Source organism: Dyadobacter sp. HNCC25DJ185 (assembly GCF_056895195.1).
This window is the reverse complement of the sequence record NZ_JBXHAR010000007.1, coordinates 345,495-460,837: the sequence shown is the minus strand read 5'-3', so window position 1 is coordinate 460,837 and position 115,343 is coordinate 345,495. Positions and strand designations below refer to the sequence as shown.

Annotated in this window: 86 protein-coding genes (2 of these 86 cut by a window edge); 38 read left to right on the top strand and 48 right to left on the bottom strand. The window is 49.4% G+C overall.

The features are described 5' to 3' along the window. The 21 genes from AC1XUF_RS21875 to AC1XUF_RS21775 all read left to right on the top strand — a co-directional run. Window positions 1-573, top strand: the 3' portion of a protein-coding gene (locus tag AC1XUF_RS21875) for an NHL repeat-containing protein (RefSeq protein WP_483343963.1). 534 nt of this gene lie to the left of the window's left edge; the window shows 573 of its 1,107 coding nt (coding positions 535-1,107); the start codon falls outside the window, past its left edge; it ends in the stop codon at window positions 571-573. A 24-nt stretch (window positions 574-597) separates the two neighbouring features. Further along, a complete protein-coding gene (locus tag AC1XUF_RS21870; protein WP_483343962.1) occupies window positions 598-1,227 on the top strand; it encodes an urease accessory protein in 630 nt (209 codons plus the stop codon). Window positions 1,228-1,238: 11 nt separating this feature from the next. Then, entirely contained in the window at window positions 1,239-1,466 is a 228-nt protein-coding gene (locus tag AC1XUF_RS21865) for a hypothetical protein (RefSeq protein WP_483343961.1), read from the top strand. A gap of 45 nt (window positions 1,467-1,511) precedes the next feature. Next, the gene (locus AC1XUF_RS21860; protein ID WP_483343960.1) at window positions 1,512-2,060 is read left to right on the top strand and encodes a bifunctional nuclease family protein; all 549 of its coding nucleotides are present in this window, start codon (window positions 1,512-1,514) and stop codon (window positions 2,058-2,060) included. Beyond that, on the top strand, window positions 2,060-2,722 hold the full coding sequence (locus AC1XUF_RS21855) for a TetR/AcrR family transcriptional regulator (protein ID WP_483343959.1): 663 nt from the start codon (window positions 2,060-2,062) through the stop codon (window positions 2,720-2,722). The genes AC1XUF_RS21860 and AC1XUF_RS21855 overlap by 1 nt, the downstream gene beginning before the upstream one ends. Window positions 2,723-2,833: 111 nt before the next feature. Further along, window positions 2,834-3,193 (top strand): hypothetical protein, encoded by a 360-nt coding sequence (locus AC1XUF_RS21850; RefSeq protein ID WP_483343958.1) that lies wholly within the window; start codon window positions 2,834-2,836, stop codon window positions 3,191-3,193. Window positions 3,194-3,197: 4 nt separating this feature from the next. Further along, window positions 3,198-3,815 carry a TetR/AcrR family transcriptional regulator gene (locus tag AC1XUF_RS21845; RefSeq protein WP_483343957.1) on the top strand — a complete coding sequence of 206 codons (618 nt, stop codon included), beginning with the start codon at window positions 3,198-3,200 and terminating at the stop codon, window positions 3,813-3,815. A 383-nt stretch (window positions 3,816-4,198) separates the two neighbouring features. Continuing rightward, the gene (locus AC1XUF_RS21840; RefSeq protein ID WP_483343956.1) at window positions 4,199-5,182 is read left to right on the top strand and encodes an NADH-quinone oxidoreductase subunit B family protein; all 984 of its coding nucleotides are present in this window, start codon (window positions 4,199-4,201) and stop codon (window positions 5,180-5,182) included. A 54-nt stretch (window positions 5,183-5,236) separates the two neighbouring features. Further along, a complete protein-coding gene (locus AC1XUF_RS21835) occupies window positions 5,237-6,832 on the top strand; it encodes a nickel-dependent hydrogenase large subunit (protein ID WP_483343955.1) in 1,596 nt (531 codons plus the stop codon). Beyond that, window positions 6,832-7,308: a hydrogenase maturation protease gene (locus AC1XUF_RS21830; RefSeq protein WP_483343954.1), complete on the top strand. Its 477-nt coding sequence runs from the start codon at window positions 6,832-6,834 to the stop codon at window positions 7,306-7,308. The genes AC1XUF_RS21835 and AC1XUF_RS21830 overlap by 1 nt, the downstream gene beginning before the upstream one ends. 24 nt (window positions 7,309-7,332) lie before the next feature. Next, entirely contained in the window at window positions 7,333-7,629 is a 297-nt protein-coding gene (locus AC1XUF_RS21825) for a hypothetical protein (RefSeq protein ID WP_483343953.1), read from the top strand. An 8-nt stretch (window positions 7,630-7,637) separates the two neighbouring features. Beyond that, a complete protein-coding gene (locus AC1XUF_RS21820; protein ID WP_483343952.1) occupies window positions 7,638-9,149 on the top strand; it encodes a hypothetical protein in 1,512 nt (503 codons plus the stop codon). A 127-nt stretch (window positions 9,150-9,276) separates the two neighbouring features. Then, the gene (gene atpD, locus AC1XUF_RS21815) at window positions 9,277-10,713 is read left to right on the top strand and encodes a F0F1 ATP synthase subunit beta (protein ID WP_483343951.1); all 1,437 of its coding nucleotides are present in this window, start codon (window positions 9,277-9,279) and stop codon (window positions 10,711-10,713) included. Between the two features lie 15 nt (window positions 10,714-10,728). Then, a complete protein-coding gene (locus AC1XUF_RS21810; RefSeq protein ID WP_483343950.1) occupies window positions 10,729-11,133 on the top strand; it encodes a F0F1 ATP synthase subunit epsilon in 405 nt (134 codons plus the stop codon). 1 nt (window position 11,134) lies between these two features. Next, window positions 11,135-11,461, top strand: a complete 327-nt coding sequence (locus AC1XUF_RS21805) for an AtpZ/AtpI family protein (protein ID WP_483343949.1) — start codon at window positions 11,135-11,137, stop codon at window positions 11,459-11,461. Beyond that, window positions 11,454-11,768 (top strand): N-ATPase subunit AtpR, encoded by a 315-nt coding sequence (locus tag AC1XUF_RS21800; protein WP_483343948.1) that lies wholly within the window; start codon window positions 11,454-11,456, stop codon window positions 11,766-11,768. Before AC1XUF_RS21805 ends, AC1XUF_RS21800 begins: the two co-directional genes overlap by 8 nt. Next, window positions 11,752-12,447 (top strand): F0F1 ATP synthase subunit A, encoded by a 696-nt coding sequence (locus AC1XUF_RS21795; protein WP_483343947.1) that lies wholly within the window; start codon window positions 11,752-11,754, stop codon window positions 12,445-12,447. Before AC1XUF_RS21800 ends, AC1XUF_RS21795 begins: the two co-directional genes overlap by 17 nt. 26 nt (window positions 12,448-12,473) lie before the next feature. Continuing rightward, entirely contained in the window at window positions 12,474-12,743 is a 270-nt protein-coding gene (locus AC1XUF_RS21790; protein ID WP_483343946.1) for a F0F1 ATP synthase subunit C, read from the top strand. A gap of 10 nt (window positions 12,744-12,753) precedes the next feature. Further along, the gene (locus AC1XUF_RS21785; RefSeq protein WP_483343945.1) at window positions 12,754-13,506 is read left to right on the top strand and encodes a F0F1 ATP synthase subunit delta; all 753 of its coding nucleotides are present in this window, start codon (window positions 12,754-12,756) and stop codon (window positions 13,504-13,506) included. A gap of 22 nt (window positions 13,507-13,528) precedes the next feature. Beyond that, window positions 13,529-15,073, top strand: a complete 1,545-nt coding sequence (locus AC1XUF_RS21780) for an alternate F1F0 ATPase, F1 subunit alpha (protein ID WP_483343944.1) — start codon at window positions 13,529-13,531, stop codon at window positions 15,071-15,073. After that, window positions 15,073-15,987, top strand: a complete 915-nt coding sequence (locus tag AC1XUF_RS21775; RefSeq protein ID WP_483343943.1) for a F0F1 ATP synthase subunit gamma — start codon at window positions 15,073-15,075, stop codon at window positions 15,985-15,987. The genes AC1XUF_RS21780 and AC1XUF_RS21775 overlap by 1 nt, the downstream gene beginning before the upstream one ends. Window positions 15,988-15,997: 10 nt before the next feature. Here AC1XUF_RS21775 and AC1XUF_RS21770 read toward each other — a convergent pair whose 3' ends face one another. Both AC1XUF_RS21770 and AC1XUF_RS21765 read right to left on the bottom strand, forming a co-directional pair. Continuing rightward, entirely contained in the window at window positions 15,998-16,513 is a 516-nt protein-coding gene (locus AC1XUF_RS21770; protein ID WP_483343942.1) for a CinA family protein, read from the bottom strand. Window positions 16,514-16,759: 246 nt separating this feature from the next. Next, entirely contained in the window at window positions 16,760-17,629 is an 870-nt protein-coding gene (locus tag AC1XUF_RS21765) for a response regulator (protein ID WP_483343941.1), read from the bottom strand. A gap of 165 nt (window positions 17,630-17,794) precedes the next feature. Here AC1XUF_RS21765 and AC1XUF_RS21760 point away from each other — a divergent pair, with 165 nt between their 5' ends. Next, window positions 17,795-19,072: a sensor histidine kinase gene (locus AC1XUF_RS21760; RefSeq protein WP_483343940.1), complete on the top strand. Its 1,278-nt coding sequence runs from the start codon at window positions 17,795-17,797 to the stop codon at window positions 19,070-19,072. Window positions 19,073-19,303: 231 nt separating this feature from the next. Here the strand turns inward: AC1XUF_RS21760 and AC1XUF_RS21755 are convergent, their stop codons facing one another. The 18 genes from AC1XUF_RS21755 to AC1XUF_RS21670 all read right to left on the bottom strand — a co-directional run bounded on the left by AC1XUF_RS21755 (window position 19,304) and on the right by AC1XUF_RS21670 (window position 52,225). Then, the gene (locus tag AC1XUF_RS21755; RefSeq protein ID WP_483343939.1) at window positions 19,304-19,696 is read right to left on the bottom strand and encodes a response regulator; all 393 of its coding nucleotides are present in this window, start codon (window positions 19,694-19,696) and stop codon (window positions 19,304-19,306) included. Continuing rightward, window positions 19,656-20,600, bottom strand: a complete 945-nt coding sequence (locus AC1XUF_RS21750; RefSeq protein WP_483343938.1) for a ThuA domain-containing protein — start codon at window positions 20,598-20,600, stop codon at window positions 19,656-19,658. Before AC1XUF_RS21750 ends, AC1XUF_RS21755 begins: the two co-directional genes overlap by 41 nt. 647 nt (window positions 20,601-21,247) lie before the next feature. Beyond that, window positions 21,248-22,336 (bottom strand): Gfo/Idh/MocA family protein, encoded by a 1,089-nt coding sequence (locus AC1XUF_RS21745; RefSeq protein WP_483343937.1) that lies wholly within the window; start codon window positions 22,334-22,336, stop codon window positions 21,248-21,250. A 67-nt stretch (window positions 22,337-22,403) separates the two neighbouring features. Next, window positions 22,404-23,453, bottom strand: coding sequence for a glycoside hydrolase family 43 protein (locus AC1XUF_RS21740; RefSeq protein WP_483343936.1), 1,050 nt, complete (start codon window positions 23,451-23,453; stop codon window positions 22,404-22,406). Between the two features lie 11 nt (window positions 23,454-23,464). Further along, the gene (locus tag AC1XUF_RS21735; protein WP_483343935.1) at window positions 23,465-26,896 is read right to left on the bottom strand and encodes a VCBS repeat-containing protein; all 3,432 of its coding nucleotides are present in this window, start codon (window positions 26,894-26,896) and stop codon (window positions 23,465-23,467) included. A 150-nt stretch (window positions 26,897-27,046) separates the two neighbouring features. After that, window positions 27,047-28,588 (bottom strand): RagB/SusD family nutrient uptake outer membrane protein, encoded by a 1,542-nt coding sequence (locus AC1XUF_RS21730; RefSeq protein WP_483343934.1) that lies wholly within the window; start codon window positions 28,586-28,588, stop codon window positions 27,047-27,049. A gap of 29 nt (window positions 28,589-28,617) precedes the next feature. After that, window positions 28,618-31,761, bottom strand: coding sequence for a SusC/RagA family TonB-linked outer membrane protein (locus AC1XUF_RS21725; RefSeq protein ID WP_483343933.1), 3,144 nt, complete (start codon window positions 31,759-31,761; stop codon window positions 28,618-28,620). 334 nt (window positions 31,762-32,095) lie between these two features. Further along, complete coding sequence (locus tag AC1XUF_RS21720) at window positions 32,096-33,712, bottom strand: sodium:solute symporter family transporter (RefSeq protein WP_483343932.1); 1,617 nt, start codon at window positions 33,710-33,712, stop codon at window positions 32,096-32,098. Between the two features lie 57 nt (window positions 33,713-33,769). Beyond that, the gene (fsa, locus tag AC1XUF_RS21715; protein WP_483343931.1) at window positions 33,770-34,426 is read right to left on the bottom strand and encodes a fructose-6-phosphate aldolase; all 657 of its coding nucleotides are present in this window, start codon (window positions 34,424-34,426) and stop codon (window positions 33,770-33,772) included. A 290-nt stretch (window positions 34,427-34,716) separates the two neighbouring features. Continuing rightward, window positions 34,717-37,377: a sialate O-acetylesterase gene (locus AC1XUF_RS21710; RefSeq protein ID WP_483343930.1), complete on the bottom strand. Its 2,661-nt coding sequence runs from the start codon at window positions 37,375-37,377 to the stop codon at window positions 34,717-34,719. A gap of 25 nt (window positions 37,378-37,402) precedes the next feature. Further along, window positions 37,403-38,488: an endo-1,4-beta-xylanase gene (locus AC1XUF_RS21705; protein ID WP_483343929.1), complete on the bottom strand. Its 1,086-nt coding sequence runs from the start codon at window positions 38,486-38,488 to the stop codon at window positions 37,403-37,405. Between the two features lie 35 nt (window positions 38,489-38,523). Continuing rightward, window positions 38,524-40,416: an alpha/beta hydrolase-fold protein gene (locus AC1XUF_RS21700; protein WP_483344045.1), complete on the bottom strand. Its 1,893-nt coding sequence runs from the start codon at window positions 40,414-40,416 to the stop codon at window positions 38,524-38,526. A gap of 85 nt (window positions 40,417-40,501) precedes the next feature. After that, a complete protein-coding gene (locus tag AC1XUF_RS21695; RefSeq protein WP_483343928.1) occupies window positions 40,502-42,103 on the bottom strand; it encodes a glycoside hydrolase family 43 protein in 1,602 nt (533 codons plus the stop codon). A 29-nt stretch (window positions 42,104-42,132) separates the two neighbouring features. Beyond that, entirely contained in the window at window positions 42,133-42,654 is a 522-nt protein-coding gene (locus AC1XUF_RS21690; protein WP_483343927.1) for a VOC family protein, read from the bottom strand. Window positions 42,655-42,661: 7 nt separating this feature from the next. Beyond that, on the bottom strand, window positions 42,662-44,338 hold the full coding sequence (locus AC1XUF_RS21685; RefSeq protein WP_483343926.1) for a glycoside hydrolase family 43 protein: 1,677 nt from the start codon (window positions 44,336-44,338) through the stop codon (window positions 42,662-42,664). A 36-nt stretch (window positions 44,339-44,374) separates the two neighbouring features. Further along, entirely contained in the window at window positions 44,375-46,819 is a 2,445-nt protein-coding gene (locus tag AC1XUF_RS21680; protein ID WP_483344044.1) for a glycoside hydrolase family 95 protein, read from the bottom strand. A gap of 371 nt (window positions 46,820-47,190) precedes the next feature. Continuing rightward, complete coding sequence (locus AC1XUF_RS21675) at window positions 47,191-49,005, bottom strand: RagB/SusD family nutrient uptake outer membrane protein (protein ID WP_483343925.1); 1,815 nt, start codon at window positions 49,003-49,005, stop codon at window positions 47,191-47,193. A gap of 7 nt (window positions 49,006-49,012) precedes the next feature. Continuing rightward, window positions 49,013-52,225, bottom strand: coding sequence for a SusC/RagA family TonB-linked outer membrane protein (locus AC1XUF_RS21670; RefSeq protein ID WP_483343924.1), 3,213 nt, complete (start codon window positions 52,223-52,225; stop codon window positions 49,013-49,015). A 352-nt stretch (window positions 52,226-52,577) separates the two neighbouring features. Between AC1XUF_RS21670 and AC1XUF_RS21665 the strand changes: the two genes are divergently transcribed. After that, window positions 52,578-56,699: a hybrid sensor histidine kinase/response regulator transcription factor gene (locus tag AC1XUF_RS21665; RefSeq protein WP_483343923.1), complete on the top strand. Its 4,122-nt coding sequence runs from the start codon at window positions 52,578-52,580 to the stop codon at window positions 56,697-56,699. Between the two features lie 75 nt (window positions 56,700-56,774). Here the strand turns inward: AC1XUF_RS21665 and AC1XUF_RS21660 are convergent, their stop codons facing one another. Beyond that, window positions 56,775-57,662 (bottom strand): helix-turn-helix domain-containing protein, encoded by an 888-nt coding sequence (locus tag AC1XUF_RS21660; protein WP_483343922.1) that lies wholly within the window; start codon window positions 57,660-57,662, stop codon window positions 56,775-56,777. A gap of 147 nt (window positions 57,663-57,809) precedes the next feature. On the opposite strand from AC1XUF_RS21660, the gene galA reads away from it, so the two are divergent. Genes galA through AC1XUF_RS21645 form a run of 3 tightly spaced genes read left to right on the top strand, consistent with a single transcriptional unit; the run spans window position 57,810 to window position 62,808 of the window. Then, on the top strand, window positions 57,810-60,248 hold the full coding sequence (gene galA / locus AC1XUF_RS21655; protein ID WP_483343921.1) for a beta-galactosidase GalA: 2,439 nt from the start codon (window positions 57,810-57,812) through the stop codon (window positions 60,246-60,248). 38 nt (window positions 60,249-60,286) lie between these two features. After that, window positions 60,287-60,658: an L-rhamnose mutarotase gene (locus AC1XUF_RS21650; protein WP_483343920.1), complete on the top strand. Its 372-nt coding sequence runs from the start codon at window positions 60,287-60,289 to the stop codon at window positions 60,656-60,658. Window positions 60,659-60,684: 26 nt separating this feature from the next. Beyond that, window positions 60,685-62,808, top strand: coding sequence for a discoidin domain-containing protein (locus AC1XUF_RS21645; RefSeq protein ID WP_483343919.1), 2,124 nt, complete (start codon window positions 60,685-60,687; stop codon window positions 62,806-62,808). A 150-nt stretch (window positions 62,809-62,958) separates the two neighbouring features. Here AC1XUF_RS21645 and AC1XUF_RS21640 read toward each other — a convergent pair whose 3' ends face one another. From AC1XUF_RS21640 to AC1XUF_RS21615, 6 genes are all read right to left on the bottom strand, one after another. Further along, window positions 62,959-65,406 carry a right-handed parallel beta-helix repeat-containing protein gene (locus AC1XUF_RS21640; protein WP_483343918.1) on the bottom strand — a complete coding sequence of 816 codons (2,448 nt, stop codon included), beginning with the start codon at window positions 65,404-65,406 and terminating at the stop codon, window positions 62,959-62,961. 32 nt (window positions 65,407-65,438) lie between these two features. Further along, window positions 65,439-68,006: a T9SS type A sorting domain-containing protein gene (locus AC1XUF_RS21635; protein WP_483343917.1), complete on the bottom strand. Its 2,568-nt coding sequence runs from the start codon at window positions 68,004-68,006 to the stop codon at window positions 65,439-65,441. A gap of 91 nt (window positions 68,007-68,097) precedes the next feature. Beyond that, on the bottom strand, window positions 68,098-69,852 hold the full coding sequence (locus AC1XUF_RS21630) for a RagB/SusD family nutrient uptake outer membrane protein (RefSeq protein WP_483343916.1): 1,755 nt from the start codon (window positions 69,850-69,852) through the stop codon (window positions 68,098-68,100). Window positions 69,853-69,868: 16 nt separating this feature from the next. After that, entirely contained in the window at window positions 69,869-73,309 is a 3,441-nt protein-coding gene (locus AC1XUF_RS21625) for a SusC/RagA family TonB-linked outer membrane protein (protein WP_483343915.1), read from the bottom strand. Between the two features lie 18 nt (window positions 73,310-73,327). Continuing rightward, the gene (locus AC1XUF_RS21620; RefSeq protein ID WP_483343914.1) at window positions 73,328-74,323 is read right to left on the bottom strand and encodes a FecR family protein; all 996 of its coding nucleotides are present in this window, start codon (window positions 74,321-74,323) and stop codon (window positions 73,328-73,330) included. A 63-nt stretch (window positions 74,324-74,386) separates the two neighbouring features. Further along, window positions 74,387-75,061, bottom strand: a complete 675-nt coding sequence (locus AC1XUF_RS21615; protein ID WP_483343913.1) for an RNA polymerase sigma-70 factor — start codon at window positions 75,059-75,061, stop codon at window positions 74,387-74,389. Between the two features lie 399 nt (window positions 75,062-75,460). On the opposite strand from AC1XUF_RS21615, the gene AC1XUF_RS21610 reads away from it, so the two are divergent. Further along, on the top strand, window positions 75,461-78,742 hold the full coding sequence (locus AC1XUF_RS21610; RefSeq protein WP_483343912.1) for a PAS domain-containing response regulator: 3,282 nt from the start codon (window positions 75,461-75,463) through the stop codon (window positions 78,740-78,742). A gap of 56 nt (window positions 78,743-78,798) precedes the next feature. On the opposite strand, the gene AC1XUF_RS21605 is transcribed toward AC1XUF_RS21610, so the two are convergent. Further along, entirely contained in the window at window positions 78,799-81,981 is a 3,183-nt protein-coding gene (locus tag AC1XUF_RS21605) for a chemotaxis protein CheB (RefSeq protein ID WP_483343911.1), read from the bottom strand. A gap of 461 nt (window positions 81,982-82,442) precedes the next feature. Between AC1XUF_RS21605 and AC1XUF_RS21600 the strand changes: the two genes are divergently transcribed. Both AC1XUF_RS21600 and AC1XUF_RS21595 read left to right on the top strand, forming a co-directional pair. After that, window positions 82,443-83,159, top strand: a complete 717-nt coding sequence (locus AC1XUF_RS21600; protein WP_483343910.1) for a helix-turn-helix transcriptional regulator — start codon at window positions 82,443-82,445, stop codon at window positions 83,157-83,159. A 56-nt stretch (window positions 83,160-83,215) separates the two neighbouring features. After that, window positions 83,216-83,752: a VOC family protein gene (locus AC1XUF_RS21595; RefSeq protein ID WP_483343909.1), complete on the top strand. Its 537-nt coding sequence runs from the start codon at window positions 83,216-83,218 to the stop codon at window positions 83,750-83,752. Between the two features lie 13 nt (window positions 83,753-83,765). Here AC1XUF_RS21595 and AC1XUF_RS21590 read toward each other — a convergent pair whose 3' ends face one another. The 3 genes from AC1XUF_RS21590 to AC1XUF_RS21580 form a co-directional block, all read right to left on the bottom strand. Then, window positions 83,766-84,680 (bottom strand): helix-turn-helix domain-containing protein, encoded by a 915-nt coding sequence (locus AC1XUF_RS21590; protein ID WP_483343908.1) that lies wholly within the window; start codon window positions 84,678-84,680, stop codon window positions 83,766-83,768. 45 nt (window positions 84,681-84,725) lie between these two features. Beyond that, complete coding sequence (locus tag AC1XUF_RS21585) at window positions 84,726-85,466, bottom strand: SDR family oxidoreductase (RefSeq protein ID WP_483343907.1); 741 nt, start codon at window positions 85,464-85,466, stop codon at window positions 84,726-84,728. Between the two features lie 211 nt (window positions 85,467-85,677). Beyond that, window positions 85,678-86,430, bottom strand: a complete 753-nt coding sequence (locus AC1XUF_RS21580) for an SDR family NAD(P)-dependent oxidoreductase (RefSeq protein ID WP_483343906.1) — start codon at window positions 86,428-86,430, stop codon at window positions 85,678-85,680. 118 nt (window positions 86,431-86,548) lie between these two features. Here AC1XUF_RS21580 and AC1XUF_RS21575 point away from each other — a divergent pair, with 118 nt between their 5' ends. Beyond that, window positions 86,549-86,902 carry a winged helix-turn-helix transcriptional regulator gene (locus tag AC1XUF_RS21575; protein WP_483343905.1) on the top strand — a complete coding sequence of 118 codons (354 nt, stop codon included), beginning with the start codon at window positions 86,549-86,551 and terminating at the stop codon, window positions 86,900-86,902. Between the two features lie 130 nt (window positions 86,903-87,032). Here the strand turns inward: AC1XUF_RS21575 and AC1XUF_RS21570 are convergent, their stop codons facing one another. From AC1XUF_RS21570 to AC1XUF_RS21555, 4 genes are all read right to left on the bottom strand, one after another. Beyond that, window positions 87,033-87,488, bottom strand: a complete 456-nt coding sequence (locus tag AC1XUF_RS21570) for a DUF6691 family protein (RefSeq protein ID WP_483344043.1) — start codon at window positions 87,486-87,488, stop codon at window positions 87,033-87,035. Window positions 87,489-87,613: 125 nt separating this feature from the next. Continuing rightward, on the bottom strand, window positions 87,614-88,177 hold the full coding sequence (locus tag AC1XUF_RS21565) for a YeeE/YedE family protein (protein WP_483343904.1): 564 nt from the start codon (window positions 88,175-88,177) through the stop codon (window positions 87,614-87,616). A gap of 97 nt (window positions 88,178-88,274) precedes the next feature. After that, on the bottom strand, window positions 88,275-88,745 hold the full coding sequence (locus tag AC1XUF_RS21560) for a methyltransferase family protein (protein ID WP_483343903.1): 471 nt from the start codon (window positions 88,743-88,745) through the stop codon (window positions 88,275-88,277). A 22-nt stretch (window positions 88,746-88,767) separates the two neighbouring features. Continuing rightward, window positions 88,768-89,568 carry a sulfite exporter TauE/SafE family protein gene (locus AC1XUF_RS21555; protein ID WP_483343902.1) on the bottom strand — a complete coding sequence of 267 codons (801 nt, stop codon included), beginning with the start codon at window positions 89,566-89,568 and terminating at the stop codon, window positions 88,768-88,770. 204 nt (window positions 89,569-89,772) lie between these two features. Between AC1XUF_RS21555 and AC1XUF_RS21550 the strand changes: the two genes are divergently transcribed. The 4 genes from AC1XUF_RS21550 (at window position 89,773) to AC1XUF_RS21535 (ending at window position 93,882) form a co-directional block, all read left to right on the top strand. Beyond that, window positions 89,773-90,414 carry a Crp/Fnr family transcriptional regulator gene (locus AC1XUF_RS21550; RefSeq protein ID WP_483343901.1) on the top strand — a complete coding sequence of 214 codons (642 nt, stop codon included), beginning with the start codon at window positions 89,773-89,775 and terminating at the stop codon, window positions 90,412-90,414. Between the two features lie 143 nt (window positions 90,415-90,557). Beyond that, a complete protein-coding gene (locus AC1XUF_RS21545; RefSeq protein ID WP_483343900.1) occupies window positions 90,558-91,556 on the top strand; it encodes a 2-hydroxyacid dehydrogenase in 999 nt (332 codons plus the stop codon). Between the two features lie 160 nt (window positions 91,557-91,716). Beyond that, complete coding sequence (locus AC1XUF_RS21540) at window positions 91,717-92,607, top strand: helix-turn-helix domain-containing protein (protein ID WP_483343899.1); 891 nt, start codon at window positions 91,717-91,719, stop codon at window positions 92,605-92,607. A gap of 186 nt (window positions 92,608-92,793) precedes the next feature. After that, the gene (locus tag AC1XUF_RS21535; protein ID WP_483343898.1) at window positions 92,794-93,882 is read left to right on the top strand and encodes a PAS domain-containing sensor histidine kinase; all 1,089 of its coding nucleotides are present in this window, start codon (window positions 92,794-92,796) and stop codon (window positions 93,880-93,882) included. A gap of 46 nt (window positions 93,883-93,928) precedes the next feature. Here the strand turns inward: AC1XUF_RS21535 and AC1XUF_RS21530 are convergent, their stop codons facing one another. The 11 genes from AC1XUF_RS21530 to AC1XUF_RS21480 all read right to left on the bottom strand — a co-directional run bounded on the left by AC1XUF_RS21530 (window position 93,929) and on the right by AC1XUF_RS21480 (window position 109,678). Continuing rightward, window positions 93,929-94,756: a hypothetical protein gene (locus AC1XUF_RS21530; protein ID WP_483343897.1), complete on the bottom strand. Its 828-nt coding sequence runs from the start codon at window positions 94,754-94,756 to the stop codon at window positions 93,929-93,931. Window positions 94,757-95,105: 349 nt separating this feature from the next. Next, a complete protein-coding gene (locus tag AC1XUF_RS21525; RefSeq protein WP_483343896.1) occupies window positions 95,106-96,104 on the bottom strand; it encodes a 3-hydroxyacyl-CoA dehydrogenase family protein in 999 nt (332 codons plus the stop codon). A 47-nt stretch (window positions 96,105-96,151) separates the two neighbouring features. Further along, window positions 96,152-97,234 (bottom strand): Gfo/Idh/MocA family protein, encoded by a 1,083-nt coding sequence (locus tag AC1XUF_RS21520; protein ID WP_483343895.1) that lies wholly within the window; start codon window positions 97,232-97,234, stop codon window positions 96,152-96,154. A gap of 48 nt (window positions 97,235-97,282) precedes the next feature. After that, window positions 97,283-98,083 carry a 3-keto-disaccharide hydrolase gene (locus tag AC1XUF_RS21515; RefSeq protein ID WP_483343894.1) on the bottom strand — a complete coding sequence of 267 codons (801 nt, stop codon included), beginning with the start codon at window positions 98,081-98,083 and terminating at the stop codon, window positions 97,283-97,285. 34 nt (window positions 98,084-98,117) lie between these two features. Then, window positions 98,118-101,297 carry a PVC-type heme-binding CxxCH protein gene (locus AC1XUF_RS21510; protein WP_483343893.1) on the bottom strand — a complete coding sequence of 1,060 codons (3,180 nt, stop codon included), beginning with the start codon at window positions 101,295-101,297 and terminating at the stop codon, window positions 98,118-98,120. Between the two features lie 52 nt (window positions 101,298-101,349). Further along, window positions 101,350-102,804 (bottom strand): RagB/SusD family nutrient uptake outer membrane protein, encoded by a 1,455-nt coding sequence (locus AC1XUF_RS21505; RefSeq protein WP_483343892.1) that lies wholly within the window; start codon window positions 102,802-102,804, stop codon window positions 101,350-101,352. Window positions 102,805-102,814: 10 nt separating this feature from the next. Continuing rightward, window positions 102,815-106,096, bottom strand: coding sequence for a TonB-dependent receptor (locus AC1XUF_RS21500; protein ID WP_483343891.1), 3,282 nt, complete (start codon window positions 106,094-106,096; stop codon window positions 102,815-102,817). 213 nt (window positions 106,097-106,309) lie between these two features. After that, complete coding sequence (locus tag AC1XUF_RS21495) at window positions 106,310-107,362, bottom strand: FecR family protein (protein WP_483343890.1); 1,053 nt, start codon at window positions 107,360-107,362, stop codon at window positions 106,310-106,312. Window positions 107,363-107,547: 185 nt separating this feature from the next. Continuing rightward, complete coding sequence (locus AC1XUF_RS21490; RefSeq protein ID WP_483343889.1) at window positions 107,548-108,150, bottom strand: RNA polymerase sigma factor; 603 nt, start codon at window positions 108,148-108,150, stop codon at window positions 107,548-107,550. A 233-nt stretch (window positions 108,151-108,383) separates the two neighbouring features. Then, window positions 108,384-108,809: a DUF6640 family protein gene (locus tag AC1XUF_RS21485; RefSeq protein WP_483343888.1), complete on the bottom strand. Its 426-nt coding sequence runs from the start codon at window positions 108,807-108,809 to the stop codon at window positions 108,384-108,386. Window positions 108,810-108,820: 11 nt separating this feature from the next. Next, a complete protein-coding gene (locus tag AC1XUF_RS21480; RefSeq protein ID WP_483343887.1) occupies window positions 108,821-109,678 on the bottom strand; it encodes an SDR family oxidoreductase in 858 nt (285 codons plus the stop codon). 105 nt (window positions 109,679-109,783) lie between these two features. Here AC1XUF_RS21480 and AC1XUF_RS21475 point away from each other — a divergent pair, with 105 nt between their 5' ends. From AC1XUF_RS21475 to AC1XUF_RS21465, 3 genes are all read left to right on the top strand, one after another. Beyond that, window positions 109,784-110,773: a helix-turn-helix domain-containing protein gene (locus AC1XUF_RS21475; RefSeq protein WP_483343886.1), complete on the top strand. Its 990-nt coding sequence runs from the start codon at window positions 109,784-109,786 to the stop codon at window positions 110,771-110,773. Window positions 110,774-110,906: 133 nt separating this feature from the next. Further along, entirely contained in the window at window positions 110,907-111,035 is a 129-nt protein-coding gene (locus AC1XUF_RS21470) for a hypothetical protein (protein ID WP_483343885.1), read from the top strand. 62 nt (window positions 111,036-111,097) lie between these two features. Continuing rightward, a complete protein-coding gene (locus AC1XUF_RS21465) occupies window positions 111,098-112,120 on the top strand; it encodes an LLM class flavin-dependent oxidoreductase (RefSeq protein ID WP_483343884.1) in 1,023 nt (340 codons plus the stop codon). A gap of 60 nt (window positions 112,121-112,180) precedes the next feature. Here AC1XUF_RS21465 and AC1XUF_RS21460 read toward each other — a convergent pair whose 3' ends face one another. Then, window positions 112,181-113,797, bottom strand: a complete 1,617-nt coding sequence (locus AC1XUF_RS21460; protein ID WP_483343883.1) for a glycoside hydrolase family 32 protein — start codon at window positions 113,795-113,797, stop codon at window positions 112,181-112,183. A gap of 145 nt (window positions 113,798-113,942) precedes the next feature. On the opposite strand from AC1XUF_RS21460, the gene bla reads away from it, so the two are divergent. Next, on the top strand, window positions 113,943-114,815 hold the full coding sequence (gene bla, locus AC1XUF_RS21455; RefSeq protein ID WP_483343882.1) for a subclass B3 metallo-beta-lactamase: 873 nt from the start codon (window positions 113,943-113,945) through the stop codon (window positions 114,813-114,815). A gap of 305 nt (window positions 114,816-115,120) precedes the next feature. Here bla and AC1XUF_RS21450 read toward each other — a convergent pair whose 3' ends face one another. Continuing rightward, window positions 115,121-115,343, bottom strand: partial view of a class II fructose-bisphosphate aldolase gene (locus tag AC1XUF_RS21450; protein ID WP_483343881.1) — the 3' end only. It continues 605 nt past the right edge of the window; 223 of the gene's 828 nt are visible here — the last part of the coding sequence; its start codon lies off the right edge, out of view; its stop codon occupies window positions 115,121-115,123.

The following is a 115,343-nucleotide window of genomic DNA, read 5'->3' as shown; positions in this document are numbered from 1 at the left end:
GTATTGTATTTCAAAGAAATCCCGACAGCGAATTTTGCTGCTGCTGACGGTGTGATCGGGAAAAATCGTTTCGATGAACGCGATTATGAGAGCAGTGACGCTTTGTGGCCCTATTCTGTCCGGGTATCGCAGGCCGGTGTCCTGTCCATTGCCGACACCCAGTACTACCGCAACCTGATCTGGAACGACTGGCAAAGCGCTTTCACACAAAAGGCGGATGTGATCATAGGACAGCCAGATTCCGAGTCCAGCGGGCAAAACCAATACAGGTTGCTGCCTGCACGCGATACCATGAGCTGGACCTACGACAGTTTTTTCTTCAGAAACGGAATCATCGTAGCGGACACCGGCAATAGCCGGCTTCTGGTTTTTGATAAAGTTCCTGAAAACAGCGGCCCGAAGGCCGACAACCTGGTTGGTCAAGGAACATTCGATATCCCCAGCGAAAATGCCAATACAAGAAATGGAACAGACCAGCAGCTGTACTGGCCCTTCTCCATCTGCATTTCAGGCAACTCCATGGTCGTTGCAGACACGGGGAATCACCGGATTATCTTATATCATTTCAAATAGAACTTTCAAGTCGTCAACCCGATTATGATGGAAATCCTTCCTCTATTGCTGGCAAGCCTGGTTGGTTTTACCCACGCCTTTGAAGCCGATCACCTGGTGGCGGTAAGCTCAATCGTAACCCGACGGAACAGTACGTTTCTGGCCATCAAAGACGGTATTTTCTGGGGGCTGGGCCACACCTCAACCATTTTGCTGGTGGGCTGCATTTACATCGTCGGCACGTACAGTCTGAACTTAACAAACTTCAGATATTTGGAAGGCGGTGTTGGCATGATGTTGGTTTTTCTTGGCCTGAGAAGACTATCCGGCCTTAGAAAAACCGAACGCGCTCATGCGGAAGCACACCGCAACGGGCACGTGCATGCGCACAAGCTTGCATACAGTGTTGGCCTGCTGCATGGATTGGCGGGAAGCGGAACGGTCATACTTTCCGTCCTGACCACGATCAAAAATTCACTAGCCAGCATGGTTTATCTGCTGATCTTCGGAATGGGCTCCATAGCCGGCATGATGGTTGCGGCAGGCATCTGCAGCATTCCGTTTTCAGAAAAATTCTTGAAAAATAAAACGCTCAGGATCATGCTGACCATTCTTTCCTCCGTGCTTTGCGTTATTCTGGGCGGAAAACTGGTATACGAGAATTTGATCGTGTAAACCGAACAGTCATGAAATACGATGAAGGCGACTTTGTCGCATATGCATTACAACAAATGGAGATCGCCGTGGTTGAGCGTAATGGCAATTTTTTTGGTCTGGAAGATGGCTTCATCCTGGAGGTGGAGCGAAGGGGATTGTACAAATTGTCCCACGAAGGCCTGATCATATCGCCTTTTGACGACATAGGCAGACTCTGCACATTTATTAAACAGGCCACACGGCCAGACTTAGAGTAAAAATTTCAGGATTGTTCTTTTGATCCCAACTGTCTGCTCCTCATCATGGACCATGAACTCAGCGTTGTAGCACTTTCCGAGAGTATTTCCAGTGTCGGGAACTTCGTACTGATACTCGAAGACAATGCCAGCAAGCTACGTATCCCCCTGATCATCGGTCGCGCCGAAGCGCAGTCTATTGCAACTGCCATGGAAAAAATGGAGGTTTCACGCCCGCAGACACACGATCTCTTTGCATCCACACTTATTCTGCTGAGAGCCGAGTTGAAGCGGGTGGTTATCACCCGCTTCGAAAAGGACGTGTTTTATGCCTCCCTATTCCTAAGACAGGAAAACGAAACGCTGGAAATCGACGCCCGTCCTTCCGATGCAGTTGCACTCGCTGTACGGCTGGGATGCCCCATTTTCGCTTCCAATGAGGTGGTTGAACAGGCCTTTTTCGTTTCAGAAGACCAATTCAGGGATAAAAAAGGCTCTTATGCTGAATTCTCCCTGGAGGAGCTTGAACAATTACTCGTTTCCATTCTGGCGAAGGAAGACTACGAAAGTGCCGTAAGGATCAGAGAGGTTATTTCAAAACGCAGAAATCGATAATGCCAAAGAAGAAACCTATCCAGGAGGCACTGACTACCAAGGAGAAAATAAGTGCAGCCGCTTTGTTTTTATTTAACCATTTCGGATTCGTTAATGTGCGTTTACAACATATTGCCGATGAAGCGGGATTGAGCGTCGGGAACCTTGCCTATCATTTCAAAACCAAAGACGATATGGTGGAGGTACTCTACAAGGAGATCGTGGCCAGCCAGAGAAACCTGCTGACAGAACTGAGAACGACGCCGCTTTTTATCAACCTGGACACCTACATTAAAAATACATTTCTAATGCAAAAGCGTTACAGCTTTTTCTTTACAGACACCCTGGAAATCCTGCGGGCTCACGCTTCTATCAGAAAAAAACACCGGGAACACATTCATTGGCAATCCATTCAGTTGCAGATTTATATCCAGTTCAATATTGCCAGGGGCGCGTTCCTTTGCTTCGAACATCCCGACAGCATCGAAAATTTTTCCGGCAGGTTCATCCAACTGACCGATTCCTGGCTTGAGTACAAAATGCTTCAGGGAGAGAAAATATCAGGATTGGGACCGGAGGAATTCAGCTCGACACTCTGGGGCATGATCGCTCCCCATTTTTCGCAAGAGGGAAAAAGCGAGTTCAAACAAATGCATGCCTACCCCTATGCAGGTCTCGGATAGTGCGGCCCCGGATTAGAAAAAATTTTCCAATTTCACTTCATTTTGGTAATTTCAACAAGTGATAGCAGACCAGGGTGCTGGTCCGTCGTTTCTCAATTAATCCGAAGACCAATGAAATCGAGGTTCACGATGGACTCCAAAGCTTATGACGCCCTGTTACAGGGGCTGAATCAGCAGTATTTTGTTGAAAGACGTGGTGATCAGTCAGATTTTCGCTTGTACTTCGATGCGCTCTGGCTGGCTGACACCGCCGTGATCGACGATGTACACCGTTGCCGCGGAGCCTGGGCCGTAGATCTTATTTTTGCATCCATCCATAACCCTCTGAGGTTTATCAAGCGCCATATCACCTTGCTTCCATGTCCGAAACGGGCTGCACAGCAAGGTAATCTGATGCGTCGCGTCGCGGCCAAAGACCAGCGCGGCACGCTTTCTGTAAACATCCAGTCTTTACAGATATGCAAAAACTAAGACCATGTATAGCACGAAGACAAAAATCCTGAACGCATCAGTCCGCCTGTTTAACGAAAACGGCATAGACAGCGTGCGTCTTCAGCAAATTGCCGACGAGTCGGAAATCAGTGTGGGAAATCTTGCCTATCATTTCAAGAGCAAGGAATTACTGATAGAAGCGGTTTACGAACGGGTTTTCGAAGAATTCAATGAAATTTTCCGGCTTTATCTGAAACGCCCGGATCTGGCTGATTTTGATATTCAGATCAGCGTCTATTACACCTTTTTCAGCAAGAATCGTTTTTATCTCAGCGAGTTTTTCAAGGCCAACAATAGCACGGCGCCCCACTACCTGCAATGGCAGGATTGCACCGCTAAAATGCTTTTGCAGCTGCACAGTCGCATTCAATTCATGGTAAAAAAAAATGAGCTGCTACCCGAGAAAGAATCCGGTCAGTATGAGCTGCTTGCGGAGCAAATATGGATGTCCCTGGTATTTTTTATTCCTAAAAGCAATATGACCGGCCAGGACTTTAATGAGATCAACTACAAGAAAAATATCTGGAACTTATTAAAGCCCTATTTCGGACCAGATGGACTTGAAGAATTCAAGGCATTGATTGTGCCGGTCTTACATTAAAGTCGTATCCTGTTATTTCGTATCGCTCTCCTATCTGATAACGAAGTTTACCCCCTACTGGCTTTTATTCAAAAAAAACAGATCAAAATCATATTATCAGGTGATTTTGGTCATCTTCGCCCTTTTCCCGCCTGCTTATCTTTAAGCAGATAATTACCGCTAGCAGCCACGTCACATTTTGGTCGCCAATGGTTTTTCCTGATGAGCATTCATTGATCGGAATCAGCTGATAACGCCAAAAGGCATCGAAACAAGTCAACCTCAAATTTAAAACTCTGATAATTTAGAAAGAAATTTCTATTTTTAGAAAATAATTTCTAAATTTCGTTTGTCATAGAAAATATGAAATAAGTACTATAATTCACCATGTAACTTGATAATCGATGGCAAATGTATTGTGGCTTCAGGGCGGGGCCTGCAGTGGTAACACGATGTCCTTTCTGAATGCAGAAGAACCTACTGTGATTGATCTGGTAACCGACTTTGGGATAAACATCCTCTGGCACCCCTCCCTCGGGCTTGAAATAGGTAACCAGGTCACCCATCTCCTTAACGACATTATACAGGGCCGTGTCCAATGCGACATCCTGGTTTATGAAGGCAGCATTATCAAAGGGCCGCACGGTACCGGAACGATGAACTTCTTCTGCGACCGACCGATGAAAGACTGGGTGAAGGAACTTTCAGGGGTGGTTTCATATGTTGTCGCGATTGGTGATTGTGCGACCTGGGGAGGTATTCCGGCAGTGGAGCCAAATCCCTCTGAATCGACCGGAATGCAGTTTTTGAGGAAAGACAAGGGAGGATTTCTTGGAGCAAACTATATATCGAAGGGCGGCTTGCCGGTTATCAACATCCCAGGCTGCCCGGCCCATCCCGACTGGATAACGCAGATTCTGGTGGCCATCTCCACGGGCCGCATCGGCGATGTTTTGATCGACGAATACCATCGTCCCAAAACATTTTTCACGGATTTCACTCAAACTGGCTGCACCAATGTGGTGAATTTTGCCAATAAAATTGACGGCGGTTTTGGGAAACGGGGCAATGGTTGCCTTTTTTACGAAGTAGGATGCAGGGGGCCTATGACACGGTCCAGTTGTAACCGTATACTATGGAACCGTCAGTCGTCTAAAACACGTGCCAACCACCCCTGCCTGGGTTGTACGGAACCTGGTTTCCCCCATCATCAACTGGTTAAGGGAAGTATTTTCAAAACCATGCACTACCTCGGTTTTCTTCCCAAAGAGGTACCCGAAGGCAACTCCAGACTTGGCTACTATATGCGTGCCGGATTCGAGAAAACGATCAGTGTGGTCGAAAATGCATTGGGAAACGAACCAGTCAGCCATCAAAGCTCAAAATAACCAGCGGCCATATATCCTGAATCTATCATCGAAACAGTTATTGAAAATTACAAAATGGGAATTCAAAAAGAACTTAATATATCGCCGGTAGGCCGTGTGGAAGGCGACCTGGATGTGAAAGTATACATGGAAGGCGGTGTTGTGACGCGCGCGCATGCCCAGGCATCCATGTTCCGGGGTTTCGAAAAAATCATGCAGGGAAAAGATCCTCAGGCGGGCCTGATCGTAACCCCACGTATTTGTGGGATCTGTGGCGGTTCCCACCTGTACTGCGCTTCCTCTGCCCTGGACACCGCGTGGAAAACAACTCTGCCCCCAAACGCGCTTCTGCTCAGGGCAATAGGACAGGCAACCGAAACCATTCAATCTATCCCCAGGTGGTTTTACGCTATTTTTGCGACCGACCTCGCCAACAAAAAGTTTGCCAATAAACCGCTTTATCCCGAAGTGGTCCGCCGTTTTGCCGCTTATGTGGGAACGTCTTTCCAAAAAGGGGTGGTCGCATCGGGCAGGCCTGTTGAAGTGTACGCCCTATTTGGCGGACAGTGGCCGCACTCTTCCTACATGGTCCCTGGAGGCGTGATGTGCGCCCCCACCCTGAAAGACATCACACGTGCACACGCTATTATGAATCAATTCCGCAAAGACTGGCTCGAAACGCTTTGGCTGGGCTGCTCCCTGGAAAGATACCTCCGGATCCAGACCTGGGACGATCTGATGGAATGGGTGGATGAAAATGAGTCCCAGCATAATTCGGATCTTGGCCTTTTTATTCGTGCCAGCCTGGAATTTGGCCTTCATAAATTCGGGCAGGGCGTTGGAAAATTCATTGCATTTGGCACCTATCTTAGCAAAGACCACTATCAGCACCCTACTGTTGAAAGTCGCAATCAGGCTTTAATCAGTCGTTCCGGATTTTTTGACGGGAAAAAGTACGCCGAGTTTGATCACTTAAAAATTAAGGAACACGTGAAACACACCTGGTTTCAAACGGTTCCGGCCGCACACCCATGGGACGAACCCATGCCAACACCGATGGAATCCCAAAATCTGGCCAGTACGGATTTCAGCGGAAAATACACATGGGCGAAAGCACCGAGATATAACAATATGGCCGCAGAAGCAGGTCCGTTTGCCAGGGTCTTAATGAATGCCAACCCCGATAACCTGCTGCCGCACCAGATTTTCGATCCGCTGTTTGGCGATGTGTATGATAAGATGGGGCCGAATGTCTTTACCAGAACATTGGCGAGGGTCCATGAAGCGGCACGATTGTACGAAAATATTAACAAATGGCTGTCGGAAATTGACCTCAACGGCGAGTTTTATATCAAACCCGTAGAGCGTGACGGCAAAGGCTTCGGCGCTACCGAAGCTGCGCGTGGTGCATTGGCGCATTGGATTGAGATCGAAAATGGCGTGATTAAAAATTATCAGGTCATGGCGCCAACTACCTGGAACATTGGCCCAAATGATGATGGAGGCAACCCAGGCCCTATCGAAACAGCATTGGAAGGCACTGAAATAGACGATGTAAACGACCCGGTCGAAGTGGGGATGGTTGCGCGCTCCTTTGATTCCTGTTTGGTATGTACAGTCCATGCCCATGACCAAAAGTCGGGCAAAGAACTGGCCAGATTCAAGCTCTGATGAAAAGAACAGCCATCATGGGCTTTGGCAACCCTGTCAGGAGCGACGATGCCATTGGGTGCTACGTCATAGAAAAGCTGAAAGAGGCAGGGCTTGAAAAAGAGGGTGTCTCCCTGTTTGACATGGGGACGGGTGCATTCGAGATTCTGTTTCAACTGCATGGGCATGAAAAAATGATCATTGTAGACGCGGTGATCAATACAGGCGAGCCTGCCGGGACGCTTTACAGGGTTCCGGCAAGTGAGATTGAATCGGCCGTGCAGGACGATCCACTGGTTTTTCTCCATAGCATCAAGTGGGATCAGGCTCTTAGTTACTCCCGAAAAATCATGCAGGAAAATTACCCCGAAGATATCACGGTTTACCTGATCTCTGTGGATGATACCCGTTTGGACATTCATCTTTCCGAGGAAGTCAGAACTGCCGGTGATCAGGTTGTCGGGCTGATAAAGGATGCAGTATTTTCAGTGAATTAGATGGTTTCGGGAGATTTTATATTCATGAAGAACGGGCATCTCATCTTACCGGCGGAACTGGTATACAGGTGGTTGGACAGTGATGGTCACGTGAACATGGTCTACTATCCCGAGCGCAACCAGTTACTGGTGGCTGCCAGGTCCAAAACCTTTTTTCAAAAACTGCACCGGACGAACGGGGTGGTTCTAAAAGATAAAAACATGCAAGGCGACAAAACCTTGTACATACGGGAAATATTGATTGACAACGACCTGGACGATACCGACAGGCCGTTGCCTTTTGAAATAAAGACCACCGGAATTCTAACCATTGCGATTTAAATCACAACATGGGTACATGCACCATATATACTGCCGCCGAGAATTTCACCGAAATTCGGTCACTGATCGATAGCCAGTTCAGGCTTCATGAAATAGTTGCCATCCATGATTTGAGTGATATGCAACGGGACAATTCCAGTCAGTATCTCGTCGTCGACGAAGGGATCCGACTACCGATTGACTGGAACAATGAATTCCCTCCCTATCTGCTTCCGCTTGCCATACCATACAGCGGGCAAAACCTGCTGGCACTGGTATATGCGCGACTGAATAATTATGAAGTGGCCTATCATCATTGTGCTGGTAACCCTGCGCTTCTAAAGGAGATCGACACAATCAATTGCCTTCAAAACGGGATTCAGATAACACCCGGTCAGGAGCCGGAGTATTTTGAGAGTGCGTTTGAGCAGTATCGTTTCCTTCACAATCAGGCCATTTTGATACACTATGGAAACCTGACCTCCCCCAACTGGTACCAGCAGGTAGCACGCTACTATCTGGATGCTTTTTTGAATGCCCCGCACGACGAACTAAAGGCTTTTACAGCTAAACATTATGCGACCTACCTGCTCGACCGTGAAGAGTTGAACGCCGCCAGCCAACTCCTTGACAATTGTATTTCCAGCGCGATCTCAGAGGATGCCCGGTATGAGCTCATGAGTGTGCAATACGCGGTTTGGATGAAACAACTTGTTGTGCCCTATGACGAAGTCCTACTAGAAAAAATCAAAGAAACGCTCTGGGAGGTCCTTCAGTACCAGGAAAAAAAACAGAACACCGCACAATCTGCGCTGCTGCTTATTGACGCATCACATATCGCCAACATAACCAACAGCTTTGCGGAGTCGCTGGGATACATCACAAAGGCGATCAACCTGCTCAATGAATTGGACCTGCCTGAACTTCTTGCCAGTGCACAATACAGAAAGGGTACCTTGCTTTACACCTGGTCCCAAAATGGCAATCCTCAGTTTTTAAGGCCGGCTATGGAAGCCTATCAGCTGGCACTAAAGGTATTTACGAAAGCCCAGGCTCCGGATACGTTTGCCCAAATACAGCACCACCTGGGTGTTATTTACTCCCAAATCCCTGACGAGGTAAGGAAAAAAAGCATTTGGGCGGCCGTATCGGTCAGTTGCTTTAACGAAGCCTTAAGCTATTTCAACAGGGATGACAGCCCCTATGAATATGCGCAGGTTTGTAACAACTTTGCCAACGCATTGACAAAATACCCCGATGCAAAGTTAACCGACAATTATGCCAAGGCATTGTCGCTCTACCGTGACGCACTCGAGATCCGGACTGCCTCCCGCTATCCAAATGAAAGAGGTCTTACAATCTTGAATTTCCTGGAAGCTGCCTGGCACGTTTCTCAACCCAACGAACAAGCCGAACAGAGCCTTTTGACGGAAATGACCCGGCTCGCTCTGGAAATCGAAAATCTCGTTCAGGATCAGTTTATGCAGCAAAAGGCAAGCATGCACCTCGCCCGGCTGGAGCAACTCAGGCTGGTACTCTAAACCATCAGAACAGGTCGGATCTGCCACTGCAGCTTGCGGAAATGACAGGGGTCATATTTGCCCCTGATACCGATCAACGACCAACGTGTATCGAATTCCTAATTTTGGATCGATACATCGTACTGCAATGAGCCCAGCATCCATTGAAAAAGCAGCCGGACCAGGCAAAATAATCTCAATTCGAGGAAGCGTCGTGGATGTTTGGTTTCATACAGACACGCCTGCTGCGAACACCCTGCTTTACGCCGGTGAGAACAAAGAAATAGCGATCGAAGTATCATCCCAGCTTAGCGCGAATCAGGTCCGCTGCATCGCCCTGACACCCACACAGGGGCTGGCAAGGGGAATGAGCGTAGAAACTTCGGGCCGGCCACTGAGCGTGCCGGTCGGCAACGATATTCTCGGACGCATGTTCGACGTTTTTGGAAACACAATCGATAACCTGGGAGCGTTGCCTGAAACAGAAAGACGCAGCGTGCACCAATCCCCTCCCCCGCTCGCAAAACGGTCCGTCAGTTCTGAAATTTTCGAGACAGGTATCAAGGCCATCGACGTCCTGGTTCCCATGGAAAGAGGCGGCAAGGCTGGATTACTTGGGGGCGCCGGTGTGGGCAAAACAGTCCTGCTTACCGAAATGATCCACAATATGATCGGGCACAACAAAGGCGTAAGTATGTTTTGCGGCATCGGGGAACGCTGCCGTGAAGGACACGAGCTTTACCATGAAATGAGAAATGCGGGTGTGCTGGACAATATGGTGATGATGTTCAGCCAGATGAACGAACCTGCGGGCGCACGCTTCCGGGTAGGCCACGCCGCCTTGACCATGGCCGAATATTTCCGGGATGACCAGCAACGCGATGTACTGCTTTTGATCGATAATGTTTTCCGCTTTATACAGGCTGGTATGGAAATCTCGGGCCTCATGGGGCAGATGCCCTCCCGGCTGGGTTATCAGCCGACACTGGCCACGGAACTTTCAAAATTTGAAGAACGGATTGCCAATACGGAAAGTGGGGCTATCACATCCATTCAGGCTATTTATGTACCAGCAGACGACCTGACAGACCCGGCTGCTGTGCACGCATTTTCACATCTGTCCGCATCCATTGCTCTTTCCAGAAAAAAAGCAGGAGAAGGGCTCTATCCTGCTATTGATCTGCTCCAGTCCAGCTCCAATATGGCCACTCCAGGCATTATTGGAGAAAGGCATTACAATCTCGCTCAGCAAATAAGGCAGGTGCTGTCGCAGTACCAGGAACTTGCAGATATCATTGCCATGCTAGGCCTCGAACAGCTGTCTGCCCATGACCGTCTCATCGTGAACCGGGCGAGGCGTCTGGAACGCTTCCTCACCCAACCTTTTTTTACAACGGAAAGATTTAGCGGTATGCCTGGAAAGACAGTCAGCCTAAGCGATTCACTGGACGGTTGTGAACGCATTCTGGCCGACGAGTTTAAGGATTTACCGGAAAGTGCATTCTACATGATCGGACCAATAGAGGAAGCTTATATCTCCGCCGACCCTGGAAACAAAACACTGCAGCCAGTAATGACCACCTGAAAAACCACGAATAGAATGGGACCTGCTCACATGGAGTTACGCATTTATCTTCCTTTCAGGATATTCGCCGAAATCAAAGAAGTTGTGCGGATCACAGGCGAAAATAGCCAGGGTTCTTTTGGGATATTACCGCAGCGACTGGATTGCACTACCGCATTGACGGCGAGTATTTTGACATATGAAACCAGGACCGATGGCGTACATTATGTGGCGATTGACGAAGGACTGATGGTCAAAGCGGGAGCTCTGGTATTGATATCTGCGCGTAATGCTTTTGGTGGTGCGGACCTCGGCAAGCTCCGAAGTATGGTAGAAAACGAGTTTGTAAAACAGGACAAGCAGGAACGTGAAATCCGCTCCGTTGTTGCCAAGCTCGAGAGCGGTTTCCTGTCCAGCTGGGAGAAATTTCGAAAGCAATAACATGGAGTCAGGAAAACAAAAAGGTGAAAGCCCGTTTAGCAGGCAGATAGGCCAGAAAGAAATACTAAAACTCCGGGCTCTTGGCAAAAAAAACAGAAGTGTGTGGATGGGCCTCGGGATGTTTGGTATGGTGGGATGGTCTGTGACGGTCCCGGCACTGCTTGGTGCTGCACTGGGGATATGGCTCGACAAAAAATATCCGGAAACGTTTTCCTGGACACTGACTTTTTTAACATCCGGTTTATGCTTAGGCTGCCTGATTGCCTGGAATTGGATCAGCAAGGAACATAAAGAAATGAACGATCACGAAGAGAAAAAAAATGAATGAGCTTAGCTATTGGGTGCCGGTACTGGCTGCGGGGTTCCTACTTGGAATTTTCTTTTTCGGAGGACTTTGGCTTTCCATCCAAAAAGTATTTGTCACCAAAAATGCGGCATTATGGCTTGCACTCAGCGCTTTGCTGCGGACAAGTATTGTACTGTCGGGTTTCTACTACATCGCAATGGGTGACTGGAAAAAATTCCTGATTTGTATGACAGGCTTTATGACCGGCCGGTTTGCTGTCGTGAAACTCACCGGATCAAACAAAGAAAAACCCGTAAAACAACAGACCTCTCATGAAGCTCAGCCCTGACGAAACCGTATTCTGGACTTATGGCTTTATTCAGGTTAACCTGACGCTCGTCACAACCTGGATTTTGATGGCAGTCCTCGTTACTGGTTCCTGGCTAATCACACGCCGACTCACAACAGACATCCGAATCCCGCGTTGGCAATGTGTCCTTGAAATAATAGTAACAGGCATTAATCAGCAGATAAAAGAAATTGGCCTGGACCAGCCACAAAAATATATTGGGTTTATCGGGACGCTTTTTTTATACATCGCCACGGCCAACCTCTGCATTATTTTTCCGTGGTATGAACCACCAACCGGATCACTTTCTACAACAGCGGCCCTTGCCATCTGTGTGTTTGCGGCTGTTCCCTACTACGGTATCAGAAAAAGCGGCGTAAACGCTTACCTGAAATCTTATCTGCAGCCTGCGGCGATCATGCTGCCATTCAACCTGATCAGTGAAATCACCCGCACGCTTGCCTTGGCAGTAAGGCTGTTCGGCAATATGATGAGCGGCGGAATGATTGTCAGCATACTTCTGAGTATCACCCCGCTGATATTCCCCGTGATCATGAACGCATTGGGCCTTCTTACCGGAATGGTCCAGGCTTATATCTTCACTATCCTGGCAACGGTTTACATCACAGCAGCCGTACAGGAAGAGACCGATGAACAGCAACAAAAACAGGATCAATAAATAGCTCTTAACCAAACCAACCTGATATGGATAATGCAACCCTTGTCGCCATAGCTTCTATCATTATTGCCGGACTCACAACAGGTATCGGATGTATGCTGCCCGCTTTAAGCGAGGGCAAAGCAGTTGCCACTGCGCTAAGTTCGATTGCGCAGCAGCCCGACGCCGCGCCTACCATCACCCGAACACTGTTCGTAGGATTAGCCATGATCGAGTCCACCGCGATCTACTGCTTTGTGGTCTCGATGATTTTGATCTTTGCCAACCCATTCTGGAATCATTTCATCGCAAAATAGCAGAGACAACATGCAAGTCAACTGGTTCACGGTCACAGCGCAGGTTGTCAATTTCATCATCCTGGTATGGCTTCTAAAAAAGTTTTTATACAAACCAATACTCGACGCCATAGACGAGCGTGAAAATAAAATCTCCGACCGTATACAACAGGCTGAGGCAAAAAAAGCGGATGCGCAAAAAGAATGGGATGCATACAGACAGAAAAACGAAACCTTCGATCGACAAAAAACAGTCATGTTGAAAGAAATGACTGCTCAAACTGACACGGAACGCGAAAGACTCCTTAAACAGGCAAAAGATGAAGTGGGCATATTTAGTCTGAAACTGCAAAAAGCCAGGGAGCAGTCGCAGAGGGAGCTACTGGGTGAAATCGCAGAGAAAACGAAAAGGCAAGTTTTCTCCATCACCAGAAAGACCCTTTCCGATCTTGCTTCCGCCGACCTGGAGCAGCAGGTAATCCGTGTGTTTTTGTCCCGTTTGAAGCAATTAACTCCGGAAGAAAAACAGGGTTTCACACTTGCCTCCGGATCGGCAGGGCCTATTCTTGTCCGCAGTGCATTCCAACTGTCTGTTGAACAGCAACTTCAAATCAAAGAGGGAGTAAAAGAGATGTTGGAAGCTGAACCCGCATTTCATTTTGAAATTGCGCCGGAACTTGTAGGGGGAATTGAACTAACGGCAAACGGTTACCAACTATCATGGACCATCGCAGGATATCTGGACAATCTGGAGGATAGCATCCGTTTACCGAAATCCAGTTAAATAAAGGCTGAACACATATCAAATGGAGCCAGATCAATTAATTGACGCGATAAACAACACTTTCACGCAGATAGACGAAGGCACCAAAGATCACACATTCCTATTGGTGCCCCGTGAAGTGGGAACAGTGATCAGCGTATCAGTCGGGATTGCCCGTGTCAGCGGCCTGCCAGGTGCAGGGTTTGAAGAACTATTGAAATTCCCTAATAACATTTCCGGCATCGCCTATAACATCGACCAGGGGGAAATTGGTGTCATTCTCCTTGGGGAACACACCCTGGTCAACGTCGGGGACCTGGTGGAGAGAACTGGCCGCGTGATGGATATTGGAGTTGGGGAAAGTTTGATTGGCCGGGTGATCAACCCACTGGGCGATCCGCTGGATAATGAGGGTTTGCCGGTTGTCAGCCAGCGCCTGCCCATCGAACGCCCCGCCCCGCCGATTATGGACCGCGAACAAGTAAGTATTCCTTTGCAGACCGGCTTAAAAGTCATAGACGCACTTATCCCCATTGGGCGCGGACAGCGCGAGCTTATTCTGGGCGACCGTCAAACCGGGAAAACAGCCATCGCCATCGATACGATACTGAACCAGCGCGACAAGAACGTGATCTGCATTTATTGCGCCATCGGGCAGCGCGCCTCCTCCGTAGCCAAATTGATTGCGGTCCTCAAAAAGAACAAAGCCCTGGACTATACACTTGTAGTTGTAGCAGAGGGTAACGAAGCGCCCGGGCTCAAGTACATTGCTCCTTACGCTGCTACGAGCATCGCAGAATATTTCATGCAACAGGGACACGACGTGCTTATCGTTTATGATGATCTGACCAACCACGCACGTGCCTACCGCGAACTTTCACTGATGTTGAGAAGGCCGCCAGGCCGCGAAGCGTTTCCCGGGGACATTTTTTATATTCATTCAAGACTGCTGGAAAGGGCCACGCATATGAACCGGCAACACGGCGGCGGTTCGCTTACGGCGCTGCCTATTATTGAAACGGAAGCCCAAAATATTTCTGCGTACATTCCCACCAATCTGATTTCTATTACCGACGGGCAGATATTTCTCTCCCCGGGGTTATTTGAAGCTGGGATTTTGCCGGCGATCGATGTGGGAAAATCGGTTTCCCGCGTGGGAAGCAAGGCCCAACTGCCTGTATATCGGTCGGTCACAGGCAAATTGAAACTGGATTATGCCCAATTTGAGGAGCTGGAAAACTATGCCCGCTTCGGCACAAGGCTTGACGAAAATACCCGGAAGGTCATCGAACATGGACACCGTATCCGTAACTGGCTTAAACAGCCAGAATTACAGCCTCTCTCCGTTTGCGAACAGGTAGTATCCCTGCTTGCGCTTGTAAACGGACTTTTTGACCATATATCCACAGACCGATTGCAGCATGCAGAACAAAGCCTTCTCAAAGCCAGCAACAACCTGCCCGCAGAAATGACGAAAAGATTGCTATCGGACACGGCGCTCGGAAACGACGACCGGGAAGCCTTACTAGCAATTGCAAGCGCAACATTAGCCCCATTTCAGGATCAGCCTGATCAAGCCAAAGACTAATGGATACTCTTGAAAATCTCAGCCGGAAAATTCAGGGAGCATCGGATATCAAGTCCGTTGTAAAGACCATGAAATCGCTGGCCGCCTCGAACATCGGACAATACGAATCGGCCGTGGCTTCTCTTCAGGAATACTATCAAACCGTAGCCATGGGCATTGTTGCCTATTTCAGAGATCGGAACGGAGACACAACGAGTTTGGCCAAACAGCCTGAAAAAAGTCATGTAAAATTGATTTGCGCACTTGTTTTCGGTTCGGACCAGGGGCTTGTAGGACCCTTCAACGATTCTCTTGCAGATTTTGTGCGACAAACTCTCAACGGTCTGCCGGGCAAAAAGGAAATCTGGACCGTAGGTGAGCGCATCCAATTATTGCTCGAAGACGCTGGCCTGCATCCTGCACAACACTTTCACGCGCCTGGTTCTGTGGCAGCGATCACGCCGCTCGTCGGACAGATTTTAATTGACAGCCAGCAATTACTAGAAAAAAAACCGCTGAGCGAATTCTATATTTTTCATAATCAATCCAAATCCGCAACCAGCTACGCTGGTGTTTGCAAGAGGATACTGCCGCTGGATAAAGCCTGGAGTCGGGAGTCCCTTGACATCAGGTGGCCAACAAAGGCGTTACCACAGGTTTTGGGAAGCAGAGAAGCAACCTTAATTGGCCTGATCCGTGAGTTTTTATTTGTATCGCTATTCAAAGCCTGTGCCGAATCCCTGTCCAGCGAGAATGCAGCGAGGCTGGCTGCCATGCAGCGCGCCGAAAAGAACATTAAAAATGTGATCGACGACCTCAGGCACAAATACCATCTGATACGGCAGAGCTCGATCGATGAAGAGCTGTTTGATGTATTATCCGCTTTTGAAGAAATGACGGACAACCCTGAAAGCTCTTCCTCCTCCAATCCCTAACTTTCTCTGCTTATCGTCGATCGTCAACGCTTTCGGCATTACCCGATACCGGCGTTAATTCCTGGATGATTGTTTTCGCGGCCAAATCGACGGCCATAAGCACAATTTGTTCTGCTGACCCCTCAAATACGTCTTTTACGGCCAGAGATTTCCCCTTGACGAATATATGAATGAAGATAGTCCCTACTGGTTTCTGAGGTGTTTCGCTCCCACCCGGTGTGGTAAGGCCCGTCACTGCAACCTGGATATCGGACTTGATCAAATCTTTCAGGCGAAATGCCAATTCCTTTGTTACCTCGGCAGATTCAGGCGTAAACTCCCTGATCATCTCAGGGTTAATGCCCAAAACATGCTCCTTCACTTCGGCATCGTAGCATACAAGCCCTCCTTTCAGTATAGTGCCAGAATCCTCCGTTAACGAAAATTCGGAGGCAAGCCTTCCGGCTGTTGCGCTTTCGGCAAAGGAAATGGTCAGCCCCTGTTCCCTTAATATTTTACTGCAGTCAACGATATATTTTGAAGGCATATTTTTAATTGATGCATAATGGGGTAAACCTGGATATGCTTATTTCGAAAGCAGTACACCGGCTACCAGACTTTACAAAAATGATGCCTTGGTTTGAGCAGGCCTGCGCCTTCAAATCGGAGCGTTGTTAGATACTCCGGACTGGGTCAATCAAAAGTGAAGCCCAATCCGAAGTAACAAATAAGCAGGTTTTAATATGGCGGGGCCATTTGCTGGAGCAGAGTATACACCCAATAAATCAACGGTTTATATCCGGTTATGTGTCACAATCGTATCCATCCAGAAATGACCCAAATGCGAAATGAATGAAGTCCAGACCGCCAGGTCAGATGATTTTCTCATATACGCGTTGGCTTGCAGACGGTAACAATCCCGTATATCCATGGGATCATTTGACTGGCTTAATATGATAATGGGAATCGTCACCAGATTTTTCGAAATCAGAAACTGTTTGATCGCTCCAAGCAATGCAAGACCGCTGGCCCTGTCGGGCAGGTACAGATCCAGTAAAATAAGCTGCGGGGTATTGCGGCATTTGTCCCACTGAGAATTTATAAATTCGATTGAGGTAGCCTGATCCCCTAACGTGATCACATCCGCACCGGGCAAATTGTGCTTCAATGCCAGGTTGATCAGTTTGCCATGATCAGCGTTGTCGTCAATCACCAGAATACTTTTCGCATCGGCGCTTCTGATTGTCGCTGCCTGATCAAATGCCGGATAGTCATGCAGAAAACACATGTTTACGGCTCGTGCGAGTTCCTCATATTCGTTCAGAGAGCAGGGCTTTGCGATAAAAGCATTGATCCCTTTCGAATAAGCCAGCCTGATCAATTCCCGGTTTGTAGCAGTCGAGACCATGATCACGGGGATATGCATCAAATCCGGGTCCGACCTCAGGAGGGTCAGCGCTTCGAGGCCGTTTATTTTAGGCATGTTCATGTCCATCAACACGACCAACTCTCCGTCTTCTTGCTTGATCTCGCGGATGAGCACTGCCCCATCGCTTGCTTCTTTAACTACGCATTCTCTCATTACACTGGTGATCGCTTCCCGGAGCAGCATGCGGTCGTCCTCGTCGTCGTCGGCGATATAAATCGTCCTGATACTATTCATAAAGGCAATTCCAGGTTTATCTGTTTTGTTATCGGCCTGGTAAGAGGGTTAAAAGTAAGGTTTTCGGATTTAACAAGTTTATTGAACCACGACATTTTAATCGAAGGACATTGACCATCGGGTATAGTATTTATGCGTACACAAAACGAACCACATTTTTTTACGATGGCAAAACAGATCAACCACCAGCACTTCGAGGACATGGTAGGTATCCTGCGTACAAAACGCGAAGCATTACTTAATCACTGGCGTGATGCCTGTGCGCAGGACGAACGTTTGAACAGCAAGGCAAGCTTTTCGCGTGAAGAATTTAATGATCAGGTACCACTTCTGCTCAACGTCCTGGAGCAGAGGCTGCTTGGCGAACCCGAAAGTGTGGATGTGGTTAAAGTTGCAAGTGAGCACGGGCTTCACCGCTGGCAATCCGGATATGAGCTCCATGAGCTTGTCATCGAGTTTGAACACTTGTTTAAGATCCTGCTGAACCAGGTCCATAAATATGCTGAGGATCATCCCAAACTTGATACCAAGGTTATTTTGACCATACACAGTGAGATTTTCAGTATTTATTCTGAGTCCACCGGCGGTAGTGTCACCTATTATTATCGCCTGAGACAAACGGCTGCCGCTGAGCAGACAGCCAACCTGCAGAATGCGCTCGACCAGCTTCAGCAGCTGAGCCAAAAACGCAGTGAACACCTGCGACATAGTTCGCATGATCTACGTTCCAGTTTCAGCGTGCTGATGATGGCTTCACAGCTCTGGGAAATCCCTTCGTCCGAAAAGGACCGTTCAGAACTCATGGGAATGCTTAACAGAAATTTGTCTTCGATTCGCGACATGCTATTGCAGCTCACCGATTATTCCAGGATGGAAGCGGGCCATGAAATTCTTCAGATCAAGGAATTTGACGTATCGCAACTATTAAACTCACTGATCAAAAATACATTACCCATTGCCGAAACAAAAAAGATAGTCCTTGAAGGCGACGGCCCGAAACACCTTAAAATTACCAGCGATCCGGTTCAGATACAGCGGGTTTTTCAAAATTTGCTCCACAATGCATTGAAGTACACAGAATCAGGAGGTGTGTATGTGACCTGGGCGAAAGAGAACGACGCGCGCTGGATCCTCAGCATCCAGGATACCGGTCCCGGACTTCCCGATCACAGCGCCCTCGCACTTCTTGCCAGACAATTAAAGCCTTCGACATATACTACCGCAATACACCAGGAAGCAATGATGTCACAACCGCCCGCTCCTACCAGTGTGGATCAAAACGACAGCGGGCAATTCAAAGAAAGTGAAGGCTTGGGCCTCTTTATTGTCAAAAAAATCTGCGAACTGATGAAAGCGACAATGGACATTGAAAGCGGCGCTGGCAAAGGAACGCTGGTCCGGATCCGTTTCCAGACACGGCAAGAGCCTAATAAGCTTGCCTAGTTTCAAAGCTTATACGACTTGCCGGGTACCGGGCGAATCCTGGGTCTTGACGTGCGCCTGAGCCTCCACGATCCGACACCACCATATCATGGGCAGGCCAAAACAAAAAATGCGTAAGAAATGCGGTATGATTGGTCTTTAGTCGAAAAATAACATCACCTAAAATAGGACTGCCTTCTCCATTTGTCCTGATCGTAGCCATAGAGAACTGCAGCATCTAATACGACTCTGCTAAAGCTTTTGGGACAAGAGTTGGCTTAGGGCATCAATCAGCGTGCCTGTGATATCGCCCTGTTTTGATATAAAAAAGTCGGCGCCTGCTTCTGTAATCTGCCCGATCGTGGAGGAATCATTCTTTCCGGACAGCGCGATGATTTTGGTGTCAGGCCAGTCATTCTTCAACACCGCGGCAGTTTCAAAGCCATCCATAACAGGCATTTCTATGTCAAGGATAATTATATGAGGCGCTTTTCCAACTTGATCGATTTTCGCTAAACAGTCCTGGCCATTTATTGCTTCAAATGCTATCAGTAAATCATGTTTGATTAAAAGAAAACTTACATAAGCCCGGACAACCGGGCTATCATCTACGACAGCAATCGTCTTTTCCTGAGTAATATGCATGATGGTGTTGAGATATTGTGGAATCCAAAGAACTAAGATTTAAAGTCAAGGGCTGATGAATTGACCAGCGGACGACATTTTCGAGCAGCTTCACAAAGTGTGCATCCTGCCACACTGCGGCGTCATGGCCCATTGAAGTGTAAAATGTTTTCCCCCGGCCCACATTCCTGTACCATGCAACGGGCTGGTACTTACCCATACCGAAATCTTTGTCTCTGATAAACAGTATGTTGCCGCTGGGAAGAATCTCACCGCCCTCAATGTAGGCCATAATCCGCATGTTTTTAGGCTGGGAAAAATATACGTACCATTCATCGGTGTGCTTCCAGGAAACAGGCAGCCGGCTTTTCAGCGTGGAATCCGCGTTGGCGCCGATATGTACTTCCGCAGCCTGCAATTGCGGACTCAGCGGATGATGGGAAAATGTAGCACCGATCAGGTTTGTCTGCAACCAGGGCCAGTCATTGTGAGAGAAGTCGCCCGCACCGTGGATACCCATCAAGACACCGCCCGATTCTACATATTGGCTGACCGCCCGCTGCTGCTCCGTGTTCAGTACCCGGCCGGTGGAGTTATTGATCACGATGATGTTGAAATGCTTTAACTGTTCGGCATTGAAGACGCCTCCCTGCTCCGTTTCATAAATAAACCAGCCATCTTTTTTCACCATTTGCTGAAAGGCCCTCTTGGCAGCGTCAATAGATTCGGAATGCCTGTAACCAGTGCATTTTGAGAACAGCAGCAGGGCGGGTTTGCCGACCGGGAAGCGGATCACGGGCCGACTAGTCTCGAAGCTGACCGGAAAGCCATTTTTGATCTTGTAGACAAACAAACAGGCAGCAGCGACCAACACCAGGACCAGCCCCAACACGCTCCATAAGGCGATTTTCAAAACTCTTTTCATGCGTGTCAGGAAAGGAAAATATCAAACGAAGTGACAGGTAATATCAGCCAGAGCTGAGGGATGTCGTCTGAAGAGGCAGCCTGAACAATGCACCTGAGTGCTCATGCCTTCTTCTATTTCGTCCCATATTCTTCTTTTGTCTGGCAAGTAAATCCTGTTATAAAACTCATAAACATTGTCAGTAGTAGAACTGTAACCGAAATGGTTCAGAAGCTGCTTGTGCATTCCAGGATATCTTCAAAAACATCCCAGTCGAAAATGGCCTCTCAGGTTGCACGCATGCGCACACGATCACCCTCCTCAGCGTGTCGTACCTGTTTTGTCGTCAATACCAGATCTGTAATATCCTGCTAAACGAGCTTGATTGACCAGCGTCAGGAAACAAGTTTGGCAGTCCATCGTCTGGTTTGGGTGTTTACGCAATGGGCTATGTAAATGTAATGTAAATGCTGGCCTGTATTTACATCAATCATCGACACGAAAGTACCGCTGTAATGCGCTCAGCACAAGCCCGCAAATGGGTGATTTTTATAATAACGTGACCGCCAACGATACTTGTTGAGATCATCATGTCACAATAAAGGTGTTCTGCGATATTACTCCCCCCGGCCAGCTCTATTTCTACGCTGGCCGGGAGAAAACGAAAGTTAGATTTTAACAGCCTGACCCGAGGCCACCGATTTATAAATTGCTTCCACAACGCGAATATCACGAAGCCCCTCTTCTCCCGGGGCGATCAGGTCCGTATTGCTCATGAGCGCCGTACAATCCTCATCCATTTGCTTGGCCTGCTGGCTTTTAATCGGGAAGTTGATCAGGGTGCCGTCCGACATGCTGCCTTTATTGCCATTATATCCCGACTGCGGTTCCAGCTTCAGCCAGCCCTTTTCATAATTAACCTGCAAGTGATTCATGTTGATGCCAAAACTAGTCTGGCAAGCAGCGCGTGCGCCGCTGGGAAAGTCGAGCATAAACATCATGGTTTCTTCCACCTCCTTATAAATTTCAGGTCTGGTTGTAGAAGCCTGCGCGATCACGCTGATCGGTTCCTCTCCAGTGGCAAGTCTTGCTCCCTGCAGGGCATAAACCCCCATATCTCCCATCACACCGCCCCCGAGTGCTTTTTTCTGTTTCCAGTGGTCGGTTCGGGCATCAAAATAGCCTGCCGCGCTATTCACCATTTTTATTTTTCCAAATTTTTGCTCCTTGGCAACTTTCATGACCGCCTGGATATTCGGATCGTGCTGACAGCGGTAGCCAATAGCGAGCTTCACTTTATTGCTTTTGCAGGCACTGATCATCTCCTCGCAATCTGCTACCGAAGGCGCCATCGGCTTTTCACAGAACACGTGCTTACCTGCTTTTGCGGCCCTTACGACGTATTCACGATGCATAGACGGCGGCAACACCACATACACGATGTCTATGTCGGGATTATCCGCAATCTTATCGAAGTTCTGATAGTTGTAAATGTTTTTATCCGGGATATTGTATTTTGCTTTCCATGCTTCGGCCTTTGCAGGTGTGCCGGTAACGATACCCGCCAGGTAGCACTTTTCCGTCAGCTGCAAAGCGGGCGCCAGCAAATCAGTGCTGTAATAACCCAAACCCACAAGGGCAATACCCAGCTTTTCCTTTTTGGGTGAAGTTGCGGCCAACAACGAATTCCCCGAGAACAAAGTCGCAGCGCCTGCCAGACTTAATACGGATAAAAAATCCCTTCTTTCTATTTGCATAACCTTTGATATGGATTGAATGATCTGATTGATTCCGAAATTCCTTTCACTTTTTGCTTCGATGCGGTCAGGGTTCAATCGTCTTGATCGAACCATCCTTTTCTCGAAACAGCTCGCGTACTTTAATGTTCCTCAAATGCGTTTTCCCCGACAGCTCGACGTCGTGGTAGAAGATATACCATTTGCCTTTGAACTCAACAATAGAATGATGCGTAGTCCACCCCGAAACAGGTTTCATGATCACACCTTTATAAGTAAAAGGCCCGTAGGGAGAGTTGCTAACTGCGTAAGCGAGCAAATGTGTATCCCCTGTAGAGTAAGAAAAATAGTATTTGTCGCCAAACCGGTGCATCCATGCCCCTTCAAAAAACCGGCGACCGGTATCGCTGGCCAGCAAGGGCTTGCCATTCTCGTCCACTATCTTAACATCTTTGGGTGCTTCGTCGAATACCAGCATATTGTCTTTCATCCGTACGACCTTTGCGGAAAGGGCCGGTTCGCTTTCATGCCCTTTTCCTAAGTCCGTTTTCAGGCTTGCATCGTATTTACCAGTATGCCAGCGTTGCAGTTGTCCTCCCCAGATGCCGCCGAAATACATATAGGATTTACCATCCTTGTCTGTAAAAACTGCCGGGTCGATGCTGTAGCTGCCAGGTATCGGTTTGGCTTCCGGTTTGAAAGGGCCGGTCGGTGATTTGCTGGTGGCGACGCCGATCCTGAACACATCTTTTTTGTCTTTTACCGGAAAATAGAGATAGTAAGTGCCATTTTTGAAAGCAGCGTCGGGTGCCCAAAGTTGTCGTCCCGCCCAGGGAATGTCCTTGACATCGAGCGCCACACCGTGGTCTTTCACAGGCCCATTGATATCGTCCATGGAGAAAATATGGTAATCCCGCATGTTAAAATGTCCCCCTTCGTCGTCCTGCGGCACATTTGATTCGACGTCATGCGACGGATAAATGTAAATCTTCCCATTAAAGACATGCGCCGACGGGTCCGCGGTATAGATGTCTTTTATCAATGGCTTGGGTTTTGCTAAATTGGATTGGGCAACCAATTTCTCGGATCCACAGCAAAAAATGCCCAGGGCGATTGCTACTTTGTAACGAAAGATCATAAATAGGATAGTTATTTGGTTTTAATGTTATTCAATCTGTTGATCTGAACCGGCCCGGAATTGATAGCGGTCAGCAGCCATGTTTCTTGCTTCGCGCCCTTAAAGAAAACACTTTTTCGGGCATCGCCATGGATCATTAACCCACTTTCTGCGCAATTGACCGGCCTGAAAATGCCCTTTCCATTTCCCAGGAGCAGCAGCCCGGTCGATGCATCCTGTCGGCCCATATTTACTTCGTTGGGATAAAAATTGCCGGTCAGTACCACATCCTCGTGGCCGTCTGCATTTACATCTGCGGTAACAATCCCGAAAACCGGCGCTTTCTGGGCTTCAACCGGCAAGGCATGGATCTTAAACTGCCCATGACCCGTATTCTCGATATAGGCGCTCTGCAGATAGGTTGCTTCAGCGCTGAATGCGTCCTTGATTTCGTCCCTGCTTAACAGGTCGTCGAACGTTACCCTGGCATAGTCTGCATAATGCGGGAATTTCCGGCGGAACTGGATGACCTGCTGGTTCAATGCGTCGCGGGGTACACTTGGGTAGCGTTTCCCCTGGATGTAATAACCCATCAGCGGATCAAAAGTACCATCACCATTAAAATCCTTGGCTACAATTTTGATCGGCTCATGCTCGGAGGCCCGATAAAAAGTGTTTAAACCTTCGTTTCCTGCTATGAAATCAACATCCCCGTCATGGTCAAAATCACCGGCGGCAAGGCTGTTCCACCAACCGGTCAACTGCCCCAATCCGTTGTCTGCTGTTTGAGAGTGCAAGGATCTGCCTTTTTTATTTTCAAAAATCCGGATGGGCATCCACTCGCCCGCCAGCACGAGATCGTCAAACCCATCCTGATTGGTATCCGCCCACAGCGCGCTACATACCATGCCAACCTGGAGCAGCCCCGGGCAATACTCAGAAGTTACATCGGTAAAGTGCGCCACGCCTGTTTCAGAATCATTTCTGAGCAAATAACTGCTTGCAGGCAACGGGTATTTGCCCGGAATGCTGCGCCCGCCAACGAAAATATCCACGTCGCCATCTTTGTCGAAATCGTTAGCAGCCATGCAGGAACTGCTTAGTACAAGTTCGGGCAATATGGGTGCGGGCGCCAGGGCGAACTTGCCATGTCCGTCATTTAAATATAACAGTATTTTATAAAATGCCTTATCCTGGGCAGGCAGCTCATTTCCCCCATTGGTGATCAGCAAATCCAGATCGCCATCCTTGTCGGCATCCAAAAACAGCGCAGCGGCATTCTCATGCAGTGAATCCTCGAAAACCATGCGCTTTTCAAAATGCCCGTCAGCCTTCTGAAGGAAAATAGCAGGCTTGCTCCCGCGGTAACTGCCGCCCACGAAGATATCTTCCGAACCATCCCCGTTCACGTCGCCTGTAGCCATTGCAAAACCACCTTTTGAAAGCATTTTATGCATCGTGGCGGTTTGTTTGAAATCCACAAAATTCCCCTCAACATGACGGAAATCCAGATTTAGCTGACTGGTAATATCCGTAAAATAGGGCTGATCCTGCTTGCCCAATGCAGGTTCCGCCCGTTCCGATGCGTTTTTCTGGTTCAACACCAGGTGTCTGTTTGCATCTATTTTATATAATTTTTGAGATTTCCCGCCCGGCCACACCACTTCCAAACTATCGATCCGGCTTTTGGAGCCGATGCCGAAATGCAGTATGGGATCCACGGAAGACTGAAATCCTCTCACCACACTGAGCTCGGCATATTGCGCATCTTTGCCGGTCCAGATCGTGACTTTACTGCCAATTCCGGAAAGGTTACCTTTTTCTCCCGACAATGCAATGTTCAGGAAGTTCGATTTCCCTTTTTGGCGGCTTTGATTTTGATAAATAAGCGCCTCGGAATCAATATTATTAACGATCAAATCCAAATCGCCGTCCCCGTCCAGATCGGCGTAGGCGGCTCCGTTGGAGTAGGAAAGCGCATCAAGTCCCCAATCTTTGGCGACATTGGAAAAAGTAAGGTTACCGTCGTTTTTGTAGGCGTAATTAGCAATTTCCACTTCAGGGACCTTTTTGATCAGTTCCAATGCGTTTTGCTGCTTGAAATGATTGGTGCCAAAATCCGCAAAGTCTTCCTTGAACTGGATAAAATCACGGTCGGTCACGTCGCGGCGGTAACCATTGGTAATAAAAATGTCTTTTTGCCCGTCGTCATCAAAGTCCGCAATCAGCGGTGCCCAGCTCCAGTCTGTTTTAGCAACACCTGCCAGCAGGCCAATTTCACTGAACATAGGCCATGCGGGCCGGCCTTCACTGGACGGTACCCCCAAATTAAGCTGCAGCATATTCCGCATATATTGCAGCTGATACCCATATTGGGCCGAAATGCTCATCTCTTTCCGGTCATAATCCTGACCAGCTAGCATTTTCTTTTGGCGAAAATTGTCCTCGGGGAGCATATCCAGCTGGAAGATATCCGGATAGGTATCGTTGTTGATATCGGCTGCATCCAGGCCCATGCCGTACAAGCTCGTGTGTGTGGTCGCCTCGCGGATCACATTGTCAAAACCAGGCATTCCGGCCTTGTCCGCGCCCTTATTCAAATACAGTATATCGCTGCTGATGAAGTCGTTTGAACAATAGATATCCGGATAACCGTCTTTATTCAGGTCACTGACCGCGAGACCCAGCCCTAACCCCTCATACCTGATGCCGGCGTCTTTTGAAATATTCATAAAAACAGGTATTCCGTTTTCCCCGATGCCCTCATTGCGGTATAATTTGCCGGTGCTTGGATAAGAGCCATCCTGGTATGTCTTCCGGAGAAAATTGGGATTTTGGAGATCCGGTGCCGAATTCATCATAAAGGCGTCTAGGTCACCGTCCAGATCGGCATCAAAAAAAGCGGTCTGCACTGTAAATGAGGCCTCGTTCAAGCCATACTCTTTTGCCATTTCCCGAAACTTTGGAATATGATCCTGATTCAAACCCTGGTTGACAAAAAGAAGGTTTTCGGTGGCCGAGGGATCCGCCGCTGACGGCATTTTAAGATGTTTTGCAACACTTATGTAAATATCCAATAAGCCATCCTGATTGATATCGACCATCGAGATACCGGTACACCAACGACTTGTTTTCACGCCTGCCGCTTCGGTAATATCCTCAAATGCCCATTTTTTGCCAAGCGTATCAATTTTGCTCAGGTACAAACGGCAGCTAACCTGGTTTCCGCCCAAAAAAATATCTGGCTTGCCATCATTATTCACATCCCCGACACCTACCCCGCCCCCGTTGTAAAAATTGGTAAATGTAAATGGGTTAATGGAATCGTTGGGTGTTAACGTATTGGAAAAAGTGATTCCGGTTTCATTGGAATTATGAGAAATAAAAAGAGTTCCCTGCTTCTTTTTGCAGGAGAAGGTGATGAGGAAGAGGACTAAGCAGCTAAGGAAGGTAAATTTATGCATAGTAAATGCTTCAAATTTTGTCACCCTGGGCACAGTCGAAGGGCGTTTCTGCTTCGGCACTTTGCTTTTACATAATGCTTCTGCGCTTCGGCTGCACTCAGGGTGACAAATAAGCGATAAATCATGTGTTAATTTAACATTGTGTCAATGTCAATACCCAGGATTCTGGTCAGTCGGTTCGATCTTGGCGTTGTTATCTACTTCCTGTTGCGGAATTGGCAACAGTTCGTGCTTGTTCGCCTGGAAGTAGGCGATCGGTTCGACCTTCAGTTTGCCTTGTTTTCTCCATCTCAAAAGGTCCCGGTTCCTAATTTGTTCGCCGCTCTGTTCCACGCGTTTTTCATGCATGATCGCCGCGAAAACCTGGTCTTTAGTCGACACAGGGAATTTCGCCGTTGGATAGGCTGGCATGCTTACACTTGCGCGTGCGCGGATCATGTTGAGGTATTTAACCGCCTCGGCGATATTTCCTGCTTCATTTTCCACTTCGGCAAGCGCCAGAATCGTTTCCGCAAAACGCATAATCCGCTGGTTAATAGCGCCGGTCAAGAACGATTCGTTCATTTTGTACATAAGCGAATATTTTTGCCAGCTGATCTTCTGGGTCACCCCGTCCACCACCGATGAGTTACCATTTTGCTGTCCGTCGGTCAGCGTATTGGCGCCTTTATTGTATTTTTCACCTGTAAAGTAAAAGGAGTCATCGTAACGCGGGTCTGTCTTGGCGTCGCCTTTCGTCGTTTTTTCAAATTCCGCCAGCAAGCTGTTGGAGGGGATCACGTTGCGCCATCCGATCGCTGAGTATTCCTGCGTACGGACGGTTTCGGTTCCGGCTGTGGCGCCGTTTCCATCTCCGTCCCAGTTGTAGACCCCGCCGGATGGATAGAAATTAACTTCAAAAATAGACTCTTTGTTGAACTCCGTTTCTTCCAGAAAATTGTCGTTATAGTTATCCACCAGCGCATAAACTCCCGAATTGTAAACTTTCAAAAGCTCTGTTTTCGCACTGGCATAATCCCCTTTTTGCATGTAAACCCTGGCCAACAACATTTGGGCCGCACCCTTAGTCACACGACCTTGATTGGCAGCATCGTAGGTAGTAGGCAAGTCTGCCTGGATTGCCTGCAATTCCGAAATGACGTAAGCGTAAACTTCTTCCACCGGTGATCTCGGCAGACTACCATCTACTGTGAGTACATAGTTTTTGTACAGTGGCACAGCGCCCCAGAGGCTAACCAGTTCATAATAGGAATAAGCTCTTAAAAAACGGGCTTCCCCAAGTAACCTTTTTTTGTCCGCGTCAGCCAGGTCGGTGACTTTTTCAGAATTATCCACGACTGCATTGGCACGATGGATCATGCGGTAGTAGGCAAGCCAAACAGTACCCAAAACAGAATTTCCGGTATCATGGGTCCCCAGCAGCAACTGGTTACGCGGGGTTTCCAGCTGCCCGCCACCTGCCGCCACATCGTCGCTGCGCAGGTCGTGGAGGAAAAACCATTCCCTTGCAACCAGGTTATTGGATTTGAGCATGGAATATACGCTGGTGACACCGCTGGTCAGTTCAGCCCCATTTTTATAATAACCTTCCACGGTCACGCCATTGGGGTTCGTCTTTTCAAGCGTATCGTCATTACAGGCAAATACGATCCCGAACAGAAGGGCGTAAATAATGATCAGTTTCTTTTTCATTTCAGTTTCCTTTTATAAAAGTGTCAATATCAAAACCCTACACTCAAACCCACTTGCAGGGTTCTTGGCTGCGGATACATACCGTAGTCAATTCCGTTGATCAGCTGTGTTGCCGTATCGGTAGAAGACCCGTTCACCCCTACCTCAGGATCCAATCCTGTGTACTTGGTGAATGTCAGCAGGTTAGTCGCAGATACGTAGATACGTGCTTTGCTGATCGTCTCTCTGGTGAGTGTCGAGAGGATTTTAGCTGGCACAGAATATCCGATACTGAAATTCTTAATCCGCATGTAAGATCCGCTTTCGACAAAACGATCGCTTGATCGGCTATTATTGTTTGGATCGCCGCTGATGGCCCTGGGCACATCTGTATTGGTATTGCTTGGCGTCCAGGCGTTCAACACATCCGTACCGGCATTGAACAACCGCAGCATACCCTGCTCGATCACTTTTGTGCCATTGTAGATCTTATTACCTTGCACACCCTGAAGATAGAGGGTAAAATCAAAGTTTTTATAGTTTCCGCCCAGATTGGCCCCGTAGCTGAATTTGGGAATAAAACTACCATTATAAGCCCGGTCGGAAGCATCAATTTTACCATCACCATTCAAATCCTTGAACTTGATATCTCCCGGTGCGGCCTGGTCCTGGTATTTGGTTTTGTCGTCCCCATCCAATGCATTGGCAGCGTTGATTTCGGCCTGGTTCTGAAAAATCCCGTCTACCTGCCAGCCGAAAAATGATTGGATCGGATGTCCTGCTTCGGTTTTGGTAATGTCAAACCCTCCGAAATCCGAATTGGCGCCTGAGAAAAGTGTTGCGCTCGGGGTGGCAAGGCTCAGTACCTTGTTCCTGGTGATGTCCAGGTTAGCCGATGCATTCCACTTGAAATCGCCGTCGTTCTTACTGTAACCCAACTGGAATTCGTAACCCCAGTTTTTCATACTTCCAATGTTCGACAAAGGCGAAGTCGAATAACCTACCGAATTGGGGATCGGTACCTGTAACAGCAGACCGTCCGTATTCCTCTGATAAGTTTCGGCTGTGAATGTCACGCTGTTATTGAACAAAGCCAGGTCAATGCCCAGATTGGTCATGGTAGTACTTTCCCATTTGAGCTGCGTATTGGCGAGTGAGCTGAAATACGAACCAAGTACTTTATTACCTCCGAAAACATAATTACTGTTATCGGCAGAAACGAGTGCCTGCCATGCATAGCTGCCGATCCCATTAAAACCGGTTTGTCCGTAGCTGGCGCGGATTTTCAGCTCGGATATCTCCGGCACCGATTTCAGGAACTCCTCCTCGCTGATCCGCCATCCCAATGAAAGCGACGGGAAAGTACCCCATTTGTTTCCGGGGGCAAAGCGGGAAGAACCGTCGCGGCGGATGGAGCCGCTCAGGAGGTATTTCCCGGCATACTCGTAGTTCAAACGGCCTACGTATGAAATCAGCGAGCTTTCGTCCAGTGAGCTCGTGGCTGTGGGATTGGAAACACCCTGCAACTCGTCGATATCATTGTTTGGCCTGTATCCCGATCCGTTTAATGTATTAGACCGGAAAGTCTGCTTGTCTACAATCGCAGTCACATTCAGCAGGTGCTTGCCGAAAGTTTTCTCAAAAGTCAGCTGATTGGTCAGCACCGGGGAAAAGTAACTGGTACGACTGTCCCTGATCTCGTATTGGGTTCTCGATTTGAAACCATCGTTATAAATGGGGAACTGATTGGTCGTAGTCGCTGAAACGATATCCGCGCCAAAACTGAAACGGTATTTCAGAAAGCTGGCCAATTTCACTTCTGCAAAAATAGAGCCCAGCATTTTTAAATGTTGGTTACGGGTAACATCCATCAATGCAATACGGACCGGATTGTCAGGGTCGCTGCCATCGGCCGCTGTGGGGGAACTGTAACCGCCTACTTTGGTTGGATCGGTAACAGGCCAGTAAGGCAGGTTACGGATCATTTGCATGACGGCTGTACGGCCTCCTCCGAAACCTTGTTCGCCACGCGCATTATCATAGGATACCGTGAAAGTCTGGCCGATGCTCAGGAACTTGGTAACCTGGTGGTCGGAATTCAGGCGGACATTTGCACGCTTGTAGTTGGTCCCGATCAAAATACCCTCCTGGTCGAAATACCCTGCCGAGGTAAAGAACCGGGAAACACTGTTACCCCCTGAAACGGATAACTGATGCTGCTGGATCGGCGCCCTGCGAAACATGACATCCTGCCAGTTGGTATGGGTTTGCGCAAATGTCTGCGTAGCACCCTGGTAAATAGGCTGGTTCAAATCCGACAGCCTTCCCGGCATGGCAATGCCTGCATTGCCGAGCAGTGCCGTCGCGTATTGAATATATTGGTCTGTATTGAGCAGGTCCAGCTTTTTCCAAGCCGATTGGGTGCCAAAATAAGTGTCCAGGTTAACGTGCAGTTTGCCATCTTTGGACCCTTTTTTGGTTGTAATAATGATCACGCCATTGGAGGCCCGCGAACCGTAGATGGCTGCCGAGCTGGCATCTTTCAGAACCTCGAGCGACTCGATGTCTTTAGGGTCCAGGTTATTCAGGTCTCCTGCTGGGATCCCGTCGATCACATAAAGCGGCCCGGAGGCATAGTTGATGGAACCGATACCCCTTATACGTACAACCGGTGTTTGCCCCGGGCTGCCATTATTGACCACCCTTACTCCGGGCACCCGCCCCTGCAAAGCCTGCTCCGCGCTGATCACTGGCAGGGCTGTCAGTTCCTTGGGTGAGACCGAAGAAACTGCGCCGGTCAACGACGACTTCTTTTGGGTACCATAACCAATCACCACCATTTCTTCCAAAGCCTGGTCCTCTGCGGTGAGCCGGATATCTATCCGGGTTTTGGTACCCACCGTTACTTCCTGCTTGGAATAACCTATAAAACTGAAAACGAGCACACTACTTTCGGAAGGCACACTCAGCGCGTAGTCTCCTTTCGTGTCAGTTGTTGTTCCCACGCTACTGCCTTTCAAGGTGACGTTCACACCTGGCAAGGCCTCTCCATTGTCGGCAGTAACTTTTCCGACAACCTGTTGTTCAGCGATGCGCATAGCGAAACCGAGCTGCGCTGATAGCAGTAGCACGACGACAGACCCGCTTAACCAACTTCCCCTGAAACGGGACAAGATTTGTAATCGATTCTTCATAGAAAATGATTTAAATGTGAAAATGACACTTGTAAAACAGCGCAAATAACCCCCAGGTAGGGAGACAGGAACGAAAAGCAACCGGGACATTGGCTTAGGATTATATCCAATTAATCAATAGATCAATCCTATTTACAAATGTATCAGAATTTTAATATATGTCAAGACTACACTTAAATAAATATTAATTTTTCGCGAATTATTTTTTATTTAAAGAGCAAATAATGATCAAATGCAAAAAAAAGACCGCACAAGTACTATGAAGCAGCGATTCAGTAAAGCTGTACAATCGCTGCGCTAAGAAATTTGAAGTCAGGATCAAAAACGGTGATAGCTACCAAAAATACGTATACAAGGCAATCAGCATAAGACCGATCATAGCAGCCCCCCATAAAAAGCCCCTATGGGCCTTGAACATCAGCGGATCCACTGCTAGCCCTTTTTTCTCGTCGGGCAGGGCAAAGCCCAGCACAAACATTCCTATGATACAAATCACAAATACCCAACCCATCCGATCTAAAAAAGGGACCTGTGCCCAATCAGTAAATGGCAGCCAGTTGTTGTGCATACAGAGCGCCACAATGAACCCACCGATTATAGCGAATAAGGCCCCGGCCGAGTTGCTGCGTTTCCAGAAGAACCCCATGATAAAGGACGCAAAAATTCCCGGCGACAGCAGACCCGTCATTTGCTGGATGAACTGAAAACCGCCCGCCTTATCGATCCCCATGAAGGGTGAAATGAATATAGCCATGATCATGGAAGCTACAATGACGATCCGCCCGATTGTGACCAGCTGTGCCTCCGTCTTGTTCTTTCCGATGTAGACTTTGAAAATATCAAGCGTGAAAATTGTTGAAATACTATTGGCCTTGCCTGCGAGAGACGCTACAATCGCGGCGGTAAGCGCTGCAAACGATAACCCCTTTAATCCTTCGGGCAGTAAGTTTAGCAATACGGGGTATGCTTTGTCGGCTACAATCACGCCGTGCTCAGTCATTTCCTGTTGAAACAAGCCCTGGTTGTAGAGGGTATATGCGGCGATCCCCGGCAGAACTACAATAACTGGCATCAGCAGTTTTAGAAAAGCAGCAAATAAAAGTCCGTTGCGGGCGGTTTTAAGATCCGCCCCCAAGGCGCGCTGGGTAATATACTGATTGCAACCCCAGTAATTCAGGTTGACGATCCACATACCTCCCAGCAATACCGTAAGGCCCGGTAGTTCCATGTAATGTGGGCCGCCTTCCTTAAAGATCATATGGAAGTGATCGTCATGGTGCGCTCTCATCATTTTCAGGCCATCGAGCAGCCCCTCCGTATGAAAATTATCCGACACCAGATTGATCGCGATATAACTTGTCGCAAGTCCGCCGATGATCAGGAAAAAGACCTGTATCACATCCGTAAAGCCAATGACCTTCATTCCTCCAATGGTAATCACGATGGAAAAAATAGCCAGCCCCCACATACACAGGTTAAAATCCAGCCCCGAAATGCCGGAAACCGCCAAGGCTCCCAGGTACAGGATCGAAGTCAGGTTTACCAGAATATACAGGCCCAGCCAAAAGATCGCCATGATCAGGCTAACGGTGGGGTTGTAGCGCTGACTGAGAAATTGCGGCATCGTGAAAATGTGGTTTTTCAGGTATATAGGCATGAAGAAGAGCGCGACAATCACAAGCGTGGCTGCGGCCATCCACTCGTAGCTTGATATGGCCAGCCCCATCGAAAAACCGTTTCCTGACATTCCTATAAATTGTTCCGCGGAAATATTGGAAGCGATGAGGGATGCCCCGATCGCCCACCAGGTCAGGGAACCCTCCGCCAGAAAGAAGTCCTTGGTAGATGCCGACTTGCTTTTCTTCCGGTTATAAATCCAGTAACCATAAGCCGATACAATCATGAAATAAACAAGGAAGATAATGTAATCCAGCAACTGTAACTGTTTCATTGAAACCATACTGTTAATTTACAAAGACCAAATGATTGTTGTGACCTGATCCACGGCTCAGGAATTCCCCTTTTGATAGTCGCTTAAAAACTTCGCCAGGCCCGAATCTGTCAAAGGGTGATTAAGCAAAGCAGTAATGGCGCTGAGCGGCCCGGTCATTACATCTGCACCGACCTCAGCGCAACGCAGAATGTGTATCGGGCTTCTGATGGAAGCGGCGAGGATCTCTGTACGGATCTGGTAGTTATCATAAATTGTTTTGATCTGACTGATCAGCCCCACCCCGTCCGCAGAAATATCATCCAGCCGCCCAATGAACGGAGAGACATACGTGGCACCAGCTTTGGCTGCCAGTAATGCTTGTCCGGCAGAAAAAATAAGCGTGCAGTTGGTTTTGATGCCCTTGCTGCTGAAATATTTGATCGCCTTGATCCCGTCTTTGATCATAGGCACTTTTACGACAATATTCGGATGAAGGGCGGCAAGTTCTTCACCCTCACCGATCATCTGATCAAACTCCGTAGCAATCACCTCTGCCGAGATAGGCCCGTCGACCACATCACAGATAGCTACATAATGCCTGAGAATGTTTTCCTTGCCGGCTATACCTTCTTTTGCCATCAGGGACGGATTGGTAGTAACGCCGTCGAGGATACCCAGGTCATACGCCTGCTGAATCTCATTCAAATTGGCGGTATCAATAAAAAATTTCATAGTAAAGTTTTAGATTTTAGATTTAACTGTATTTAATAAATGATTTTAAACATGCATGCAGCTCTTTTGCAGGATGATGTAAATGCAAGACCAGCTCTGGAAATCTGAAGCGCAACGCTGCACGGGCCTGAGCGCAATGAAATCCGGAAATACACCTTGTGGGTGCGGGCAAAGGTATCATTACAATGCAGTTGCGGTGAGCACATTTGTTCGGATTATGGGTAAGAATGTTAAATTGGGACGAATTCGTTGGTTGGGTAACTACATGGCTGTGAACGGATCAACCAGAATTATTTCTTCAACTTGCGGATATGCTCTGCGACATGCAGCATCGTATCCACATAAATGTCGTCCTGCTGTTCTTTCAGGTAATGCAGCAACTCGCTGTGCGCCTGCCTCGAAACATTCAATGGGTGTTCACCGCCTACTCCGTGGAATAAGAAAACCAGCAATTTTCCACTCTCCTGCGCTTTCCTGACCAGATTGATCATCTCCTGCCCGGTCTGCTCAGCCATTCCGTAGCAATCGATGTCCATCAGGTTCTGCTCTTCGAGCGAATGCATCTCATGCCTGACTGCCCGCGCCGCCATCAGTTCGCTGGAAAGCGATTGTATAAATTCCCCCTCAGCTACTCTTTTGTGCCCGCAGGTAAAGGCAAATGTGCGTTCATCAAGACCGTCAATCGATTTCAAAAAAGCGTTACACATCTTGACCTCATCCTGAATCCTGCCCAAGCTGTACTTGCTGAGATCATACTCTGGCTTTACCCAGGTCATTCCCGGACCGCTTGCATCACAAGGGTGGTACAGGGTATGGTTACCCAGTTCATGTCCGTTCGCAGCGGCTGCCCGCCAGTCTTTGATCCTGTTGCGGGCCGCATCCGACGAAGCCGTCAGATAAAAAGTACCCTTCAGGCCCAGTGAATCCAGCGCAGGCACCACGTGATCGAGATGTACATGCAATGCATCATCATAGGTCAGCACAACGGCACATTTTTTCCCTTTCCAGGGTTTCGATTCGTCCAGGATTTCTCCATCAGTCCTGAAAGGTGAAGCAGGTAAGTTTTCGGAATTATAAAAATTGATTCCCTCGGGATTGTCCTGCCAGGCATATCGGACGTATTTCGGCTTTTTGACCGTTTCGCTGGATAGTTCGATCTGGTTTTTTCCCAAAATCCGTGCATTGGCCCAGGCGAACTTCTTGTCGTAATCCGCTACCGCAAACCAGCGTAGTGCTTCCCCGTCACTGGACCGGATGCCATCGGCCACATCTTCGAATGTCAGAATAACCTTGTCGCCTACAACGCTCTGCGATTCAAGTTTCGGGCCGCTGTAAACCACGCCCGTTTCCCCGTATGCCAGATTTCTGGCCGAGCGTGCCAGTCTTTTTCCAATATCTTTTTTGTTCAATGGATGAATGTCATTCCACTCCCCCAGGTCCAGCGTCACCGTTACCGCCGTGTTTTTCAACAAAAGTGCTTGGTTCTGCGCTTCCCGGAGGAGTGCCATGTTGCTTTCTGAGGGCACATAGTTAATGTCCTGAAAATTTGGCAATTGAACTACAAGAAACGGCAGGTTTTCATCATTCCAGAGCTTTCGGCGGTCATTGATCAAGGCAGGCAGGAGCGCACGATAGGGATCGGGATGGGACACGTTCGATTCGCCCTGATACCATACAAAACCTTTCAGCTTCAAGGGCAGCGCCGGCGCGACCATGGCGTTATACAAAGCAGCCGGCTGATTTTGAGCGACAAAGGAAACATCCGCAACGTTATTGGGCTGGTACACCTCGCCGACCTTGCACTGCCAGGTCCCCTTAAGATCCATCTGCTGCCCATTGGCTGTCATGAAATATGGTTTGTCCGGCACAAAGCCGCCTTTTCCAGCTGAATTGGAAACCCTTATTACAAATACGTTCTTGCCTGCTTTCAGCAATCCCGCAGGAATTTCGTACCGCCGGGGCGGATATTGGTAAGTCACGCCGCCAATGCTTTTTCCGTTGACATGCATCTGGTCTGCATCTACGATGCGTCCCATGAATAGCTTCACCGGCTTTCCCATCCAGCTTTCAGGCACTTCAAACTCCCTCCGAAACCAAACCACCCCGTCCAGATCTTTCATGCCCTGATCTTCCCAATACCCCGGCATGTTGAAGTTCCGCCATCCTTTGGGTTGATATGCTTCGCTTTCCCAATGTTCGATTTGTCCCAAATCGCCCACTTTGGGCTGCTTCGGCCCACCGTCCAAAGGATTATTCCTCACGGATTGCACATACGATGTGTCCCTGTTCCGGGCAATAACCTTTTGGATATCAGCAAAATCCTTATAACCTCCTTCGCTGATCCAGGCTTCGATCGGTGTACCTCCTACGGCACTATTGATAATCCCGATGGGAACTTTGTATTGATCGTAAAGATCTCTCGCAAAAAAGTAAGAAACAGCGCCAAAACTGAGCACGTCCCTGGGGTTGGCCGACATCCATTCACCCTTGGGAAAATCTTGCCGGGGGCCATTGAGGTCTGTCAATGGCTGTATGAAAAAATGGCGGATATCAGGATACCGGGCAGATGCTATATCGTCGGGAAAACGCTCCTTCACCCGTTCCATATTGATAACCATATTGCTTTGCCCGCTGCAAAACCACACGTCGCCTATAGCTATGTCCCTGACGCGGATCTCATTCTTACCCTTTATCCACATTTCATAACCGGTTCCGGCTGGTTCCGCCGGGAACCGGACTTCCCATTTACCATCTGCCTGCGTTACCGCGCCGCGTTTTTTATTTTTAAATGTCACGGTAACCTTTTCCTTGGGCGCGGCCCATCCCCAGATCGTAAGTGGCTGGTCGCGCTGCAAGACCATGTTATCCGCAATCAGCTTGGGCAGGCGGATCTGAGCGGAGAGATCTCCGGCAAGTAAAATCAGTAACCATACAAAGTGCAATAATCGCATCAGATAGCAGGTAAGGGGCAAAACGTCAGAAATTAACTACGCCTTCAAAAGCCTTCTTGGGCTTGTAATTCTGGTCAAAAAGCAGCGGGTAATCTTTGCGGCCGGGAACCGGGAAATTATCCAGCCAGGTCGATTTGTCGGAAACATTCCAGAATGTAACGCCTGTAATGGTGCCCTTATATTTTCTGAATGTGTCAAAGATCATTTTGTAATGGGCAGACTGTTTTTGCTCCATTTCCGCTGTGAACACACTTTCGTCACCAGCCTTTCTTTCCCTGCGTTCATGTTCTTTTGGATATACCGAAACATCTAATTCCGTGATCTGAACAGCCAGCCCCAGGCCCGCAAACTGCGTAATCGATTTTTCAAGTTCTGCTTGCGAAGGTTCATAGATGGACCAGTGCGCCTGCAGACCGACACCGTCGATCGGGACGTTTTTTTCTTTCAATCTCTTTACCAACTGATAAATTTTTTCCCTTTTGGCCGTGCTTTCCGTATTGTAATCATTGTAAAAAAGTTTGGCCTGAGGGTCTACGGCATGTGCATATTCAAATGCCTTTTGAATGTAATCTTCGCCAATGATCTGGTAAAATTTTGATTCTCTGTAAATCCCCTTGCCGGTATCCGGTACCGCTTCGTTAACCACATCCCAGGCGTAGATTTTACCCTTGTAGCGTGTCATCACATCGGTGATATGTTGTTTTAACCGGGCCAGCAATTCATCGCGCGTAACTTGTGCACCCAGTGAATCTGTGAAAAACCATCGGGGTGTCTGGTTGTGCCAGCATAGTGTGTGGCCCCTCACCTTTATCCCGTTCGTTTGCGCGAATTCCACGATGGCGTCTGCATCTTTCCAGTTATAACGATTTTTTTCTGGATGGATCGGGCCCATTTTCATTGCGTTCTCCGGGGTAATGCTGTTGAACTGCTGTTTGATCAGCTCAGCCTCGGGGCCGGACAAGCTCCTGGGCGCGACTGCCACGCCGACCGGAAAGAAATCCTTATATGCTACGTGAAGTGATTTTTGGGCCAAAAGGCTCTCCGAAGAAAGCAATGCCGCCGAAACGGCCGCGCACCTCACCCAAAACCCAAATGCCGATGATTTTACCATAACCTAGTATTGAAGTTGTTGAAAGAAGTGACCTTTTATTTGAACAAAAGCTGCGAAAACTGGAACAGATCGTGCCGCCACACAGGCCACGTATGCCCGCCGGGATATTCGCTATAAGTATATTTGATTCCGAGCTCATCAAACCTCCCAAGCATGATTTTGCAGTTGTTGAAGGCAATATCTTCCTGTCCGCCCATCGAAATCCATAGGTTTTTGAGGTTACCGTTGATCTTTTCGGCATTGGTTTTCATGAATGCATATTGCGGGTCTGCGAGCGCTGTATTGTTCGCAAACCAGCCCGAGCTGAATACGCCCAGCGACGAAAACATTTCTGTGTTTTTCACTCCGGCGTACAAGGTCTGCAGCCCTCCCATCGAAAGGCCGGCAAGTGCCCGGTTCTTAGCATCGGTCTCTACCCTGAAATTGCTTTCGACAAATGGGATCGCGCCTAGCTTCAATTCATTCTCAAACTGCTTCAGTACATTTTCATTAAAGCCCGCAATACCGCCAGTGCCGCCCATGTTTCCATCCAGCATGACAATGACCATGGGTTTTGCTTTTCCCTCGGCAATCAGGTTATCCAAAATCAGGTCCGTTTTACCTTGTGTAGCCCAGCCTCTCTGGTCTTCTCCTCCACCGTGAAGCAGGTACAATACCGGATATTTCTCGGTGGATTTATCGTAACCCGGCGGCGTGTAGACATACATTTCACGCCAGGCATTCATTGCTCTCGAAAGGTATTTTTTAATGCGGATTTCGCCATGTGGAACATCCCGTAATGCATAAAAACCGCCGTTCCGGTAGGGTATCTCAATGCCGCTGGCCATACGTCCCATACCATAGAAGGTCTCGCTGGCCGGGTCGGCCAACGCTACGCCATCGATCAGCAGCGAGTAGTAGTGGAAACCTTTGCCGATAGAATCCGTCGTCACATTCCAGTAGCCGCCGGTATCCTTCGCCATTTCATATTTTTTACCGAGGTCGATCTGCACTTTCTGCGCACCCGGCACTTTTAGCCTGAATACGACCCGGTTATCCGGCAGGATCTGCGGATATTGCGCCGACCGGATGTTGGTCTCGGCCCGCGAGCCAAGTATGGTGTACTTGGATAACGAAGCATTGTCCACTGGTTTGAACAAAAACTGAGAGAACATGTACAGGCCGTTTTTCCAGACCTTGAAATCGTGCACGCCCGGCTCGATGTAATAAATGTGCGGGACAGCGTGCTCGAACAGGTAATCATGCGTCCGTTTACTGAATGTGATCAGCCGGTCATTGTCGCCGCAGGATATGAAAAGCAATTTCAACTTCTTTTTCGCTTCCTCAGGATCCGGCATTAATTCGGCGGGAACCTTCGTATTCGGCGCAGAAGAAAATCCGCCCACCCAGGCAAACTGGTCCAGATTGCCCAAACCAAAATTCAGCGATTGGCCGCCGCCCATCGAAAGTCCTGCGATGGCGCGGTGCTCACGGTCTTTCAAAACCGGATATTTGCTTTCTACGAACGGGATCAGGTCTTTCAGCAGGTCCTGTTCGAATGTGGCAAAGGCAGCCACCTTGTCGGGCGCCATGATATTGCCAGTGGCCCTGTCGTCCTTCATGGCCCGGCCATTGGGCATCACCACGATCATCGGTTCGATCTTCTTTTCGGCATACAGATTGTCCAGGATCAACTGCGGATTACCGCCCTTCAGCCATTCCTTTTCGTCCCCTCCAATACCATGTAAAAGATACAGGACGGGATATTTTTTCTTTTTGTTGAAACCAGGAGGCGTGTAAACCAGCGCCTTACGCTTATTCCCCACTGTTTTCGAATCGTATTGAACTGAATCGATTTTCCCGGCAGTAACGCCGGGCTGTACAGTGTCGTAACCTTTGGGCATCTCTTTCAGAATCTCCTGCGTGCGGCCCGCCAGGGCAAGCAGCATCAGGCACATCGCAATGAATAAAAGTCGTTTCATGGTTTTAAAGGCTTACTGGTTTGGTGGTAAATATGGATCACAACTAAGGTATTTAAGGCTTTGACGGAAGTTGGGTTTCCGGGGAGGGCTGGGGTGACCGTTTGTCCTCCAGCCGGAAATAATCGAAATCAGCATATCCGCCCGCATTTTGAGTTGCATAATTGAACAATCCAAAACGATACCCCATAAAATGCGGAATGGTATAAGCCATTTTCAATGGCTTTCCAATCTCTTTCCAAATCCTGCCGTCCAGGCTGTAATAGAAGCTGGCCAGGTCTTTCTTTTCTTCGAAATCGCATTCAACTTTGAAATAGATCGTTTTCTGGCTTACCGGGACACTTTCCAGCTCCTCGGCCCTACCTGTGAGGGACCGAACCATCACGATCGACGAAGTTCCGCTACCCACTTTGACACCCGCAAAACCATAGTTCTTTTGCAGCAGGCCCAGACCCGCCAGGTCGCCTTCCTTCATTTTAGATATGTCAAGCGCAGTAGAAGCCACAGACCACGGCCCGATGGTGCGCTGTGTGAGGGTATTTCGCGCAGTCACGAAAGAGGTGTCCAGCCGTGCGGTTTTTAAGCGGAGAAAACCTTTCCTTTCTGTTACAGACCAGCATTGATTTGCCGCGTTGTGGTTCCACTGCCATACCAAGGGCAGTGCTGCTTCTCCTTTTTTTCGCGAAAACTCATCCGACGCGACGATCCCCGGCATCAACCCCTTACTTGCAGGCAGATCGAGTGTCGCGGGCACTTTTCCGTCCTTGCCCAATACCGGCCAGCCGTCTTCCCATTTGACCGGCACCAGATAAGGAATGCGCCCTACAGCGCCATAATCGCGAAAAAGATAGGCATACCACTTTCCGTCCGGTGTATCGATCAGGCCGCCCTGTGCCACCCCAAGGTCTTGCAGTGCCACCCGCCCTTCGTAAGGCCCCGTGATCTTGTCTGCCCGGTGAATGATTACCGTACGCATACCGCCTCTGGGCCAGGAAATATTGAAAAGGTAATATTTCCCATTGACCTTGAAAAGTTGTGAACCCTCGGCAGGCAGTCCGCCCCCGGTACCCGCCGGCAGGCTCGCGTTTTCAATTATGACCTGCTCGGCAGCGCCGGGCTTCACAGCAGAAGCATCGGACTCCAGCTCGATCATTTTGATTTTACCCGCGCCAAAAATAAGATAGACCCTGCCGTCGTCATCAAAAAACAAGGTATGGTCGTGATAGGAAGGTCTGAAGGAAGACATTTTCCAATGCCCTTTTTCGATGTTTTTTGTGGTAAAAATGTATGTTTTGCCGGTTGTCTGAGCAAAGGTGGTCACATAGTACAATCCATTATGATAGCGAAAACTGCTGGCCCAGGAACCTCTGCCATAAGTGCTTTTTCCGTTGGACAGAGTCAGTTCATCCATATTGGCCAGGGTATCATAGGCATAACTCACCAGCCGCCAGTTCACCAGGTCCCTGGATTTCATGATCGGCAGTCCCGGGCTCATGTGCATGGTGGTACTGCTCATGTAGTAGGTGTCCCCCACGCGTATCATGGCCGCATCAGGCACATCCGAAAAAATGATCGGATTTTTTGCAGTCTGCGCTTTTGACAAAGACGTCAAAATCAAAACGCACAAAATCAGGCTTAACAACGATTTTTCTTTCATTGGACAAAAGGCAAACAGGACACTTTTTGCTATTCGATCGGCCCGATCAGTTCTACAAAGGTTCCATCCGGGTCCTGGACCAACACGAAATATGCATCTTTATTCAAAGGTGTAGGCGTGCTTCCCAGAAAAGGTACCTTCTGCTCTTTCAGCCTTTCAATAATGGGTTTTAAGGACTTAACCTGAATAGTAATGTACTGCGCACCAGTATCATCCTGGATAAATTTTTGCGCAGGGTGAGCGGCTTTTTTACGGAAGCTCATCAGCTTCCATTCGCTGGCTTCGGGGCTGTTTTCAAGTTTGAGTATGTTGACTTCAACGGCCTCACCGCCAGTCAGACCGCCCTGTTTGCCGAATTCCGCATTGATCGTAAAGTTGCCGGTTTTCACCATGCCTATTCCTTTTACGTAGAAATCCAGTGAGCGTTCCATATCAGCAACCACCACGCCTACTCCGATGGTCTTACTGGTAAAATTTGATTGGGCATGAACCAGACTGCACAAGAACAGCGCGGAAATTATCAACAGGTTTTTAAAAATCGAATTTTGCATAGGTTACTTATTTGTTTTTGAACATCGGATCATTACCACTGTATTTCAAGTATTTAAAAGCGGCAGAATTTGCTGTTTGCTCACCGGATGAAGTTGCATACATTCCAAACAAACAGCCGATAAAACCACCCGCGACCTGCGTGCTCAGGAACTTGCCGTCGACTTTGTCTTTCAGCAGCTCCCAGGAACTGCCTTTTGAAAAATAAAAGCTGTAAGTACCGCCTTCGGCCACAATCCGCATTTTAACCGGCTTTGAAATGTCCGTTACCGGTACCTGAGCAATCAACTCCATGCTTTTTTTATCGGTGCCGCTTCGGTACAGCTGAACCACCTGCTTTCCATTTTCAACTGACTTGCATATAAAATAGAAATGTGATTCGTCCTGGAAAATGGTGAGGCCTGCTTTTTCCTTTTCTGTTTTTGGGGAAAAATCAAGCTCCGTTTCCGCAGTGCAGTACAAATGCTGCTGACGCTTTCCGATGAATGAAGGATTTCCCAGTTCCATGATGGTTTCGGGTTTTAATTTCATCGACAGGCCGCTTTGCTTTGATAAGGAAAAAGAACTGCTGTCGATGGTGCGCATAAAAAGTAAGGCAGGGTCCAGCTGCTTTCCGAATGTCAAAGTATACTCAAAATTGCCGGCCTGTGGAAGTGCGTCCTTTTGCTTTACCTCCTTGTAGTTGGCCGTGTATGTATATTCAACATTCTTGCTGGGCGGATTGATGATCGGCCAGTCATTTTTCCATTCCACAGGCGCGATAAAGGTTTCGCGGCCGGTATTGTAATAGTTGCCTTCGTAAGGTCTCACGGCAAGGAAAATTGCATAAGTTTTACCATCCGGCCCGTCCACAAACTGCGCGTGGCCCGCCGAAGTGATGGGGTCTTTTCGATCGTCGGGCAATCCTTTTTGGGTTAAGATCGGGTTGTTTTCGTAAGGGACAAACGGCCCCCAAACCGACTTGCTGCGAAAAACAACTTCGGTGTGGTTAACCGACGTCCCGCCTTCTGCAGCATATAGATAGTACCAGCCATTTCGCTTCATCATATGCGGTGCTTCGATCCAGACCGGCTTTTTGCTCAGGTCCACGCCCCCATTGACCAGCTGTTTTTCCTCTCCAATCACTTTCAAGGTAACCGGATCGATCTCATAAATGCGGATCGTCCTGTGTCCTGGGTACAACGACTTTCTTTCAGGAGGATCGCTGTTGTAAATGATGTATGCTTTGTTATCCTCATCAAAAAACAGCGACGGATCAATGCCCCGCGCTTGTGGGACGCGGATCGGGTTGCTCCACGGGCCAGCCGGATTTCTGGAGGTGACCACGAAATTTCCGTCATGGTCAATGTCCGTACAAGTCACATAATAAGTGCCGTTGTGATAGCTGATCGCGGGCGCGAAAAGGCCTCTTGTCAATTTCTCGCCCATGAAATCCATTTGCGACGACCGGTCGATCACATTCCCGATCTGCTTCCAGTTTTTCAGGTCCTTACTGTGAAACACCGGAATGCCCGGAAAATAGGAAAAAGTGGAATTCACCAGATAATAATCGGTACCGACCTGCACCACGCTCGGGTCTGGGTAAAAACCGGTCAATATCGGGTTGACCAGCTTGATAGTCTGCGCCGAAACAGTGAGCGTGAAGCATACAAATGCAGTCAGTATTGTGGTAGTCAAGTTTTTCATCTTTCTGATATGAACCGGGCTCTAAAATTCTTTGAATTACTTTTTAAATGATTGGTCAACAAACACATACACCTTCCCGGCCTGCGTAGGTACGTCGTAAAGAAACGTTTGCTTCACGTGAGACGGAGACAGGTTTGCTTTAGCCGACAACACGGCATCAGCCACTTTTTCATTTTGAAAAAATACATTGCGATTCTCGCCGGAAGCCATTTGCAGTGATTGGTTATTCGCCATTTTCAAGGAGTTAGGGACCCGCAGCCGCAGGTTGCCGCCCAGCTTGGATCTCACTTCTACCTTCGTCAGTTTTCCTTCTTTCCATTGCATATCCACCAACTCAAAGCCTCCCTGCGCCAGCAGTCCGCCAATGCTTCCTGCCTGCCACACATCTGGCAATGCCGGGAGCAAATGCACGGCACCGTCCGCACTTTGCATCAGCATTTCGGTGATACCCGAGGTACAGCCAAAGTTCCCGTCGATCTGAAACGGCGGATGCGCGTCGAAAAGGTTGTTGTAAGTACCACCGCCTTCTTTTGAAGTCCCTAATGGCGAAAGCTGGTTTTTGATCAATGCAAATGCATGATTTCCGTCCTGCAGCCTCGCCCACCAGTTCACTTTCCAGCCCATGCTCCACCCGGTGGAGACGTCGCCGCGGTGCAGTAATGTGGTGCGGGCGGCGGAAAAGAGTTCAGGCGTACGGTAAGCGGAAATCTGGTCAGAAGGAAAGAGGCCGTACAAATGCGAAACATGCCGGTGGTGGTCGTTCGGGTCGTCCACGTCGTCGAGCCATTCCTGTAATTGTCCGTACTGGCCGACGTGCATGGGCGGCAGGCGTTTTCTCAATTGTCGGAGCGTGTCGACCCATACAGCGTCTTTTTTCAAAATTTCCGCCGCGCGGATCGCACTGCTGAAAACGTCGAATGCGATCTGGTTATCCATCGTCGTCCCCGCATCCAGCGATGAGCCTTCGTGCGCGGCTGGCGCGTTTTCGGGAGAACTTCCCGGGTTTACAACAAGCCAGTGATATTTAGGATGTTCCACCAGAAAATCGGCATAGAAGGTCGCCGCGCCTTTCAGTACCGGATATATTCTGGCCAGATAAGCCTTGTCGCCGTGATAGAGATAATGCTGCCACAAATGCTGGCTCGTCCAGCCGCCGCCCGCGATCCACATGCCCCAGAAGGCACCGTCGATGGCGCCGGTCGCCCGCCAGATATCCGTGTTGTGATGTGCCATCCAGCCACGGGCGCCGTACATGGTTTTGGCGGTCTCCTTGCCGGTTTGCGACAACTCTTCCACCATTTTCAGAAAAGGCCCGTGCAGCTCGCTCAGGTTTGTGCGCTCCGCAGGCCAGTAATTCATCTGCGCATTGATGTTGATAGTGTACTTGCTATCCCAGGGCGGCCGCATTTTGTTGTTCCAGATCCCCTGCAGATTGGCCGGCTGGCCACCGGGCTGTGAACTGGAAATCAAAAGGTAGCGACCATACTGATAGTAAAGCGCAACCAGTTCCGGGTCATTTACATTCCGAAAATCTTTCAACCTTACGTCGGTTGGTCGGTTGCCCAGGTCCGTCGTGCCCAGGTCAAACCTGACGCGCCTGAAATACTTTTGGTAAGCAACGATATGGGGATTCAGGATCGCCGTGTAGGATTTTGCCGAGGCTTTGTCCAGATAGGCAGCCGCAAGCACATTTTCATCCCCGCTTACATCCTGATAATTCTTAAAGTTGGTGGCGATCGAAACAAAAATCGTGGCTGCACTGGCCCCTTTCACCATCAATGCCGTGTCGCTGGCCGAAACCGTGCCGCCTTCCGTTTTGATCCGCGTGATCCCTTTGAACCGGACAACACCTTTCACACCTTCATGGTCAGCGGCGGTTCCCGCTATGGTGAGATCCCCGGCGGGTGTTGTTTTGATTTCCTTATGGATGTGTAAAGTCGAATACGAAGCATTGAAAGTCAGCTGGCCGGGTTTGTCGGCTGTGAGACGGACCACGATCACCCTGTCGGGGAAAGAGGCCAGCACTTCGCGGGTGTAAGCCACGCCGCCCATCTTATAGGTCGTCTTCGCTACGGCACGCTCAATATCAAGCTCACGGTAATAATCCGTATAGTTTTCATGCCCTGGAAAGGTCAGATGCAACTCGCCGAGCGGCTGGAACATTTGTCCGTGCGACTTTTTGGTGATGATCGCTTTATTGGCCAGCTTTTCGGCCTCCTTTTGTTTTCCTTCAAAAATCAGCTTCCGGATTTCGGGCAATGCAGCCAACGCGTCGGGATTATCGTTGCGGTTAGGCCCTCCCGACCATAAGGTATGCTCATTGAGTTGGATCGTCTCGTCAGCTACATTTCCGTACACCATCCCTCCCAGCCTGCCGTTCCCCACCGGCAACGCATTTTCCCAGGTATTACCCGAAGGTTTGTCGTACCAGAGACGCTGTACCCGGGGTTTCTGTGCATAACCGGTCAAAGCAGCTGCCATGAACAGCAGGTAAAAAATTCGTTTCATACAGATTGCCCCATTTTATAGTCCATTCTTCTATTGCATACAGGCCCTGGCACCCTCATTAATTCCTTATTATCGGAAAACTTGAATCCGGGTCCTATTTCTTCAATAAATAATGTGTCAAAATGACACTTTAATAGGTGCAATATTATGAGGTATTTAATAAAAAACAAAACTTTTTCCTGACAATAGTAATAAACTGATTTTCCTACAGCAGGACCTGCAGGCTTTCTTACCAGCCATACCATGTCGCCCTTAATGCCCAAATCGGTGACAGAATAAGCCTGAGGTGTAAGCGGCCCTCTGCCGCCGCACCCCAGGCTATTTGATCCGGACAGGAATTGAGGCTAATAACCCGGATTTTGCGGAAACTTGGGACCGTCTACGACCCTGTCGATCTGGGACTGCGGAATAGGACGGAGCAGATTGAAATCCTTGATGTACGGGGCTGCTTCCTTGTTCCACTCCTGCACACGCCGCACGAGCGAACGCGTCCGTACAAGGTCGTGCCAGCGTTGCCATTCACCGAAAAATTCCCGGCTGCGCTCGTCAAGGATGAAATCCAGGGTAACGTCACTCGCGGCGATGGCCATAGCGGCGGCGGCGGCGGTATTCTGGGCGGTCGTATTGCTTTTTCGGAATGCTGCCCGCTGACGCACAACATTGATCAGCGCTGCCGCTTTCTCCGCATTGCCTGCCTTGAAATAGGCTTCGGCTCCGGTCACATAAACATCCGAGAAACGGTACAAAACGCAGGGGCGCGTGGAAGGATCGTTGAAATTGGCGCCTCGGCTGGGATCCATGAATTTTTTCAAAGCCGGGAAAATCCCGTTGTTCCATAGGCTGGGCGGAACCACAATACCCTTGAATGGCCTTGTACCTACAAATTGAGGCGCACCCGGCACTTCATAGTCGGGCAGCCAGACGGCCGTGTCAGCACCCGGGACTGTGGTATAAGCTATTCCACGGCTATTGTTGTTTGCATTAACAGCATTGGTAACTGCTGTATTTGAAATGTATACCGTGTAAAATGAATTGGCATAACGTGAATCGACGTCGCGGTTGGTGAAGGCCTGATCGAGAAAATAGTTCTTGTCAACATGCTGGCCTGCAGACTGTTTATCAGAATTGGGCCGCATGCGCACATACGGACGACCATAGTACGCATCGCGGATCATGCCTGAGGTTCCGCCGTTCACAAAAGCCCCGGCAGCATTTTTGATCGAATTGATTCCGCTGTTGTTGGGATAATTCCAGTTGGTGAACCATGGGCTCAGGTTTTGGGCTGCGCCGCCCCCCGCCGCTCCGCCCACGGAGTAATAACCATATTTGGGATCCAGCACGTGGTCGCTTACAAACATCGTTTCTTTTCCATAATCGTTTGCCGGAACAAAAGCATCTCCATAATCCTGCCACAGATCCAGGCCATAAGCTGATTTGTTGGCGATGATGTCGTCGCAGATCGAGGCAGCCTGTGTAAAATCCCCAGCTGTATTGTTCAGCCAACCTCGGGTGAGGTAGGCTTTGGCAAGCAGGAACTGTGCCACTGGCTTGGTGGCGGCCTTGCCGAGGAATGGAGCTGTAGGCTGGTTAGGCAAGTCCGCCGCAGCTTCCGTGAGATCCTTGACGATCAGCTCATAAACCTCCGCAGCAGGTTGTCGTGAAGCCGCCTGCGAGGGCACCGTAATAAATTCCGTGTGAAGCGGAACATCGCCCCAGGTTTGTACCAGATAGAAATACCAGAATGCCCTTAAAAACTTGGCTTGTGCCAGGTACTGTTTACGCGTGGCCTCCGGCAGGTCAATGGTCGCACCGTATTGAAGCACGCCGTTCAGGGTATTGATATCCTGAAACGCTACGCTCCAGGCCGACCCGAAGTTACTGCCATTGAGCCCATTGTACGTGTAAGCAGAAACTCCACCAGAGTTGACGCCCTGTATGAACTCATCAGTCCCGGCCTGCATTTCCACGGTAAACCCCTCGGTCCCCCATTGACTGCGGATGTCGTTGTAAACCCCCGCTATCCCTCCCAGGACGCCCGACGGGCTATTGAAATAGGAAGGAACGATCTGGGATTGCGGATGTTCTTCGAGCACTTTTTCACAGCCTGAGCTCATTGAGGCGATCAGACCAGCGGTGATCAGAATTTTTATGGATTTCATAGTCGGATTAAAATTTAAGGTTTACACCCACAGTAAATTGTCTTACCGGTGGATTGTTCAGGTTTACCGAAATCTGCCGCTCCGGCGCACTGCGTTCGCTGGCCCCTTGCGGATTGAGCGTGGATTGTCCGCTAGCATAGCTGTTGCCTTCCGGGTCTATGGCCAGATTGTCTTTCACCAGAGGCGAGTAAATGATGAACGGATTCGTCAGGTTCACGTAAATCCTGGCCGAGGCAGCACCGATCTTCCTGATGATCTTACTTTCGAAGGTGTAACCCAGGTTAATGCTCCTGCACTTGATAAACGAACCGTCGTAATAGCCGAGCGTGGAACCAAAGTTCGCCACAGCGCCGCTGGCGTCGGGTGCCGGGAATGCGTTGGTCGGGTTGGTGTCTGTCCAGTAATCCACTTTCACCTGGTTCACGCGGCTTTGGTTGAAGAATGCATACCCGCCCGAACCTGTCGAGTTGCCGGTCAGATACGGTACGAGCACCTTCATCCCCATACGTGCATAAGTAACAACAGACGCGTCGAAATTTTTGAAACTAAAACGGCTGGTCAGTCCGCCTTCCCATTTGGGCTGGAAATTGCCCAGGATCTGCCGGTCATTGGCGTCTATCTTTCCGTCGCCATTGAGATCCTGCACCCTAATCTGTCCTGCGAACTGGACGGGCGAAGTCTGTTTGGCCAAAGTACCGTCTTCTGCGTCGCGGGTCTGCCAGATGCCCAGCTTTTTGTAATCGTAAATTACCGAAAGCGGCTGCCCTACAAACCATCCCGCACCTACGTTGGATTTTTCATCAGGCGTAGTCAATTGTGTGATTTTCTCCCGGTTGAAGAAATAGGTTGCGTCTACGCTCCAGTTGAACCCTTTCGGTCTTCTGACAATTTCAAAGGTTGTGGTCACTTCCAGCCCCTTGCCTTCTGTTTTGCCAAGATTTTTAAGGGTAGAACCGGCACCATTGCTCGGCGGCAGGGGGACAGACAGCAGAATGTTCTTGGTTTTTTGATGGTACCAGTCTACCGAACCCGTTATGCGATTGCCCAGAAAGCCGAAATCAATACCGATATCCAGCTGCGATGTCGACTGCCAGCTAAGATTGCTTGAAGGAAGACTGGTGACCGTATAGGCCAGCTGCTGCCCGGCAGTACCCGTTCCGAAATTGTAATAACCCGCCGACAATGCTCCCAGCGTCGAATACGCACCCACATTCCGGTTCCCGGATATCCCCCAGCCCCCGCGCAGTTTCAGGTTGGAAACAAACGTTGCCGCTTTCATAAAATCTTCTTCCACAACGTTCCAGCCCACGCCGATCGCCGGATAGTTGAAATACTGATTGCCGGGAGATAAAGTCGAAGACCCATCCCTGCGCAGGGTCAATGTCAGCAGATATTTATCGGCGTAGCCATAGTTAAGCCTGCCCATATACGATAGCAGCCCGGTTTCCGAAAACGAGTTGCCATAATCCGAACTCGCCACAGGCTGCCCCGATGCAAGTGAAAAATTTGAGGTCTTAATGTAGTCGGCCGGAACTCCCGTCACGGTAAAGCGGCTTCCGAGCGAGTGGTTTTTGGTATATTCATAAAGGGCCGTGAAACCGAGTTTGTGCTTACCGGCAAATGTTTTGTCATAATAAAGCAAGTGCTGCAGGTTCACATCCCAGTATTCGGTGTTACTGATTTCCGCTGTGGATGCCGATTGCAGTGTCGCGGAATTGAAATAGGTCAGCGGCCCATTGTAACCATTGTAATTAGACTGACTGAAATTCAAGCCTGCGTTGAAACGGTATTTTAGTCCCGGCAAAATAGTCACCTCCGCGTAAATGCTGTTGAATGTTCTCAGTGAACGCGTACGTCCGAGATAGGAATCTTTTTTGGTCAGAATTGTAAGCGGACTCACCCCGGCTGCATCTATGGAACCCTCCGACGGGAACTGATTCACAGTTCCATCGGCATTGTAGGGAGAAGCGAGCGGTGTCAGGCGCACGAGTCCGCCTGGCACGCCTCCTCCTCCGGGCGTATTCTGGTAGGTCAGGGTATTGAGGGTATTCAGTCCGATTTTTACGTTTTTCCCGATCCGCTGGTCAATAGTTGCGCGAATGTTGAACCGCTGGAAATTTTGGCTTGGAATGATGCCTGTTTCATTAAAATAACCCAATCCCAGCGAATACTGCGTGTTTTCAACGCCACCCTGCATGCCCAGCTGGTGGTTGGACATAAAGCCAGGCTTATAAATCAGGTCCTGCCAGTCGGTAGATACGCCGTGATCGAGTGCCTCCTGCTCCTTCTGGGTAAGCAAATAGCCCGATGTCCCGGGGCTTGTCCGGTTGTATTTGGCTGCATCTGCCTTAAATTGGGCATATTCCGGGCCGTTCATGACATTAAACTTACCCATGACCCGGGTTTCTCCGTGATAGCCGTCGTAGCTGAATACCGGCTTGCCGACTTTACCTCGCTTGGTCGTCACCAGGATGACACCGCCGGCCCCGCGTGAGCCATAAATTGCTGTTGCCGAAGCATCCTTTAACACTTCCAGACTGACAATATCGTCGGGATTAATGTCATTTAAACCGCCAAAAGGGATGCCGTCGACGACCACCAGCGGTCCATCAAGGCCGTCGCTTGAACCCGAGCTTGTTGTGAGCGTCCGGTTTCCCCTGATCCTGATCTGCCCCTGCGAACCCGGCGTGCTTCCGTTACTGACAATGGAGACACCCGCCGCACGACCTTTCAGCTGACTGATCAGGTTGGGCGCGGGTACTTCCTTTAAGGTGCTTTCACTGACCGAAACAACCGAGCCTGTCACGTCCCTTTTCCGCTGGCTTCCATAACCAACCACCACCACTTCTTCCAGCGTTTTGTCGTCGACAGCAAGCGTCACGTTAATGATGTTTTGCGTACCCACCACAACCTCCTTCGAAGCGTAACCCACCAGGGAAAATACAAGTACCGCTTCGCCATTCTGGACTGTCAGTTTATAATTTCCGTTCTGATCCGCGCTGGTCCCTCTGACTGTGGATTTCACCAGTACATTCGCACCGGGGAGGCCTTGTCCGTCTGCGCCGGTGACCTTACCCGTAATTTCGATATCCGCAACGGATACCGACTTCTGCCTGCTACTACGGTCTGCCAAAGCTGTCATGCTCGGCGAGGCACCGGCCACAGCCCCGCCCAGGAGTAAAATAGGAAGGCCTGAGATCCCCAAAATCTTAGCCAACATGTGATGGTTTAATAAACAGTCATGCATATTTGATATATGATTTAATGTTTTAAATTAGATTGAACCGGATACCCGGCCTGGATACTGTCGGGGAAGTGTCAATTTGACAATACTTAATTAAGGCATAACTTTGCCCTACGATTTGATCAACCGCGTTCATCATTTTTTCGAGATATTATTTGATTTATATCCGACAAAAGTAAACGACTGCGGAGCCCTGGTGTGAGCATATTTGTTCATTTTACCGATACTAATGTTCAATTGCACCAGAAAAATGCCCGATTCTATGACAAACTTGCATTTTTAGAATTTTTCTTTCGTTTTTGGGTACCTATTCAACTCAATCAGATCAATGCGCTCAAAGGTCCTCTCTACATACCGTTTTGCCAGCCTGCTTCTGGCGCTAGGTGCAGTCAGGTGCGTTGTTTTGGCCCAGCCTGCGGTGCCGAAGTTCACCTCGCTCACTTCTATGGATGGGTTATCGTCCAATACGGTGACGGCCATCTTAAAAGATCGTTACGGGCTGATGTGGTTTGCAACCGACGACGGCCTGAACAGATTTGATGGCACGGACGTCCTGGTGTACCGCCATCAAAAGAGAGACTCCACATCACTCAGATCCAGCGATGTTTCAAGTTTGCATCAGGACCGTTCCGGCCGCATTTGGGTCGGTACGATTGAAGGAGGACTACATCTTTATGACAGGAAAAAGGATTCGTTTGTAGGCATATCATCCGCCAGCAGTGTCACCAGTGTGACAAGCGACGCATCCGGGAGGCTATGGGTAGGAACAACTGGCGGCTTGGCCTGCGTAGAGGCGGGAAGTAATCGGGTCAGCACGTTTTCCTCGGCACCCGAGATTCCCGCTGAAATCTCCAAAGGGCTGATTCTCAGTATAGCAGTTGACAGTAGGCAAAGGGTGTGGGTAGGCTCCAAGAACGGACTGTTCCGAATAGACCCCTCTCGCAAAAATCACACCTACATTAACTATCTCGCATCCCTGCCCGACGAGGCCGGCTCACCTACCGTAAAATCTATCGTTGAGGACCGGGAAGGCAATATATGGGTAGGCACATTCAGCGGTTTGTTCAAGCTTGATGCGAACGGACAAATCAAACAGCACTTCAAATATGAGGCTGGCAATAAGAATTCGCTGAGTACGAACATGGTCTTTGCAATCGCCATGGAGAATGATCACCGACTCTGGATCTGTACAGATGCAGGCCTTAACATTCTTGATACCCACGACGGAAGCATTACCCGTTATGGCCCCGATGCCCGGACCCAATTCAGCCTAAGCAACAAATCAATACGCAGCATACTGATTGACAATGAGGGACTTTGCTGGCTGGGCACCTATAAAGGGGGTGTTAACAAGTATGATAAAAATCTGGCCATTTTCGGGTTGGTAAGATCCGACATCAACGATCCCTACGGCTTGAGCGCACCATTTGTTACCTCCTTTGCTCAGGCAGGGCCAGCCGAAATCTTTGTCGGCACAGATGGCGGCGGACTGAATCTGTACAATCGGGAAACAAATCTCTTTAAGAAATTTCCGATCAATCCTAAAAACAGGAATGCTGCATCCGGACTGGCCATTCTCACCCTGGAACTGGTTTCAAGCAACGAACTTTGGATCGGGACTTTCCAGGACGGGCTGTTCCGGTTTAACCCCAAAACAGGTGCCTACACACAGTATACCCGTGGAAAAGACCCCGGCAGCCTCAGCAGCAATGAGATTTTCTGTCTGGAAAAAGACCCGTCTGGTAAGCTTTGGGTAGGCACCAATGGCGGTGGAGTACACCTGTTTGATCCGGCAACGAAACGTTTTGAAAGATACTACAACGTGGGGATCCCGGTTTCCAAGAGGATCATTCCGCTCAATGGCTACATCAGGGATATCCTGCTGGACAGCCGGGGAAAGCTTTGGATAGCATCACACGGGACCGGCATTGCCGTATTTGATCCCGTTAAACGGAAATCGGTGCTGCTTGACAAACAGTCTGGTAACCTTCCGGGCAATATTGTATCATCCATTTTAGAAGATAAAAAAGGAAATATCTGGGTAGGCACTTACGGGGAGGGACTGGCTCGGTACGATCCCAAATCCGGGAAGTTTATTTCCTTCGGGGAAGAAGAGGGGTTAACCAGCAAAATCATCAATAAAGTCCTGGAAGATATGCAAGGCCGCATTTGGGTAAGCACCAACGAAGGTATCAGCTCTTTTGATGTCAGGAACCAAAAGTTCACAAATTATACGTCTTACAATGGCATTCAGGACAAAACATTCGTACTCGGTTCAGGAATACGCACCTCCGACCATGCGCTCTTCTTTGGAGGGATTGCAGGGTTCAACTATATCGACACACGCCGCTTGCCCGGCAGTAAACGCATCCCTCCCATCATTCTGAAAGACCTCCGGATCGGTAACCGCAGCATCACACCCGCAGATTCGAATTTCATTGATGCAGATATCTCTGTAGCAAAAAAGATAAGCCTCGACTACAAACAGAACTTTTCGGTGGGCTATGCCGCGCTTGACTATACAAACCCCAGACAGATGCATTACAGGCACAGGCTTCTCGGCATGCAATCTGAATGGAATGAGACAGGCCCCGGCAATCTGGCCAGCTATACCAATCTGAGCCCTGGGAAATACGCATTTGAAGTACAAGCCAGCAGCGATGGTATCAACTGGAGCCCGAGAACCACTTCCGTGGCTGTGATCGTCAAACCCCCTTTTTATCTTACCATCTACGCCTATATGGTGTATTTTCTCACGCCTTTCGCCATCGTGTATGTCATGAGACGCCGCGGTATTCAGAAGCTCCAGAGGGAGTTCAGAGAACAACAGGAACGTGCGGAAGCTGAGCAAGCCCAGGAGCTCGACAGGTTGAAAATTAAATTTCTTACCAATTTAAGTCATGAATTCAGGACCCCCATTTCCCTGATCCTGGCGCCCGTAGAAAACCTGTTGGTCAAGACCAGGTCCACCGAACTACATCCGCCGGTAACAGCAATCAAACGGAATGCTAAAAGACTGCTCAATCTTGTTGACCAACTACTGGATTTTAAAAATATGCAGGAGCAGGAGCTCAGGCTGGACCTTACCCAGAGGGATATTATTTTGTTTATCAAGGATACCTGTGACCAGTTCAGCGACCTTTCCATCAGAAAAGCGGTCCGGTTTAAGATCGAGTGCAAACTTAGTCAGCTGTGGATGGATTTTGATGCGGACAAATTGGAACGGGTCCTGTTCAACCTGCTCTCAAACGCATTCAAGTTCACGCCCAAAGGCGGAGAAGTGATACTGGAAATCTTTGAGCAAACTGATCCGGAGCGCAAGCATTGGCTCATAGTCGCTATATCAGATACCGGAATAGGCATTGAGGAGGATAAACATGATAAGATCTTCGACCGCTTCTTTCAGAACGAAACCGACGTGTCGGTACTCAATCAGGGAAGTGGTATCGGCTTGTCCATTGTGCGGGAGTTCGTTCAGCTGCATGGGGGAAATATTACGGTTGCGAGCCAGCGCGGCTTGGGAAGTACCTTTACGGTGCGGCTGCCCCTTAATCCCGACAACCCGCCGAATCGGCTGGCTGAGCCGCACAGCCCCGAACCAGTGAAAACAGCGCTTGTCCTCGAAAATACGGCCGCCAGAAATGAAAAAACAAACCTGGAAGACCTGTCCAATGTCTTGATCATCGAGGACAACGACGAGTTCAGGCATTATCTGAAAGAAAGTCTGATGCCCTTTTACCACGTCATCGAAGCAAGCAACGGAAAAGAAGGCTGGCAAAAAACGCTCAGCCATCACCCTGAACTCATTGTAAGCGATATTGCTATGCCCGAAATGGACGGTATCACACTGAGCCAGAAAATCAAGTCGGACAAGCGTACAAAACATGTCCCTATTATTTTACTGACTGCATCCACCGGCGAGCAGCAGCAACTGGACGGTCTCAACTCCGGCGCAAACGATTACCTGACCAAACCATTCAATTTTGATATCCTGAATGCGAAGATCAACAATCTCATTTTGTTGAACCGTCTGTTAAAGGGTGTCTATTCCCGCCATCTCAAGGTTTCAGGCCAGGCGCCGCAAATGGAATCGAGCCAGGAAAAACTGCTGAAGGATATGCTGTCCTACATTGAAAAAAACCTCCACACCGCTCAGCTCAGTGTAGAAAATCTAAGTAAGCATGTCGGTATGAGCAGGGGAACGCTCTATAGCAAAGTACTGGAAATGAGCGGTCAGACACCCATCGAATTCATCCGTTCAATAAAGCTTGAAAAAGCAGCTTTACTTCTGGAAAACAGCGATTTGAGCATTTCGCAAATATCTTACATGACAGGCTTTACGGCCCCCAACTATTTCGCGAAGTCGTTCAAAGCTAAATTCAATATGCTTCCTACGGAATACAAATTAAAAAAAAGGAGACATGGCCCGATGATCAAAAGTGAGCTCTGATTCCCGGGCCTGGCGGAGGTTAAAGCAGGGCCGCTGACAAGCCAGGGACGGATATTCGGCAACGGCGGATAAAGCTTACTCCGGGACTTGTGAAAGCTGCAGACGCTTCCGATAGGCCCCAGGCGGACTGCCGGTAACTTTCTTAAATACACGCGTAAAGTGAGCAGCACTCTCGAAACCGGTCAGGTGCGCAAGTTCGGACATAGATGCCATGCTGGTGGCCATGACATGCATAGCCCTCTCGATGCGCGCACCGTAGATAAAGCTGAGCGGACGTGTACCGGTATGCTTCTCAAAAAGCCGCGAAAAATATTCGGAATTCAGGTTTGCCCGGTCTGCCAGCAGTTTTACAGAAAGCGGGAGGTGCAGATTGACATACACAAACCGCATGGCTTCGAGCACCTTCACGGGTATAACACTGGCTTGTCGCGACTGAAAAATCTCGGGAACCGTAAAGCGGGATATCAACTGAAACAAAATCCCCTGTGTTTCCAGAAAGTCTGAAAACCGCTGCTGATTATTGAGCTCCTGATACTCCTTATAATAAATATTTTTTTCATAAACCTGAGGATTATCGGATCGGTTGATCCCCCTGCCCGGATTGATATCAACCAATCTCCGAAAGTTAACCAGATCAATATCACTGGCTTTTACCTTATGTATATGCCTTACGTCGGAAAACAGCGAAGACCCGTTGGCCGATTCCTCAAAGAATTGCACAAAATACTGGCTGAGGTAGTTCTCGCAGACCAGGTTACAAAGTGTGTACGAAGGAATGATATACAGATAGCCTGGTTCCAGCTGTAATGTCTTGGCGACATCTGAAATGGTCCCCTCGCCCGCGTCGATATAGTAGATCCGATGGTACGGGCTTATCACATTTTTATAGTTCCACCGGGAATCGAGCTGAACGTAGTCTGTGTTCAGCAGCGATAGTGTCTGCGCCAGAAATCGTTTGTTCATTAATCGTGACAAAATAGACCTGAATATAGTAAAAGTCTGTTTTAGTCAAGAAAAAGTCTTTTATCATCCATTATTTTTTGGGAGCGAAACCTAGTTTTGGCCTCTGGCCCGCGATTGAATTGCAGAAACCCTTACGATGAACGCTGAATGCCCGCTCAAAGACCCATATTCTTACTGATAGCAATCATTTTGCTCGCTTCCGGCTTTCATCCTGCGCCGGCACAAACAAGCAGGACCCGGCAGAATTTTGATTTCGACTGGCAGTTCCACAAGGGTGATATTGCCATTAAACGCGCTGTTAAAGCGGGCAGACAAGGCGGGCTCACTGATGCGGATGTCAAAGTTGTGGAGGGAGAAGAAGCAATCATCGCTTACACCGACAAAAACAAGGTAGCCAGCTACAAGGCCAGCGACTGGCGCACTATAAACCTCCCTCACGACTGGCTGATCGAAGAAAATTATGTGCACGACGACCATATCAGCAGCCAGCCAGCTGGAAACGGCTATCTGCCCACAGGCATCGGCTTTTACAGGAAAGAGTTTGCCATAAGCACGGCCGACCTTGGAAAGAAAATATCCATTGAGTTTGACGGTATCTTCCGCAACAGCACGGTGTGGGTGAACGGGCATTTGATGGGCAACCACAAATCCGGCTACACGCCCTCGTTTTATGATTTAAGCGAGGTACTCCGATACGGGGACGAAGGAAAAAATGTCATATTGATAAAGGTTGATGCGATTGACACGGAGGGATGGTGGTACGAAGGATGCGGGATTTACCGGCATGTATGGCTATCCAAAACTGCCCCTCTTCATGTGGCCAGGTTCGGGACGTTTGTAACAACACCTGTCGTCACAACCGGAAAAGCCGTCGTCAACATAAAAACCACCATCGAAAACGAACATCAGACAACCAGGTCCTTTCAGCTCGTTTCCAGGTTTTTAGATCCTGCCGGAAAAGTATTGGATACGCAGACAAGTTTGGATTCGGTTGCGCCTTTACAAAGCAGGGAATTGTCCCAGAACGGAGTGGTCCCACAACCAAAGCTGTGGAGCCCGGAAACGCCGAACCTCTACAAGGTACAGACACAGGTCGTCGAAAATGGAAAGATCGTCGACGATTATGAAACTACATTTGGTATCAGGACCGTAGAGATTACAACAAACGGTTTCTTTCTGAACGGAAAACTTTACCCCATCAAGGGCACCGCCAATCACCAGGATTTTGCGGGAGTAGGTGTCGCACTTCCCGACAAAATTAACCTGTACAAAATCAGGCTGCTCAAAGAAATGGGCAGCAATGGGTACCGCGCCGCCCACAACCCGCCTACCCCGGAAGTCCTCGACATCTGCGATCGTGAAGGGATGCTGGTGCTGGACGAAAACCGGTTACTGACGAGTACGCCCGACGGCCTCGAAGAACTCAAAACACTCATGCTGCGGGACCGTAACCACCCGTCTGTTTTTATGTGGTGTGTCGAAAATGAAGAGTCGCTGGAAGGCCAGGTCACCGGGACAAGGATCCTTGAAAAAATGGTTGAAACAGCCCATCAGCTGGACCCTACCCGACCGGTCACCGCGGCGATGAACCACGGCTGGAATGAGGGAGGATATAGTGATGTGCTCGATGTGGTCGGCTACAACTACGGACAGTGCGGCATGCAGTACGTGAAAGACCACGAGAAATATCCGTCACGGAAAATGTTCGTCACCGAATCAACGAGTTATGTCTCCACGCGGGGTGAATACGTAGACGACAAAGAAAAGGGTTATGTATCCAATTTCGGCAAAGGCATTAGCTGGGGCCTGCAGCCCGGACAGGACTGGAAGCACATTGTTTTATATCCCTATCTGAGCGGCACCTTCGTGTGGACGGGCTTTGATTACCGTGGAGAGCCGACACCGTACAGATGGCCCTGCGTCAGCTCGCATTTCGGCATCATGGACCTTTGCGGATTTCCAAAGGACGGGTACTACGGCTACAAAGCAGCATGGACCGATCAGCCTGTCGTTCACATGTTCCCGCATTGGAACTGGGCGGGGAAAGAAGGCCAGCCCATTAAATTCAGGGGGTACAGCAATTGCGACGAAGTGGAAATGATTGTCAATGGCAAAAGTGTCGGCAAAAAGCAGCTCTCCGCTTTCGAGTATTTTGAACAGGACCTTATTTACACGCCCGGGAAATTGGAAGTGAGGGGCTTTAAAGGCGGCAAGCGGGTAGCCACGCAGATCCTAGAAACAACCGGCACCGCGTCCCGGCTGGCAGCGAAAGCGGACACCCAGTGGCTGAAAGCAGACGGCTGCGACGTGGCGATCATCAATATCGAGATCAAAGACGCCAAAGGTCGCGTGGTACCTACCGCCGACAATTTAATCAGGTTCACGATTGAGGGTAACGGTCGCATCATAGGCACTGGTAATGGCAATCCGAGCAGCCACGAGCCGGACAAGGCCGACCGCCGGAAAGCTTTCAATGGCCTTTGCCAGGTATTGGTACAATCGGACAGGGAGGCCGGGACCATCAAGCTCCGCGCAACTTCGGATTCGCTGGAGGGTGCGGAAGTCATTCTGACCGTCAATAAGTAGACTTTTAACCTAACATACAGAACAGAAACAACGTATCAATGGAACAAATGAATAGAGGTTTCAGGCGCTTTTGCAAAACGATGGAACTGCGCGATGATCCCGCACTGATAGAATCGTATAAGAAAGCACATGGAAAAGGCGCCGCCTGGCTGGAAATTACACAAGGCATGAAAGAGGTGGGCATATTGGATATGGAAATCTACCTGTTAGGTACGCGGCTTTTCATGATTATGGATACGGTCGCCGATTTCGACCACGAGCAGGCGATGCGCGAACTTGCTCAAAAACCCCGCCAGGACGAATGGGAACAATATATGTCCCGGTTCCAGGCCACCACCTCCGGGGCCACAGCCAACCAGAAGTGGCACCTGATGGAGCAGATCTACAAAATGGAACAGGAGGAACAATGATAAAAAACAACCGGAATAGTAACACAATGAAAAAATGTAAGTTGGAAAACAGCCTGCTCAATCATCCAAGGAATATCCTGAGAGGATTTTTAACCGTGCTTTTGTTAGCACAATTGTCCGGGAATTGTCTCGGGCAGCCTACCCCTCCCAAGCCATTTGGCCCGGTGCCGACCAAAAACCAGATCCGTTGGCAGCAGATGGAGTATTATGCCTTTATCCACTTGTCGACCAACACGTTCACGGACCAGGAATGGGGATATGGCGAAGACGACCCCAAGATTTTTAACCCTGAAAAGCTGGATTGCCGCCAGTGGGCGCGGGTTTGCAAAGCTGCCGGTATGAAAGGCATTATCCTCACGGCAAAGCACCATTCCGGGTTTTGCCTGTGGCCATCGAAGTACACGGAGTACTCGGTGAAAAACTCCGGCTGGAAAAACGGCAAAGGGGATATTGTACGCGAACTGGCAGATGCCTGCAAAGAATATGGCCTCAAAATGGGGATCTACCTGTCACCCTGGGACCGCAATTATGCCGATTACGGCAAGCCCGAATACATTACTTACTTCCGCAACCAGCTTACGGAACTGCTCACGAATTATGGCGACATTTTCGAGATCTGGTTTGACGGCGCAAATGGTGGTTCTGGATTTTATGGCGGAGCCAAAGAAACACGCCGCATCGACGCCCGGACCTACTACGATTGGCCCAATACCTACAAACTGATCCGGAAATTGCAACCCAATATCGTTATCTGGAACGATGGCGGCGACAGAGCGGACCTGCGCTGGGTAGGCACCGAAGACGGACATGTGGGTGAAAAAAATTGGAGCCTGTTGAATGCAACTGGCGAAGTAACCCGGGAAATGCTCCGAAATGGTTTGGAAAACGGAGATTCGTGGGTGCCGGGGGAAGTGAATACTTCCATTCGTCCGGGTTGGTTTTATCATGAATATGAGGATACCAAGGTCAAAACACTGCCCCGGCTACTGGAAACTTATTACAGTTCTTTTGGCCGGAATGGCACGTTGCTGCTCAATTTCCCGGTCGACAAACGGGGGCTGATCCATGAAAATGACGAAAAAGCGGTGGTGGAACTAGCCGATGCCGTCAAAAAAGCTTTTGCTGTTGACCTTGCTGCAAAGAAAAAGGTCATTGCTTCCAACACCCGGGGTAATGCCGGAGATTTCGGTCCCGAAAAGGCAGTGGACGGGAAAAGTGAGACCTATTGGGCAACGGACGATAACCTGACCTCCGCTTCACTGACGATCGATTTTGGCAAACCTACGACCTTCAACCGCTTTCTCGCACAGGAATATATTCCACTTGGTCAGCGTGTGAAAGCCTTTAAGATTGAAGCGAGGGTGGGCAACGAATGGAAAGAATTAGCTTCGCAAACCACAATCGGCTATAAACGCATTCTTGTTTTCCCTACCGTACAGGCCACCCAGCTCCGCTTCACGATCACAGATGCCAAGAGTTCCCCGGTGATTTCCAACATTGCCGTTTACAATGCGCCCCAGATACTTACCACGCCGATTATCAGCAGAAACAAAGATGGGGCAGTCTCCATCGAAGCGGCTGATCAAGAATCTGATATCTATTACACGCTCGATGGCAGCAAGCCCAGTCAGCAATCCAGGAAGTACACTGCGCCGATCCCGACGGATGGAAAAGTAGAGATTCGCAGCATTGCTTTTGATCCAAAATCAGGGAACAGCAGCCCGGAAGCAAAGGAAAAATTTGACATCCCGCACAAAAGCTGGAAACTGCTCAATCTGGAAGACCCAAAAGCCAGTGCGGTGATCGACGGCAACCCTGGCACTGCCTGGTACCAGCCCAAACAGCAAAAATTACCGGCCGATCTTGTGATCGACCTGGGCAAAGAAGAGAACCTGGCCGGCTTCACTTACCTTCCGGGGCAGGGCCGCACGAATGGTATCATTTCGCATTTTCAGTTTTATGTATCAACCGACGGCGAGAACTGGAAACTGGCAAACGAGGGGGAATTTTCAAATATCAAAAACAATCCACTGGCCCAGACTAAGCCATTCGATGCTACAAAAGCACGGTACGTCAGGCTTCGCGCCCTTCAAAACACGCAGGGCAATGACGATGCGGGTTATGGTGAAATTGACGTGATCACGAAATAGCGGAGCTATGTTTCCGCTGCGCAGTCAAAAAGGCAGGGAATGGAACGCCCTTGTGCATACCATACCCTGCCGCTGCCACCGTTCATCCGGCCGACCGGCTTTCGTGCCGCCGCCCTTCTAACCAATGATTTACGTAATAAGGTTTCTGAATTAGTCCCTCTCAAGATAATCCGTGGCCCCGTACAGGTCATTAAATCCTTTCAAAAAAGACCTGGCCCGGATCAAAACAGCCTCGCCGAATGAAAGCGGGGACGTGTAAATCTCAGATGTTTCGGTGGGTTCGGTACCATCGGTGGTGAACCTGATCACCGCGGCGGGATCGTCACAGGTGATCGCGACCGACAGGTTTTTGGCATCCATTGTTTTTGCGCTTTTCAGAATATGCGTCCTCAATAATTTCGAGCCGATCACCTTCTCCCGCCATTTTGCCTGGATGCCGATTTGCCGGGTATCAATTGCTTTAAAGCCCAATGCAACAGCAGGCGAATGGTTTGGTACATTGAAATTGTGATTTTCAATATCCCTGAAAAGCGGGTCTGCCACCAGGCTATGCATATCCAGGCCTGCCGCCTGTAAGGTATCCAACTGTTTTTGCGCATTTTCAGCCGATTTTTCTGAGAAGTAGAGATTATTGTCAATCAATGCATCCGTCAGGGGCGAATTTTTCCGGCTATAATAAAATCTGAAATCCCTGCCGACCCCGTCGTAAAAGATGTTGTTTTGAATGCGTGTCCCCGTATTCGGGCCACGACCGAAGATCACATAAGCCCACTCGTCCCAGCGCTCGCCGTTTCGGTTGACCGGGTAGATATTGGCGAAAATATTGTTCACATAGCTGTTGTCGTGCTTGTGTTCTACCGCGCCGTAAACACATTTATAGACGATGTTTTCTGAAAACAATGTTTGTTCCTGCAGATCATCCGGGCGCAGCGCAGTTTGCACACCGGCACTGAAAATGTCGTGGATAAAATTCCGGCGGACCACATTCCCGGTTCCGGCACCCGACAGGTAAATCGCGTTACCATCCCCCATTGTTTCGACTGCGCTGAAAATTTCATTGTCCTTCAGCACATTGTTACGGGCGTGCAGGTACGGATAAAAAAGCGCCGTCCTTTCGGTGCCTTTTGCGTACCCGTCGGCCATCGCGTTTTTGTGGGCCGGGCTGATCTCATGCCATCTGATGGCCTTGTACCCTTCCCCATAGCGTGCATTGCTATAGTTAAAATCGCGGCTCCCGCTGACGGTAATGCCAATAAACGGAACGTGGTGCACCAGGTTATTGGTAATCACATTCTTGCCGCTTTGCGCCAGGTAGATCCCAAAACCAAACCAATACTGCTGCCCCACATGATGGATATTGTTGTTCAGTACCTCATTGGATTGGTTCACATCCTTCGTCCCCGGCCCATAGCCGCACAGTGCTATACCATGTTCGCCGACATACTGAATATGATTTCCTTCAATGCGGTTATTGCGACAATGCAAATCCAGCCGAATTCCGGCAGTCCCGCCATTTTTGAAATCACAACCTTCCACCACGCAACTTTCGGCGCCCCGCAGGCGCAGCATGGCATTGCCCTGGTCTACCGCCGACCAATCGTGCTGAAACCCGCGTTCCTGGTTGGTCCAGGTGTAGCGGTCATTGTTTACAAATATCAGATCCTTGAATATCAATCCGGTAACGGGAATGTCGGCAGGCTTGTCCTCTGACATTTCTCCGTTGATCAAAAACAATTCCGTACAAACAGGGGTCGAAATGTTTTTAGGCTGCCTACCATCCAAGGGCCATAACCACAGCTTCCCGGTCGAGTTGTCAACTGCCCACTCACCGGGCTTGTCGATGAAGGCAAGGCTGTTTTCCAGCCAGCAGGTCTCTGTAATGTGATGCGCTTCCAGCGACCACTGCGGCTGCGGGTCCAGCGGGTATGTTCCGCCGACAGCCGTTTTTACAGTTCTGGTTTGTGCATTTACACTTTCGACCGGCAGGATATTCATCGTCCAGGCAAATGTCGGGCGGATCAGCACCTCTACGCCCCGGCTGTTTTCCCAGGTATCTATCGGGAAGTTTTCAGACAGGATCAATGTTTTGTTATCCGCCCCTGCTTTGTTCTGAACGGGCATAAATCCCTCCGAGCGCGACCTGGGAAGTGCAATCTCATCCTGATAAAGCATTTTAAAATCCCACCCCTTTTTCAAATCTACATACCAAACATGGCCTTTTGCGCTTTCAGGCAAGAACTTCGGATCCGTGTCAGGCTTTTTCCAATTGCCTAAGTGCTCTGATCCCGTGATCGTGACCTTTTCTCCCGGATAGGCACGGTAAGTGATCTTAAAACCATTTTTTGCTGCATCTTTTAAATCAAAAACCACGGTTTTGCTGATCGGGTAAGTCCCCGATCTGAAATATACCGTGACATTTTCCCGCTGCCCGGACTCGATTTGTCGCCTGACTGCCGACTTTGCTTTTTCGATTGTCCTGAAAGGTTTTGCCTTGGTCCCGGGATTTTGATCGCTTCCATTTGGGGCAATGTAAAAATCAAGTGCTGGCAAACGGAAAGAGATAAAGGCCAGAAAAAGGCAGAGAACAAAACGTTTCATTAAAATTGGTCCTGGTTTTTAAAATGCTGAAATCATTGTTTCACAAACTTGTAGCTGGTCGTTGCGCCGGAGCCCTGATGCCGGATCACATACATTCCCGGCTGAAGTGCGGCTGTGCTGAGCACATGCACATTGGTCCCGGCCTGGTCTTTCACTTTTTTTGTTGAAACCGGAATCCCGTAGCTATTGAGTATAATGATCTCCGCGGATTCATCCTGCGAGGCTTTATAGGACAACTGCACCGTAGTTCCGGCTGGATTCGGGTAAGTGTTGAATTGCCTCAACTGATTGAAGTCGGCGGCAACGATATTGGTGTAGGTAACCATTCCCGCATCGTCCACCCCCTTGATCCTGTAATAGTTATGGCCTGCCAGCGGGGCCTCGTCCGTGAATGTATAGCGTGACTGACCAGCAGCCTCATCTATTGCAAAAACTTTTCCGACGGAATCAAAAGTACGCGCATCCGGAGAGCGCAATATTTCAAAGTAGCTGTCGGTCTCAGCCGTCACAGTGCCCCAGTTCAGCAATGCCGTCTGGCCCGACCTGGATACTTTCAGCGGAAGAAATGTGACCGGAAGTGTGGGTGAAGTGGTAGTCATTTCCAGCTTTACCAGCGCCCCGCCCCAGCCATCGGCAGGAGAAGCGTCGCTGAACCGGAGGTAGATCTCGTGATTGGCGTTCAGGTATGGGGTCAGGTCGAAAGTGTGAGTACCCAGGTTGCTGCCATCGTGAATATCCGCTGGCGAGCGGGTTATCTCCGTCCAGGTAAAGGGGTCCGGTCCCGCCTGTACCAGGTAGTTATTGTACATCGTGAGGTCTACGCTCACGCCGGTTACAGTGGGATCAACCGAAAGTTTGTAGATGAAATAATTGTTCAGGTCCGCATAACGCGAATGGTTGCCGAAATCAAAGCTGGAAAATCCATAATCATACAGATGCAGCTGCTCGCCTGCCGCATCCGCTGTCGGTTCAATGGTGATTTCGGTAAAATCCTTGTATTGCTTGCCCAGGTAATCAGCATACTGGAGATAGAGATCGACCAGTTCTTCGGGTGTTACCACCTCGAAATTGGTCGGGAAAGTGTTCAACTGGGAAACGATATCATTCACGCTCATACTGGAAACACTCACATTGAAAAACGCCGGCTTACTTCCGCTGTAATTCTTGATGTTGGGAAGCTCGGTGATATCATAGGTTTTCATAAAAGCCTTACCGCAGGCGATCATATTGGCGCTCGCGTTGCTGGCCACCGACACATCGCCCACATTGTAACCTACCAGCACCCCTTTCGCCTTCTGCAGATAACTATAAGGCAAGGCCTGTTTGAAATCCTGCCACAAGGTGCGCACCACCCGCTGGTCGGTCTTCAGCATATAGGCATCGCTTTGATCAAGAAAGGCTTTACGGCTTGCCAGGGGCATAATCGGGGCAGTATAACCCACACCGGAGACGGGTGTTACAAAGTTTGAATTTTCGATATTCCCGTAATAATAGGCTGCCACCGTCGGGTTGAGTTCATTGACCGTGCTCAGCATTTCCCAGCCCAGCGGATAGTCGGTGCGCAAGGCATTGTCAAAACTGTTTGGGAAAATCCGGTCGAGGAAGGACATATTGTCGCCATCGGTGCGGGTGACGGACACATACACTTTGGCAGGATCGAAAGTGAGGCTGCGACGTGGCTGGGCGGGAAGCGTCGCCAGCGGAAGTCCGGTACTCCAGCTGAGATTGAAGGTCTCGTAGGTCACGGTCACGAACTTCCCTTTCGAGGTAATCTTTTCCACAAAACTACCTTCGTCCGACTGCAGATACCACACGCCGATCACGGGGGAATTGGCGGGTGTCAGGTCCAGGAATGCTTCTTCCATGGCCAGAATCGCTGACGTTTTCGTCCCACGGTAATTGTTATACGTAAAGATCTTTTGTGAGATGATATAGTCCAGTGTGCCCAGACAAAAATGGGACAGGTGATGGGTGATATCCGTCCGCATATCGGGCGCCAGGTTGGTCATTGCCCAGGTGTACAGCCCCAGCCAGTCGGAAGCCAGTGTTCGCGAATCGGCAAGGATGGGCAGCGTTAATCCGTAGTTCGTGATCAGTTCGTTGCGCTGCGCTTCGGTCAGGATCACGGCATGATGCTTGGCCGCCAGCATGGCAGTGACATTGATCTTGGCCAGGTTATCGTCGCTCACCTGAAAGCCGGGAGGGTAAAAACCGCCCGAAGGATAACTGAACACTGCGGGATCGTACAAAACACACCCGGCTACGTCGGCGGAAAAATCGTCGATCAATGTATAGATATTGGTGTACTCGGTCTTGGTATAACCCGTCAGCTTGTCGAGCCAGAATTGTGTGGAAGTGCCGCTCACCGCTTCTACCAGCCCGTTTCCAACAACGAACATACGGGGCGTGGTGCGGTTGACATTGCCCTGCAACGACATCACCGTGAATATTTCCGGAAAAGTTTTGCCATTGATATTCACGTGGCTGATCGTCGTGGACGGTACGGCGGCGGCTCTCGGAAAAATCGTTTGAGCAAGAGTAACGGTGCTGCCCGCCACCCATAGCGCCAGGCAAAAAAGCAATCTAAAAGTTGGTTTCATAGTGATTCAGGTTTGATCAGGACAAAGTGTCAGCGGTCCCCGGAAAAAGCTCCGGGGCAATTGTTGCAATCATTATTTTCAAAACTTCCCGCTAATACCCGGGGTTTTCGGGGCCTAGTTTGGGGTTATTGGAAATCCTTGCGGGGGTGATCGGGAGATAGTAATGCTTTGCCTGGAAACTGGCCGGGCTGCCCGCCATCACATCATCGTTAAATTCGATCTTGAACTTGCCGGTGGTCATATCATAAAAAGTATAAATGCCGCTGAATTTGCGCGTGATCGCACTTTCTGCAATTCTCCATCTCCGCAAATCCCACCAGCGAATGTTCTCAAAAGCAAGTTCCACTTTGCGTTCCTGGCGAATATTGTCCCTCGTAACAGTTGCCAGTAATTTAATGCCCGCCCGCGCCCGGATCTGGTTAACGGCATCCAATGCTTCTTCCGGTTTGTTCAGTTCAAAAGCGGCTTCGGCAAGGTTCAGCAGCGTTTCGCCGTACCGGAACACAATGAAGTCGACCGACGTTTTACCCTGATCGACAGGTATCAACTTATCATCCAGGTATTTTTTGACATTAAAACCGGTCATCTGGCCCCCGGCATAGCCCCCCGCCGTAAACGACCGGCCCTGCGCGGCGCGGCCTTCATAAAATCCGCTGGTCACCTTGGTACCTTGAGGCGTAATGATCCCGCCCCAGTTTTCGATGGCCTCGCCTTTCCACATATCTCCTTCATAGTAAACGGTGGCGAAAAATCGCGGGTCTTTTTTAGCGAAAAGTTCCGACAGGTTCCAGGGCTTGCTGGTCGCCAGTGCGCGGTCGAGCTTGCCGGAAGTCCCATCCACATTTTCAAAAGATTCGACCATTTCGAGGTACACGGCAGTATTTGCGCCACCCCAGCCCGGGCAAAATTGAAAGGGCGACATAAAGAGGTCGTAGTTGCTGCCCACATTCACGCCCGTCAGCTGTTTGGAAAAAATCACTTCGCTATTGTTCTCATCCAGAAACAGTTGCCGAAAGTTCTCGGATTTTTGACCGGGCAACTTGTTGTACAAGGCAAATGCTTTTGAATCGATGATCTGTTTGGACGCGTCATAGGAAGCCTGCCAGAAACGCTGCGCCTCCGTGGCCGGGATGCCCACCAGCCCGTCGATTTCCACTTTGCCCCAGGTCGCGATACTGGCGGCAAACAATGCAGCCCTGCTTTTAAGCGCCAGTGCCGCATATTTGGTCGGATAGCCTGCTGCGGAATAGGATGCGGGCAAATCGGCCGAAACCGCGTCCATTTCATTTAAAATAAAATCATACACCTCCACTTCCTTATTTCTGGACACAAACAGTTCTTCTTCGGGGTCATCGATTTGCTGTGTCCGCGTAACCAATGGTATCCCGCCATATCTTTTCACCATATTGAAATAAATCAGTGCGCGGGCATAACGAATCTTGCCTTTGAGCTGCTTTTTCAGGTCCTCTGAAACCACCGTGGTTGTTTCTATTTTTTCCAGGAATTCGTTCGTTTTGCGGATTGTGGCGTAGGGCCAGAGTTCCAGTAAGCCGCCGTCCTTGTTGAGCAGCCCCGCCTTCCATTGAAAAAACAGCGGATGCCAGCTGCGTCCCTGGCGGCCCTCGTCGGACAAGCCGGATGTGGGGTCCACTTCTTCGAAACCGGAGCCGTCGCGTACCAGAAAATCCATATCGGCATAAACCCCGTCGACGTAGGCATTGATCAGCACGGCGTCATTCCACACTTTGTCTTCAGAAATAATGTTAAGAGGCGCTTTGTCCAATACCTGATTGCAGGAAACTGCTACCCATGAAAGGAGTACGGCGAGTATGTATGTCAATTTCATGATCGTGATTTTTGAATTATAAATTCAGGTTGATACCTACGGACATCGTTTTCTGGATCGGGTAGCTCCATCCTCTGGTTGCATCGGGCGACTCGGGATCGAGCCCGTACTTTTGCAGCGGGTTGAATGAAAGCAGGTTAGCCCCGGTAAAGAACAACCTGGCCTGGTCGACCCCAAACCGTTTCAAAAAGCTGGCGTTGACCGTGTAACCCAATTGAATGTTTTTCAAGCGTACGTAAGACGCATTTTTATACCAGAAATCGGAGTTCCAGTTGTTGCTGAGCTGGCCGAGTGTCTGCCTGGGGATGATCGCGTTCCGGTCGTTGTTTTCGGGCGTCCATCTTTCTTCCCAGATCACCTTATAAGGCGTCCGCACACCGTCCAGGTTGATATTCCCTGCCTGTAACTGCACATAATAAGCGGCAGACCCCTGAGCCAATGCGCTGAAATCGAATTTCTTGTAACGGAGGTTTACATTTGCGCCGTACATGATATGCGGGGTCCCGCCGCTCCCGATATTGGTTACGTCCCGCCAGTCTACCATACCGTCCTTATTAAGATCCACAATTTTGATATCACCGGGATGGAGCGTCGTATTGCCTTTTCCATCCATATCGTATCCCAGCGACTGTATCTCCTCTACAGACGTGAACAGGCCGTCGGAACGGTAGGCATTGTAGGAGTCCGTCCATTTGCCGGTCAGTTGTTTGAGCCGGATGTCATCGGGATCGCTGTATGTTACCTCGTCGTAATGCACCCAGCGCGATCTTGAATAAGACACATTGCCGCTGATGTCGTACCTCAGTCCACCCGCATTCCCTCTGTGGCCCAGCATTACCTCGAAGCCGCGCGTGCGCTGGCTGTTGATATTCTCACTGGGAAGTGACGCCCCGAAAGTACTGGGCAGCGATGCCACCCGTGTGCCGAGCATATGGTCGCGAAAACGGGAGAAAACATCCATTTCGGTATAAATCTTTCCGCCGAATAGGGAGAGTTCAAGACCCACATTGGACAATGTCATGGTCTCCCAGGTAATATTCGTATTGGCAAGCCCGGTCGTGGCCAGGCCCGGTACTTCTTTTTCGCCCACGACATTGAAGTCTGAGAATTGATAGCCGGTCAGGTACTGGAAGGCACCAATGTCATCGAAGCCGGTTTGACTGATCCCGCCCCGCAGTTTGAGGTTATCCACCCAGCGCACCTTGTTTTTAAAAAACGATTCCTCCGAAATGCGCCACCCGGCGGAAACACTGGGAAACAATCCCCACCTTTTTTCTTTCGGAAAATTGGGGGAGCCATCGTACCGCATGGTGACCTCGGCGAGGTACTTGTCTTTAAATCCGTAGTTGAGCCTGCCTACGAAACTGGCCCTGCCGCTCACGGTCGCGCTGCCGTTGGCCTGCTGGTTGGCCGTCCCGCCGGCGAAAAGCTGGTCGATAGCGCTGGTAATGTAATTTTCGCGGTAGGCTGAGAAATTTTTGTTGTTGTAATCGATCGCCTCAAAGAGCAATAAACCATTGAAGGCGTGCGCATTCCGGAATGTATGCTCGTAATTCGCGGAGAGCTGGCCCGTAAATACCTGGTTGGTCGTGTACGCCTGGCTGAGAGAAGTAGGCGAAGATTTTCCGTAAAGCGTGTATTTGTCGGCCGTGTAATCGTAATCCCAGATATCATTCTGTTTCGTCCACTTTTTATCCTCCTGCTGAATCTGGAAGTAGTTGGCACGCAGCCGCAGGCTCAATCCTTCGATTTCTTTCACATTGTAATTCAGCCGGGCCGAACCATTGACCGTTGTTTTGAAAACCTTATAATAACCGCCCAGCTCTTCATGCGTATTGATGATCGCATTAAACGGCCCCGGACTAATGTGCGGCACTTTGGTGGGGTCCGGGAAAGAGGAAGGAGAAGTGGGCGTACTGTCGAAAAAATCCATCCAGAACCATTCTTCGGAAGCAGGCCGGTTGGACTGACGAATATTTTCGCGGATAGCCGAAAGGTCCAGCGACAAGGTAAGCCTGGAAGTAAGGTTCACATCCACATTGGAACGCACATTGAAACGCTTGTATCCCGTGTTATCTCCTTTGAACATGCCGTCCTGGTTTACATAACCCAGAAATGTGTAGTACTTGACCTTATCCGTCCCGCCGCTTACGGTAAAATTGTATTGTTGCTGCGGCGCATGTTTCCGCATGATCTGGTCGAACCAGTTGGTGTTTGGGAATTGCGGATCGTTGCCGGCATAGTACTTGGCAATATCGGCTTCCGAATATTTGGCCGCATTGCCGGCAATGCCCGAATTCATCTGGATTTCCCGGTACAATGTGGCGTATTGCCCGGCATTCACCGGCTCGGGGAAATTGGTATAAGACTGGCTGGTCAGCGTGGTATTCAATGTGATCTTCGGTTTTCCGGTGGAGCCTCTCCGGGTGGTTACCAGTACCACGCCGTTTCCTGCCCGGGCACCATAAATCGCCGCCGAGGCATCCTTCAGAATTGAAATAGACTCCACTTCATTGGGATCAATGTTATTGAAGGGCTGCTCGGTACCATCCACGATCACCAGCGCACGCCCGAAGTTCCTGATATTGATATTGGCCTGATCAAACCCCGGCTGACCGCTGGTTTGCTTGGAGACCAGCCCGGGGAGGCGGCCAGCCAATGCATTGGCCAGGCTCGCTGCGGGGGATTTAACAAGATCCTGGGTTTTGACTGTCGCGATGGACCCGGTGACACTGGCCTTTTTCTGGCTTCCGTACCCGACTACCACCACTTCTTCCAGCGCTTTGTTATCGGCCAGCAGCATAATATCCATGGTAGTTTGATTACCGATCTGCACTTCCTGGTGCAGATATCCGACATAGCTGAACACCAGCGTGCCCTCCTCGCCAGCCAAATGAAGGCTGTATTTTCCAGTGATGTCGGTAATCGTGCCTGTCTGCGTTCCTTTCAACACCACGCTTACCCCCGGGAGTGGCTCATTTTTTTCATCGGTAACGGTTCCGGAAATGGTTTTTTCCGCACTGGCCGCCCTGAGTTCCTGCGCGGCCGGCACATTGCCCTGGTTTGTGGCAGGAGGAAGCGCGGCGGCTTTCGGAGCGTCGCCCTCTGGTTTTCTTTCAGGCGGCTTAGGGGCTGTGATGATCACGAACGACCCGCCTTTCTGCTGGACATATTGCAAGCCTGCGGCAGGCAATATCCTTTCCAGATTGGCCTCAAGCCTGTCCTGCCAGTTCACCGAGGCAGGTGCCACCATCCGGTTTTTCACCGCACGGTCGGCATACAGAATGTCTACTTGATAGTGTGTTTTGAACCGGCTCAAAACATCCGACAATTTCAGGCTGGCGGACTGACCGGCACTTTTTACTTCCTGGCTGGGCTTCATGGCCAGCGTCTGGGCGGGGCATCTCGTGAGCCCGCAAACCAGCACCAACAGGATACCTGGTATTATTTTCATCATACTAATTGGGTTTAGGAATTACTCAGATACTTCACTGGGCGAAAAAGTCACGCGCTTTCCGTCTATTTTATATTGAATGTCAAGGATTTGCGATATGGAGTTGATCAGCTCGACGTGGTCCAGTGCCTTGAAGGAGCCTGACACCGTCAGGTCGGCGAGTTCGGGCTGTGTTATTTTAACGGTCAGGTTATAGTTCGTTTCGAGCAGCCGGGCGATTTCGGTGAGAGAGGTTTTGTTAAAAACAAACCGTGATTCCTTCCAGGTGGCGTATTCGGCGGGCTTGTCGAAACGGTTTTGGCTGATACTCCCTTTGTCAAATGTCAGGCGGTCCCCCGGTACCATCAGCATTTCCCGCTTTTTGGCTCCATTCTGCTGCTGTACCCTTACTTTGCCCTTACTTAGCAAGACCTGCGTTTTATCGGAGCGGCTGTAAACGGTAAATTCCGTCCCCAATACCACCACATCCACTGCATCTTCGGTTTTGACGACAAATCGTTGTCCGTTTTGCTGGTGCGTCACTACAAATTCCGCCTCCCCTTTCAGATGTACTTCCCGGCTGTTGGCACCAAACCCCCAGCGCGGCACGGTCAGTACGGAATTTGTGTTGAGACTTACCCTGCTGCCATCGGCCAGTGTCCATGATTTGATTTCCCCCGGCGCAGTCGAAAGCTCACGGTACAGGATCTGTTTCTGAAAAAACCAGCCGCAGGCAACTGCCAGCAATGCGATACATGCAGCGACCAGTAGCGCAAGTCTCCTTCTGCCGAATCCGGGTTCCGGCCCGGAAACATATTCCTCCCCGGCAGACAGGATGTTTTTTCTGAACCTTTCGATTCCACGCTGCACATCGACGGTATATTGTGGCCGGGCCAGCTCCCATTCCACCAGATATTTGTAAAAAAGCTCTTCATTTTCCGGCAGCCGGGCCCATTCGTCGATCTGCTGGCGCTGGATGGCCGACGCGTTGCCCCGGAAGTGGTCGAACAGTAATTCCTTGGTGATTTCAGGATTCATTTTTTGTATTTTTTTAAATAGCTCCATTTTTCAAGCGCACTCGCAAGCAGTAACGTGGCAGCGCTACGAGAAAGAAAGCATCATCAGGAGTGAGATAAACCATTTATTTTTAATCATCGAGCGAACCGTCTGGCGTGCGCGGTAAATCTGGACTTCCACCGTCCGAACGGAGATATCCAGTTCTTGGGCAATTTCTTTAAAGGATTTTCCTTCGAAATTGAATTGCAGGTAAATACTCCGTCGCTGCCGCGGCAGACCGTTGATGATCTTTTCCAGGTCCTGGTACAGCTCTTCATATTGGGTGATCTGGTCGGGGTGCTGGGATTCGCTGCCGATCACATCGAAATGGTCTTCCATCGGCATTTTCTTCGCCGCCTCCCATTTCAGATAGTCATATCCTTTATTCCGCACGGCCCTGAACAAGTAAGCGCGGTAAGAAGTAGCGATCTTGTCGAAGATCCGCTTGGCATAAAACTGATAGAAAATATCCGAAACAATGTCCTCGGCGATTTCACGCGAGGCCACAAACTTGATGGCATGGGTGCAAAGCGGCTGGTAGTACCGGCTGTAAAGCAATTCGGTGCCCAGCTGGTAATTTTCCAGTAATGTGGCCCTGATAAAAAACTCATCGTCCTGATGCTCCGAACCATCGGCCTCTTTTTCCTCCTCTTTGTTTACTGCCAACAGCTGACTTGAAACCTGGTCTGCGCTACGGTTTGTGAGTGCCTTAAATTTCATACGTAAAAAGAGGACAAGAATTTATTAGTAAACTTCTATTCAAAGTATACTTACAGACTAGTAAGCACGTGTACACTACTTACAGTAAATGCAGATTTTTTTTAAATATTTTTAGAATGCTGTACCGGCCCTGATCAAGCCCGGTCGTGGCGCGCAAGGCTTTTGCCATCAGCACATTTAAGGCAAAAGTCTTCTCATGGTTTTCCTCTCCCAACGCAAAAGTTGGTACCGCTGTTGACCCCTTACATATAAACAATTGATAACCAGGCAAATTAGTTATAGCCAGCAGTACCATATATCCATCTAACCGTGGTACCTTCACACGGAGACGTTTCAGCCATCGTGCACCGTCCAAAACCAGCGAGCTGCCGGAACCAAGGCAATGAAAAATAGACGGTCATGGATAAAGCAGTAAGGATATTGCATCTCGAAACCAGCACTGAAGATTCGCTTGCGGTCCGCAATGCGTTATGGAAGAACCAGCACACATACCAGCTATTCGTGGTAACCTCCCCGACCGACTTCCTGGCATCCTTATCCACCTTCCTACCCGACGTTATTCTTGCAGCCCACCCTACTCCCGATTTTGATATGCACGAAGCACTGGCCCTTTTCAAGGAAACCGGGATGAGGATACCTTTCATCGTCCTGGCTGGAATAGGTTCAGAGCCAGCGGCAATCGCCCTGGTCGGTCAGGGCGCCGATGACTATATCGTAAAAGACCGGCCTGGCAGGCTACCGGTTGCCATCGAACAGGCTTTACGAAGGTTTCGCCTCGAAAACGAGAGACAAATTTCCAATGAAGAACTTGTCGTCAGCGAAAACCGCTATCGCTCGCTGATTGAAAACAGCGCCGACACAGTGGTAATTCTTGATCAGACGGGAAAACCAACCTATGTTTCGCCATCTGTCAGCAAAGTATTGGGCTATTCCCAGGCAGAGATCATGCAGATGGATCTCGCTGCTATGATGCATCCGGACGATCTGGCACCAACCGCGCTGATTCTTGAGAAAGTGCTTGCCAGTCCGGGCGTCCCGATCAAAGGACATACCGGCAAAATGTTGCATAAGGATGGCGGCTGGCGGTGGATAGAGGCAGTAGTGACCAATTGCCTGGATGATCCGGCTGTGAACGGGATCGTCGACAATTTTCGGGACATCACAGAAAGAAAGCTCTTGGAAGAAAAATATCAGCTTTTGTTTGAGACAAGCATGGATGGAATCCTGCTCACAACGAAAAATGGGAAGGTAGTAGCCGCCAACCGTTCCGCCTGCGAAATTTTCCAAATGAGCGTGGATGAGATAGTCTCAGCAGGAAGAGACGGCCTGGTAGACCTGAACGACCCGGCCTTGGGCAAGTTATTGCGGGAACGGGATCTTGCCGGCAGGGCAATCGGAGCACTCACATTGAAACGGAAAGACGGCACAACATTTCCGGGTGAAATATCCTCTACGGTGTTCAGTGACACCTTTGGAACTGAAAATACCGCCATGATCATCCGGGATATCAGCCAAAGGAGGGCTATCGACATGCAGCTCTATGAAAGCGAGCAATTCAACAAGGGCATACTCTCTTCGCTGACCTCACACATCGCCGTAATCAACAGTGCAGGGACAATTATTGCGGTCAACAAAGCCTGGGACGACTTTGCAAGGGCAAATGAAGGGCTCCCGCTCGCACGGACTTCAACGGGAAGCAATTATTTCGCGGCTTGCGAAAAAGCAATTACAGCAGGGGAAAGTGATGCCGCCAGGGCCCTCGAAGGAATCCTGTCCGTGTTCAAAAAGGTTGTTCCGGTCTTCGAGCTGGAATACCCGTGCCATTCCCCGACCGAAAAGAGATGGTTTATCCTCCATGTCATGCATTTCGGGGACGATGAAGCGAAGGTGGTCATTTCCCATCAGAATATCACCGCGCTCAAAGCCACGGAAGAAAAGCTTTTGCTGAGCCAATCCAGATTGAACGAGGCGCAGGCCATCGCAAAAATCGGAAGCTGGGAGGCCGATCTGAGCACATTAAAACTATTCTGGTCAGAAGAAACCTATCACATTTTTGAGGCAATCCCCGAGGATTTCAGTCCTACTTACCAGGGTTTTTTAGCGCTGATCCACCCCGATGATCGCGAAATGGTAGATCTCGAGATCCGGAACTCGATCACTGAAAATAGTTCGCATTGTGTCGAGCACCGCATTGTCACGGCCAGCGGACTGGAAAAAATAGTGGAAGAACGCTGGCATATCGTCAAAAGCGAGCAGGGGAATGCCCTTCGGGCCAGCGGCACATGCCAGGAAATCACCCAGCGAAAAAAAACCGACGAATTGATCATTGCCTCCCAGGCCAATCTGAATGCGATCATTGAGAATACGGAGGCATTTATCTACTCCCTTGACAGGAAGTTCAACTACATTACTTTTAACAGCCGGCTTGTGGAAAACATGAAAAGCCTCTACGGCGTTACCATCCACCCCGGCTACCCTATTTTCGACTTCATCGGCACATTTGACCCCGATGGCGCCGAAGAATGGCTCGAAATTTATTCAAGGGCGCTGGAAGGGCAGACGGTAAAGTTCGAAAAGAAATTCCAAGCGAACGGATCCAATACATACACCCACTTTTCCATCAATCCCATTTGGAAAGAAAATGCCGTCATCGGGTTGTCGTGCTATGTTCATGACATGACAGAAGAAAAACAATCCAACGAAAGAACCAGGTTTCAGGCGAACTTACTTGATACCATCGGGCAATCGGCGATTGCCACCAATCTGGAAGGGTCCGTCATTTTCTGGAATAAGGCGGCAGAGCAAATTTATGGCTGGAGTGCCCAGGAGGCTTTAAATAAAAACATCATGGACCTCACCCCGGCCAGAGAGTCGCTTGCCAAGGCCGGAGAAATAATGACGATGCTGAAGTCAGGTAAGGCATGGTCCGGGGAACTGATGGTCCAGCGAAAAGACGGAACGCATTTTCCCGCATCCATCACCAATTCGCCTATTTACGACCAGTATCATCAATTTACCGGTATCATGGGTATCTCGTCAGACATCACAGAAAAAAAGCAAACACTTTCTGCCCTTGAGGAGTCGGAACGCAATTACAGCAGCCTCTTCCATTTAAGCCCGCTGCCGATGTGGGTCTTTGACCTGGAAACCCTGCGATTTCTGGATGTGAATGACGCTGCACTATGTGCTTACGGATATACCCTCGATGAATTCCTGTCGATGACGATCAAAGCAATCAGACCAGAGGAGGACATGCAGAAGTTGGACGAGATCCTGGCGTTGGAAAATTCGGGCGGGCAAAAATTCATTACCCGGGGAATATTCAGGCACCAAAAGAAGGATGGCACGCTGATCCAGGTTGACATCCAAAGCAACATCATCACTTACCGGGGCAAGTCGGCGAAAATTGTCATCGCCAGCGATATGACCGAAAGGTTCAACTACATCCAGGCCGTTGAACAGCAAAATACCAAACTTCGTGAGATCGCCTGGATACAGTCGCATGTAGTGAGGTCCCCGCTCGCCAGGATCATGGGTATTATTCCGATGATCAAGGACATAGATACCTACGCGGAGGAGCGGGAAACCATGCTGGAGTATTTGCTCATTGCAGCAAACGAGCTGGACGATGCCATCAAAACCATCTCCGATAAAACCAAAAATACAGAACTGGGCCGGTAATCGTACTGGCAACGATATCTTAAACCGCTGCCGGAGCGATCATCTGCGATGATTCCCTAAATCCCGCTGTTAAAGTAAATCGTAAAACGGCTCCCTTCACCTGGCTCGCTTTCAACCAAAATACTGCCGCCCGAAGCATCTACAATTTTTTTGGTCAGGTATAGGCCAATGCCGTACCCGTCCACCTCGGTCTTCAGCCGGGCATATTTGTTGAATATCTTCTCAATATCCGGTTTCTGCATACCTACACCGTTATCCGAGACCGACAGCGCGATCCCCTCAGCATGGACAGAACTCTCGATCATAATAACAGGTGTCTTTTCCGACCTGTATTTCAGGCTGTTTGCGACCAGGTTGTAAAGAATACTCCGCAGGTTTTTCTTGGAAAAATTGAGTTCTCTGATCTCCAGGTTTCTGATGATCGAAGCACCCGTTGATTTAATACTGCCATTCAGGCCCCACTCGATGTTATCAATCAGTTCATCGAGATCATTTTTTTCAATGGTCAGCGCATCATTTTCAATTTTGGCCACTACCGCGATTTCCCTGATCAGGTCACGAAATTTTTTAATGGATATATCAATCATCGGCAGAAGTTCCCTTAACTCCGCTTCCGTAGTGTCCTCAGCGGTCAGTAACGAAATGCACCCTTCGATGTTCCCCAAAGGCTCCAGCAGGTCATGGGAAGCGGTATGCACAAAATTATCAAGATCGGCATTGATGCGCATCAGAACCTCGTTTTTCTTGTCCAGCTGACGCTGCACCCGTTTTAGCATGGTAATATCGTTGAAAGTAATAATCAATCCACTGGCCCGCTGATCGGCCTGCCGCACGTACGGCATGGTCATCACCTGGAACCAGCTGCCGCCATGGGTCTCAATTTCCCTGGTGATTACTTTTTCATCAACCAATACCTGCCTGATGTCTTCGAAAATGGTTTCGAGCTTAAAATTTGTCGAAATATTGGCCAATGGCCTTCCTATGTCACTTTCCTGCAGATTGACAAGCTGGACCGCCCCGGGCGAAAACCGCATGACGCGGAGCTCACTGTCAATAAAAAGCTGTCCGTTGATATTGCTGCGGAAATAGTTGTTGAGGTCATCGTTGAGCTCCTGGAGCTCCTTATTTTTAAGTTGGTAATCCACGTTGATCGTATGCAATTCTTCATTGACCGATTGCATTTCCTCATTGGTGCTCTGCATTTCCTCATTGGCCGAAAGCAACTCTTCATTGAAGGACTGCATGTTCTCATTGAGCGCGTAGAGCTTTTCATCCGAGGCCAAAAGCCTCTCCTTGTATTCCCGATTTTCCCTTTCCAGGCTTATTGTATAACTGTTAAAATAAAGCGATTCATCAAATACCTGGTCGGTTGCTTTTTGGAGATCGGAAGGTCCCCCTTCCTGAAAGCGTATCAAATAGCACCCGGTATTTCTACCCTTAAAAACCATCGGACTGATTTTGAGGCTTACTTCAATCACTTCTTCCCCGTGCCTGATCTTGATCCCGCTCACGGAGGTTGCCTGCCCTGTAGTGGCGAGCTGGTCCATTCCCGACTTGAAAACAACGGCCAGTGTGGGTGGCAGGAGCTCCATCAAATCCATCGTCATGATCTTCTGGAGCAGAAACCGGGATGTTTCCCCGTATGATTTCAGGATTTTGTAGTTTTGGTCAATGCATATGATCAGGCCCTCCAAATCCTTCATCAAGGTTTCATTGACGGCATCGCCCAATGTCCGGCCGATATTCTTGAACGTACCCTCAACGGGCAGAGTACCTGTGAGAGGCTTGTTATAGGAAATTTGCGGCAACGAAAAGGCGTCGAACCGGACAGCCTGATTTTCGTCCTGATTTTGGTAGACCCTCCATTTTTTATCGATGACAGCAAGGCTCTGCAGTATCGGGGTTGGGTTTTCACTTGACCCCAAGAACAGATACCCATGTTGCCTGAGACCAAACAGAAGCATGAGGTATATCTTCTTTTGAAGCACCGGTGTCATATAGATCAGCAGGTTACGGCAGCTGATCAGATGCATATTGCAGTAAGGCGGGTTTTTGACCAGGTCGTGCTGGGCAAATATCACCATCTTTCGGATTTCGGGATTGACCCTGTACTGATCGCCTTCTAAAATGAAAAATTTTTCCAGGCGCTCGGCGGAAATATTCCTTGTGACCGACGGACTATATAGGCCCCGGCTGGCTTGTGCAAGGGCCATGGTGTCGATGTCCGTGGCAAAGATCTTGACCGGGTGTCCATCGGCCTTCTCCCCGAGCTGCTCGGTCACCAGCATCGCCATCGAATAAGCTTCCTCGCCCGTGGCGCACCCGGCTACCCATACCCGGAGTTCCTGACCCGGATCCAGACTTTGGATAATAGCCGGGAACACCTCGGTTTCAATCGTGGCATAAGCCTCGCTGTCACGGAAAAATGCGGTGACGCTGATCAGAAAGTCTTTGGCCAGTGTCTCGATTTCCGCCGGATTTTCTTTTACAAAATCCAGATAGCTTTGCAGCGTGCCGAAACTTTGATTGGCGGCTCGTCTCTTGATCCTTCTTAAAATGGTACTTTGCTTGTAGTCGGAAAAATCAAGCGGCAACTGCTCGCTGATGAGCCCGATGATTTCATTCACGTTCTGTTCATCGGTCATGTGAGAGGCTACCAGGTCCAGCTCCCTTTTAACATATTCTTCAATAGCTGCTGGCATTGCTTCGGGCTCGAGAATGAAATCGACCATCCCGGTTGCAATCGCATTGGAGGGCATGCTGCTGAACTCGGCGTATTGGGGATCACGGGCGATCACAACGCCGCCTGATTTTTTAATCGCCTTGGCCCCGTCGCTCCCATCCGACCCAAGGCCCGATAAAACGACCCCGATAGCCCGCGGGCCACAGTCGGCAGCGAGTGATATGAAAAATTTATTGATGGTCAGGTAGGGCGTCCTTTCGATTGTTTTTTCGCTCAGGTACAGCACTTGTGCACTGATGGTCAGAAACTTATCGTTAGGGATCAGGTAAACTTGGTTAGGCAGCACCAGCATGCCGTCCTCGGCCTCCTGCACAATGAGCTTGCTGTGCCTCGACAGCAATTCAACCATCCTGCTTTTGAAATCAGAGGATAAATGTTGCACAATCACATACGAAACCCCATCCAAAGGCGTATGTTCGAAAAAGGTAATCAATTCTTCAAGCCCTCCGGCGGAGGCACCAATGGCTATGATATGGTGCGGCAACATGGTAGACATAATACCTTCGGTTTAACGTGAGATGAATTCCATCATGAGTGTGGCGCTTGATCGTCGTAAAGTAGCGGCGGTGTAATTGGTCGACGTTACGGGAATTAATTTGACAAGGTTAGCATTTAAAATTGATTTATAATTTATTGATTACTAAAGCCTGCTTTATATTCCGTGCGAACAGGATTCCGGCTAAGCCGGGCGATCTGGCAGTTCGTGTCGTTATTGTTTCAGGTCGCCAGGATCTCGCAACGGGCGGCCGTTTTGTTAAACAAAAGTGGTGTAAGTGGAATGCATGGGATACTGAGGCGTATATTGTGCCCGAGCAAGGCCCCTAAGCCCTGACCCGACCGCCCCGGGCAAACCGGGACTGGGTTTGGCATGCCGCAATGATGGACGATCCCGATAGACGTGGTCTTATAGTTACTGTTTAAAAAAGATAAAATAATGACATTCAATTGACAATAACCGTGATAGAAAAGGACAAACCGAGGCTGGCAAGACTCATCGCCATTCTGACCCAACTGCAGTCGAAGCGGATGATCACGTCGACGGACCTTGCCGAAAAATTCAATGTCAGCACCAGGACAATTTACCGTGATATCCGGACACTGGAAAGTGCGGGTGTGCCTGTTGTGACGGAAGAAGGAAAAGGATATCATTTGATGGAAGGATACCGCCTGCCGCCCGTCATGTTTACAGAAGAAGAGGCAAATGCGTTTATAACCGCCCAAAAGCTTGTATTGTTAAACAACGATTTGTCGCTGACGGCCAATTATGCGAGCGGCGTCACCAAAATCAAGGCCATCCTGAGAAACAATTCCAAAGAAAAAGCATCGCTTCTTTCGGAGCGTGTCGCATTCGAGGAAACCTCACATCAAAAAGTGTCCAGCAATCTTTTATCCGCACTGCAAATAGCGCTTACGAATTTCAATGTCGTCAAACTAGAGTATTATTCACCGGCCAGCGGCGAAACCACGACCCGGCTTGTCGAGCCCTTCGCGGTGATCAACCGTGTGGGGGACAGCTGGTATCTGATCGCATGGTGCCAGACACGCAGGGACTTCCGGCTTTTCCGCTTCGACAGGATCCAAAAAATGGAAATCACCCAAAAGACCTTCCCTCCACACCAAATCAGCCTGGAAGCATATCTTGAAAATTATAAAAGTAAATTCCGAGACCCCTGACATATGGCTGTCACCAGTAGCCGCTTGTTTCGTGCCATCACTTAAAAACGAGAAACATGAACAACAGCGAAGCAAAAAAAACACCATTGACCCCAGAAGGATATATGCCGGTCACGCCATGGATCATCTCACGCTCATCGGCGGAATTGATCGGGTTTTTACGGAGTGCTTTTGACGCAGAAGAAATCCCTTACAGCAGGATCACCAATGAGGAAGGGCGTATTATCCACGTGGTCGTAAAAATCGGTGAAGCGATCGTCATGCTCTTCGACTCGCGCGAGGGCTGGGCACCAACGCCCGCTTTTTTGAATCTTTATGTGGAAAATATCGAAACCACTTATCAGAAGGCGCTCGAATCCGGGGCGAAATCAGTGACCGATATTACATCGCTCTGGTTTGGGGAAAAGGTCTGCAGGATTCTCGATCCCTTTGGAAACCTCTGGTGGCTCAACGAGCGCGTGGAAGAAATCAGTTTCACGGATCCCGACATCGCGCAACGTGCATCCACCCCGGCAGCCCAGGAGGGGATCGCCTATATCCAACGATCGCTCGGCGAAGCATTTATTGCCCAAAAAGCCTTTTTTCAAAACTGAAATTCGCCCCCGGTCAATTCTGATTACCGGAGTTCCGAAAGGCAGAAGGGGACAATCCTGTCTTCTGCCTGAAAAACTTATTGAACGATTGCGGATGTTCAAACCCCAGCATAAACGCAATCTCTGCGGTGGTCAAAACTCCACCTGCGAGCATTTCTTTTGCCCTTTCGGCCAAACGGAGATGAATATGCTGCTGGGTCGTTTTCCCGGTAAGTGATTTCAGCAGATCCGACAAATAGCGCTGCGACACCTGCAATTGATCTGCCACTTCATGAGTAGTGGGCAAGCCGCTTACCAGGGCCTGCTGCTTTTTGAACCGCTCATTTAAATATATGTTCATCTGATCGATCAGGTCATGATGAAATGGCTTGCGGGTAAGGAATTGTCGGTTGTAAAAACGATTGCAATGGTTTAAAAGCAATTCAATCAGCGACACCAGCAGGTCCTGACTGAAAGCGTCAATGTTCGTGTGGAGCTCCGTGCTGATCGCCTCAAAAACTTTGGTTATGATTTTCTTTTCGCCTTCGGAAAGGAATAAGGCTTCCGACACCGAATAAGAAAAGAAGCCGTACCGATGAATGTGGGCGGCCAAGGGATGCTTGTAGAGCAAGTCAGGGTGAAAAAACAATGCGTACCCTTCATGTTCAGCCACATCAGCCGACAGCTCAACTAACTGATTGGGGCCAACGAAAGCGAGCCCTCCTTCCCGGAAATCATAGGAACCCGGCCCGTAGGTCGCTTTTCCCATAAAGCTGGATTTGAAGGCTATTTTATAGAAATGAAGTACATATTGACTCCCGGCGTCAGTCAGGTCAGGCTGATGTTGGTCGTAATTGACCAATGAAATCAGCGGATGGAGCGGCTTTGGTAAGTGAAGCCGCTCCATCAACGTGGTGATATTTTCAAAAACCATTGGCTGATTGGTCATAAATGTTTCCTGGTCCTGGCTGTAAAATTACGGCATTGTACCCACTTACCCCTGGACAGTCGGGCGTATTACAATATCCCCTACATCCACATTGTCGGGCTGGTCTATTGCATAGCTAACTGCCTCAGCGATCGCGACCGCGGGGATGGCCATTTCTGCCGCCCTTTGCTGAATCACGTTCCTGATTTCATCATTTTTGATATGGCTGGCAAATGGAGTGTCCACAAATCCCGGTGAAATACCGGTGACACGCCAGCGCCCGGCCGATTCCTGGCGTAACGCTTCGCTGATCGTCCGCACAGCATTTTTTGTTCCGGCATAAACGCCCATGGTCGGAACAATGCTAAGTCCTGCGGTAGATATCATGTTAATAATATGCCCCGATCCCTGCGTCTGAAAGATGGGCAGAGCGGCGGCAATGCCGTAGAGCACACCTTTCAGATTTACGTCGATCATCTGTTCCCAGCCCTCCACATCCAATGCTTCCATGTGATGGAGCTGGCTAATGCCTGCATTGTTGATCATTACATCCAGCCTCCCGAATTCACTGAGGGCCAACGCGGTAAGCCCGGCAACCTCGTTCTTTTTCGTTACATCCATCTGCAAACAGGCAACCTCTCCTCCCGTGTCCCGGATACGTCCGGCAACCGCGTTCAGTAAATCGGCCCTGCGGCCACCCAGCACCACTTTCGCCCCGCGGCTGGCAAGCAGCTCGGCGATTGCTTCGCCGATTCCGCTGCTTGCGCCTGTGATCGCCACTACTTTTCCTTCAATTCCGTTGCTCATATTGTCTTAGATTTGCTCATGCAAAGTTCTATCCAAATGTGCAGCCAGGTGTAGCCAGAAAGGTTCAATGTGTAGCCAAATTGTGTCGCCCCAACATTAGAAATCCAGGCTAACAAATATATCAGTCGTTGATCCTTCCTCTTATGCAATCGATGCTTGCATCAAGGCTGCCAGAATGGGTCGAGCGAGGAATTCCGGGCCTTTCAAACCATTATAAAAGACCTCCGGACACCGTTATCCTTTCACCGGTTACCCAGCCGGCATCATCGGACGCCAGGAACACCGCCACCTTTGATATATCTTCCGGTTGTCCGATACGGCCCAGTGGGGTGAGCGGAAGCATTTGTTTTTCAATATCGCCCCCGATAATCCCCATTTCATGGTTTCCTTCTGTGTCTGTAACGCCAGGCGCAATGGTGTTGATGCGGATCTTTTTAGGGCCCAGCTCCTTCGCCAGCGCTTTGGTCACATTGTCAATCCCTGCTTTGGCAGCCGAGTATACCATCACGCCCGGAATCGGATTCTGGCTTACGGTCGAACTGACGTTGATGATGCTTCCACCATTTTCGCCAAACATCCCGACGGCTTGCTGGATACTCAAAATCGGACCCATTAAATGCGTATTTACCTGTAAATGAAAACTTTCCTCAGAAATATCATTCAATAGTTCTATTTTGAATACCCCGGCGTTGTTGACCAAAATATCGAGTCGACCAAACGCTTTTGCCGTTTCTTCAAAAAGCCTTCTGATATCTGCCGGCTTCGAAATGTCAGCTTGTACCGCCACGGCAGTACCACCATTTTCCGTAATCTCTTTCACCACCTGATCAGCATTACCTTTACTTGAAGCATAGTTTACGACAACTTTTGCGCCCGCTTTCGCGAATGATTTTGCGATCCCCGCACCAATCCCCTTGGAAGCCCCTGTCACAACGGCTACCTTATCTGCTAGTTTTAAGCACATTACCATGATTGTTTTAATGAGCTGCAAAGCTATATGGTATACACAGTTTCGGCAAGTATGTACTTTTTTGTATCTTACATACCCAAAACATACTATTACTGAATGTCAATAAATTAAAATGAAAAAAAGTAAGCAAGAATGTCCGGAAATGCCGACTTGTTCCGTTGACTACGCCTTCAGACGCATCGGAGGAAAATACAAAGGAAGAATTTTATGGTACCTGCACGAACATGCAGTCCTGCGCTACGGGGAATTGGGCAGGACAATGCCGGACGTCACAACCAAAATGTTGACACAGACATTAAGGGAGCTGGAAGCCGATCATCTGATCAGCCGGAAAGTATATTTCGAAGTGCCGCCCAAAGTGGAATATACCTTGACGGAGGTTGGCCAGGAACTAGTCCCCTTCATCGAGTACCTGAGGCAATGGGGGGAGAAGCAGATCAAACGGGAAATGCTTCAGACTTCCTGATCCGCTCCCTGAGTAACAAGACGGCAGTTGATGAGAAATCCACCGGCTTTCTACCGAAAGGGGTGCGTCCCAATTTCATAGGAAAAATGGTGATTCGTTCAAAACAGCCTCCACACGCAGACTCCTGACCTCAGTGGGGCAACTGCTCCCTGAAACGTCCGTATACCCAGGTTCCAGCCACGGCGCTTAGCAACGTAACGACCACGACCGTAGCCCCTACCCCTATCTGGGCAAACATCGGCCCTGGACAAGATCCGGTCAGACCCCAGCCCAATCCAAATATCAGGCCGCCGTAAATTTGTCCCTGGTTGAATTTTTTATCCTTGAAGGTAATTTGCTCTCCATGTACCGTCTTGCTATTTGTCACCTTAATCAGCCAGACGGAGAATATGCCTACCAACACGGCACTGCCGATGATCCCGTACATGTGGAAAGACTGAAGGCGGAACATTTCCTGTATCCGAAACCAGCTGATTACCTCGGCTTTGACAAAAACGACCCCGAACAACATACCTACGACCAGATATTTAAAGTGATAGTACCACGGGTGGTGCTGTTGACTTTCATTGATGCAGATAGCATCCATAGCACGGATCTCGTGCTCACTTTGACCTGTCACAGGAGGGTTGGATTTGTTCATCGATTGTGGCGAGGTTTGTTTATTTTAAATAATAGATTGCCTGCCCGTATTTCAACGGATTTTACACTTGATCATAAATTGAGTATGACCGGTAAAATCCAGTTGGCCATTGCAAAACCTCCGATCATAAAACAGATCGTGGCGACCAGAGATGGCCATTGTAATGTGGACAGCCCCATGATCGCATGGCCGCTGGTACAACCTCCCGCGTAACGTGACCCAAAACCTACCAGAAACCCTCCGCCAACCATCATGATCAGACCTCGGAGTGTGAGCAGGGCGTCCCAGCCCACCATGTCGGCCGGCACCAGGGAAGAAAAGTCCGAGATGCCATATGAGGCAAGTTCTTTCACAAGCTCTTCATTTACCTGGATGGCATCGGGAATGGTGAGATAGTTGATGGCGATCGCTCCTCCCAAGAAAATACCCAGCACGAAAACCAGATTCCAGGTCTCCTTTTTCCAGTCGTATTGAAAAAAGGGAATCCCGGCGGGGAGGCAAGCCGCGCAGGCATGGCGCAGTGAAGACGATATCCCGAAGGATTTGTTCCCCAAAACCAGCAGGGCGGGTACAGTGAGCCCGATAAGTGGGCCTGCTATATACCAGGGCCAGGGTTGTTTGATTATTTCCAGCATGAAAACGTTTGATATTTTAACTTTTCTGAATCACTATGTAAAGTTCGGGATGACTGACCGGCCGGTCAGTGACATTTGTCACCCATGGACAGCACATCTAAAAAAACTTCAGCTTAGGCAGGAACCTTCCGGTGCGCCGGCTGTACGATTCGTAATCCGGGTACGCGGCAAGAAGCAGCCGCTCTTCATAAATGGATTTAAAATAGAATAGCACGGCCAACAGCACAGCCATACCCAGCTTTCCGGCATGGGCGCGGTACAGTCCATAACCCCATAAACTGGCTATGATACCTGAGTAAAGCGGATGTCGAATCAGCCAATAAATGCCCGTTGTCACCAGATGGCCATCGGGTCGTACCGATGGAAACGGGGTCAGGCTTTTCCTCAATTGAATGATACCAGCCAGAAAAATCCCTGCTCCCGTCATCGCCATAGCAAACCCGATTACTCTGATGGTTTGATTTGCCGGAAGGTTTATAAAAGCAGGTATTGAAATATAGGCGATCATCAACAATATTTGAGCGCCCACAAAAATCAAATCTTTCCGTTTTCTTTTGGAAGCGATCATAAGATTAGGGTAAAACAGCCATTTATTTTAAGTGCGACAGCTCGGTTGATATAATGTAAATGCCCATCACCAACACAAACCAGCCAAATCCTTTTTTCAGCAAACCTGCATCCACCTTTTTGGAAACTGCGCTTCCGATCAGCACGCCGGCCATGGCCATCACCGTAATTTTGAGCAGAAAAATCCAGTCGATCGCAAAATGACCGATGTCCCCCACAAACCCAATCAGTGAATTCAGCGCTATAATGAGCAGCGAAGTACCGACAGCTTCTTTCATGGGCATTCCGAGTACCAATACCAACGTCGGTATCAACAGAAATCCTCCGCCTGCCCCCAGGACACCCGTTGTAAGCCCGATGCCGACACCGCTGAGCAGCATCCGGACAATGTTTCCCTTAAGATCACATTCCAGGCAGCCTGGTTTTCTTTCCTTACTTTTGATCATTCCTATGGATGCAGCTACCATCAGCACAGCGAAAAGAATCATGGTAAATATGGGCTCAGTGATCTGGAATCCATCTATTTTGAAAAGATTCTGGGGGATCAAGGGGATCATAAACCGGCGTGTCAGGAAAACCGTCGTGATGGATGTACTCCCGAACAGCAGCGCCGTTTTTATCTTCACAACGCCCTTGCGGTAATTGCTGTACGCCCCGACAAGGCTGGTCGAGCCGACAATAAAGAGGGAATAGGATGTGGAAACAAGCGGGCTAATCCCAAACATATATACCAGTACCGGCACGGTCAGTATGGACCCGCCCCCTCCGATGAGACCGAGCGATAAACCAATAAACACAGATGCTATGTAAGCTGCAGTTTCCATTTTCGATATCGATGATGGTACAAAAATCAGGAGTATTGCACGGCCGCAAAGTGATAAAAGTCACAAACCGGCTACAATCTTTATTGAATTTTTGCCAAAATGTTCAGTCCCCTGTTTTCCTGATCTTGCCGGTACAACCGCAAAGCGGAACCTTTTGGATTGGCTTTGATTTATGACTTTGCGCCTTGCCTATTCATTTTATTGATGATGACTGAAAGTATTTCCTATTATCTCGACACCGTTTTCCCGGATTTCGAACCAGAATTGAGACAACGCCTGACGAGGGATTGTATCCTGAAAGAGATACCCGCCGGAGAAGTGATCATGCGCACCGGACAGTACATCAAGCACACTTTGCTGATCGCGCATGGCAGGGTAAAGCTTTACCGTGAGGGCTACGACGGAGAGGAAGCTTTCATTTATGATCTGGAACCAGGCAATGCCTGCGCATTATCGATGATCTGTAATACCAAACAGGAAGCCAGCGAGATCATGGCCAAAACCGTTGAAGAAACCGTTGCGATCATGGTCCCGATACAATTGATGGACGAGCTGATGCAGAAATATAAAACCTGGTACTACTTTGTGATTGCCAATTACCGGGCCCGATTTGAAGAACTGCTGGTCGTGTTCGACAACGTCGTATTTAAGGGCATGGACGAGAGACTCGAATTCTATTTGAAAAATCAGTTTGACAGTAGAAAGACCAAAGTCCTCTCCATGACACACCAGGAAATAGCCAACGACTTAAATACGTCCCGGGAAGTAGTATCCAGGCTGCTGAAAAAAATGGAACAGGACAAAAAGATCAGGCTGCTGAGAAATAGCGTCGAATGGCTCCGCTAAAATAACCGGCTTAGGTCGTCTGCATCATACACCCACCAGAAATGATCCATAACGCTTTTTATCTGGCGGGGGGTGGTTTCTTGTTTTGCAGGTCAGTACCTTGTGGTCACGATCACCTATACCTCACCAGACAGACCAAAACTATGAAAATACTGTTCTTTTCTGCGAAACCGTATGACAAGTCATTCTTTGATTTTTATAATCAGCCCTACGGCTTCGAGATCGTGTACATGGAAACCCATTTGGGGCCGCACATTGTCAACGCAGTGCAGGATGAGAGCGTCGTTTGTGTATTTGTTAATGATCGTGTCAACGCCGAAGTAATTTCCGTCCTGGCGGATAAAGGTGTGAAAATCATTGCGCTCCGGTGTGCTGGTTTCAATAATGTTGACCTGCAGGCTGCAGCCTTACATGGTCTGAGAGTCTGCCGCGTCCCTGACTATTCTCCACACGCTGTGGCAGAGCATGCGGCAGCCATGCTTCTGACCCTGGACCGAAAAACCCATAAAGCTTATAACCGGGTACGCGAGCAGAATTTTTCCCTCAACGGGCTACTGGGTTTCAACCTTTTTGGAAAAACGGTGGGCGTTATCGGTACCGGTAAAATCGGAGCTGCTTTCTGCCAAATCATGATCGGATTTGGTTGCAAAGTCGTTGCCTATGACCTGTATCCGAACGAGGAGTTGGAACGGTCCGGCGTACGTTACGGTCCTTTGGAGGACGTTTTGACTGCGAGCGATATTATCTCACTGCATTGCCCGCTCAATGAGGCTACGCATTATATGATCAACAAAAAGACGTTGGCCAGTATGAAAAAGGGAGTCACGCTGATCAACACCAGCCGCGGAGGCCTGATCAATACGGCCGACGCTATCGAGGCGTTGAAAAGCAAGCAGGTGGCTTACCTGGCCATAGATGTTTACGAACAGGAGGAGAAGCTGTTTTTCAAAGACCTTTCGGGCAGCATTATCGAAGACGACACGATCCAGCGCCTGATGAGCTTCCCCAATGTTCTTGTTACGGCACACCAGGGCTTTTTCACGGAGGAGGCGTTGTCCGAAATTGCCCAGGTCACCCTGAAAAGCATCGATCAGCTCAGCAATGGGAGCGAGCCTGAGAATAAATCGGTGATCCTGGTCTGACTCGGTGAGCGTGCGCAGTTTGTAATCTGGGGAAGCCTTATTTGTTGCTTTTCAGGTTGACATGCCTGCCGCAAGGCGATTCCATCAACATTCAAATGTGTTCATATCTCGTAAAGCCTGCCGCTCACTGCGGATTCTGGCGGGTTATCAACTTTAAAATATGTCAGAAAAAAATGCGGTACCCAGTTTAAGTATCAGCCAGATCCTTTCTCTATTGGATCCAGCCTGGCACTCGCCGGAATATTATATCTCTCCCGACGAGAACTTAATGCCCGACACTTCCTATTCCGGGTTCCGCCCGGAGTTTTACGGACTCTTTCTTTGTACCAACGGCTGGATGGACATTGAGATCAATCAGGTCCTGCTACACGTAGAACGGCACTGCTTTTTTGCTGCCGCGCCGGAAAGTAGTGTGCATCGCATTCAACAAAGTGCTGGCTGCAAAGGCCGGCTATTGTTTTTTACCAAAGAATTCCTGCTCAAGAATGTCGTTAACACCCGGCAGTTTGACACATTCCGTTTTTTTTCAAAAAGTCAGAATTCCTGTATCCAGCTTGCACCCGGCGAGTCCAAATCACTTTTACAGCTTTTTGACATACTTAAAGACAAGAGGGACGAGTCGCATTTGCAGTACCACATTGAACTGATCCGGCACCTCATTTTTTCGTTCCTCTACGAAGCAGCGATCATTTATCAGAAGCACGGTATTTTCATACCTCCCGTATACGGCAAAGAGTCAGACATTTACGCTAAATTCCGGCAGCTTCTGGAAAAGGAAGGGAAGCACATGCACGCCCTTAAGTTTTACGCGGACATCCTTTGCATCACGCCGAAATACCTGATCCATGTCGTAAAAAAAGCGTCGGGAACAACACCCGGCGTACTGATTGACGAGTTGATCGTCGCGGAAGCCCGATTAAAACTGAAGAACAGAGAGCAGACGATCGCGATGATCGCCGAAGAGCTGCATTTTAGTGACCAGGCATCGTTCACCAAATTTTTCAAAAGACACACCGGGCTTACGCCGCTCTCATTCAGAAAAGGCGGGTAACGCCTCTTGAGAATTTCAGACAAATACCAGCGAATTACAGACAAATCCGGCGGTCTGTTGTATCCATATCTTTATACCGCTAATTCAACAACCAATGGGCGGTATAAACCCCAGTAGCAAAACTTTGATAACCCGGTTACGGTCCGAATTTCGAAAAGGGATCGTGCGTCCCTTAAAATGATACCGATGGATCAATTGAATCAAGAGTATGAGGATCTATTTCATCTTTCCCCGGTCGGATATTTTATGCTCGACAGGGACGGTAAAATACAACGGGTCAATCAGAGAGGTTGTTTCTACCTGGGAATTGATTCTGATCATGCCAAGGGAACACCGTTTTCGACGTTTCTGCCCACAGAACTTCATCAGGAAAATTTTTCCCTGCACCGGAACGCCGTCCTCGAACAGGGGCAGATCCAGCAGACGGAATCGGAAATCAGAAGTAGGGATGGACGTATTTTCTCCGTATTGATGAAGAGTACCATGGTGAAAGACGATGGGGGCCGCTTCAAACATATGCTTACCATCGTTAGCGATATCTCCAAAATCAAAGCCCACGAACAGGGAATTGAAGCAGCCTTGGTGAAAGAAAAACAGTTAAATGAAATCAAATCCAGCTTTGTTTCAATCGCTGCCCACGAGTTTCGCACGCCTTTATCGGCAGTGCTCTCCAGCACTTCACTCGTGGAGCAATACGCAAAACTGGGAGCTGAGGAAAAAATGCAGAAGCATCTGAACAGGATCAAGTCTTCGGTGAAGGTGATGGTAACCATTCTTGAAGAATTTCTGTCACTGGAAAAACTGGAAAGCTGCAAGGTGGAAGTCATCGAAAGGAACTTCCTTCTGCCTGCATTTTGTGAAGATGTGATCGAGGAAGTAAATCCGTCGATCAGAAAAGGCCAGTACATAACCTATTTTCATAAAGGGCTTAACAAAGTTACCTCAGATGTAAAAATCTTACAGCACATTCTGTTTAACCTGCTTTCGAATGCCTGCAAATATTCAAAGGAAGACCAGGAAATTGTGCTCCTGACGGAAGCAAGTAATGAACGGATTTCCATTCAAGTCAGAGACAACGGCATAGGTATCCCAGAAAAAGACCAGAGTAAGATTTTCTCGAGGTTTTTCAGGGCAGCAAACGCCACCTCCATCCAGGGAACCGGCCTCGGACTTAGTATCGTCCAAAGATATGTCGAACTGCTGAATGGCAAGATCCATTTCATTAGTAAGGCAAATGAGGGGACCACGTTTTATGTGGATTTACCAAATCGGTAATCCCGTATTCGGAGCTGGATTTGCAGGTTTTTTCCACAATAATAACCTAGTCTTGTCCAAAAAAAATGGGGAAACTCCGGTGGAGATGCTCGCTTTGGTCTTCCACCTCGAAAAATAAGTCCCTTGTACCGGCGCCCAGGATCACCATATCTGTGAATCTTTCTGATAAGCCGATCCAAAAAGCTTCTGTGGCGCTTGTTTGCGGATATACGAATTCTACATCGGCATAATAACCGGTCAGGTAATCAGCTAGTGAGCACTTTTCTCGTTCCGGAATAGTGCGGCCGCTGCTGAAACAAATGACCCGCGCCATTTTATCCTGATGCCGTCTCAGCAAGTGGTTGAATTGTTTCATGGCAGAAACCGCTGACCTGCTGCCGTCATAAATAAAGACAATGGTTTCAATTCCATTAAAATAACGGGGAGAAATAATGACCGGGCATGCAGTATGGGACAGAATATCTTTAGTCGCGCATCGCTGCATCCCTTGCCCCGGCACAGAAAATGCGGTTTCGGGGTCAATGATAAGCACATCTGTACAATGACTTTCGTCAATGATTTCGGTTTGCGGTAGCCCGTTCTTTAAATTGGCAAGACCCCGGACACCCTTCTGGGAAGCGATGTCAAAGAAAAGACTGAGATTTTCCATGTACATGACCTGGTCATCCAGGCTGGCCTGAAGATCCGTATCGGCCATTTGCTGGATGAAAGATACCCCCAGCAAATTACCGATCACCAGACCGGTGTCCGACAACAATGGGTCGAGGAACAGGCCGGTCAGTTTTGATCCCGTCAGATCTGCCATGCAACAAGCGAGTTCCACTGTGTTGCGATTTAGCTGCTTTCCGCCTACTGGAAGTGTAATTGTTTTCATGCAATGGACGATGTTTCTCAAATTTCGGGTTTACCTATCCCGCAATCTATGACCATCGTTATCCGCAGCTATGACATTCATCACAATACCTTTTTATCCTGCCCATCACAATCCTTCACCTAAAAAAGGGGCAAAACAGGCCTAGAAGGGCCATTTCTACCAACGGGCGCTACCTACGCTTCGTTTGGAATTATACTTTTTGCATCTGGTCGCACGATTGGGAAGTTCCGGCACCACCCGACAGTGCGAATTTGAAGAACGATATCTTTAACTGTGGTAAAACTGAATTACCGTCAAGCGATTGCCCTGCGTGAGCCGGACAGCCCGGGGCGCTTTGTGAGGGGAAATCTTAACGAAACGAAACATTTTCATCTGCCGTACCGACGAGCTTTTGCTTCACATAATCGGCGGGATATTTCAGCGCCAGCTGCCTGATTTCATAGCTAAATTCAGTAAAAGCCTCCTCCCAAAGCCTCGCTTCCCGCTCCGTGTATTCATAAAAGCCATGCGCATTGGCAACCCCTCTGCCGCCCGCCTTGACGATGTCGTCGATGAGCTGAGGTACATGCTGGCTATTGTTCAATGTCGGCAGCAGGTCTTTCATAACAGTATGGTAAGCAGCAACCCCGGTTAGGTCCATCCAACGAAAGATACCTACGAAAGTCATGAAATAGCCGGCGTTATTGCGACATGACCGGTCTACGTCTTCAACAGTCGCATATCCGTTTTCGACCAGGCTTATGGCCTCCCGGTACATGGCGTACATCAGGCGGTTGGTAATGAAACCGGGAATGTCCTTCCTGACCAAAATGGGCTCCTTTCCCCATAAATGAGAAAGTGCGTACAGGTATTCGCCCTGCGGGAGCACACTCTGATCACCGCAGATTATTTCCAGAAAACGGGTTGTATGGGCAGGTTCCGCCCAGTGGAGACCAAAGAAACGCCCGGGATGCTGTACCAGTTTCTGCAACGTGCTGATGGGGATTGCGGATGTGTTACTGGCAAGGATGGCATCAGTGGCAATGACCTGTTCTGCTTTTTGTAAAACGGATTCTTTAATCCCAATGTCTTCAATGGTGCATTCAATCACCAACTGGCAACGGGCCAGCTGGGAATAATCTTCGGTAATGGAAAGTTGGTCGAGGTAATACTCGGACGGATTACCGATAAGCCCATTTTGAAAAGATCTTTCCAGGTGTTCCCGGATGCGGGTTTCGGCCTGAGCCAGGTCCTGGCTGATCGGGGCGATTGCAGCCACGGGATGCCCGGCAATCAGCAGGCAGGTTGTGATACTGCAGCCCATCAGCCCAAGGCCTATGATGCCCACAGGAATATCATTGGTTGTCATTTAATTTCGTTTAAAAATTTCAGTATTGTTCTCATAAAAGGGTTCAATTACAACATCACAACCTGCCCGCTGCGTACAGATTCGTCGCAGGCGAAGGCGATCCGAAGACTGTTTACAGCGTCCTGCATATGATCAGAGAGGTCAATATCTTCCTGTATGGTCCTTAAAAAATAGCTTTGCTCGCGGTTACAAAGCTCCTGGTGGTCCGGTTCGTCGGCCAGGTTGATCCAGAGATCCTCTTTTGCAAAGCGTTCGCCTCCATCCAGCTCTGCATCATGGAGGCGTATGGACTCCGTTTTGGTATGTGCCTCGATAGAAGAGGATTTACCCTCTCCGCCCGCTTCCTTCGCCACGATGGAGACAGATCCTTTTGGCCCGATCACATCTTTTACAAAAAAAGCGGTTTCACTGATCATCGGCCCCCAACCCGCCTCATACCATCCCACCGAGCCGTCCTCGAAGCGAATCTGCAACTGCCCGTAATTATAGTTACCAGCCGGGATCTCCTCCGTCAGCCTGGCCCCTATCGCATACACCTGGGTCGGCCTGGACCGTGTCATCTGACACATCACGTCAATATAATGCACCCCGCAATCCACAATCGGGCTCAGGCTTTTCATCAGGTTACGGTGCAGGGTCCACATGCTCCCCTCGCTTTGCTGGTTCAGGTTCATACGCATGACCAGGGGCTTTCCCAGCTGATGCGACAACTCGACAAACTTTTCCCAGGATGGGTGATGCCGTAAAATATAACCCACCACCAGTTTCTTACCTGCCTTAACGGCGGCCGCAACAACGCGCTCTGCCCCGGCGACCGAGTCGGCCACAGGCTTTTCGATGAACACGTGACACCCCGCCTCCAAAGACTTCACAGCAAAGTGTTCATGGGTATCCGGATAGGTGGAGATGCACACGGCATCCGGAAGGGTACTTTCCAAGCCATGATCAAAATCGCTGAACAGGGGATAATTGCCGCCCAGCTTGTCGTTCAGTACTTCCTTGCTTTTCCCGGTGGAGACGATTCCGCAAATTTCAAAGCCATCCATTAAATGGTAGGCGGTTGCATGTGATGACCCCATATTGCCGCACCCCACCACCAGGACGCGCAAAGGTTTTGTTAAATCGGGCATAATTAAAAGGTTTAGGAATAGTTGGCTATTGAAATTTCATAACTGGGATCAATTGATTTTGAGGGGTGTCAGCTCCACTTTTCTGACAAACATTTCGGCCCCTTCCGACTGGATCTGAATGCGTCCTTTGGAAGGCTTCACGGCCGAGGCCTGATTAACCAGTGTGCCGTTCAGAAAAATGCTGATGCGATCGCCCTCCGCGACACATTCCATCGTATTCCATTGCCCGAGCGGCCTTTCGATGTCGCGGGCACCGGAAAATCCCTTGACATCCTTCCATTGCGGGTCCCTGTCAAACCAATCGATACGGCCGCTGTGAATGGTAAGCGGCTGGCCACCCGGTTGGAAAACATGCCCGCCGCCTTCTTTCTTTGGGGCCACGGTGGCGGTCAGCGCATAGTTTTCGCTCCCATCACCCACAACCAGGAAATCACCCGTACCTCCCTCTATGATCTGACATTCAATGGAATACATCCAAATACCATGATACCCCCCATCAGCACCGGTGGAATGGAGCAATACCCCATTGTCGCGCGCCCTGTCTGCCCTGGGGTCGTAGGTCTTTTCTCCCCATTTGAATTCCACTTTCAGTCTGTAATTTTCGTACGCTTTGTCGGTTACAATACTTCCGTATTCCTCCCCCGAAATATGGATCATCCCGTCCTGAACTGTAAAGACCTTTTTTACATCCTGGTCCCGTCCCCGTTTTTCGACAAAAGGGTACCAGCCGTCCAGGTTTTTTCCATTAAAGAGCCGGATCCTTTTACCGGCCGGTTGGGCTACGGAACTTGTTTGCGCAGCAAACATCCCGATCACGATCGTGAGGGCCAATAAGCTTGTTATTTTCATTTGCGAGAATCTTTTATGGTATCACGATACAGCATTACTTATTATCCTGGGCCTTGATCATCCTGTCCAGCCGGTATGGAAGCGCTTCCAGGAAAGCCGTCAGGTTAGCCATTTCAGCGGTAGTCAACTGTTGGTCCAGGCCGGGCGGCATCATGGACAGCGTTTGCGGTTCGATAGACTTAATTTCCGATCTGGGGATTCGGAGACCCGGTGCGGGGCCTACTTCCAGGATAATGGATTCGGGCAACTGTTCCTTGATAATTCCGACATACGCGGTTGTTTTTGTCACAACCCGGTAAGTCTCATATTCGCGTGCAAAGCTTGCGCTGGGATACACCACCGCTTCCAGAATGTCATGTTTGGAACGTATCTCGCCAATGTTGGTCAGGTCAGGACCGAAGCGCCCGCCCTGGGCACCAACCGAGTGACAGGAGTAACAGGATGCCTTGCCAAAGAAGAGTTTCCTGCCTTCGCCTACGTCACCCCCTTTGAGCTGGGCTTCCATTTTCTGCAGGTGAGAAAGCCGCTCCGCGTGTTGTGCATTGAGCCTGGCTATCAAGGGCTCGGCCATGGAATGTACCGGAGCCGGGAAGTCCTTAAGCAACCTTTGAAGATCTGGCTCCGACACATTGTCCAGCCGGACGGTGCCGGTCTGCAATGCGGTGATCAGTTCCTTGCCAACTTGTTCATTCTTGTTTCCTTCAAAAGCTTCCATGAGCGACGGCAACAGGAAGGCGTCGGTTTTGCCGATCTGGTTCTGAGCGATGAGCGTCAGCTGCGCATTATTGAGCTCGGCATGATTCAGTAACCGCACGGCAAACTGCCTTACCGGCGAATCGTACTGTGGGCCAATGAACTGGATCAGCAGCTGGAATTCGGTTTCTGAGAGTGCGGGGGAAGACATAATCCTGGCATTCAGTGCCTTTAGCCGGAAATCAGCCGGATTGTCGGAATTCATGACAATGGCATTGAGATCATTATTCAAAGCCTTGACCTGTCTGGACCCGATCAGCCCCAGGACCTGGGAGCTCACCGCCGCATCCGTGCCACGAAGCTGCACGCCCATTTCCTTGATCCAGGACTTTGGCAATTCCTTCAAGGAACATCCTGCCATGACCTCCAGCATCAGCAATTTTCTGGAAGAAGGCGTTTGGGAATTGCCGAGTTGTTTGGCTATAAAGTCCTGCAACTCCGGTTCCTTCATAAAACTGAGCATCAGATCCCGCACCGCCCCCGCCTCCGAATCAGAAATGTTCCCCTTTTCGAGGCTGTTTTTAAGAAAACTGATCACAATGTCGGTCCATTCCGGGTGATGCGACGCAATCCAGATCCCCGTACCTCGCAGGCCGTCGTCCTTGCTGGCAAGTACCGGTGCGAGGTACCGCTTTTGGAGTGGCGAACCATCCATCTGATCAAGGGCAATCAACGCTGCGGTCTGTATCCCGGGCGACGTATTTTTTAGCGCCTTTACCATCAGGTCACTGCTTTTGAGCAGGATCAGCGAATGGATGATGGCATGCTGCACAAAGCGGTCGGAGCGATCCGATGCCGCGGCCAGCAAAGCAGGGACAGCCGATACAGCGCCGATCTGCCCCAGGGCCGTTGCCGCCTGACGGCGGACCGATGGAACATCTTTCTGCACCATACCTATCAGCTTACTGATGGACTTGACATCTTTTTTCAATCCCAGAACCCTCACGGCGGCGGTACGGACAATGCTGCTCTTATCGTCCAAAGCCTGGCGAACACCAGCCCAGCCCGCAGCCGTGTTGATCCTCGATAAGGCAAACACGGCTGCTGCGCGCCCTTCTTCGTCCTGGATACCTGGTATCGTTTTCAAGATTGGCCCTACCGAGGGATTACCCCGCAGTATCAGTTGCTCTATCGCGTTGTCTCGGACAGCCGGGCGTGCATCTGTCAGATACCCCACCAGCTTTTCCGGGGTTTGTTTGTCCAGGTTCAGTTTTTTTCCCCAGCCATCTTCCACCCGCATTGCCCCGGTTTTACGAATGCGATAAATGCCTCCTTTTACATCTGGTTTGGCCACCCGTGACAAGGGACAGCCCTCTATAAACCAGCCGCCTGTAACCACTACAAGCATACTTCCGTCGGCATCCTCGAAAACGTCCGTCAGATGGGAGTCGGAACTCAGTGATTTCACAAAAATCTCATCGGTTGTTTTGAAAGTCGCCCCGTCAGTTGCAATGGTATGCCGCATGATGCGGCCGGTATTAAACTCAGCATTGAACAGGTTGTTCTTGAAGTCCGGACCGAAACCGGCACCGCGGTAACGCATAATCCCGGAAGGGGCCACCCGAGGCATCCGGGTCATGACCGGCATGAGCTCGCCGGTCAGCTTCATGCCATCTTCCTGTATCACCGAGCCTGGTTTGGGATACACACCCCCTTCTACCCAATGCATCAGTGCGTCCCTCTGCCCATCCTGCGGATCAACAAAATAGGTCATCGTACCGATAGTCTCCCCAGAAGGCATAAACGCGATTTCAATGGAATTGTCAAATCCTCCTCCCGCCATCGCTTCCAGGCCGGTGCCGTCGGGACGGCAGCGCCATATCCGGGCACTTTTTCCTTTCAAAACCTGGTTTTCTTTGGTTGTTATGTTGAAACCGCGACGCGCATCAGTGATGTACAACCAGCCGTCGGGGCCGAAAAAAGGACCGCCCAATGTTGCTCCATTCGAATTGAGCGTCCACCCGGTTAAGATCGTTTCCCTCTTGTCTGAAACTCCGTCCGCATTGGTATCGGTATAGCGGACCAGGTTGGGGGATTCGGTAACATATAAGCTGCCCCGGTAAAATACCCCTCCTTTGGGGAAAGGGATATTTTTCGCAAAAATCTGGTTCTTCTCAAATTTACCATCTCCATCGGAGTCCTGTAAAAGGCGGATATGGTACGATGGTTCCGAGAGCATTTTGGCGGTACCCATGATATTGGGTTCTGTCGACTCGAATACGAACAAACGTCCGCTTCCGTCAAAACTGGCAAACATAGGATAAGAAAGTGAATCGGAGGACACGGCACTTTCGACTGTAAACCCATCGGGAACCAGCAGCCCGGTTTTCTCTTCGGCCTTTTTGGCCGTCAATGCAATAAAAAAGACGCTGATTAAAGACAAAATAACGGGCCGGGCGATCCCGTAGCTCAGAAAAGCCCTTCCCTCTGAAACGGGCTGGCCTGCTTCGTTTGATTTCATGATGATGCATTTTCGAATAAACCAGCCCAGGTGACTGGTTTACTCTTGTGATTTATGGATTCTGGGTGAGGTTGTGGTTGATGTTTACTTCCCGTTCGGGAATGTAAAAAACGACCCTGGGATTGGAAGGTTCTATCCTCAAATGAAAATTATCTGTGCCATGCATTCCCGGATAAGCCCTTACCAGCGGGAGATTATTGCGATAGAGGTCACCTGGCCTGTGCCCTTCATAGGCCAGCTCCAGTCTTCGTTCTTCCAGCACAACATTGAGAACGCTGCCTCGGCCTTTTAACGCTCCTACCGAATAAAGAGCAGCCCCGGAGAGGCCTGCCCGGGCCCGTATCAGGTTAACATCATCAATGGCAAGTTGGTCCTGACCCGTTTTCGCATAAGCTTCCGCCCTGTTCAGGTACATTTCGGCCAGCCTCAGATAAACGGGAGAGCTCAGGTTGGCAACACCTTCCTGCCAATTGAATTTATTGATAAAATACTGGGGAGAAGTACCGCGGTACTGAAGTACCCCGTCGATATAATGAGGGGTGATAAATTTGATGCGAACATCGGCAGGATTTTCATTCAGCAGGTCCCAAAGTGACTCGGAAGCATAGTATTCGCCCCAGCCGGTCGATAATGTTTCGGGATCGTTGTAGTAAAGGGACCCTACCGCATTCTTATCTTTATTATCCGCGAGCGTATGCCTGAAATTGAAAATGGTCTCCGGGTTGCTTTCCGGCACCAGGGTCGGCGATTTTTCATATACCGCGGTGCTTGCCAGCTGATACCGGTTCGAGCTGATCACTTTATTGGCGTACAAGATGGCATTGGTATTGTCCTCCATGTATAAATAGATCCGCGACAGGAGCGCATAGACCACTTCTTTTGAGGCAAAATTGGCATTTTTCTCGTCGTGCATCAGACTTGCCGATTTCATCAGATCGGCTATCACAAAATCATATACTTCCTTGACCGTACTTCTTTTGGGATAGAGGTCCTGTTGTGTTTCCGGGACAATAGGGACGCCCGGGTTGTCACCCTTATTCTGGGCATAAGGCCGCCCAAACAAGCGGACCAGATTAAAATGGGCCAGTGCACGCAGGAACAGGTTTTCGCCTTTCAGCTGATCCATTTCAGCAGATTCGCCCTCCTGGATCTTACTGATAATCAGATTGGCGGAATAAATAAGCTTATACGATTCCTGCCAGAAATCGGTGGTGGGATACATGGCAGGTATATGAAGATAAGACGCGGCCAGCGATGCCTGGTCGCCATCGGCCCCACTTTGTACCACATTGTCACCCGGCCATTCATTCAGTGTTAAAAAATGCCTTGTATAAGCCTCCGTGACCAGCATGGCGTAGTTGCCGTAAGTCGCAATCTGAACGTCGGCAGGCGTGGCAAGGGCAACATCATTGGATTTGCTGTCGTAAGGTTGCAAATCTTGGTCGCAGGAAGCTGTTAGGAGCAGCAGTGCGAACAGTATATTTCTGACTATGGTCTTTGATCCCATGATTACTTTTTTAGAAGCCAATATTGATTCCGAATAGTATTTTTTTACTGATTGGATATTTGATGCTGGATGTTCCTCCCGATGGCCCCAGGACCACCTCGGGGTCCATCCCTGAGAATTTCGTGAAAGTCACCAGGTTGTCGGCACTCACAAAAACCTTTACATTTTCCGACCTTACCTTTTTTAACAGGTGTTCCGGCAACTGGTACGAGAGACTGATATTACGCAACCGGATATAGCTTCCGTCTTCCAGATATCTCGATGATGCCTGGTTTGAGTTTTTATTTCCGCCAAAAACAGGTTTCGGGTGCGTAGCGATGTCGCCCGGCTTTTCCCAGCGGCTCCATCCGTCGGCAAGTACCATGCTGTTGTAGGTATAATAAGCGCCGTCAGAATCGAACAATGCCCTGGAAGTGTGGTATACCCTATTGCCGCTCACATAATTAAAGAAAGCAAAGAGCGTGAACCCCCGATAGCCCAGCGTATTGCTGATCCCGCCTGTAAATTTCGGGGAAGCCGAACCCACATTTTGCTGGGTGGCATCACTGTAAGAATTGGTCGTTGTCCGAACTTGCTCACCATTTGACCCGGTAGTTACTTTTTCCCAAAGAGGGTCACCCGTTGCAGGATCCACGCCCATCCATTTTCTCATGTTCCAGGTATACAGCTGCTGCCCTTCGCTGATGAGCAGGTTGCCCTGCCTGATATCCTTGCCCTGGTCGAGCGCCAGCACCTTGCTGCGGTTAAAAGCTATATTGAAATTAGTCTCCCAACGAAATTTTCCGTTCAGGTTGATGCTGTTCAGATTCAGTTCGAGGCCCCTGTTCCTGATGGAACCTACATTCCTGATCACCGACCCAAATCCGCTGGTGTAGGGCAATTCAACGTTGAGTAACAGCCCGTCCGTCGTTTTATTATACGCATCGATATTGAGCATTAACTTTTTATAGATACTGATATCGAGCCCTATATTGAGGCTTTTGGCTTTCTCCCAGGTGAGGTCCTTGTTATCCATCTGAAAAGGGAATGCCCCCGAATTCCCGGCATATTGGGTAGCGAAGCTGTACAGGCCAAGCGATTGGTAGTTTCCTATTTCTGCATTGCCCGTTACCCCGTAACTTCCGCGAAGCTTCAATAAATCAAAGGAGGTCAGTCCTTTCATGAAGCTTTCGTTGCTCAGGAGCCAGGAGGCACCCAATGTGTAGAAGTTCCCGGAGCGGTTATTTGCTCCGAAACGGGACGACGATTCATTGATGTATGAGGCTACCGCAAAATATTTGTTGTCGTAATTGTAGTCCAGCTGTACAAGCCCTTTGCTGAATGCATTTTCACTGATCGCTCCCGAAGAAGAAAGGATACGTGAAGCGGTGCTCATCACGTGCAGGCCGGGCGCAAATCCCTCGCCGGTTACCGCATTGGTTTGGACTTTGTTTTTCTCGGCTTCAACAACGGCCAGTGCACTGATGTCATGCTTTCCGAAGTTTTTGTCAAAGCGGAGTCGGTTGGAGGTGATCATGGAAAGATTATCGATAAATCCGTCCGTCAGCCGTCCCAGGCCCTTTCCCGCCTTAGCGCGAATGTCATAATACAGGACGCTGCTGGTATTGGAATAACTTACCCGGTTATAGGACGAAAAGGTAAGATTGGGCAGGATCTTATAATCCAGGTTCACATCGGTATCCAGGCCTGATCCGTTGGCTTCGTTCAAATTATACTGCCAGCCATGCAGGAAATTCTCCTGCTCCCTGCCATACCAGCCACCATCCGTACCCTTGTTGATACTGCCGTCCGCGTTGTAAGGATTGTCCCAGGGCATGTTGTTATAAGCTCCGTAAAGCGCGCCGTCGAGACCTGCCCGATCGGACTCCTGCTTGTTAAGCCGCGCATTGAACTTGACATTGAGCTTCAGCTTGTCATTAATCTTCTGGGTAATGTTGGCCCTCAGATTGTATTTCTTAGCCACATTGTAGTGAAGCGTCCCTTGTTCATTGTAATAGTTGCCAGAGACATAGAACTGTGTTTTCTCGGAGCCGCCGGACAGGGACAGCACATAGTTTTGCGTAGTACCTGTTCTGAAAGCAAGGTCCTGCCAGTTTGTGTTTTGCGACAACACACTGGAAGGCACTTCTTGATCGAAACGATCGACAGGATAAAAGCTTTTTTCATAATCATACAATTGCCGGGAATCCATGACCCTGAACTTTCCGGTAGTGGCATTGTTGAAACCTGCGGAGGCATTGAAATCGATGCGTGTTTTGCCTGACCTTCCTGCCTTGGTCGTGATAATAATTACCCCGTTGGCAGCCCGTGAACCGTACAGGCCGGTTGCAGCCGCATCTTTCAGTATCGTGACCGACTCAACGTCATTGGGGTTCGCATTTCCGCCGATGATCCCGTCTACCACATACAAAGGCCCTGAACCAGCTGTGATAGAGCTCGATCCCCGTATTACAATGGTGGGCGTGGCGTTTGGATCGCCGGACGAATTGGAAACGATTACCCCCGGCGCCTTTCCCTGCAACAGGTTGGTCGTATTGTTTGAGGTTACATCATTGAGCTGCTTTCCCGTGATGACAGCCACTGAGCTCGATAACTGCGAAAGCTGCTTGGAAGAATATCCGACCACAACTACTTCTGTCAATGCTTTGATATCGGACTTAAGGGAGATATTAATCGTCGTGGAATTACCTGTCAGTACTTCCTGACTTTCGTACCCCACAAAACTGAAAATCAAACTGGCCTGGTTATCTGGGACGAAAATCTGGTAAGATCCGTTCAAGTCCGTATTCGTGCCCTGGGTTGTACCTTTGACCACAATATTTACTCCAGGCAACGGCTCACCCTTTTCGTCGATAACCCTGCCCTGTATACGTAGGTCGGGTTTGATGGCAGGAGGAGTTTTTATGGGGATTGAAATTGCTTTTGCGTCTGCCCTTCGGATGATGATACTGTTTTCCATCGTCACATACGAAAGGCCAAAGCCGTCGAGAAGCCGGGAAAGCACGGAGCTCAACTTTTCCCGGTTTGTTTTCAAATCTACTTTCGTGTTGTCCTGAATCCCGCCCACAAAAACAAATTTCACATCGGCAGCGACCGCGATTTGGTCGAGCGCTTCATTTAATGTGACATGACGCAACCGGATCGTCACGGGTTTGTCTAGTTTCTGGCCATAGGATTCCGCCGCAAATGAAAAGGTGCAGAGCGCGCAGATCAGCATGTAGAGTAATATGCTGTATTTCATCGACAGTAAAATATAATGAACTACCTGACCCCTTGGGAGAGATTTTTCCATAATTTTGATAAGTTTAAAGTGTAAGGCAATGGTTTAGTTTAAGACCGTTAGAGTTCGAAGGCTGCGGGCATAAACTATTGAAGCTTTTCATTTTAGCTGTTCCCCGGATCTTTCTCCGGGGATTTTTGTCTCTTCTGGTCTGTAATCATAGGCATCAGGAATTTTGTTCATATCACGTTAGTTCAGTCCATTTGTATTGTCCAATGTCACCGTTTACCTCCGTGGTTGCCCACAGCTGCCATCGATATAGTATTTTGAATTTCCCACCATCCTGAGTTCCCCACCGACGGAAACCGATAACATTTTCAGCACCTTTGAAACTGCGATGCCCGAATCGAAATCAGCATGGACGGGGCAGCCGCCCAAAGCCGGGTTATAGTCGATCTGAAATTCATAGTTTCTCTGCAGTATCCTGATCAAATCCCCGAGGATGATGTTCCTGAACTGCATTTTGCCATCCCGCCAGGCAATCTGGCCCACTGCGTCCACGCCATCCTCTTTGACCAACTCCCCGCTTTCTTTACTGTATAAAACACGCTGGTTTGGTGTGATATACACGGCAGATCGATGAGAATTCACCATTACCCTGCCTGTTACCACTGTTACGGCTATTGCCGGGTCTTCACGGTAAGCTTTGATATCAAAGCTCGTTCCCAGAACCTTTGTTAGTATCTGGCCCGAGCGGATAATGAAGGGTTTCAGGGTATCCCGTGCAATTTCGAAGTATGCCTCCCCTTCGAGACTTACTTCACGGGTATCCCCCTTGAAATCAGCCGGATAGGATAGCGTGCTCTTTGCGTTCAGCCATATGACCGAGCCGTCGTTCAATGCAACCTTCCGTCGCTCTCCTATGCCAGTGGCCACAGAGCGTAAAGTAAGCACCTGACCCACAGAGCCTTTCAGGACGGCAGAATCAAACCACTTATTATAAATGTAAAGCGAACCGCCGACACTTACCAGGAGTGCAATCCAGATGGCAGCCATACGATACCAGCCTTTAAATGTAAAGCTGGTTTGCGGGACGGCACGGACCTCCTTCCTGAAAATCATTTTTTTCAAGAGCTTGTCGTACACTTCCATGACCGCAGCATCTGTTTCTGCATTGTCCTTCGCGGCCGCCTGCAGATGCTGCGAGATCAAATCCCGTAACATCTGATTCTCTTCCTCTAAATTAAAGTAAGCTAATAAGGACCGCACCTGATCGGATGTACATTCATTGGCCAGGTAGCGCTGAAAAAGCCCTTGGATTTGTTCGCTTTCTTCCAAAATCTGAGTCTTTATAATATTTTATAGTTAATACGCTTTACAAAATATTATCCTCTGCTCTGTGAGAAAGAAAAAATTATTTTTTTAAAAAAAAGAGATAAAGCTAAACAAAATACGGTGCTCAGGACCGGTCGGGATGACCTCCGAAGGTCACTCCGGCTGACAAAGAAAAACGACCAGAAACTTCATAAATCATTGAAAATCATCCAGATCAAGAGCAACACGGCCAGATCACCGTGTGTATGGAGGTATTTTCTGACAGCGCGGTTGGCCTTAACAATGTGATCGCTGATTGTGGAGGTAGAAATTTTCAGAAGGGAGGCAATTTCCTCATAGCTCTTCCCTTCCATCTTACTGAGCAGAAATATTTGCCTGCGGACAGGAGGAAGCTGGTCGATCGCCCGGTTGATGAAATGAAGGCTTTCGTTATAAATGACCGTCTCTTCCGAATGGTTGTAATAAATCGCAGCGGAGGATACAAGGTAATCACCAAGCCTCTTGTCCCGAGCTGCCTTCCGAAAGTGGTCAAACACCAGGTTTTGTGCTACCTTAAATAAGTAGGACTTGAACGGCTTCGAAATATCTATCTGGCTCCGGCTTTCCCAGATTTTGAGAAAAAGGTCCTGCAAAATTTCCTTCGAAGTCTCTTCGCATTTCACCAACCTGAAAATATTCGCGTATAGCTGTCGGCTGTACCTGAAGTAAAAAGCGGTGAATGCCTTTTGATCACCATTGATTAATTCCGTCAAAAGCTCATTTTCATCAATAAAGACGTCGCCCGATTTCATAATACAGCATATTTCGCTTGTAAGATCAAATATACGCATATAATATTGAAATGATCAGCGTTACTCCCACTGCCCGCCGGTTCACCTACCCCCGAGCCGCTATGTCAAAAAAAGGAACATCAATCTGACAAGCTTGTCGCAGCCAGCTTTGAAAGCGGCAGTGGTTAAGCGCCCGCGCAAAATCAAAACAGCCATTGCTGATAGCAATGGCTGTTGGCGCTGCCTATTTACTCTTACAAATGTACATTTTGCTTGAACCGTCTGCTTTCTAAAAAATAACCGATGGTTAGCACTGCCAGCATCACGATATCAACAATGAGCTGGGCCGGTGCCTGGCCGGAATAGGCAAACTGAGGGTCTACCAGGGCTGTTCCCGGAAATAAGAGGGAACCAGCCTGGGTAATCCAGTAATAACTGGCAAGAGCGGAGGCAATCTTCAGACGATAGAGACCATCTGCTTCGGACAACCATAATATCCAGAGCGATGTCAGGCCGATCATGGTGCCCAATAGCATCGTCTGCGCGTTGTGAAATTTGGCATGAGGCGGCCACGTGGGATTATAAATATGGGTATGGTTCCAGTCGAAGATATAGGAGCCGGCAGTTGCCCAAATGGCAACCAGCGTAATAAGGAATTTACCTATGGATGTCGGTTTCATGTCTATGAGGATTAGTGGTTTAAAAAGTGGTTTTTATAATCGCTGATAAATTGCATAAGCGTTCTTGGCGGACTGCCGGTTAGCCGTTCCACTTCGCCCGTCACATCTATTTCACCACCTTGGGCCCCGATCTTGAATTGCGCTATCAATGCGTCGGTATGCCAGGCATCAAGTCCGGCATATCCCAGTGTTTGCCGCGCGTCGGCTTCGGACTGGTTCACTGCCTGCACGACATAACCCAGCCCCTGCGTCAATTGGGCCGCCACGTCGGCTACTGTCAGAGAAGCTGGTCCCGTCAGATAATAGGTGGCACCTGTATGAGCCGTCTGGGTCAGCACTTGTTTGGCTACCAACGCAATATCCCGGAGATCGATGTAACTGATCTGTCCGTCGCCGATCATATGCGGCAAGATACCCTTCGCAATCGGGTGCGCGTACGCTGTAAAATTTTGCATAAAACCGGTTGGTCGTAAAATTGTCCAGTCAATAGATCGGTTGCGCAAATACTGATCGATCCGGGCATGTGACCGGGCATAAGCCAGTTTTGAACCCTGGTTTGTGTTGGCCGTCGAAACCTTTACAATGCGCTCAACGCCCACTTCAACAGCCAGATCAATAAGGGCTGTTTCGCGCTCGGCGTGCCGCTCATCCGGGGCGGTCAACAGAAATAGTTTGTCACATCCCTGCATGGCCTTCCGCATAGCATGAGGGTCGTTGAAATCAGCCCGTACAGCCTCCAGGCCCAAGGCATTGAATCGAGTTTGCTGGCTATCGCTGCGATACATGGCCCGGGCCGGTATGTCTCCGGCCGCCAGTAACCGGCACAATTCGGAACCAATACTTCCCGTAGCGCCTGTGATGAATATCATGATGGTATTTGTTTTGATTTACTTAAAAGAACACCGCAAAGGTCGGCTGACTTTACTGTATAAAATACCTAAATTAGCCCTTAAAACAGTCGTAAAAGACCAGCAATGAACCTGGAAATCGGCGCACCCGATGGTGATCATTTTTTAGCTGCTTTCGCCGAAGCTGTGGGCAGCCCGGTGCAGAATGGCCGGGTGAACATTCCCGGGCAATTTGGCAGCGGCTACGTGATGGGATTTTTATTCGGGAATTACCTCCGGTTGATCGTACGGAATTATACCCTGCGCGAAGACGTCTTGATCAAAAGACAAAGTTTTGATCTGCCGGATAGTATGATTCAAATCGCGATCAGCGGCATTTTAAAAAACGCGCGGCAAAAACCAAAGGAAGAAGTCACACCCCAAAAACCACTTCCATCAGTCACCATCAGTACCCAGGGGTTAGAAACTGATGTGCACATTCCTGGCGGGGTAAGCTTTAATCTGATCAAACTTGCCGTAGACCCGGCTTATCTCAGGGAGCTACTGGTAACCGGAGCAGACAGTTTGTTACTCAGAACACTTCTCGAGAACCGCCAGCCCCTTGTTTTCGAAGAACTGGTTTCCCTGCGCCTTGCGGAAGTGGTCTCCGAAATGACCGATGTAGCTGTACCTGCTTCCCTGCAGCGTTTCTTTTACAAAGTGAAGGCAGAAGAGCTGATCTGTTATTTATTGATGGAACTGTTGCAGCGCCAGGATAGTAACCTCCAGGCAATCAATAGGACCGACCTCAAAGCGCTGTACCTTGTACGGGATAAGCTTATCCATAATTTAGCCAAAGCCCCACCCCTGACCGAGCTTGCACAGCTGGCAGGGATGGGTTTGTCAAAGTTAAAGCGGTTGTTCAAGCAGGTATTTGGTTATGGCCCACATGCATATCATCAGAAGATGCGTATGAAGGAAGCCGCCGCACTATTGCAATCAAAGCAGCTGTCGGTCAGTGAAGTAGGTTATGGCTTAGGCTTCACAAATCTAAGCCACTTCGCCCGCGTTTTCGAAGAACACACCGGTGTGAAGCCTAAAAAGTTTTCAGTAATGCACTCCCCATCAAAAATTTAGAATCGGGAGCATTTCTGCATCAAAAAAAGGCAAGGTGTATCAGGCTGACAATGTCAAGCGACATGCTTGCCAGTTTGATCCAAAAGTTAAAACGCTTTTTCTTTTCCATAGACGCAGTGAATTTTCTTACAATATGCGCGGCACAGAGGATGCCGCCAAGAAATATTTGACAAATGGCGATGGCTGCCTGGCCGGTTGCTGCTCCCGTTTGTTCCTCGCTTCTACGATGCTGTCTTTGATCGGCGGCGGGCTGAATGCCTGAAAACCGGATAATCTGCCTAATTTTAAACCGACTTAGGAAAACAAGAAATTCAGTGACGTTCCATGAAGAAAATAGGATTTTTATCGTTCGGGCATTGGGCTGATCATCCGGCTTATAAAGCCCAAACAGCGAGTGACACGTTGCTTCAATCCATTGACCTGGCTGTTGCCGCGGAGGAGATTGGCTTAGACGGCGCTTATTTCCGGGTACATCATTTTGCAGCTCAATTGGCATCGCCATTTCCATTGCTTTCGGCTATCGGCGCTAAAACAAGTAAAATCGAGATTGGAACCGGGGTCATCGACATGCGTTATGAAAATCCGTTGTATATGGTGGAAGATGCCGGTGCTGCGGACTTAATATCCGGGGGCCGATTGCAATTGGGCATCAGCAGGGGGTCGCCGGAGCAGGTCATCGACGGCTGGCGATATTTCGGATACGAACCGGCTGCGGGAGAAACCGACGCGGATATGGGGCGACGCAAGGCGCTGGAATTCCTTGAAAGACTAAAAGGTGTGGGATTTGCACGGCCAAATCCGTACCCGATGTTTCCGAACCCACCTGGTTTACTGCGTCTGGAGCCACATTCGGACGGATTGCGGGAACGTATCTGGTGGGGGGCCGCTTCCAATGCAACTGCCGTTTGGGCTGCTGAAAATGGCATGTTTCTGCAAAGTTCTACCCTGAAATACGACGAGAGCGGCAAACCGTTTCATGTGCAGCAAGCGGAGCAGATCAGGTTGTACAAGGAAGCATGGAAAAAAGCGGGACACCAGCGTGAGCCCAGGGTTTCGGTAAGCCGCTCTATTTTCGCACTGGTGACCCAGCAGGACCGCTACTTCTTTGGACAGCAGTCCGATCGGAAAGATAAAATCGGCATGATCGAACAGGACAAGCGCGCCATTTTCGGCAGAAGCTATGCTGCGGAGCCAGATCAGCTCATCAAAGAGCTGGCACAGGACGAAGCGATCCAGGAAGCGGATACGGTCCTTCTGACCATACCCAATACGTTAGGGGTTGACTACAATGTACATGTGCTGTCTTCTATTCTGAAGTATGTGGCGCCCGGACTCGGGTGGCGCTAGGAAACTGAAGCGACAAGGATTGCCACGGACACCGCAGCGGCGGTGCATCCGTGGCATCAATCAGCAAAAATTCGTCTTCGCCATTTGCCAGCATTGCAGGCCGGAAACCTTCACAGTCCCCTTTCCTTCGCTAAAAACATGGATTCCCACACTGTCGGTGCGGGTTGGATATACCCGCTGAGTCACGCAGATCCTGCGGTTCGCGAAAACTTCAATGATCGATTTGTCGATAAAAACTTCCAGCTTTAATTCTTCTCCTGGTTTCAATACAAATGGGGCCCGCTGCTCCGATACAAATTCAGGTACCGATTTGTCCAGGTATCCCATCATGCAATAGGAAGGAAATCTGACATTCCCGGGCTCGGCGGAATGGATGTAATCGATCACGATCTGCTTTTTGACCGGGTCGTATCTGATGACCGTTTCCTCTTTCCCGTCCGGCGAGCACAGGACTTTCAGCCCGAACACGCTGCCGTGGCCCCCTTCAAATGTGGCGTGCAGCTCAATCGCATTTCCGCTCAAATCAAGCTTGACCTCCTTTTTATCTGTAATTTCCAGATCTTCAGACACCTTTTTGTTATAGCGCAGCAACTGGACCTCCTCCGGCGGCGAAATAACCATTTCGTTCCTCGCATTCAGCGACAATACCCTGGGCATACTCATCGTCCCCGACCACCCCTGCGCGTCGTCGTAATCCCGCCGTTCCAATACCCAACCCCAGAGTATCCGGCGGCCTTTGTCGTCGACCAGGCTTTCGGGCGCAAAAAAAGTGCCCCCGTACCAGTTCATACGCTCATGTTTTTCGGGTATAAACTGTTCGTTGACAAAATCACCGATATAATATTGGTTTCCGAGATTATGACTGATCGCCACGGCGACATACTTCTTACCCAATTTGAAAAAATCCGGGCACGACCAGTCTTCCGAATCATTGCGCATCCGTTTGGTCTCATCCATAAAAGTCCCGACATACTTCCAGCTCAGCAGGTCCGTCGACTTAAATAGAGCGGCAGGGTTACCCCCCGAAATCTGGTAATAAACATCGCCTTCCAGCCAGATATGCGGATCCCAGGCATTGTTGCTGTTGTCGTTATCGCCCTTGCGCTCAGTCAGCGTACTGTATTTTTTGAGCGGCAGCACCGGGTTTTGCCTGAATTTCTCCCATTTGATCAATTCGTCGTCCGCCGCTTTCGCAATGCAATTCCCCGCTTCTGTGCCGTGGTATACCAGATGCGGCACGCCTTCTTTCGATACAAAAGCACCTCCGCTAAAAATGCCCGTTTCCGGGTCACCCGGCTCTACAGTCAGCATGGGCGGAAGTGCCGACCAGTGGAAAAGGTCGTGGCTCACCACATGTCCCCACCAGTGGATGCGGTTTCCTTTGGCGTCGTTATGCTGGAAAATATAACCCAGGTGATACTTGCCCTTCCAGAAAATTGCACCGTTCGCGTCAAAAGGATATGCATTTCCTTCCGGGACTACAAAATGGTAGGTCGGACGGAGCGGATCGGCCAGGAGCCTGGCGCGCATCAGCCTCGAGTGGTTTTCAAGTTCCTGCTGCGAAGGACTGAGATTGGGAGAAGCACCTGGCGACGCTTTTCCAATGATTCCATTGACGGATAGAGGCGCGACGATCGATGTGGTTGCCATGTCACGTAAAAACTTTCTTCTGCTCATGGGCCGTTTGAGTTTCTTTACCGATAAGAGGCATTTTCCATCAAGAATTAACCCAGGATCAACATTATTTTTTCGGGCATTTACTGAATACAGGCACTTGATTAAGTGCAGACGCGCTTTATCTTCGCGGCTCAATCTGTCTGTTATGTATAAAATCAGAAAAATATTCAAAATAGCCCTGTTTTTGATAGCCGCGACGCCTATCGCCAGTTTTGCCCAGCAATATAAGCTGCCCTTCAAACAGGCTGTCTGGACAAAAGATTATCCTCCGTTCCGCATTGCCGGGAACCTTTATTATGTTGGGACAGAAGATTTGGCGAGCTATTTGCTGACTACCAAAGAAGGGCACATCTTAATCAATACGGGCTTGGAAGAGTCTGTTCCGCAGCTCAAAAAGCATGTCGAGGCATTGGGTTTTAAATTTTCGGATATCAAAATCCTCCTGGCCACGCACGCCCACTACGATCATGTTGCAGGCATGGCGGCGATCAAAAAGGCTACGGGCGCCAGGTTAATGATCCAGCAGGCCGACGTGCAATTAATGAAAGACGGCGGCAGTTCGGATTTCGTCCTGGGAAAAGATGGAGCTACCTTTGCACCCGTAACGCCCGACCGCATTTTAAAAGACCAGGAAATCGTCAAACTTGGTGAGACTTCCGTCCAATTGCTGCATCATCCGGGACACACCCCCGGCGCCAGCAGTTTTTCCCTGACCGTTAAAGACCAGAAACGTTCGTACAAAGTCCTGATCGCCAATATTCCCACGATACTGGACGAAACAAAGCTCTCGGGCATGCCGGGATATCCGCAGGTGGGCAAAGATTACGGCTATACCTTATCGGTCATGAAAAAGGAGCAATTCGACATTTGGCTGGCCTCTCACGCCAGTCAGTTCAACCTCCGGAAAAAACATAAACCCGGCGAGCCTTACAATCCGGAAGCCTTCTCTGGCCGCGAAGACTATGACAAGACGCTGGCAGGTATTGAGGCTACGTACAAGAAGCGGCTGAAGGAATAAATCTTTCGCGTCCGCTCCGAAATCAGATGACCGCAGCAACGGCCGCCTTCGCACATATCCCCAGCAGATCAGGACAACTTAGCCATAACTCGTACCAGATTTATCTCATTTTGGTTTATGCCCTTGTTGCTTAATCTGCTTCCGGAGAACCTGACCAAACCTTTCGCAACACCAGATGATGTCTCTTACATTCCTGCTATCGCTTTGCTTATGCCGTGCTTACCAGGGACAAATCTGTGGAGGAAGTCGGGTTAACAGATTGTTGGTTCCCACCAAAGGATTACCTGTTTAAACGGATGAACAGGCTACACAGTCACATTCTCTACCATTTCCAGCTTCGTCTTAACCAGCTCGGTAATCTTGCAGGTCGCCTTTGGAAATACTTTCCGAAGGTCAATGTCCTGGTTGTAGGTAAGTTCGGCTTTCAGGGAAGCCATGAAGATGTTCTTGATTTCGGTCGCCAGGTTTACTTTACAAATACCATTTGAAATTGCCTGCTGAACCTGCGTGTGCGGCACGCCCGAGCTT

Coding starts and splice junctions, on each gene's coding strand:
- AC1XUF_RS21870 (WP_483343962.1), top strand. CDS start 598: ATGATGGAAATCCTTCCTCTATTGCTGGCAAGCCTGGTTGGTTTTACC.
- AC1XUF_RS21865 (WP_483343961.1), top strand. CDS start 1,239: ATGAAATACGATGAAGGCGACTTTGTCGCATATGCATTACAACAAATG.
- AC1XUF_RS21860 (WP_483343960.1), top strand. CDS start 1,512: ATGGACCATGAACTCAGCGTTGTAGCACTTTCCGAGAGTATTTCCAGT.
- AC1XUF_RS21855 (WP_483343959.1), top strand. CDS start 2,060: ATGCCAAAGAAGAAACCTATCCAGGAGGCACTGACTACCAAGGAGAAA.
- AC1XUF_RS21850 (WP_483343958.1), top strand. CDS start 2,834: ATGAAATCGAGGTTCACGATGGACTCCAAAGCTTATGACGCCCTGTTA.
- AC1XUF_RS21845 (WP_483343957.1), top strand. CDS start 3,198: ATGTATAGCACGAAGACAAAAATCCTGAACGCATCAGTCCGCCTGTTT.
- AC1XUF_RS21840 (WP_483343956.1), top strand. CDS start 4,199: ATGGCAAATGTATTGTGGCTTCAGGGCGGGGCCTGCAGTGGTAACACG.
- AC1XUF_RS21835 (WP_483343955.1), top strand. CDS start 5,237: ATGGGAATTCAAAAAGAACTTAATATATCGCCGGTAGGCCGTGTGGAA.
- AC1XUF_RS21830 (WP_483343954.1), top strand. CDS start 6,832: ATGAAAAGAACAGCCATCATGGGCTTTGGCAACCCTGTCAGGAGCGAC.
- AC1XUF_RS21825 (WP_483343953.1), top strand. CDS start 7,333: ATGAAGAACGGGCATCTCATCTTACCGGCGGAACTGGTATACAGGTGG.
- AC1XUF_RS21820 (WP_483343952.1), top strand. CDS start 7,638: ATGGGTACATGCACCATATATACTGCCGCCGAGAATTTCACCGAAATT.
- atpD (WP_483343951.1), top strand. CDS start 9,277: ATGAGCCCAGCATCCATTGAAAAAGCAGCCGGACCAGGCAAAATAATC.
- AC1XUF_RS21810 (WP_483343950.1), top strand. CDS start 10,729: ATGGGACCTGCTCACATGGAGTTACGCATTTATCTTCCTTTCAGGATA.
- AC1XUF_RS21805 (WP_483343949.1), top strand. CDS start 11,135: ATGGAGTCAGGAAAACAAAAAGGTGAAAGCCCGTTTAGCAGGCAGATA.
- AC1XUF_RS21800 (WP_483343948.1), top strand. CDS start 11,454: ATGAATGAGCTTAGCTATTGGGTGCCGGTACTGGCTGCGGGGTTCCTA.
- AC1XUF_RS21795 (WP_483343947.1), top strand. CDS start 11,752: ATGAAGCTCAGCCCTGACGAAACCGTATTCTGGACTTATGGCTTTATT.
- AC1XUF_RS21790 (WP_483343946.1), top strand. CDS start 12,474: ATGGATAATGCAACCCTTGTCGCCATAGCTTCTATCATTATTGCCGGA.
- AC1XUF_RS21785 (WP_483343945.1), top strand. CDS start 12,754: ATGCAAGTCAACTGGTTCACGGTCACAGCGCAGGTTGTCAATTTCATC.
- AC1XUF_RS21780 (WP_483343944.1), top strand. CDS start 13,529: ATGGAGCCAGATCAATTAATTGACGCGATAAACAACACTTTCACGCAG.
- AC1XUF_RS21775 (WP_483343943.1), top strand. CDS start 15,073: ATGGATACTCTTGAAAATCTCAGCCGGAAAATTCAGGGAGCATCGGAT.
- AC1XUF_RS21770 (WP_483343942.1), bottom strand. CDS start 16,513: ATGCCTTCAAAATATATCGTTGACTGCAGTAAAATATTAAGGGAACAG.
- AC1XUF_RS21765 (WP_483343941.1), bottom strand. CDS start 17,629: ATGAATAGTATCAGGACGATTTATATCGCCGACGACGACGAGGACGAC.
- AC1XUF_RS21760 (WP_483343940.1), top strand. CDS start 17,795: ATGGCAAAACAGATCAACCACCAGCACTTCGAGGACATGGTAGGTATC.
- AC1XUF_RS21755 (WP_483343939.1), bottom strand. CDS start 19,696: ATGCATATTACTCAGGAAAAGACGATTGCTGTCGTAGATGATAGCCCG.
- AC1XUF_RS21750 (WP_483343938.1), bottom strand. CDS start 20,600: ATGAAAAGAGTTTTGAAAATCGCCTTATGGAGCGTGTTGGGGCTGGTC.
- AC1XUF_RS21745 (WP_483343937.1), bottom strand. CDS start 22,336: ATGCAAATAGAAAGAAGGGATTTTTTATCCGTATTAAGTCTGGCAGGC.
- AC1XUF_RS21740 (WP_483343936.1), bottom strand. CDS start 23,453: ATGATCTTTCGTTACAAAGTAGCAATCGCCCTGGGCATTTTTTGCTGT.
- AC1XUF_RS21735 (WP_483343935.1), bottom strand. CDS start 26,896: ATGCATAAATTTACCTTCCTTAGCTGCTTAGTCCTCTTCCTCATCACC.
- AC1XUF_RS21730 (WP_483343934.1), bottom strand. CDS start 28,588: ATGAAAAAGAAACTGATCATTATTTACGCCCTTCTGTTCGGGATCGTA.
- AC1XUF_RS21725 (WP_483343933.1), bottom strand. CDS start 31,761: ATGAAGAATCGATTACAAATCTTGTCCCGTTTCAGGGGAAGTTGGTTA.
- AC1XUF_RS21720 (WP_483343932.1), bottom strand. CDS start 33,712: ATGAAACAGTTACAGTTGCTGGATTACATTATCTTCCTTGTTTATTTC.
- fsa (WP_483343931.1), bottom strand. CDS start 34,426: ATGAAATTTTTTATTGATACCGCCAATTTGAATGAGATTCAGCAGGCG.
- AC1XUF_RS21710 (WP_483343930.1), bottom strand. CDS start 37,377: ATGCGATTATTGCACTTTGTATGGTTACTGATTTTACTTGCCGGAGAT.
- AC1XUF_RS21705 (WP_483343929.1), bottom strand. CDS start 38,488: ATGGTAAAATCATCGGCATTTGGGTTTTGGGTGAGGTGCGCGGCCGTT.
- AC1XUF_RS21700 (WP_483344045.1), bottom strand. CDS start 40,416: ATGCTGCTTGCCCTGGCGGGCCGCACGCAGGAGATTCTGAAAGAGATG.
- AC1XUF_RS21695 (WP_483343928.1), bottom strand. CDS start 42,103: ATGAAAGAAAAATCGTTGTTAAGCCTGATTTTGTGCGTTTTGATTTTG.
- AC1XUF_RS21690 (WP_483343927.1), bottom strand. CDS start 42,654: ATGCAAAATTCGATTTTTAAAAACCTGTTGATAATTTCCGCGCTGTTC.
- AC1XUF_RS21685 (WP_483343926.1), bottom strand. CDS start 44,338: ATGAAAAACTTGACTACCACAATACTGACTGCATTTGTATGCTTCACG.
- AC1XUF_RS21680 (WP_483344044.1), bottom strand. CDS start 46,819: ATGGCAGCTGCTTTGACCGGTTATGCACAGAAACCCCGGGTACAGCGT.
- AC1XUF_RS21675 (WP_483343925.1), bottom strand. CDS start 49,005: ATGAAATCCATAAAAATTCTGATCACCGCTGGTCTGATCGCCTCAATG.
- AC1XUF_RS21670 (WP_483343924.1), bottom strand. CDS start 52,225: ATGTTGGCTAAGATTTTGGGGATCTCAGGCCTTCCTATTTTACTCCTG.
- AC1XUF_RS21665 (WP_483343923.1), top strand. CDS start 52,578: ATGCGCTCAAAGGTCCTCTCTACATACCGTTTTGCCAGCCTGCTTCTG.
- AC1XUF_RS21660 (WP_483343922.1), bottom strand. CDS start 57,662: ATGAACAAACGATTTCTGGCGCAGACACTATCGCTGCTGAACACAGAC.
- galA (WP_483343921.1), top strand. CDS start 57,810: ATGCCCGCTCAAAGACCCATATTCTTACTGATAGCAATCATTTTGCTC.
- AC1XUF_RS21650 (WP_483343920.1), top strand. CDS start 60,287: ATGGAACAAATGAATAGAGGTTTCAGGCGCTTTTGCAAAACGATGGAA.
- AC1XUF_RS21645 (WP_483343919.1), top strand. CDS start 60,685: ATGAAAAAATGTAAGTTGGAAAACAGCCTGCTCAATCATCCAAGGAAT.
- AC1XUF_RS21640 (WP_483343918.1), bottom strand. CDS start 65,406: ATGAAACGTTTTGTTCTCTGCCTTTTTCTGGCCTTTATCTCTTTCCGT.
- AC1XUF_RS21635 (WP_483343917.1), bottom strand. CDS start 68,006: ATGAAACCAACTTTTAGATTGCTTTTTTGCCTGGCGCTATGGGTGGCG.
- AC1XUF_RS21630 (WP_483343916.1), bottom strand. CDS start 69,852: ATGAAATTGACATACATACTCGCCGTACTCCTTTCATGGGTAGCAGTT.
- AC1XUF_RS21625 (WP_483343915.1), bottom strand. CDS start 73,309: ATGATGAAAATAATACCAGGTATCCTGTTGGTGCTGGTTTGCGGGCTC.
- AC1XUF_RS21620 (WP_483343914.1), bottom strand. CDS start 74,323: ATGAATCCTGAAATCACCAAGGAATTACTGTTCGACCACTTCCGGGGC.
- AC1XUF_RS21615 (WP_483343913.1), bottom strand. CDS start 75,061: ATGAAATTTAAGGCACTCACAAACCGTAGCGCAGACCAGGTTTCAAGT.
- AC1XUF_RS21610 (WP_483343912.1), top strand. CDS start 75,461: ATGGATAAAGCAGTAAGGATATTGCATCTCGAAACCAGCACTGAAGAT.
- AC1XUF_RS21605 (WP_483343911.1), bottom strand. CDS start 81,981: ATGTCTACCATGTTGCCGCACCATATCATAGCCATTGGTGCCTCCGCC.
- AC1XUF_RS21595 (WP_483343909.1), top strand. CDS start 83,216: ATGAACAACAGCGAAGCAAAAAAAACACCATTGACCCCAGAAGGATAT.
- AC1XUF_RS21590 (WP_483343908.1), bottom strand. CDS start 84,680: ATGACCAATCAGCCAATGGTTTTTGAAAATATCACCACGTTGATGGAG.
- AC1XUF_RS21585 (WP_483343907.1), bottom strand. CDS start 85,466: ATGAGCAACGGAATTGAAGGAAAAGTAGTGGCGATCACAGGCGCAAGC.
- AC1XUF_RS21580 (WP_483343906.1), bottom strand. CDS start 86,430: ATGTGCTTAAAACTAGCAGATAAGGTAGCCGTTGTGACAGGGGCTTCC.
- AC1XUF_RS21575 (WP_483343905.1), top strand. CDS start 86,549: ATGAAAAAAAGTAAGCAAGAATGTCCGGAAATGCCGACTTGTTCCGTT.
- AC1XUF_RS21570 (WP_483344043.1), bottom strand. CDS start 87,488: ATGGATGCTATCTGCATCAATGAAAGTCAACAGCACCACCCGTGGTAC.
- AC1XUF_RS21565 (WP_483343904.1), bottom strand. CDS start 88,177: ATGCTGGAAATAATCAAACAACCCTGGCCCTGGTATATAGCAGGCCCA.
- AC1XUF_RS21560 (WP_483343903.1), bottom strand. CDS start 88,745: ATGATCGCTTCCAAAAGAAAACGGAAAGATTTGATTTTTGTGGGCGCT.
- AC1XUF_RS21555 (WP_483343902.1), bottom strand. CDS start 89,568: ATGGAAACTGCAGCTTACATAGCATCTGTGTTTATTGGTTTATCGCTC.
- AC1XUF_RS21550 (WP_483343901.1), top strand. CDS start 89,773: ATGATGACTGAAAGTATTTCCTATTATCTCGACACCGTTTTCCCGGAT.
- AC1XUF_RS21545 (WP_483343900.1), top strand. CDS start 90,558: ATGAAAATACTGTTCTTTTCTGCGAAACCGTATGACAAGTCATTCTTT.
- AC1XUF_RS21540 (WP_483343899.1), top strand. CDS start 91,717: ATGTCAGAAAAAAATGCGGTACCCAGTTTAAGTATCAGCCAGATCCTT.
- AC1XUF_RS21535 (WP_483343898.1), top strand. CDS start 92,794: ATGGATCAATTGAATCAAGAGTATGAGGATCTATTTCATCTTTCCCCG.
- AC1XUF_RS21530 (WP_483343897.1), bottom strand. CDS start 94,756: ATGAAAACAATTACACTTCCAGTAGGCGGAAAGCAGCTAAATCGCAAC.
- AC1XUF_RS21525 (WP_483343896.1), bottom strand. CDS start 96,104: ATGACAACCAATGATATTCCTGTGGGCATCATAGGCCTTGGGCTGATG.
- AC1XUF_RS21520 (WP_483343895.1), bottom strand. CDS start 97,234: ATGCCCGATTTAACAAAACCTTTGCGCGTCCTGGTGGTGGGGTGCGGC.
- AC1XUF_RS21515 (WP_483343894.1), bottom strand. CDS start 98,083: ATGAAAATAACAAGCTTATTGGCCCTCACGATCGTGATCGGGATGTTT.
- AC1XUF_RS21510 (WP_483343893.1), bottom strand. CDS start 101,297: ATGAAATCAAACGAAGCAGGCCAGCCCGTTTCAGAGGGAAGGGCTTTT.
- AC1XUF_RS21505 (WP_483343892.1), bottom strand. CDS start 102,804: ATGGGATCAAAGACCATAGTCAGAAATATACTGTTCGCACTGCTGCTC.
- AC1XUF_RS21500 (WP_483343891.1), bottom strand. CDS start 106,096: ATGGAAAAATCTCTCCCAAGGGGTCAGGTAGTTCATTATATTTTACTG.
- AC1XUF_RS21490 (WP_483343889.1), bottom strand. CDS start 108,150: ATGAAATCGGGCGACGTCTTTATTGATGAAAATGAGCTTTTGACGGAA.
- AC1XUF_RS21485 (WP_483343888.1), bottom strand. CDS start 108,809: ATGAAACCGACATCCATAGGTAAATTCCTTATTACGCTGGTTGCCATT.
- AC1XUF_RS21480 (WP_483343887.1), bottom strand. CDS start 109,678: ATGATATTCATCACAGGCGCTACGGGAAGTATTGGTTCCGAATTGTGC.
- AC1XUF_RS21475 (WP_483343886.1), top strand. CDS start 109,784: ATGAACCTGGAAATCGGCGCACCCGATGGTGATCATTTTTTAGCTGCT.
- AC1XUF_RS21470 (WP_483343885.1), top strand. CDS start 110,907: ATGCGCGGCACAGAGGATGCCGCCAAGAAATATTTGACAAATGGCGAT.
- AC1XUF_RS21465 (WP_483343884.1), top strand. CDS start 111,098: ATGAAGAAAATAGGATTTTTATCGTTCGGGCATTGGGCTGATCATCCG.
- AC1XUF_RS21460 (WP_483343883.1), bottom strand. CDS start 113,797: ATGAGCAGAAGAAAGTTTTTACGTGACATGGCAACCACATCGATCGTC.
- bla (WP_483343882.1), top strand. CDS start 113,943: ATGTATAAAATCAGAAAAATATTCAAAATAGCCCTGTTTTTGATAGCC.